Annotated in this window: 101 protein-coding genes, 2 other RNA genes and 3 pseudogenes (2 of these 106 cut by a window edge); 77 read left to right on the top strand and 29 right to left on the bottom strand. The window is 64.0% G+C overall.

The window, feature by feature from the left end:
- Both P9228_RS09625 and P9228_RS09620 read right to left on the bottom strand, forming a co-directional pair.
- Positions 1-852, bottom strand: the 5' portion of a protein-coding gene (locus P9228_RS09625) for a DUF3419 family protein (protein ID WP_278053180.1). Its footprint begins 396 nt before the window's first position; the window shows 852 of its 1,248 coding nt (coding positions 1-852); its start codon is at positions 850-852; the stop codon falls past the left edge of the window.
- A gap of 84 nt (positions 853-936) precedes the next feature.
- On the bottom strand, positions 937-4,560 hold the full coding sequence (locus tag P9228_RS09620; protein WP_278053179.1) for a hydantoinase B/oxoprolinase family protein: 3,624 nt from the start codon (positions 4,558-4,560) through the stop codon (positions 937-939).
- 173 nt (positions 4,561-4,733) lie between these two features.
- On the opposite strand from P9228_RS09620, the gene P9228_RS09615 reads away from it, so the two are divergent.
- The 5 genes from P9228_RS09615 to rnpB all read left to right on the top strand — a co-directional run bounded on the left by P9228_RS09615 (position 4,734) and on the right by rnpB (position 7,906).
- Positions 4,734-4,934 carry a hypothetical protein gene (locus P9228_RS09615; protein WP_082954075.1) on the top strand — a complete coding sequence of 67 codons (201 nt, stop codon included), beginning with the start codon at positions 4,734-4,736 and terminating at the stop codon, positions 4,932-4,934.
- Between the two features lie 134 nt (positions 4,935-5,068).
- Entirely contained in the window at positions 5,069-5,788 is a 720-nt protein-coding gene (locus P9228_RS09610; RefSeq protein WP_127335048.1) for a DnaJ family molecular chaperone, read from the top strand.
- Positions 5,785-6,552 carry an N-acetylmuramoyl-L-alanine amidase gene (locus P9228_RS09605; RefSeq protein WP_278053177.1) on the top strand — a complete coding sequence of 256 codons (768 nt, stop codon included), beginning with the start codon at positions 5,785-5,787 and terminating at the stop codon, positions 6,550-6,552. The genes P9228_RS09610 and P9228_RS09605 overlap by 4 nt, the downstream gene beginning before the upstream one ends.
- A gap of 184 nt (positions 6,553-6,736) precedes the next feature.
- On the top strand, positions 6,737-7,447 hold the full coding sequence (locus P9228_RS09600; RefSeq protein ID WP_095802411.1) for a transglycosylase SLT domain-containing protein: 711 nt from the start codon (positions 6,737-6,739) through the stop codon (positions 7,445-7,447).
- 58 nt (positions 7,448-7,505) lie between these two features.
- An RNA gene (rnpB, locus tag P9228_RS09595) (RNase P RNA component class A) lies at positions 7,506-7,906 on the top strand.
- Positions 7,907-7,911: 5 nt separating this feature from the next.
- On the opposite strand, the gene P9228_RS09590 is transcribed toward rnpB, so the two are convergent.
- Positions 7,912-9,045, bottom strand: a complete 1,134-nt coding sequence (locus P9228_RS09590; protein ID WP_278053174.1) for a cystathionine gamma-lyase — start codon at positions 9,043-9,045, stop codon at positions 7,912-7,914.
- A 397-nt stretch (positions 9,046-9,442) separates the two neighbouring features.
- Between P9228_RS09590 and mraZ the strand changes: the two genes are divergently transcribed.
- The 23 genes from mraZ to P9228_RS09475 all read left to right on the top strand — a co-directional run bounded on the left by mraZ (position 9,443) and on the right by P9228_RS09475 (position 36,611).
- Positions 9,443-9,901, top strand: coding sequence for a division/cell wall cluster transcriptional repressor MraZ (gene mraZ / locus P9228_RS09585; protein ID WP_095783823.1), 459 nt, complete (start codon positions 9,443-9,445; stop codon positions 9,899-9,901).
- On the top strand, positions 9,898-10,914 hold the full coding sequence (gene rsmH, locus P9228_RS09580; RefSeq protein WP_278053172.1) for a 16S rRNA (cytosine(1402)-N(4))-methyltransferase RsmH: 1,017 nt from the start codon (positions 9,898-9,900) through the stop codon (positions 10,912-10,914). Before mraZ ends, rsmH begins: the two co-directional genes overlap by 4 nt.
- A gap of 4 nt (positions 10,915-10,918) precedes the next feature.
- On the top strand, positions 10,919-11,314 hold the full coding sequence (locus P9228_RS09575) for a hypothetical protein (protein WP_066990723.1): 396 nt from the start codon (positions 10,919-10,921) through the stop codon (positions 11,312-11,314).
- Positions 11,311-13,035: a penicillin-binding protein 2 gene (locus tag P9228_RS09570; RefSeq protein ID WP_066990727.1), complete on the top strand. Its 1,725-nt coding sequence runs from the start codon at positions 11,311-11,313 to the stop codon at positions 13,033-13,035. The genes P9228_RS09575 and P9228_RS09570 overlap by 4 nt, the downstream gene beginning before the upstream one ends.
- Before the next feature lie 54 nt (positions 13,036-13,089).
- Entirely contained in the window at positions 13,090-14,544 is a 1,455-nt protein-coding gene (locus P9228_RS09565; protein ID WP_278053170.1) for a UDP-N-acetylmuramoyl-L-alanyl-D-glutamate--2,6-diaminopimelate ligase, read from the top strand.
- Entirely contained in the window at positions 14,541-15,974 is a 1,434-nt protein-coding gene (locus P9228_RS09560; protein ID WP_278053168.1) for a UDP-N-acetylmuramoylalanyl-D-glutamyl-2,6-diaminopimelate--D-alanyl-D-alanine ligase, read from the top strand. Before P9228_RS09565 ends, P9228_RS09560 begins: the two co-directional genes overlap by 4 nt.
- A 20-nt stretch (positions 15,975-15,994) precedes the next feature.
- Entirely contained in the window at positions 15,995-17,077 is a 1,083-nt protein-coding gene (gene mraY / locus P9228_RS09555) for a phospho-N-acetylmuramoyl-pentapeptide-transferase (RefSeq protein ID WP_095802416.1), read from the top strand.
- Between the two features lie 9 nt (positions 17,078-17,086).
- Positions 17,087-18,487: a UDP-N-acetylmuramoyl-L-alanine--D-glutamate ligase gene (murD, locus tag P9228_RS09550; RefSeq protein ID WP_066990739.1), complete on the top strand. Its 1,401-nt coding sequence runs from the start codon at positions 17,087-17,089 to the stop codon at positions 18,485-18,487.
- Complete coding sequence (gene ftsW, locus P9228_RS09545) at positions 18,487-19,638, top strand: putative lipid II flippase FtsW (protein ID WP_067329044.1); 1,152 nt, start codon at positions 18,487-18,489, stop codon at positions 19,636-19,638. The genes murD and ftsW overlap by 1 nt, the downstream gene beginning before the upstream one ends.
- 6 nt (positions 19,639-19,644) lie before the next feature.
- Positions 19,645-20,769 carry an undecaprenyldiphospho-muramoylpentapeptide beta-N-acetylglucosaminyltransferase gene (gene murG, locus P9228_RS09540; protein ID WP_278053166.1) on the top strand — a complete coding sequence of 375 codons (1,125 nt, stop codon included), beginning with the start codon at positions 19,645-19,647 and terminating at the stop codon, positions 20,767-20,769.
- Entirely contained in the window at positions 20,766-22,172 is a 1,407-nt protein-coding gene (gene murC / locus P9228_RS09535; RefSeq protein ID WP_067329048.1) for a UDP-N-acetylmuramate--L-alanine ligase, read from the top strand. Before murG ends, murC begins: the two co-directional genes overlap by 4 nt.
- Positions 22,169-23,134, top strand: coding sequence for a UDP-N-acetylmuramate dehydrogenase (gene murB / locus P9228_RS09530; RefSeq protein ID WP_067329050.1), 966 nt, complete (start codon positions 22,169-22,171; stop codon positions 23,132-23,134). Before murC ends, murB begins: the two co-directional genes overlap by 4 nt.
- Positions 23,135-23,445: 311 nt before the next feature.
- On the top strand, positions 23,446-24,372 hold the full coding sequence (locus P9228_RS09525; RefSeq protein WP_066990754.1) for a D-alanine--D-alanine ligase: 927 nt from the start codon (positions 23,446-23,448) through the stop codon (positions 24,370-24,372).
- Positions 24,360-25,301 carry a cell division protein FtsQ/DivIB gene (locus P9228_RS09520; RefSeq protein WP_067329052.1) on the top strand — a complete coding sequence of 314 codons (942 nt, stop codon included), beginning with the start codon at positions 24,360-24,362 and terminating at the stop codon, positions 25,299-25,301. The genes P9228_RS09525 and P9228_RS09520 overlap by 13 nt, the downstream gene beginning before the upstream one ends.
- Positions 25,298-26,605, top strand: coding sequence for a cell division protein FtsA (gene ftsA / locus P9228_RS09515; protein WP_067329054.1), 1,308 nt, complete (start codon positions 25,298-25,300; stop codon positions 26,603-26,605). The genes P9228_RS09520 and ftsA overlap by 4 nt, the downstream gene beginning before the upstream one ends.
- 67 nt (positions 26,606-26,672) lie before the next feature.
- Positions 26,673-28,328: a cell division protein FtsZ gene (gene ftsZ, locus P9228_RS09510; RefSeq protein WP_067329056.1), complete on the top strand. Its 1,656-nt coding sequence runs from the start codon at positions 26,673-26,675 to the stop codon at positions 28,326-28,328.
- A 422-nt stretch (positions 28,329-28,750) separates the two neighbouring features.
- Positions 28,751-29,698 carry a UDP-3-O-acyl-N-acetylglucosamine deacetylase gene (gene lpxC / locus P9228_RS09505; protein ID WP_095832082.1) on the top strand — a complete coding sequence of 316 codons (948 nt, stop codon included), beginning with the start codon at positions 28,751-28,753 and terminating at the stop codon, positions 29,696-29,698.
- 201 nt (positions 29,699-29,899) lie between these two features.
- Positions 29,900-30,769 (top strand): outer membrane protein assembly factor BamD, encoded by an 870-nt coding sequence (locus P9228_RS09500; RefSeq protein WP_066990991.1) that lies wholly within the window; start codon positions 29,900-29,902, stop codon positions 30,767-30,769.
- Positions 30,770-30,777: 8 nt separating this feature from the next.
- Positions 30,778-32,451, top strand: coding sequence for a DNA repair protein RecN (recN, locus tag P9228_RS09495; protein ID WP_095802423.1), 1,674 nt, complete (start codon positions 30,778-30,780; stop codon positions 32,449-32,451).
- 138 nt (positions 32,452-32,589) lie between these two features.
- Positions 32,590-34,797, top strand: coding sequence for an NAD-dependent DNA ligase LigA (gene ligA / locus P9228_RS09490; protein WP_127245798.1), 2,208 nt, complete (start codon positions 32,590-32,592; stop codon positions 34,795-34,797).
- Entirely contained in the window at positions 34,797-35,483 is a 687-nt protein-coding gene (locus P9228_RS09485; protein WP_095802425.1) for a TIGR02453 family protein, read from the top strand. Before ligA ends, P9228_RS09485 begins: the two co-directional genes overlap by 1 nt.
- Before the next feature lie 106 nt (positions 35,484-35,589).
- Positions 35,590-36,318 (top strand): AzlC family ABC transporter permease, encoded by a 729-nt coding sequence (locus P9228_RS09480; RefSeq protein WP_095802426.1) that lies wholly within the window; start codon positions 35,590-35,592, stop codon positions 36,316-36,318.
- Complete coding sequence (locus P9228_RS09475; RefSeq protein ID WP_067329066.1) at positions 36,315-36,611, top strand: AzlD family protein; 297 nt, start codon at positions 36,315-36,317, stop codon at positions 36,609-36,611. The genes P9228_RS09480 and P9228_RS09475 overlap by 4 nt, the downstream gene beginning before the upstream one ends.
- A gap of 3 nt (positions 36,612-36,614) precedes the next feature.
- On the opposite strand, the gene P9228_RS09470 is transcribed toward P9228_RS09475, so the two are convergent.
- From P9228_RS09470 to P9228_RS09460, 3 genes are all read right to left on the bottom strand, one after another.
- Positions 36,615-38,459 (bottom strand): aminopeptidase P family protein, encoded by a 1,845-nt coding sequence (locus P9228_RS09470; RefSeq protein ID WP_278053159.1) that lies wholly within the window; start codon positions 38,457-38,459, stop codon positions 36,615-36,617.
- A gap of 96 nt (positions 38,460-38,555) precedes the next feature.
- Positions 38,556-39,428, bottom strand: a complete 873-nt coding sequence (locus tag P9228_RS09465) for a 50S ribosomal protein L11 methyltransferase (RefSeq protein ID WP_095783809.1) — start codon at positions 39,426-39,428, stop codon at positions 38,556-38,558.
- A gap of 77 nt (positions 39,429-39,505) precedes the next feature.
- Complete coding sequence (locus P9228_RS09460; protein WP_066990790.1) at positions 39,506-40,090, bottom strand: SCO family protein; 585 nt, start codon at positions 40,088-40,090, stop codon at positions 39,506-39,508.
- 272 nt (positions 40,091-40,362) lie between these two features.
- On the opposite strand from P9228_RS09460, the gene P9228_RS09455 reads away from it, so the two are divergent.
- From P9228_RS09455 to P9228_RS09445, 3 genes and pseudogenes are all read left to right on the top strand, one after another.
- Positions 40,363-40,812, top strand: coding sequence for a CreA family protein (locus P9228_RS09455; protein ID WP_082980332.1), 450 nt, complete (start codon positions 40,363-40,365; stop codon positions 40,810-40,812).
- Positions 40,813-40,857: 45 nt separating this feature from the next.
- Positions 40,858-41,499, top strand: a complete 642-nt coding sequence (locus P9228_RS09450; RefSeq protein ID WP_278053156.1) for a DapH/DapD/GlmU-related protein — start codon at positions 40,858-40,860, stop codon at positions 41,497-41,499.
- Between the two features lie 255 nt (positions 41,500-41,754).
- Positions 41,755-42,147: pseudogene (locus tag P9228_RS09445) on the top strand (low affinity iron permease family protein); the annotation flags it as partial.
- A 109-nt stretch (positions 42,148-42,256) separates the two neighbouring features.
- Here P9228_RS09445 and P9228_RS09440 read toward each other — a convergent pair.
- Positions 42,257-43,123 carry an SDR family NAD(P)-dependent oxidoreductase gene (locus tag P9228_RS09440; protein ID WP_127326041.1) on the bottom strand — a complete coding sequence of 289 codons (867 nt, stop codon included), beginning with the start codon at positions 43,121-43,123 and terminating at the stop codon, positions 42,257-42,259.
- Between the two features lie 149 nt (positions 43,124-43,272).
- Between P9228_RS09440 and P9228_RS09435 the strand changes: the two genes are divergently transcribed.
- Complete coding sequence (locus P9228_RS09435) at positions 43,273-43,554, top strand: hypothetical protein (RefSeq protein ID WP_066990806.1); 282 nt, start codon at positions 43,273-43,275, stop codon at positions 43,552-43,554.
- 63 nt (positions 43,555-43,617) lie between these two features.
- Here P9228_RS09435 and P9228_RS09430 read toward each other — a convergent pair whose 3' ends face one another.
- Together P9228_RS09430 and P9228_RS09425 are read right to left on the bottom strand one after the other, a co-directional pair.
- Positions 43,618-45,099 (bottom strand): esterase-like activity of phytase family protein, encoded by a 1,482-nt coding sequence (locus P9228_RS09430; RefSeq protein ID WP_278053153.1) that lies wholly within the window; start codon positions 45,097-45,099, stop codon positions 43,618-43,620.
- A gap of 244 nt (positions 45,100-45,343) precedes the next feature.
- On the bottom strand, positions 45,344-46,369 hold the full coding sequence (locus P9228_RS09425; protein ID WP_095783804.1) for a LacI family DNA-binding transcriptional regulator: 1,026 nt from the start codon (positions 46,367-46,369) through the stop codon (positions 45,344-45,346).
- Positions 46,370-46,566: 197 nt separating this feature from the next.
- Here P9228_RS09425 and P9228_RS09420 point away from each other — a divergent pair, with 197 nt between their 5' ends.
- The 5 genes from P9228_RS09420 (at position 46,567) to P9228_RS09400 (ending at position 51,541) form a co-directional block, all read left to right on the top strand.
- On the top strand, positions 46,567-47,598 hold the full coding sequence (locus tag P9228_RS09420; protein ID WP_278053150.1) for a Gfo/Idh/MocA family oxidoreductase: 1,032 nt from the start codon (positions 46,567-46,569) through the stop codon (positions 47,596-47,598).
- Positions 47,598-48,503: a sugar phosphate isomerase/epimerase gene (locus tag P9228_RS09415; protein ID WP_278053149.1), complete on the top strand. Its 906-nt coding sequence runs from the start codon at positions 47,598-47,600 to the stop codon at positions 48,501-48,503. Before P9228_RS09420 ends, P9228_RS09415 begins: the two co-directional genes overlap by 1 nt.
- Before the next feature lie 93 nt (positions 48,504-48,596).
- The gene (locus P9228_RS09410) at positions 48,597-49,610 is read left to right on the top strand and encodes a substrate-binding domain-containing protein (protein ID WP_067323154.1); all 1,014 of its coding nucleotides are present in this window, start codon (positions 48,597-48,599) and stop codon (positions 49,608-49,610) included.
- A gap of 84 nt (positions 49,611-49,694) precedes the next feature.
- Positions 49,695-50,489 (top strand): ATP-binding cassette domain-containing protein, encoded by a 795-nt coding sequence (locus P9228_RS09405; protein WP_278053147.1) that lies wholly within the window; start codon positions 49,695-49,697, stop codon positions 50,487-50,489.
- On the top strand, positions 50,489-51,541 hold the full coding sequence (locus P9228_RS09400; protein WP_278053145.1) for an ABC transporter permease: 1,053 nt from the start codon (positions 50,489-50,491) through the stop codon (positions 51,539-51,541). The genes P9228_RS09405 and P9228_RS09400 overlap by 1 nt, the downstream gene beginning before the upstream one ends.
- Positions 51,542-51,583: 42 nt before the next feature.
- Here the strand turns inward: P9228_RS09400 and P9228_RS09395 are convergent, their stop codons facing one another.
- Positions 51,584-54,280 carry a UvrD-helicase domain-containing protein gene (locus P9228_RS09395; protein WP_278053144.1) on the bottom strand — a complete coding sequence of 899 codons (2,697 nt, stop codon included), beginning with the start codon at positions 54,278-54,280 and terminating at the stop codon, positions 51,584-51,586.
- A gap of 182 nt (positions 54,281-54,462) precedes the next feature.
- On the opposite strand from P9228_RS09395, the gene P9228_RS09390 reads away from it, so the two are divergent.
- Both P9228_RS09390 and P9228_RS09385 read left to right on the top strand, forming a co-directional pair.
- Positions 54,463-56,775, top strand: coding sequence for a glucose/quinate/shikimate family membrane-bound PQQ-dependent dehydrogenase (locus tag P9228_RS09390; protein WP_278053143.1), 2,313 nt, complete (start codon positions 54,463-54,465; stop codon positions 56,773-56,775).
- A gap of 343 nt (positions 56,776-57,118) precedes the next feature.
- The gene (locus P9228_RS09385) at positions 57,119-58,021 is read left to right on the top strand and encodes a dienelactone hydrolase family protein (protein WP_278053142.1); all 903 of its coding nucleotides are present in this window, start codon (positions 57,119-57,121) and stop codon (positions 58,019-58,021) included.
- Between the two features lie 155 nt (positions 58,022-58,176).
- On the opposite strand, the gene P9228_RS09380 is transcribed toward P9228_RS09385, so the two are convergent.
- Positions 58,177-59,091 (bottom strand): DMT family transporter, encoded by a 915-nt coding sequence (locus P9228_RS09380; protein WP_095802680.1) that lies wholly within the window; start codon positions 59,089-59,091, stop codon positions 58,177-58,179.
- Between the two features lie 88 nt (positions 59,092-59,179).
- Between P9228_RS09380 and P9228_RS09375 the strand changes: the two genes are divergently transcribed.
- Positions 59,180-59,656 carry an Lrp/AsnC family transcriptional regulator gene (locus P9228_RS09375; RefSeq protein WP_067323168.1) on the top strand — a complete coding sequence of 159 codons (477 nt, stop codon included), beginning with the start codon at positions 59,180-59,182 and terminating at the stop codon, positions 59,654-59,656.
- Here P9228_RS09375 and P9228_RS09370 read toward each other — a convergent pair.
- Together P9228_RS09370 and P9228_RS09365 are read right to left on the bottom strand one after the other, a co-directional pair.
- A complete protein-coding gene (locus tag P9228_RS09370) occupies positions 59,642-59,857 on the bottom strand; it encodes a hypothetical protein (protein WP_067323171.1) in 216 nt (71 codons plus the stop codon). The genes P9228_RS09375 and P9228_RS09370 overlap by 15 nt on opposite strands.
- Before the next feature lie 145 nt (positions 59,858-60,002).
- Complete coding sequence (locus tag P9228_RS09365) at positions 60,003-60,488, bottom strand: thioesterase family protein (RefSeq protein WP_095779017.1); 486 nt, start codon at positions 60,486-60,488, stop codon at positions 60,003-60,005.
- A 156-nt stretch (positions 60,489-60,644) separates the two neighbouring features.
- Here P9228_RS09365 and P9228_RS09360 point away from each other — a divergent pair, with 156 nt between their 5' ends.
- Both P9228_RS09360 and P9228_RS09355 read left to right on the top strand, forming a co-directional pair.
- A complete protein-coding gene (locus P9228_RS09360) occupies positions 60,645-62,057 on the top strand; it encodes an FAD-linked oxidase C-terminal domain-containing protein (RefSeq protein ID WP_278053137.1) in 1,413 nt (470 codons plus the stop codon).
- A gap of 87 nt (positions 62,058-62,144) precedes the next feature.
- Complete coding sequence (locus tag P9228_RS09355) at positions 62,145-66,116, top strand: AsmA family protein (protein WP_278053135.1); 3,972 nt, start codon at positions 62,145-62,147, stop codon at positions 66,114-66,116.
- Between the two features lie 98 nt (positions 66,117-66,214).
- Here P9228_RS09355 and P9228_RS09350 read toward each other — a convergent pair whose 3' ends face one another.
- Complete coding sequence (locus tag P9228_RS09350) at positions 66,215-66,646, bottom strand: helix-turn-helix domain-containing protein (RefSeq protein WP_066990862.1); 432 nt, start codon at positions 66,644-66,646, stop codon at positions 66,215-66,217.
- 178 nt (positions 66,647-66,824) lie between these two features.
- On the opposite strand from P9228_RS09350, the gene P9228_RS09345 reads away from it, so the two are divergent.
- A complete protein-coding gene (locus tag P9228_RS09345) occupies positions 66,825-68,624 on the top strand; it encodes a chloride channel protein (RefSeq protein ID WP_278053134.1) in 1,800 nt (599 codons plus the stop codon).
- A 6-nt stretch (positions 68,625-68,630) separates the two neighbouring features.
- Here P9228_RS09345 and P9228_RS09340 read toward each other — a convergent pair whose 3' ends face one another.
- The 4 genes from P9228_RS09340 to P9228_RS09325 form a co-directional block, all read right to left on the bottom strand.
- On the bottom strand, positions 68,631-68,858 hold the full coding sequence (locus P9228_RS09340) for a ribbon-helix-helix domain-containing protein (RefSeq protein ID WP_066990868.1): 228 nt from the start codon (positions 68,856-68,858) through the stop codon (positions 68,631-68,633).
- An 8-nt stretch (positions 68,859-68,866) separates the two neighbouring features.
- Positions 68,867-69,064, bottom strand: coding sequence for a DUF4169 family protein (locus tag P9228_RS09335; protein ID WP_067323185.1), 198 nt, complete (start codon positions 69,062-69,064; stop codon positions 68,867-68,869).
- 9 nt (positions 69,065-69,073) lie between these two features.
- Complete coding sequence (locus P9228_RS09330) at positions 69,074-69,610, bottom strand: SspB family protein (protein ID WP_066990875.1); 537 nt, start codon at positions 69,608-69,610, stop codon at positions 69,074-69,076.
- A 116-nt stretch (positions 69,611-69,726) separates the two neighbouring features.
- Positions 69,727-70,410, bottom strand: coding sequence for a TetR/AcrR family transcriptional regulator (locus tag P9228_RS09325; RefSeq protein ID WP_278053131.1), 684 nt, complete (start codon positions 70,408-70,410; stop codon positions 69,727-69,729).
- Positions 70,411-70,618: 208 nt separating this feature from the next.
- Here P9228_RS09325 and P9228_RS09320 point away from each other — a divergent pair, with 208 nt between their 5' ends.
- Entirely contained in the window at positions 70,619-71,824 is a 1,206-nt protein-coding gene (locus P9228_RS09320) for a multidrug effflux MFS transporter (RefSeq protein WP_127325452.1), read from the top strand.
- Positions 71,825-71,948: 124 nt separating this feature from the next.
- Here the strand turns inward: P9228_RS09320 and ssrA are convergent.
- Positions 71,949-72,309: a transfer-messenger RNA gene (gene ssrA, locus P9228_RS09315) on the bottom strand.
- A gap of 170 nt (positions 72,310-72,479) precedes the next feature.
- On the opposite strand from ssrA, the gene P9228_RS09310 reads away from it, so the two are divergent.
- On the top strand, positions 72,480-72,791 hold the full coding sequence (locus tag P9228_RS09310) for a DUF2853 family protein (protein ID WP_066990883.1): 312 nt from the start codon (positions 72,480-72,482) through the stop codon (positions 72,789-72,791).
- Positions 72,792-72,930: 139 nt separating this feature from the next.
- Entirely contained in the window at positions 72,931-73,725 is a 795-nt protein-coding gene (locus P9228_RS09305) for a thymidylate synthase (protein ID WP_278053129.1), read from the top strand.
- A gap of 81 nt (positions 73,726-73,806) precedes the next feature.
- On the opposite strand, the pseudogene P9228_RS09300 reads toward P9228_RS09305, so the two are convergent.
- Positions 73,807-73,955 (bottom strand): annotated as a pseudogene (locus tag P9228_RS09300) (TOBE domain-containing protein).
- Between the two features lie 164 nt (positions 73,956-74,119).
- Here P9228_RS09300 and modA point away from each other — a divergent pair.
- The 4 genes from modA to P9228_RS09280 all read left to right on the top strand — a co-directional run bounded on the left by modA (position 74,120) and on the right by P9228_RS09280 (position 77,174).
- A complete protein-coding gene (gene modA, locus P9228_RS09295; RefSeq protein WP_278053127.1) occupies positions 74,120-74,914 on the top strand; it encodes a molybdate ABC transporter substrate-binding protein in 795 nt (264 codons plus the stop codon).
- Positions 74,915-74,933: 19 nt separating this feature from the next.
- A complete protein-coding gene (gene modB / locus P9228_RS09290; RefSeq protein ID WP_127245778.1) occupies positions 74,934-75,638 on the top strand; it encodes a molybdate ABC transporter permease subunit in 705 nt (234 codons plus the stop codon).
- Positions 75,635-76,747, top strand: a complete 1,113-nt coding sequence (modC, locus tag P9228_RS09285; RefSeq protein WP_127240223.1) for a molybdenum ABC transporter ATP-binding protein — start codon at positions 75,635-75,637, stop codon at positions 76,745-76,747. The genes modB and modC overlap by 4 nt, the downstream gene beginning before the upstream one ends.
- Before the next feature lie 85 nt (positions 76,748-76,832).
- Entirely contained in the window at positions 76,833-77,174 is a 342-nt protein-coding gene (locus P9228_RS09280; protein WP_066990897.1) for a winged helix-turn-helix domain-containing protein, read from the top strand.
- Positions 77,175-77,191: 17 nt separating this feature from the next.
- Here P9228_RS09280 and cobF read toward each other — a convergent pair whose 3' ends face one another.
- Positions 77,192-77,965, bottom strand: coding sequence for a precorrin-6A synthase (deacetylating) (gene cobF, locus P9228_RS09275; protein ID WP_278053124.1), 774 nt, complete (start codon positions 77,963-77,965; stop codon positions 77,192-77,194).
- A gap of 178 nt (positions 77,966-78,143) precedes the next feature.
- Here cobF and P9228_RS09270 point away from each other — a divergent pair, with 178 nt between their 5' ends.
- The 6 genes from P9228_RS09270 (at position 78,144) to P9228_RS09245 (ending at position 83,826) form a co-directional block, all read left to right on the top strand.
- A complete protein-coding gene (locus P9228_RS09270) occupies positions 78,144-79,157 on the top strand; it encodes a DUF4424 domain-containing protein (protein WP_278053123.1) in 1,014 nt (337 codons plus the stop codon).
- Positions 79,157-79,675, top strand: coding sequence for a dihydrofolate reductase (locus tag P9228_RS09265; protein ID WP_278053121.1), 519 nt, complete (start codon positions 79,157-79,159; stop codon positions 79,673-79,675). Before P9228_RS09270 ends, P9228_RS09265 begins: the two co-directional genes overlap by 1 nt.
- A 245-nt stretch (positions 79,676-79,920) precedes the next feature.
- Positions 79,921-81,018, top strand: coding sequence for an FtsH protease activity modulator HflK (gene hflK / locus P9228_RS09260; protein WP_066990906.1), 1,098 nt, complete (start codon positions 79,921-79,923; stop codon positions 81,016-81,018).
- The gene (locus P9228_RS09255; protein ID WP_067323214.1) at positions 81,018-81,980 is read left to right on the top strand and encodes a protease modulator HflC; all 963 of its coding nucleotides are present in this window, start codon (positions 81,018-81,020) and stop codon (positions 81,978-81,980) included. Before hflK ends, P9228_RS09255 begins: the two co-directional genes overlap by 1 nt.
- A gap of 26 nt (positions 81,981-82,006) precedes the next feature.
- Positions 82,007-82,171, top strand: a complete 165-nt coding sequence (locus P9228_RS09250) for a DUF2065 family protein (protein ID WP_278054038.1) — start codon at positions 82,007-82,009, stop codon at positions 82,169-82,171.
- Positions 82,172-82,314: 143 nt separating this feature from the next.
- On the top strand, positions 82,315-83,826 hold the full coding sequence (locus P9228_RS09245) for a DegQ family serine endoprotease (RefSeq protein ID WP_067323217.1): 1,512 nt from the start codon (positions 82,315-82,317) through the stop codon (positions 83,824-83,826).
- Positions 83,827-83,867: 41 nt separating this feature from the next.
- On the opposite strand, the gene P9228_RS09240 is transcribed toward P9228_RS09245, so the two are convergent.
- Together P9228_RS09240 and serB are read right to left on the bottom strand one after the other, a co-directional pair.
- Positions 83,868-84,440 carry a GNAT family N-acetyltransferase gene (locus P9228_RS09240; RefSeq protein WP_067323220.1) on the bottom strand — a complete coding sequence of 191 codons (573 nt, stop codon included), beginning with the start codon at positions 84,438-84,440 and terminating at the stop codon, positions 83,868-83,870.
- Entirely contained in the window at positions 84,437-85,324 is an 888-nt protein-coding gene (serB, locus tag P9228_RS09235; protein ID WP_278053116.1) for a phosphoserine phosphatase SerB, read from the bottom strand. The genes P9228_RS09240 and serB overlap by 4 nt, the downstream gene beginning before the upstream one ends.
- Between serB and miaA the strand changes: the two genes are divergently transcribed.
- Both miaA and P9228_RS09225 read left to right on the top strand, forming a co-directional pair.
- The gene (gene miaA, locus P9228_RS09230; RefSeq protein WP_067323353.1) at positions 85,314-86,258 is read left to right on the top strand and encodes a tRNA (adenosine(37)-N6)-dimethylallyltransferase MiaA; all 945 of its coding nucleotides are present in this window, start codon (positions 85,314-85,316) and stop codon (positions 86,256-86,258) included. The two genes, serB and miaA, sit on opposite strands and share 11 nt — an antisense overlap.
- A gap of 122 nt (positions 86,259-86,380) precedes the next feature.
- Positions 86,381-87,172, top strand: coding sequence for a GGDEF domain-containing protein (locus tag P9228_RS09225; protein WP_066990920.1), 792 nt, complete (start codon positions 86,381-86,383; stop codon positions 87,170-87,172).
- Between the two features lie 208 nt (positions 87,173-87,380).
- Here P9228_RS09225 and P9228_RS09220 read toward each other — a convergent pair whose 3' ends face one another.
- A complete protein-coding gene (locus P9228_RS09220; protein ID WP_278053113.1) occupies positions 87,381-89,210 on the bottom strand; it encodes an ATP-binding protein in 1,830 nt (609 codons plus the stop codon).
- A gap of 152 nt (positions 89,211-89,362) precedes the next feature.
- On the opposite strand from P9228_RS09220, the gene P9228_RS09215 reads away from it, so the two are divergent.
- The 3 genes and pseudogenes from P9228_RS09215 (at position 89,363) to P9228_RS09205 (ending at position 90,815) form a co-directional block, all read left to right on the top strand.
- Positions 89,363-89,929, top strand: a complete 567-nt coding sequence (locus P9228_RS09215) for an XRE family transcriptional regulator (protein ID WP_127242018.1) — start codon at positions 89,363-89,365, stop codon at positions 89,927-89,929.
- Between the two features lie 4 nt (positions 89,930-89,933).
- A pseudogene (locus P9228_RS09210) lies at positions 89,934-90,238 on the top strand (hypothetical protein).
- A gap of 37 nt (positions 90,239-90,275) precedes the next feature.
- Positions 90,276-90,815, top strand: coding sequence for a GNAT family N-acetyltransferase (locus P9228_RS09205; RefSeq protein WP_127242020.1), 540 nt, complete (start codon positions 90,276-90,278; stop codon positions 90,813-90,815).
- Here P9228_RS09205 and P9228_RS09200 read toward each other — a convergent pair.
- On the bottom strand, positions 90,807-91,667 hold the full coding sequence (locus P9228_RS09200) for a LysR family transcriptional regulator (RefSeq protein ID WP_164747284.1): 861 nt from the start codon (positions 91,665-91,667) through the stop codon (positions 90,807-90,809). The two genes, P9228_RS09205 and P9228_RS09200, sit on opposite strands and share 9 nt — an antisense overlap.
- A 134-nt stretch (positions 91,668-91,801) precedes the next feature.
- On the opposite strand from P9228_RS09200, the gene P9228_RS09195 reads away from it, so the two are divergent.
- The 11 genes from P9228_RS09195 to P9228_RS09145 all read left to right on the top strand — a co-directional run bounded on the left by P9228_RS09195 (position 91,802) and on the right by P9228_RS09145 (position 104,644).
- Positions 91,802-92,953, top strand: coding sequence for a gamma-butyrobetaine dioxygenase (locus P9228_RS09195; protein WP_278053111.1), 1,152 nt, complete (start codon positions 91,802-91,804; stop codon positions 92,951-92,953).
- Positions 92,950-93,540, top strand: a complete 591-nt coding sequence (locus tag P9228_RS09190) for an HD domain-containing protein (RefSeq protein WP_095783770.1) — start codon at positions 92,950-92,952, stop codon at positions 93,538-93,540. Before P9228_RS09195 ends, P9228_RS09190 begins: the two co-directional genes overlap by 4 nt.
- 400 nt (positions 93,541-93,940) lie before the next feature.
- Complete coding sequence (locus tag P9228_RS09185; RefSeq protein WP_082953814.1) at positions 93,941-95,722, top strand: acetolactate synthase 3 large subunit; 1,782 nt, start codon at positions 93,941-93,943, stop codon at positions 95,720-95,722.
- 76 nt (positions 95,723-95,798) lie between these two features.
- The gene (ilvN, locus tag P9228_RS09180) at positions 95,799-96,371 is read left to right on the top strand and encodes an acetolactate synthase small subunit (RefSeq protein WP_040969991.1); all 573 of its coding nucleotides are present in this window, start codon (positions 95,799-95,801) and stop codon (positions 96,369-96,371) included.
- A gap of 122 nt (positions 96,372-96,493) precedes the next feature.
- Positions 96,494-97,090 carry a LysE family translocator gene (locus P9228_RS09175; protein ID WP_127241707.1) on the top strand — a complete coding sequence of 199 codons (597 nt, stop codon included), beginning with the start codon at positions 96,494-96,496 and terminating at the stop codon, positions 97,088-97,090.
- Positions 97,091-97,282: 192 nt separating this feature from the next.
- The gene (locus tag P9228_RS09170; protein WP_278053104.1) at positions 97,283-98,554 is read left to right on the top strand and encodes an efflux RND transporter periplasmic adaptor subunit; all 1,272 of its coding nucleotides are present in this window, start codon (positions 97,283-97,285) and stop codon (positions 98,552-98,554) included.
- The gene (locus P9228_RS09165; protein WP_067323247.1) at positions 98,551-101,709 is read left to right on the top strand and encodes an efflux RND transporter permease subunit; all 3,159 of its coding nucleotides are present in this window, start codon (positions 98,551-98,553) and stop codon (positions 101,707-101,709) included. Before P9228_RS09170 ends, P9228_RS09165 begins: the two co-directional genes overlap by 4 nt.
- A 65-nt stretch (positions 101,710-101,774) precedes the next feature.
- Complete coding sequence (gene nthA, locus P9228_RS09160; RefSeq protein ID WP_095802660.1) at positions 101,775-102,380, top strand: nitrile hydratase subunit alpha; 606 nt, start codon at positions 101,775-101,777, stop codon at positions 102,378-102,380.
- Complete coding sequence (gene nthB / locus P9228_RS09155; RefSeq protein WP_278053101.1) at positions 102,377-103,036, top strand: nitrile hydratase subunit beta; 660 nt, start codon at positions 102,377-102,379, stop codon at positions 103,034-103,036. Before nthA ends, nthB begins: the two co-directional genes overlap by 4 nt.
- Positions 103,023-103,373 carry a nitrile hydratase accessory protein gene (locus tag P9228_RS09150; RefSeq protein WP_278053099.1) on the top strand — a complete coding sequence of 117 codons (351 nt, stop codon included), beginning with the start codon at positions 103,023-103,025 and terminating at the stop codon, positions 103,371-103,373. The genes nthB and P9228_RS09150 overlap by 14 nt, the downstream gene beginning before the upstream one ends.
- A 143-nt stretch (positions 103,374-103,516) precedes the next feature.
- Complete coding sequence (locus P9228_RS09145) at positions 103,517-104,644, top strand: ATP-dependent RecD-like DNA helicase (protein WP_278053098.1); 1,128 nt, start codon at positions 103,517-103,519, stop codon at positions 104,642-104,644.
- A 103-nt stretch (positions 104,645-104,747) separates the two neighbouring features.
- On the opposite strand, the gene P9228_RS09140 is transcribed toward P9228_RS09145, so the two are convergent.
- On the bottom strand, positions 104,748-105,281 hold the full coding sequence (locus P9228_RS09140) for an STAS/SEC14 domain-containing protein (RefSeq protein ID WP_347404268.1): 534 nt from the start codon (positions 105,279-105,281) through the stop codon (positions 104,748-104,750).
- Here P9228_RS09140 and P9228_RS09135 point away from each other — a divergent pair.
- The 4 genes from P9228_RS09135 to P9228_RS09120 all read left to right on the top strand — a co-directional run bounded on the left by P9228_RS09135 (position 105,259) and on the right by P9228_RS09120 (position 111,137).
- A complete protein-coding gene (locus P9228_RS09135) occupies positions 105,259-105,999 on the top strand; it encodes a pyridoxine 5'-phosphate synthase (protein WP_095802658.1) in 741 nt (246 codons plus the stop codon). The two genes, P9228_RS09140 and P9228_RS09135, sit on opposite strands and share 23 nt — an antisense overlap.
- 170 nt (positions 106,000-106,169) lie before the next feature.
- Positions 106,170-107,996, top strand: coding sequence for a potassium transporter Kup (locus P9228_RS09130; protein ID WP_347404288.1), 1,827 nt, complete (start codon positions 106,170-106,172; stop codon positions 107,994-107,996).
- Positions 107,997-108,144: 148 nt separating this feature from the next.
- Entirely contained in the window at positions 108,145-110,061 is a 1,917-nt protein-coding gene (locus P9228_RS09125; RefSeq protein WP_067323268.1) for a potassium transporter Kup, read from the top strand.
- A gap of 35 nt (positions 110,062-110,096) precedes the next feature.
- Complete coding sequence (locus P9228_RS09120; RefSeq protein ID WP_278053093.1) at positions 110,097-111,137, top strand: aldehyde reductase; 1,041 nt, start codon at positions 110,097-110,099, stop codon at positions 111,135-111,137.
- 35 nt (positions 111,138-111,172) lie between these two features.
- Here the strand turns inward: P9228_RS09120 and P9228_RS09115 are convergent, their stop codons facing one another.
- Complete coding sequence (locus P9228_RS09115) at positions 111,173-112,066, bottom strand: SDR family oxidoreductase (protein WP_095802008.1); 894 nt, start codon at positions 112,064-112,066, stop codon at positions 111,173-111,175.
- A gap of 164 nt (positions 112,067-112,230) precedes the next feature.
- On the opposite strand from P9228_RS09115, the gene P9228_RS09110 reads away from it, so the two are divergent.
- Complete coding sequence (locus tag P9228_RS09110) at positions 112,231-112,641, top strand: helix-turn-helix domain-containing protein (RefSeq protein WP_278053092.1); 411 nt, start codon at positions 112,231-112,233, stop codon at positions 112,639-112,641.
- A 93-nt stretch (positions 112,642-112,734) separates the two neighbouring features.
- On the opposite strand, the gene P9228_RS09105 is transcribed toward P9228_RS09110, so the two are convergent.
- Positions 112,735-113,454: a glutathione S-transferase family protein gene (locus P9228_RS09105; RefSeq protein ID WP_164763678.1), complete on the bottom strand. Its 720-nt coding sequence runs from the start codon at positions 113,452-113,454 to the stop codon at positions 112,735-112,737.
- Positions 113,451-113,729, bottom strand: partial view of a Rieske 2Fe-2S domain-containing protein gene (locus P9228_RS09100; protein ID WP_278053090.1) — the 3' portion only. The gene runs 30 nt beyond the window's last position; 279 of the gene's 309 nt are visible here — the last part of the coding sequence; the start codon falls outside the window, past its right edge; it ends in the stop codon at positions 113,451-113,453. The genes P9228_RS09105 and P9228_RS09100 overlap by 4 nt, the downstream gene beginning before the upstream one ends.

Raw genomic sequence — 113,729 nt, 5'->3', positions numbered from 1 at the left:
CTGCGGATAGCGGCGGGCGAAGGCCTGCCAGGCGAAATAGTTGTTCTTCAGCGGGAAATCGCAGGCGAGCTTCTCCAGCCGCGCCTTCAAGACGCTCGCCATCGAACCGTCGCCGGACGTGATCAGCGAGTCGTACTGTGCCGGCGGGATACCCAGACCGAAAAGCGAGGCCTTGCGCGATGTCGCCCAGCGTAGCAGCTTTTTGTCGAAGACCGGCGCCAGCTCCTCGTTAAAGAAACGGCGCTGCTCGCCGATGTTCTCGGCCTTCATGATGCCGGCCGGATCGACACCGAACAGTTTTGCCACACGATGGCCCATGGCGATGAAGAGGCCAAGCAGGCCGGTCTGGTAGAAGTTGCGGTCGAAAACCGCGATGCGGCGGCGGCCGCGCCAGTTCCTGCGCTCCCAGTAGTGACGGCTGACCGGGTCGAGATGCGGCGCGATGAAGCGGTCGTAAGCTTCCGAGTTGTGGCTGGTATCGGCTGCGCCGAAGAAGCGGAACAGATCGCCCTGCGAGGGCAGATGGCGCACCGCCTCCAGCTTCATGCGGTTCAGCGCGATGTGCGCGGCGTTGAGGTCGACGGCGTCGATCCGGGCCGGCGAGCGGGTGAGGTAAGCCAGAATGTTGCAGCCGCCCGACGCGATTGTGACGACGCGATGGCCGGCGCCAAGCTGCATGGCGTCCATGTCGACATCCGGGTCTTCCCAGATCTGGGGATAGACGAGGCCGGAAAACAGGAAGGCGAAAAGCCGCTCGGAAATGCCGTCCTTCGACAGGGCGCGGTTCTGGTAGACGGCCTTTCCAACTTCCTTGCCGCGTCGAAAAACGAGTTCTCCCGATACATCCGACATGGCAAGCTGATTCCCCGTTTGCATTGGCGCAAGCGGGTAGCGCAGCGTTGTGACAGGCGGGTGACAGGCTGCTGACGCTGAGTCTTAGGCCTTGCCGAATCCGCCGGGCGTCGGTGTGACGACGATGACGGCCTCGCCGGCGTCGAGCGTGGTCTGGTCGCAGGCCTTCAGCACCTCGATCGAGCCGTCGTTGCGTCTGACCTTGGTCGAGCCGGCCTCGCCGTCGCCGCCGCCGTTCAGACCCTGCGGCGGGCGGTTGCGGTGTGAGGAGAGGATGGCGCATTCCATTTTTTCGAGGAAGCGGATCGTGCGTTTGGTGCCGTTGCCGGCGTTCCATTTGCCCTTGCCGCCGGAACCGTCGCGGATGTGGAAGTCTTCCAGCACGACCGGGAAGCGCAGTTCCAGCACTTCGGGATCGGTAAGTCGCGAATTGGTCATATGCGTGTGGACGCCGGAGGTGCCGGCAAAGCCGCGGCCCGAATTCATTTGGCCGGCCGGCGAGCCGGAGCAGATCGTCTCATAATATTGGTATTGCCGGTTGCCGAAGGTGAGATTGTTCATTGTGCCTTGCGCGTTGGCCATCGCGCCCATGGCGCCGAACAGCGCGTTGGTGACATGCTGCGAGGTCTCGACATTGCCGGCGACGACGGCGGCAGGGTAGGAGGGTTTGAGCATGCAACCGTCGGGGATGACGATGTTGATCGGCCTGAGACATCCGGCGTTCATCGGGATCATGTCCTCGACCATGACGCGGAAGACATAGAGCACAGCGGCTCGCGCCACCGGCTCCGGCGCATTGAAATTGTTCTTCATGACCTTCGAGGTGCCGGTGAAATCGACCGTCGCGTCGCGCCTTTGCCGATCGACGGTGATCTTCACTTTGATCACCTGGCCGGTGTCGGTGGCATACTCGTAGTCGGAACTGTCGGGCAGCCTTTCCAGCACGCGGCGCACGCTCTCGGCGGCATTGTCCTGAACATGGCCCATATAGGCCTCGACGACAGCGAGGCCAAAATGCGCGACCATCTTGCGCAACTCCGCCACGCCCTTTTCGTTGGCGGCGATCTGCGCCTTGAGGTCGGCGATGTTCTGGGCGGGATTGCGGGCAGGATAGGGATGGTCGGTGAGGAGCGCCTCGAGCTCCTCCTCGCGGAAGCGGCCGCGATCGACGATGCGGAAATTGTCGAACAGCACGCCTTCCTCGTCGACGGTTGTGGCCAAAGGCGTCATCGAGCCCGGCGCGGTGCCGCCGACATCGGCATGGTGGCCGCGCGAGGCCGCCCAGAACAGGATTTCCGTGCGCGCGTCGTCGAACACCGGCGTCACCACGGTGATGTCGGGCAGATGCGTGCCGCCATTGTAGGGCGCGTTGAGAGCAAAAACGTCGCCGGGATGGATATCACCCGAATTCAGGCGGATGACGGTTTCGACCGAGCGGTCCATGGACCCAAGATGCACCGGCATGTGCGGCGCGTTGGCGACCAGCGCGCCATGGCGGTCGAACACGGCGCAGGAAAAATCGAGCCGCTCCTTGATGTTGACGGAATAGGCGGTGTTCTGCAGCGTGACGCCCATCTGCTCGGCGATCGACATGAAAAGGTTGTTGAAGACCTCGAGCATCACCGGATCGGCTTTGGTGCCGAGCGCCGCCTGTCGGGCCTTTTTCTCTATACGCCGCAGCAGCACATGGTTCCTGGCCGTGATCTCGGCCTGCCAGCCCGGCTCGACGACGATGGTCTGGTTCGGCTCGATCACGAGCGCGGGGCCGGCCACCTTGTGACCAGGCTTCAAATCCTCGCGACGGAAGATGCCGGCATCGCGCCAGGCGCCGTCGGCGAAGAATTGCCGGGACTGCCAGGGGCTTCCCACCTGGTCTTCGAGCCCTGATTCACTTTCGTCGCGGCTGGCGGTCCCGACATCGCTGCCTTCGACGCCGACTGCCTCGACGATCATCGGCTTGTCTTCGTAGACGAAGCCGAATTGCGCTTGATGGGCGGCCTCGAAATCGCTCCTGGCGCGAAAAATCGAGCCGTGCTCGAAGTTGACCGGCAAAGTTGTGTCGGTGCCGTCATAACGGATCTGCAGGACCGGCTTTGAGGCGATGGCGTCTTGCGCAATGCCTTGCACTGCAAGCTCGGCGATGACGCCCTGGTGCAAGGTCGCAATCAGGTCCTCGATCGAGGAGCGGGACTCTTCGGCGAGCGGCTTCAGCAACGCCTGCTGGCGCGAGGCGAAAACCGTCGACAGCCCGATGCCGTAAGCCGAAAGCAAGCCGGAGAAGGGGTGGATAAGCACCGCTTCCATGCCGAGCGCATCGGCGACGAGGCAGGCATGCTGGCCGCCGGCGCCACCGAAACAGTTCAGGAGATATTCAGTGACATCGTAACCGCGCTGCACCGAAATCTTCTTGATGGCGTTGGCCATGTTCTCGACGGCGATGGTGACGAAACCCTCGGCCACCGCTTCGGGCGAGCGTCCATCGCCGATCTCGGCGGCTAAAGCCGCGAATTTTTCGCGCACGGCGGCGACGTCGAGCGGCTGGTCTTGACCGGGGCCGAAGATCGCCGGGAAGACATCGGGCTGCAGCTTGCCGAGCATGACATTGGCGTCGGTGACGGCGAGCGGGCCGCCGCGTCGGTAAGCGGCCGGGCCGGGATTGGCGCCGGCGGAGTCCGGGCCGACGCGGAAGCGACCGGCCTCGTAGTGCAGGATCGAGCCACCGCCGGCCGCGACGGTATGAATACGCATCATCGGCGCGCGGATGCGAACGCCGGCGACTTCAGTGTCGAAGGCGCGCTCGTATTCGCCGTCATAATGGGCGACGTCGGTCGAGGTGCCGCCCATGTCGAAGCCGACGACCTTGTCGAAGCCGGCGAGCTTCGCCGTCTCGACCATGCCGACGACGCCGCCGGCTGGGCCGGAAAGCAGCGCATCCTTGCCTTGGAACATGTCGGCGGCGGTCAACCCGCCCGATGACATCATGAACATCAGCCGCGGGCCGGCGCCCAATTCTCCCGCCACCCTTTCGACGTAGCGTGACAGGATCGGCGACAGATAGGCGTCGACCACCGTGGTGTCGCCACGACCGACCAGCTTGATGAGCGGCGAGACCTCGTGGCTGACCGATATCTGGCTGAAGCCGATCTTGCGGCAGACTTTCGCGACTGCCTTTTCATGGTCGGGATATTTCCAGGCGTGCATCAAGACGATGGCGACCGCGTCGATGCCGTCGGCCTTGGCCTGCTCGATGGCCGGGCGGCAGGCGGCGATGTCGAGCAGGCGCTCGACGGACCCGTCCACGCGCACGCGCTCGTCGATCTCTACCACCCGCTCATAGAGCTGTTCGGGCAGGATGATCTCCTTGGCGAAAATATCCGGCCGCGCCTGATAGGCGATGCGCAGCGCGTCGCGAAAACCCCTGGTGATGAGCAACAGCACGCGGTCGCCCTTGCGCTCCAGCAGCGCGTTGGTAGCGACAGTGGTGCCCATTTTTATGTCGCCGATGCGCTCCGCGGGGATGGCGGCGCCGGTTTTCAGTCCAAGCAGTTCGCGGATGCTCTGGATAGCGGCATCGGCATAGGCCTCAGGGTTCTCCGACAAAAGCTTCCGGGGATGCAGTCGGCCTTGCGGATCGCGGCCGATGATGTCGGTGAAGGTCCCGCCCCGGTCGATCCAGAAATCCCATTTGTTGGCTGCGGCGTCCTGCATGCTGCTTATCCGTTATCTGCGACAACCCGTTCTGTTAGTTCGCCGTTTTGGCCCCGGCAACCATGCGCCTGGTGTTACACATGGAAACGCAACGTTACGAAACCCAGGTCTGATTTCTGCATTTCTTCTGCGACGTTCACCGAAACGTGAGCGTTTGCTGAAGGAGAGATACCATGAAGAAGCTTATTCTGGCGTCTGTTTCGGCGCTCGCCCTGCTGGGGGTCGCGGCTTGCAGCGACAGCAGCACCGACAACACCACCACGCAGAGCACCAACCCGCCGGCCAACGAACAGCCAATGAAGCCGGCCACCCCTGACCCTTCGAAGCCTGCTGAACCGGCTCCGGCAACACCTCCTGCTGCGCCCGCGCAGTAGAAGTTCATCCACTGAAATCAGGAAGGCCGGCCCCTGTGCCGGCCTTCCTTTTTGGCGGGACTGTCCTCAAAGTCGTTCGACCTGCGGCATCGTCCCGGCTTGATAGCGGTGCCCGGTTCGCACTAAGAAGCCGCATGTCGATTTGGGACCGCCTCGGCGACTTCATCGCTCGTGTTTCGTTGTCGGCGTCCTCGGGCGTCGGCGATGTCGTCGAGGCCGTGCGGACCGTGTACTCGGGCGACCCCGATCTACGCCGGCGCGTGGCCTTCTCGGTGGCGATGATCGCGCTTTCGGCCAAGATGGCGAAGGCCGACGGCATCGTCACCCAGGACGAGGTGCGCGCCTTCCAGGAAATCTTTGAGGTGCCGCCGAGCGAAACGCGCAATGTGGCGCGCCTCTATGACCTCGCCAAGCGCGATGTTGCCGGATTTGAAATCTACGCCCAGCGCATGTCGCAGCTTTGCGGTTCCGGTCATGCGAATTGCAAGATGCTGGAAGACATACTCGACGGGCTGTTCCACATCGCCAAGGCGGATGGCCTGGTTCACGAGAGGGAAGGGCAATTCCTGCATCGCATCGCCGAGATTTTTCAGATCGATGAGGCGCATTACCAGGCGATCCTGGCGCGCCACGTCAATCTGGGCGCCGCCGATCCCTATGTGGTTCTCGGCGTCGAACGCGGGAAGCCATTCGAGGAGGTCAGGAAGCGTTATCGCAAGCTGATCTCCGACAACCATCCCGACCGGCTGATCGCGCGCGGCCTGCCGCAGGAATTCATCAAGATCGCCACGACAAGGGTCGCTGCGATCAATGCCGCCTATGAGATGATCGAACGGGGCCTCAGGCACGTATGAGCGGTTTCTTGCCCGACCAGCCGGGTGCCGAGGTCAGGCTATCGCCGAATTTCGGTCCGCGACGCGAGACGCTCAGGCCCGACATGATCGTGCTGCACTATACCGGCATGCCGACGGGGCCTGGGGCCGAGGCCTGGCTGTGCGATCCGGCAAGCGAGGTATCCTCGCACTATCTTGTGCATGAGGACGGCCGCATCGTGCAAATGGTGCGCGAAAGCGACCGCGCCTGGCATGCCGGCAAGAGTTCATGGTTCGGGTGCACCGACATCAACTCCTGCTCTGTCGGCATCGAGATCGTCAACCCCGGGCATTCGCTGGGCTACAAAACCTTCCCGAAGCGGCAGGTCAAGGCCGTGATCGATTTATGCGCAGGGATCGCGGGCCGGCATTCCATTCCACCGCAAAGGGTGCTTGCGCATTCCGATGTGGCGCCGGGACGCAAGGTCGACCCGGGCGAGAAGTTTCCCTGGAAGGCGCTCTTTGCCGCCGGTGTCGGCCATCTGGTTCCCGCGGCTCCGATCAGGACGGGCGCGGCGCTGAAGGCGGGCGACGCAGGTGCTGACGTGGAAGCCCTGCAATCGATGCTGGCGCTGTACGGCTACAGCGCCGAGATATCGGGTGTCTTCGACCGCCAGACGGAAATCGTGGTGGCGGCGTTTCAGCGGCATTTCCGACGGCGGCTCGTCGACGGCGTGGCGGACGGTTCGACGCTCAGCACGCTCCAAAGGCTTTTGGCTGCGATAAAGGCAGCCCCTTCCAAATAGCTGCCAAGCTGGCTAAATTACAATTTGTCATACAAAGTGAATTGCCTCGCCTTTATTGGCGCCAATTCGGTCTCCAAACGCATCTCCCGCAAGTTGTCGGGCATCTATCCCTCCAAGATGCTCCGGTGTTGGATTGGCCCCGCCGCGTGAAATTCTTCGCGCGGTTCTAACAGAACAGGAATACATGCAAAGATTGACCGTTGTAGCGGCAGCCGTTGCTGCCGGAGTGATGACTTTTGCCTTCAGCCCAGCGAACAGCGCCCCCCTGAGCCTCCGGGCGGCGGACAATGGGTTTGCTGCGACCGCCTCAAAGCCCAAGGCTGCGCCAAGCGCCAAGACTTCGACGACCAAGAGAGCTGCCCCGGCGAAGGTGCAGAAAGCCGCCGCAGCGCGGTCCGCGAAATCAAGAGTCAAACGCTACGCAAAGCGCAGCAGGCAAACCATCGACCTGACCGCGACAGCTTCCATCCGTCCTGAAAAGCCCGCCTTGTCTTCTTCGGCAACTGGCGACGGCCAATATTCGGCGATCATCGCCCGCTATGCGGCAAGCTACGGCGTGCCGGTGTCGCTGGCCAAGGCCGTCATCACGATCGAGAGCAACTTCCGGCCCAACATGGTCGGCGGCGCCGGCGAGATCGGCCTTATGCAGATCAAGCCGGCGACGGCCCGAATGATGGGCTATACCGGTTCGGTCAAGGGACTGTTCGATCCCGACACCAACATCAAATACGGCATGAAGTACCTCGCCATGGCGCAGGGGCTAGGTGGCGGCACCACCTGCGGTACCATCCTCAAATACAATGCCGGCCATGGGGCGACGCGGATGAATCCGATTTCGGCCGCCTATTGCAGCAAGGTGAAGGTGCAGATGGCAGCGCTCGGTTCGCCTGTCTAAGCGGGACAGTTGCCTTTTTTGTTGCGTTTTCAGGCGCGAATCCCTTTATACGCCCTTGTCAGCTGGCCGGGCGGCCGCGCCCGCAAGAGCCGAAAGGCTGCGGGTGAGGAAAGTCCGGGCTCCATGGAGACACGGTGCCGGCTAACGGCCGGCGGGGGAGACCCCAGGGAAAGTGCCACAGAAAGCAAACCGCCGCGGCATTTGCCGCGGCAAGGGTGAAAGGGTGGGGTAAGAGCCCACCGCGCGACTGGCAACAGAAGCGGCACGGCAAACCCCACCGGGAGCAAGACCGAATAGGGGCGGTGCGAAGGGAAACCTTCGAGGGCTGTTTCCGGCCCACCGCCCGGGTAGGTTGCGTGAGGCGCATGGCGACATGCGCCCAAGATGAATGGCCGCCACGTTCCCGCGCCGCAAGGCGTGGGGGCCATACAGAACCCGGCTTACAGGCCAGCTGGCATTTTCCTCTACAGCGCTCCGAGCCGCTCAGCCGCCAAGCCGTCCAAAGACGCCTCGATCGCCTGCCAGAGCTCTTCCACCGGCTCGCAGCCGACGGCCAGCCGCACGAAGCCGGGCGGCACGGCATCGCCGCGCTTCGATCGCCGCTCGGCCGATGTATGGACGCCACCAAACGAGGTCGCCGATTCAATCAGCGCGCAGTTGTTGATGAAATCCTCGGCCTTCTCTTCCGAAGCCAGTTCGAACGAGATGAGAAAGCCGAAGCGCTCCATCTGGGCACGCGCCAGATTGTGCGAGGGGTCGCTCTCAAGGCCTGGAAAGCGCAAGCCGCTCACGGCGCGATGCCCCTTGAGCCGGCGGGCGATCGTTTCCGCCGAGGAGCACATGCGATCGTACCGCACCTCAAGTGTTTCAAGGCCGCGATGCACGAGCCAGGCCTCGAACGGCCCGGGAATGCCGCCGGCGGTTTCTCGCCAGTCCCTGACCTTGGCGATAATATCCGGATCGCGGCTGGCGACATGGCCGAACAGCACATCCGAGTGACCGTTGATCGCCTTGGTGTCGGCCGAGACCACGATGTCGGCGCCAAGGTCGAGCGGGCGCTGGCCGAAGGGCGTCATCGTCGTGTTGTCGACGATGAGGAGCGCACCTTGTTCGTGGGCGGTCTTGGCGACGGCGGCGATGTCGCAGATATCCAGCCTTGGGTTCGAGGGGGTTTCGACGAAGACCAGCCGGTAGCCGGCGAAGCCGCCGTCGAGCATGCTCGATGTCGGCCTCACGTCATAGGCGATGCCGAGCGGTTTCAGAAAACGCTCCGCCAGAGCCCGCGTCGTGTGGTAGCCGTCCGAGGGCAAGAGGATGCGGTCGCCAGATTTGACCAGCGCAAAGAACGTTGCCGAAATCGCCGCCATGCCCGACGGAAAGGCGACGCACTGCGCATTTTCGAGATGACCAAGCGCATGCTCGACCGCGTGCCATGTCGGATTGCTGAAGCGGCCGTATTGATCGAAGCCCGTCGCGTCGCCCGGCGAATGAAAGATCGAGGCCATTGTCAGCGGCAAAGGGATGGGATCGCCCTTGGCGAAATCGCCGCTGCGCAGATGGGCAAGTGTCGCGGCGCGTGACTTCGCGGTTTCGGACATTGGGCGCATTCCTTCACTGAACTGACGTCCGAACGCTAGGCGTGCCGGGCCTTCGCGGCAAGCCGCGTCCTTTTGGGCCAGAGCCTTCTAAACGCTTCGTTAGGCTTAATGGACGATAAAGACGAGACGTGCCGCAAGCCTGCGCTTTCAGGTTGTGGCATGCGTGTTTGTGATGCCTCTTCCCGTTGACGCCCATATTACCCCATGATATCCCATTCTCATCAAGCTTTCGTTCCGCGTCAGGGTGAAGCGTACGCCAATCGGGCAGTCGCGGCGGCTGCGCGTTTGCCGGTTTTCGCCTTGGTGAATGAAGCGATTTGTCGCGAGGCGATGCGCGGCGGCGGCGCGGAGAAAAACATGGGCAGGGGTGCGGCGGCGACAGCGGCTGTAAGGCGTAGTGGACCGATTTCTGTCAAACGCAGTGAACAGGATCGATGCGAAGGGGCGGGTATCCGTTCCGGCGCATTTCCGTTCGGTCGTGCAGAAACGTGGCTATGCGGAACTCTATGCGCTACGCTGCCTCGACCTTCCGGCGATGGACGTCGGCGGGCTCGATCTGCTCGACCGCTACGAGCAGCGGATCGCGCTGGAAGATCCCTTCCTGCAGACGGCGGACGATATGTCCTTCTTCTGCCATGGCGACGGGACGTTCCTGAAACTCGACCAGGACGGCCGCATCACGATGACCGATTTCATCCGCGAGCACACGGGCATCTCGAACGAGGTGGCCTTTGTCGGCCGCGGCAATTTCTTCCAGATCTGGGAGCCGGGCCGACTTGCCGCCTATGGGGCGCAGGCTCGAGCCAGGCTTTTGCAGCTTCGGCAGGGGACGAAGCCCGGGGAGCGACCGGAATGATGACTGGCCACGGCGATGATCCTCACGCCGTTGGCGGACTGGTCCGTCACATTCCGGTCCTCCTTGCCGAAGTGCTGGAGGCGCTTGACCCCAAGGCGGGCGAGACGATCGTCGACGGCACGTTCGGCGCCGGCGGCTACACCACCGCCATCCTCGAGCGCGGCGCCTCGGTCGTGGCCATCGACCGCGATCCGGATGCGATCGCCGCGGGCCAGGCTCTGGAACAGCAGGCCGGCGGCAGGCTGAAGCTCGTTCAGGAGCCGTTCTCGACCCTGGACAAGCATGTCGAAAGCGCCGACGGCGTCGTGCTCGACATCGGCGTCTCGTCGATGCAGCTCGACCAGGCCGGGCGCGGCTTTTCCTTTCGCGCCGACGGACCGCTCGACATGCGCATGGCGCAGGCTGGCCTGAGCGCCGCCGACGTCGTGAACACCTTCAAGGCGGGCGACCTTGCCCGCATCTTCGGCTTTCTCGGCGAAGAGCGGCATGCCGGCCGCATCGCCCGCATGATCGAGGCCCGGCGCGAGAAGCGGCCCTTCGAGCGCACGCTCGATCTTGCCGACGCCATCGCCACCCATGTCGGCCGCGCGCCGAAGGACAAGATCCATCCCGCCACCCGCGTCTTCCAGGCGCTGCGCATCTTCGTCAATGACGAGCTCGGCGAGTTGGCGAGCGCGCTGTTCGCCGCCGAGCGGGTGCTGAAGCCGGGCGGCAGGCTCGCCGTCGTGACCTTTCATTCGCTGGAGGATCGCATCGTCAAGCGCTTCATCGCCGATCGCGCCGATGCGGCCAGCGGATCGCGTCATATGCCGGACGCGCCGGCGCGGCTGGCGACCTTCCGCAAATCCGGCGGCGGGGTGACGCCGGGAGAGGCCGAGATCGCCGGCAATCCGCGGGCGCGCTCGGCGAGGCTGCGCGCGGCAATCCGCACCGGCGCGCCTGCGCGCGCCGGCGACTTTTCGATTTTCGGCCTTCCAAAGCTTCCCGCCGTCGAGCGGCCGGGGGAGAGGTAAGCACGTGTTTCGCACCAGCGATATAGTCCTGATCGCCGTAATGGTCTCGGCGGCGGCATTGACCTACAAGACCAAGCGCGAGGCCGAGGACCAGCTGGCGGCGGTGCAGAAGCTGCAGGCGCAGATCCGCTACGAGGAAGACACGATCGATCTTCTCAAGGCGGACTGGAGCCTGCTCACCCAGCCGGCGCGGCTGCAGAAGCTTGCCGAAATCTACAAGTCGCAGCTCGGGCTCGAGCCGCTCAACGCCCACCAAATCGGCGGGCTCGACGACGTGCCGATGAAGCCGCTCAATATCGAGGACCTGTCGTCGCAGCCGCTCGGCGGCATGGCCGACAATTCGGGCAAAGGGCCGTCGGACGGCAAGGATCCGGTGGTGACCGGGAGCACCGTGCAATGATCAGCAGGCTTCCAGGGATCGGCAACCTGCTGAAGCGCCGAAGCAAGGCAGCTGAGGACGGCTCGATCGTCGTCGACGCCGCCCGCAAGGCAACCGGCGGCAAGGCCAAGACCCGCATCGTCATGACGATGGCGGTGTTCTTCACCATCTATTCGACGATTGCCGGCCGACTGGTCTATCTCGGCCTGCAGAATCCGGACAATTCGGGTGGTCCGCAGAGCCGCGTCACTGCATCGCGGCCGGACATCGTCGACCGCAACGGCGAGGTGCTGGCGACCGACATCAAGACGGCGTCGCTGTTCGCCGAGCCGCGCCGTATCGTCGACGCCGACGAGGCGATCGAGAAGCTCTCGACCGTACTTCCCGAGATTGACTACGAGCAGACTTATCACAAGCTGAAGAGCGGCGCCGGCTTCGTCTGGCTGCAGCGGCAGCTGACGCCGAAGCAGCAGGCCGACATCATGGCGCTCGGCATCCCGGGTCTCGGTTTCCGCACCGAAAAGCGCCGCTTCTATCCGAGCGGCGAAACGTCATCCTACATTGTCGGGCTCACCAACATCGACAATCAGGGCATCTCCGGTATGGAGAAGTACATCGATGACCAGGGCCTGACCGATCTGCAGGCGTCAGGACTGGCGGTGGCTAGGGATCTGAAGCCGGTGAAGCTGTCGATAGACCTGCGCGTCCAGCATGTGGTGCGCGACGAGGTGGCGACCGGCATGGAGCGGTTTCACGCGATCGCGGCCGGCGCGGTGGTCCTCAATATCAAGACCGGCGAAGTCCTGGCCATGGCCTCGGTGCCGGATTTTGACCCCAACAATCCCTACAATGCTCAGGAAAAGGACCGGCTGAACCGTATGTCGGCCGGGCTCTACGAGATGGGCTCGACCTTCAAGAGCTTCACCACCGGCATGGCGCTCGATTCCGGCAAGGTGACGCTGGAGAGTCGCTTCGATGCGTCGCGCCCGATCAGGATCGGCCGCCAGACCATCCATGACTTCCACAGCAAAGGCCGTGTGCTTTCGGTGCCCGAAGTGTTCATCTATTCATCCAACATCGGCTCGGCCAAAGAAGCCGAGGCTGTCGGCATCGAAGGGCATCGCGAGTTCCTGCATCGGCTGGGCGTGCTCGAAAAGATGCAGACGGAGTTGCCGGAAGTGGCGCGCCCGACCGAACCGAAAGTATGGAAGCAGGTCAATTCGATCACCATCGCCTTCGGCCATGGCGTCTCGACAACGCCCCTGCAGACTGCCGTCGGCTGCGCCGCATTGATGAGTGGCTACCTGATCGAGCCGACTTTTCTGCCGCGCACGGCCGAGCAGGCGATGGAGGTGGCCAAAAGGGTGGTCAAGGACACAACGGTGGAAGGGATGCGCTATCTCTACGCACTCAACGCCGAGAAAGGCTCGGGCAAGAGCGCCAGGGTTCCGGGTTACCGCGTCGGCGGCAAGACGGGCACGGCGGAAAAGGTCGTTAACGGCCGTTATTCGAAAGAGAAGAATTTCAACGCTTTCGTCGCCGCCTTTCCGATGGACGATCCGCAATATATCGTGCTGACCATCGCCGATGAGCCGAAGCCGGAAAAGCCCGGCATGGGCGCCACCGCCGCCTCGAATGCCGGCATCATGGCAGGCAACATCATCAGGCGTGCGGCTTCGATGCTTGGCGTGAAGCCAGATTTCAGCCATGAAAATGGTGCAACGCTGGTTTCCTATCAGTGATTCTTAGGGCGCGCCGGCAACTGCGCGCTATTTTGTTGCGGTGAACGGGACTCAATGTATCTGAAAAATCTAGCCGGCATCCTGCCTGTCGAGGGAACAGCTTCCCCCGATCTGGAGGTTACCGGTCTCTCCTCCGATTCCCGCCAGGTAAGACCGGGCGTCGTTTTTTTCGCGCTCGCCGGCAGCAAGGCTGATGGCTCGACCTATGCCGCCGATGCCGCCGGCCGCGGCGCTGCCGCAATCGTGGCGGCCAAAGGCAATACCATCTCCGGTCTGTCGATCCCGGTTCTTGCCGTCGATGATCCGCGTCTGGCATTGGCGCTGAGCGCGGCGCGCTTCTTTGGCAAGCAGCCTCGGACGATGGTCGCCGTCACCGGTACCAGCGGAAAGACATCGGTTGCCGCCTTCACCCGCCAGATCTGGGAGCAGGCAGGTTTTGCCGCCGCTTCGATCGGCACGACGGGCGTGGTGGCGCCTGGCCGCAACGAATATGGCTCGCTGACCACGCCCGATCCCGTCGCGCTGCACCAGTTGCTCAAGGAACTGGCGGAGGCAGGGGTAACGCACGCCTCGATGGAAGCTTCCAGCCATGGTCTCGACCAGCGTCGGCTCGACGGCGTGAAACTGGCCGCCGGCGGCTTTACCAATCTCGGCCGCGACCACATGGATTACCATCCGACGGTCGAGGATTATCATCGCGCCAAGCTGCGTCTGTTCGACACGCTGCTGCCGAAGGGGGCGCCGGCCGTGATCTTCGCCGACGATCCCTGGTCGCAGCCGACGGTTCATGCCGCGCGGGCAGCGAGCCTGAACGTGCTGACAGTCGGCCGCCACGGCGAATTCCTGACTCTGAAGCGCGTCGAGCATGAGCGGCGGCGCCAGCGTGCCGAGGTGGAGGCCGATGGTGTGCTTCACGAGATCGACCTGCCGTTGGCAGGTGATTTCCAGATCGCCAACGCGCTGGTTTCGGCCGGCCTCGCCATCTCGACTGGAACATCCGTTGATAAGGCCTTGGCCGCATTGGAGAAACTCAAAGGTGCGCCGGGCCGCCTCGACCTTGTGGGCACGACGGCCGCCGGCGCTCCGGTCTATGTCGACTACGCGCACAAGCCCGACGCATTGGAAAATGTCCTGACCTCGGTTCGTCCGTTCACCACGGGCCGGGTCGTTGTCGTCTTCGGCTGTGGCGGCGACCGCGATCGCGGCAAGCGGCCGATCATGGGCGAGATCGCGACCCGGCTCGCCGATGTCGTCATCGTCACCGACGATAATCCGCGCACGGAAATCCCCGAAACCATCCGCGCGGCAATCCTTGCCGCGGCGCCCGGCGCCATCGAGATCGGCGACCGCCGCAAAGCGATCCACGAGGCCGTCGCCATGCTCCATGCCGGCGATACGCTGATCGTCGCCGGCAAGGGGCATGAGGAAGGCCAGACGATCGGCACCGAAACCTTCCACTTTTCCGATCACGAGGAAGTGCGCGAGGCGCTCCAGGAGCGCGCCGCATGAGCTTGCTGTGGACGTCGCAAGCGCTTGTCGAGGCCATGGGCGGCAGGCCGATCGGCTCGCTGCCGGAAGGCATCACCGGCATTTCGATCGACAGCCGCAGCCTCGAGCCGGGCAACGCCTTCTTCGCCATCAAGGGCGAGACGATGGACGGCCACGATTTCGCAACCGCTGCAGTGAAGGCGGGCGCTGCGGTGCTGGTGGTGGCCGAGGGCAAGCTGCCGTCCCTTGGCCGGCTGACGGCGCCGATGATCGTCGTGCAGGATGTGCTTGCGGCGCTGGAAAAGCTCGGCATTGCGGCGCGCGCTCGCTCACGGGCCAAGATCATCGCGGTGACCGGCTCTGCGGGCAAGACGACCACAAAGGAAGCGCTGCGCCATGTGCTGTCGGCGGTCGGCAAGGTGCACGCCTCGGCGCAGTCGTTTAACAATCACTGGGGCGTGCCACTTACCTTGGCGCGCATGCCCGCAGACTGCGACTACGCGATCTTCGAGATCGGCATGAATCATCCGGGCGAGATAAGGCCGCTGGTCAAGATGGTGAGGCCGCATGTCGCGATCGTCACGCTGATCGCGGCCGCCCATCTCGGCTTCTTCAAGAATCTCGACGAGATCGCCATGGCCAAGGCCGAGATTTTCGAGGGCATAGAGGCCGGCGGCGCCGCGCTGCTCAATCGCGACGATCCGCGTTGGAAGCTGCTCGGGAAAGTGGCCAAGGATGCAGGTGTCGAGCATGTCTTCGGCTTCGGCGAGAACGCCCGCTCGGCCTTTCGTCTTGTTGGCTGCGACCTTTATGCCGATCACTCCGATATCGCGGTCAAGATCGGCAAGAGGGACGTGACGGCCCGTGTGGGGGCGCCCGGCCGCCACATCGTGCAGAATGTGCTGGCGGTGCTTGGCGGCGCGCAACTGGTCGGCGCCGATCTCGACAAGGTCGCGGCGGCGCTCGCCGATCTTTCGGCCGAGCGCGGGCGCGGCCGGCGCCACATTTTGCGCCATCCGAACGGTCCGATCACGCTGATCGACGAGAGCTACAATGCCAATCCAGCGTCGATGGCGGCAGCCATGGCGCTGCTCAACGCCACGCCGGTATCGGGCGAGGGCAGGCGCATCGCCGTGCTTGGCGACATGCTGGAACTCGGCAGCCATTCGGCGAAGCTCCACGCGGCCCTTGCCGAACTTATTGTCGGCACAGAAACGCGTAAGGTCTTTCTCGGCGGCCCGGAGATGCGGGCACTGGCCGAGGTTTTGCCTTCGGATGTCGAAACCGAGTACCGGCCAGGAGCCGAAGAGCTGAAGCCCGTCGTCATGTCGGCGATCAGGCCGGGCGACGTGGTGATGGTCAAGTCGTCGAAAGGCATCGGCTTTTCAAAGCTGGTCGAGGCATTGCTCGGCAAATTTCCGGCGGAAGCCGCAACCATTGAACCGACCTGAGGTCGGGATCCGGGGGACCGATGCTCACTTTACTCGTTGATTTCGCGGACAAGATCTCGGCCTTCAATGTCTTCCGCTACATCACCTTTCGCACCGGCGGTGCGCTGATCACTTCGGCGCTGATCGTCTTCATATTCGGACCGACCATCATCAATTCGCTGCGGCTTCGCCAGGGCAAGGGGCAGCCGATCCGCGCCGACGGACCGCAGACGCATTTCAAGAAGGCCGGAACGCCGACGATGGGCGGGCTGATGATCCTGTCCGGCATCATCGGCTCCTCGCTTCTGTGGGCAAACCTCTCCAGCATCTATGTCTGGGTGGTGCTTTTGGTCACCGTCGGCTTCGGCTCGATCGGTTTCTACGACGACTATCTCAAGGTGACGAAACAGTCGCATCTGGGCTTCTCCGGCAAGGCGCGGCTGGCGATCGAATTCGTTGTCGCCGGCATCGCGGCCTGGGTGATCATGCATAACGGCCAGGCGCCGTTCTCGTCGTCGCTGACCTTCCCGTTCGCCAAGGAATTCCTGATCCATCTCGGCTGGTTCTTCGTGCCGTTCTCCTGCTTCGTGATCGTCGGCGCCGGCAATGCGGTGAACCTGACCGACGGTCTGGACGGGCTGGCGATCGTGCCGATCATGATCGCTGCGGCGTCGTTCGGCGTCATCGCCTATCTTTCCGGCAACGCGGTGTTCGCCGAGTATCTGCAGATCCATTTCGTTCCCGGCACCGGCGAACTGGCGGTCGTGCTGGGCGCCGTCATCGGCGCCGGCCTCGGCTTCCTGTGGTTCAACGCACCGCCGGCCGCAATCTTCATGGGCGACACCGGCTCGCTTGCCATGGGCGGCCTGATCGGCACCATCGCTGTCGCCACCAAGCACGAGATCGTGCTGGTCATTGTCGGCGGCCTGTTCGTGGTGGAGATCCTGTCGGTCATCATCCAGGTCGGCTATTTCAAGATGACCGGCAAGCGCGTCTTCCTGATGGCACCGATCCATCACCATTTCGAAAAGCTCGGCTGGACCGAAAGCCAGGTGGTGATCCGCTTCTGGATCATCGCCGTCATCCTGGCGCTGGTCGGCCTCTCCACCCTCAAGCTCAGATAGGATGCCCGCTTGATCGCCGCCGCTTCCTTTGCAGGCAAACGGGTTTCGCTCTTCGGGCTCGGCGGGTCGGGGATTGCCACCGCGCATGCGCTGATCGCCGGCGGCGCCGAGATCCTCGCCTGGGACGACAATCCGGACAGCGTCGCCAAGGCAGCAGCCGCCGGGATCGCGACCGGCGACCTGCGCGGCGCCGACTGGTCGCGCTTTGCGGCCTTCGTCCTGTCGCCCGGTGTGCCGCTCACGCATCCGAAGCCGCACTGGACGGTGGAACTGGCGCGCGGCGCCGGCGTCGAGGTGATCGGCGATATCGAGCTGTTCTGCCGCGAGCGCATCCAGCGCGCGCCGGCCGCACCCTTCGTCGCGATCACCGGCACCAACGGCAAATCGACGACCACAGCGATGACGGCGCACATCCTGAAGTCGGCCGGACGCGACACCCAGATGGGCGGCAATATCGGCCGCGCGATCATGACGCTCGATCCGCCCGAGGCCGAACGGCACTATGTGGTGGAGTGCTCTTCCTACCAGATCGATCTCGCGCCCTCGATCAATCCGACCGCCGGCATCCTGCTCAATCTGACGCCCGACCATCTCGACCGCCACGGCACCATGGCCCATTACGCCTCGATCAAGGAAAGGCTGGTCGCCGGCAGCGACACCGCGATCATCGGCGTCGACGATTCCTGGTGCGCCCAGATCGCCGACCGGCTGGAGCGGGCAGGCCGGCAAGTGATCCGCATTTCCAAGCGCCTGCCGCTGACCGACGGCTATTTCGCTGACGGCACGAATCTGATGGAAGCCGTGCACGGTCGCTACAGCCGCATCGCATTCCTGGAAGGCATCGGCTCGCTGCGCGGCCAGCATAATGCGCAGAACGCGCTCGCCGCCGTGGCCGCCTGCCTCAGGGTCGGGCTGGAACTCGGCGAGATCCAGGCGGGGCTGGAAAGCTTCCCGGGGCTGGCGCACCGCATGGAGCAGGTGGGCCGCAAGGATCATGTGCTGTTCGTCAACGATTCCAAGGCGACCAATGCCGATGCGGCGGCTCCCGCGCTGTCGAGCTTCAACCGCATCTATTGGATCGCAGGCGGCCTGCCCAAGGAAGGCGGGATAGAGCCGCTGCGCGGTTTCTTCCCACGCATCGCCAAGGCCTATCTGATCGGCGAGGCCGCTCCCGCTTTCGCCGCCACGCTCGGCGAGGCGGTGCCTTACGAAATTTCCGGAACGTTGGCGGCCGCGGTCGAGCACGCCGCCCATGACGCCGCGGGCGACACCGGCGGCGAGGCCGTCGTCCTGCTTTCGCCGGCCTGCGCCAGTTTCGACCAGTTCAAGAATTTCGAGGTTCGCGGCGAAGCCTTCAGGCAAGCTGCGACTGCTATTGATGGGGTGAAACCCATCGGAGGGCCACGTTGATGCAAAGCCGTCTCGACAAAAGTCCGGTCGCAACCTGGTGGTGGACGATCGATCGCTGGTTCCTGGCGGCATTTCTGTCGCTGATGGGGCTCGGCATCGTCTTGTCCTTCGCCGCAAGCCCGGCGGTCGCCGAGCGCATCGGTCTCGACAGCTTCCACTTCGCCACAAGACAGATCATCTTCACCATCCCGGCGCTCGTCGTGATGCTCGCAGTTTCCTTCCTGGAAGCGCGACAAATAAGGCGCATGTCGCTGGCGATGATCTGCATCATGCTGGTGCTGATGGTGGCGGTTCTCTATATCGGCGTCGAGGTGAAGGGCGCGCGGCGCTGGGTATCGCTGGCCGGGCTCTCGATCCAGCCGTCCGAGTTCCTGAAGCCGGCCTTTGTCATCATTTGCGCCTGGCTGTTTGCCGAGCACAAGCGCCAGCCAGACATTCCCGGCAATCTGTTCGCCATGCTGCTGCTGGCCTTGGTGATCTCGCTGCTGATCGCGCAGCCGGATCTCGGCCAGACCATGCTGGTGCTGGGCACCTGGGGCGTGATGTTCTTCATGGCCGGCCTGCCGTGGTTCTGGATCGTCGCGCTGGGGGCTGCCGGCGTCGGCGGCGTGTTCGCGGCCTATACAGTGTTTCCGCATGTGGCCGCCCGCATTGACAAGTTCCTCACCGGCGAAGGCGACACTTTCCAGGTCGACATGGGCCGCGAGGCGCTGATCAATGGCGGCTGGTTCGGCGTCGGCCCAGGCGAGGGCACGGTGAAGCGGGTCATCCCCGACAGCCACGCCGACTTCGTGTTTTCGGTCGCGGGCGAGGAGTTCGGGCTGATCATGTGCTTCTTCATCATGTCGATTTTCGCTTTCATCGTGCTGCGCGGATTGAGCATCGCGCTCAAGGAGCATGACGACTTCACCCGTTACGCCGTCGGCGGGCTCGTCACCATTTTCGGCTTGCAGTCGGCCATCAACATGTGCGTGAACCTACAGTTGATGCCGGCCAAGGGCATGACGCTGCCCTTCATTTCCTATGGCGGCTCCTCGCAGATCGCGATTGCCGTCTCGATGGGGATGGTGCTGGCGCTGACGCGCAGGCATCCCGAAAAGCGCAAGCAGATTGGCTACGCCTTCTCGCAGCGCGCCATGCCGGCGGAATGAGGCGGGATGTCGAGGGGTGTCATCCTGCTGGCGGCCGGCGGAACGGGCGGACATCTGTTCCCAGCCGAGGCGCTTGCGCATGAGCTGATCGAGCGGGGCTGGGAGGTGCATCTTGCCACCGACCGCCGCGCGGAGCGCTACTCCGGCCACTTTCCCGCCGCCGCGATCCACTCCATCCGCTCGGCGACTTTGGGCTCGAAGAATCCCTTCGCCGTGCTCGCCGCCTTCTGGGCGATCTGGCAAGGCGTGCGGCAAGCGGGGCGTGTCATCGCCAGGATCAAGCCCGACGTCGTCGTCGGCTTCGGCGGCTATCCGACATTGCCGCCTCTCTATGCGGCGACACGGCGCAAGGTGCCGACGCTGATCCATGAGCAGAACGCCGTCATGGGACGTGCCAACAAGGCGCTGTCGAGCCGGGTCGATGTGATTGCCGGCGGGTTCCTGCCCGAGGGGGAAAGCGCGGCCGGCGCCAAGACGGTGACCACGGGCAATCCTGTGAGGCCGCAGATACTTGAAGCGGCGAAATCGCCTTATGTCCCGTCGGATGCCAGCGAGCCGTTCCGCTTCCTGGTCTTCGGCGGCAGCCAGGGTGCGCAGTTCTTTTCCGATGCTGTGCCGGCGGCGATAGCGCTTTTGCCCGAAGCGCAGCGCAAGCGGCTGGCGATCACCCAGCAAGCGCGCGCGGAAGACGTGGCGCGAGTGAAGACCGCCTATGCCGATCTCGGCGTCGACGCGCAGGTCTCGCCCTTCTTCACCGATATGGCGGCGCGCATGGCGGCCGCACATCTGGTGATGTCGCGGTCCGGTGCCTCGACCGTATCGGAGATCGCGGTCATCGGACGCCCGGCGCTGCTGGTGCCTTACCCGCATGCGCTCGATCACGACCAGGCGGCGAATGCCGCGGCACTTGCCTCCGCCGGTGGGGCCGAGGTCCATCAGCAATCGACGCTCTCGGCCGAGCGGATCGCCGCGCTGGTCGGCGGGCTGATGGAGGATCCCGGCCGGCTGACCGCAATGGCCGCGGCTGCCCGCTCGGCCGGAAAACCCGACGCGGCGCGGTTGCTCGGCGATCTCGCAGAGGCTATTGCGTCCGGCAAAACGGTTTCCGACTACAGGAGGACGCGCGCATGAAGATGCCGCAGACGATCGGCCTCGTGCATTTCATCGGCATCGGCGGAATCGGCATGAGCGGCATTGCCGAGGTGCTGCACAATCTCGGCTACAAGGTGCAGGGCTCGGACCAGGCGGACGGCGCCAATGTGCAGCGGCTGCGCGACAAGGGCATCGAATGTTTCGTCGGCCACAAGGCCGAGAATATCGGCGAGGCCGAGGTGGTCGTGGTGTCGACCGCCATCAAGAAATCCAACCCAGAGCTCAAGGCGGCGCGCGAGAAACTGCTGCCGGTCGTGCGCCGCGCCGAGATGCTGGCCGAGCTGATGCGCTTCCGCCAGGCGGTCGCCATCGGCGGCACGCATGGCAAGACGACGACCACCTCCATGGTCGCGACGCTGCTCGAAGCCGGCGGGCTCGACCCGACCGTCATCAATGGCGGCATCATCAACGCGTATGGTACCAATGCCCGCATGGGTGACGGCGAGTGGATGGTGGTCGAGGCCGACGAGAGCGACGGTACCTTCCTCAAGCTGCCGGCCGACATCGCCGTCGTCACCAACATCGACCCCGAGCATCTCGACCACTATGGCAGCTTCGACAAGGTGCGCGAGGCCTTCCGCCAGTTCGTCGAGAACGTTCCGTTCTACGGTTTCGGCGTGATGTGCACCGACCATCCGGAGGTGCAGGCGCTGGTCGGCAGCATCGAGGATCGGCGCGTCATCACCTATGGCGAGAATGCCCAGGCCGACGTGCGCTTCGCCAATCATCGCATGGACGGAGCTACATCCGAGTTCGACGTGGTGATCCGCGACCGCAAGGGACGGGGCACGACGACGATCACAGGTCTGCGACTGCCCATGCCCGGCCGCCATAATGTCTCCAACGCGACGGCGGCGATCGCGGTCGCGCACGAGCTCGGTCTGTCCGCCGAAGCCATCAAGAAAGGCCTGTCATCCTTCGCCGGCGTCAAGCGGCGTTTCACGCACACCGGTTCCTGGAACGGCGTCGAGGTCTTCGACGATTACGGCCACCACCCGGTGGAGATCGCGGCGGTGCTCAAGGCCGCGCGCGGGGCCACAAAGGGCCGCGTCATCGCGATCGCGCAACCGCACCGCTTCACCCGGCTGCACGACCTGTTCAATGAGTTTTCCGTCTGCTTCAACGATGCCGACACGGTCATGGTGGCGCCCGTTTACGCGGCCGGCGAGGAACCGATCGAGGGCGTGACCTCGGACGCGCTGGTGTCGCGCATCCGTGCCGGCGGCCATCGCGACGCGCGCTATATCGAAGGCCCGACGGCGGTCGCGCCGGCCGTCCGCGAACTTGCCAAGCCCGGCGACTTCGTCATCTTCCTTGGCGCCGGCAACATCACGCAATGGGCCTATGCGCTGCCCAAGGAACTCGGTGGGGGCCCCTCATGATGCGCGGCCAGGACCTGATCGACAAGCTCGGCGACAAGCTTGCCGGCCTGCGCGGCCGCGTCACGCCCAATGCCGAGATGGACAAGATCACCTGGTTCCGTGCCGGTGGGCTGGCGGAAGCGCTGTTCCAGCCGGCCGACGAGGAGGACCTCGCGGCCTTCCTGCGCGCGGTGCCGGAGGAAATCCTGATTACGGTCGTCGGCGTCGGCTCAAACCTTCTGGTGCGCGACGGCGGCATCCCCGGTTTTGTGGTGAGGCTCTCCGCCAAGGGCTTCGGCGAGGCCGAAGTCACCGGATCGACCACCATTAAGGCTGGCGCGGCAACGCCGGACAAGCGTCTGGCTGCCGTGGCTTATGAAGCCGGCATCGGCGGGTTCCATTTCTATCACGGCATTCCGGGCGCTGTCGGCGGGGCGCTGAGGATGAACGCTGGCGCCAATGGCGTCGAGACGCGCGAGCGCGTGGTCGAGGTGCAGGCGCTCGATCGCGCAGGCAATGTCCATACGCTGAGCAATGCGGATATGGGCTATGCCTACCGCCATTCGTCGGCGCCTGGCGGGTTGATCTTTACCTCCGCCATCTTCGAGGGCATCCCGCAAGACAAGGTTGCGATTAAGGCGGCGATGGATGCCGTGCAGAACCATCGCGAGACGGTGCAGCCGATCCGCGAGAAGACCGGCGGTTCGACCTTCAAGAACCCGGAAGGCTCGTCGGCGTGGAGAGAGATCGACAAGGCCGGCTGCCGCGGGCTGATGATCGGCGGCGCGCAGATGTCTCCCATGCACTGCAACTTCATGATCAACACCGGCACGGCGACCGGCTACGATCTCGAATATCTCGGCGAGACGGTGCGCGCGCGGGTGCTGGAAAATTCGGGCATCCGCCTGCATTGGGAGATCAAGCGGCTGGGCAACTTCCGGCCGGGTCACGCGGTGCAGGAGTTCCTGGGCCAGCTTCTTTAGCTCGCTGCGATGTTCAAGTAGTGCTTGAACTTGCGTCGTCGGCGACGCCGTCAAGCGTTACCGCAAAGACTCAACAACACACTTTTCTCGCCCGTTTTCGCGGAAAGTGAATCTCTCGGAATCATAGGTACTTGCCAGGGAATCAACTCTCTGATTCTCTGCTCTAAAGCGTTTCCTGATTTGAGTCGTTTGACGCGTTACCCGCGTTTTCCGTCTGGGGGGGCAACCTGCCGGAAGACTCGGACTCAATGTGCGGAAATGTTGCGTGCGGAAATATTGGTTGCAGGCCCGGCGTGAAAGGGGAAGGCGGGATGAAGAAGAAGCATGTGGCTGTTCTCCTGGGGGGATTTTCCTCGGAGCGGCCCGTGTCTCTGTCGTCGGGGAAGGCATGTGCGGATGCGCTCGAGAATGAAGGCTATCAGGTCACCCGCGTCGATGTTTCGCGCGATGTCGGGTCTGTGCTTGCCGAGCTCAAGCCCGATGTCGCCTTCAACGCGCTGCATGGCCCGTTCGGCGAGGATGGCACCATCCAGGGAATTCTCGAATATCTCGGAATTCCCTACACCCATTCGGGCGTGCTCGCTTCGGCGCTGGCCATGAACAAGGAGCAGGCCAAGAAGGTCGCCAAGGCGTCCGGCATTCCCGTCGCGGAATCGAAGGTGGTCAACCGCTTCTCCGTCCAGAACAAGCATCCGATGAAGCCGCCTTACGTGGTGAAGCCGGTCAATGAAGGCTCGAGCTTCGGCGTCGTCATCGTGCACGAGGGGCAGTCGCATCCGCCGCAAGTCATCGGCTCGTCCGAATGGAAGTATGGCGAGATCGTCATGGTCGAGCGCTACATCCACGGGCGCGAGTTGACCTGCGCGGTGATGGGTGACGTGGCGCTCGGGGTCTGTGAAATCATCCCGACCGGTCATTCCTTCTACGACTACGATTCAAAGTACGTCCCGGGTGGATCAAAACACGAAACCCCTGCAAAAATTTCACCGAATATTTACCAAAAAATACAGACACTGGCCCTCAAGGCTCATCTTGCTATCGGTTGCCGGGGCGTTTCCCGGTCGGACTTCCGTTACGACGACCGTCACTCCGAAAACGGCGAGGTTGTCTGGCTCGAGATCAACACCCAGCCGGGCATGACGCCGACGTCTCTGGTGCCTGAAATCGCCGCGCAAGCGGGGCATTCGTTCGGTGAATTGTTGAGTTGGATGGTGGAGGACGCTTCGTGTCTGCGTTGAGGTGGGGCCAGGGCAAGGGCCGCGGGACTGGGCCCGCGCTGTTCGGCGTGCCGCTATCGTTCGACCATTTCGTGTTGCCGCGCCAGCTGCGGCGGCCGGTGCGTTTGCTTGCCCGTCTCTGCGATGGCGAGTACGAGGCGCCGCGCTTCTCGGCTGCGATCCTCTCGGCTGCCTTGTTGGCTTCCGCCGGAGCCTACGGGGCCTATCTCGGCGGCTACGCCGACAGCATCGTGCAGGGCGTGACGGCCCGAACCGGTTTTGCCGTCGACCAGATCAAGGTCGTCGGCAATCGCCAGACTTCCGAGATCGATATCCTGGACCGCCTCGGCCTCGATGGCTGGACGTCGCTGATCGGCTTTGATGCCGAGGCTGCGCGCGAGCGCATCGCGACGTTGCCCTGGGTCGAGGTTGCGGCGGTGCGCAAGATCTATCCTCACACGCTGGAGGTCCGTGTCGAGGAGCGTGAGCCCTTCGCGCTCTGGCAGCAGGGCAATTCGCTTTCGGTCATCGAGCGGTCGGGCGAGGTGATCGCGCCGTTCTCGGGCGGCAAGCAGGCTTTGCTGCCGCTGATCATCGGCACGGGCGCGCCGGCCAAGGCGCCGGATTTCCTGGAGAGGATCAAGCGCTATCCCGAGCTGGCGGCGCGGGTCAAAGGCTATATTCGTGTCGGCGAGCGGCGCTGGGATCTCAAGCTGGAGAACGGCATCACCGTGAAGCTGCCGGAAGACGGCGAGGATCAGGCGATCGCCGAGCTCGTCAAGCTTGACCATGATAACGGACTGTTGACGCGCGACATCGCTGCCGTCGACATGAGGTTGTCCGATCGTCTGGTCGTCGAGCTCTCGCCGGAAGCGGCGACGCAGCGCGAAGCCGCGCTCAGCGACAAGCCGAAGACCCTGACGAAACGCAAGCCGGAGACGAAGATATGAGCTGGCTTGGCGGCGGCGGTGATGCCTCTTCGCGCCGGTCGGGCACGCTGACGGTGCTCGATGTCGGCTCGAGCAAGGTCTGCTGCGTGGTGGCGAAGCTGAAGCCGCGCGAGGACGGCAAGCTGTTGCGCGGCCGCTCGCATCGCATCCAGGTGATCGGCATCGGCCATCAGAAGTCGCAGGGAGTTAAGTCGGGCGTCGTGGTCGATCTCGACCGCGCCGAGCATGCCATCCGTCTCGCCGTCGACGCCGCCGAGCGCATGGCGGGCCTCACCGTCGATTCCCTTATCGTCAACATGACGGCCGGCCGGCTGAAGAGCGAGGCCTTTTCGGCAACCATCAATCTCGGCGGCCATCAGGTCGAGGAAGCCGACATCAAGCGCGTGCTCGCTGCCGGCGCGAAGCAGGCGCTGCGGGCCGAGCGAGAGGTGGTTCATTCGCTTCCCGTCGGCTTCTCGCTCGATGCCGAGCGCGGCGTGCGGGATCCCCGCGGTATGGTCGGGGAGACGCTGGGCGTCGATATGCATGTGCTGACCGGCGATGCTGCGCCGATGCGCAATCTCGAGCTTTGCATCAACCGCTCGCATCTGTCGGTCGAGCGCATGGTGGCGACGCCCTATGCCAGCGGTCTCGCGGCTTTGGTCGACGACGAGCTCGAAATGGGCGCGGCCTGCATCGATATGGGCGGCGGCACGACCACGATTTCGGTGTTCTCGGAAGGCAAGTTCGTGCATGGCGACGCCATCGCTATCGGCGGCAATCATGTGACGCTCGACATGGCCAAGGGGCTGTCGACTTCGCTCGACGCCGCCGAGCGATTGAAGGTAATGCATGGCTCTGCGCTGCCGGGCAGTGCGGACGACCGCGACCTGGTTTCCATCCAGCCGATCGGCGAGGAGGGCGAGCTGCCGCTACAGATCCCGCGCTCGGTGATGACGCGGATCATCCGGGCGCGCATCGACGAGACGCTGGAGCTTTTGCGCGACCGGCTGAACAAATCGGGCTACGGCAACGCCGTCGGCAAGCGGGTCGTCCTCACCGGCGGCGCCAGCCAACTGGCGGGCCTGCCGGAGGCGGCGCGCCGCATTCTTGGGCGCAACGTGCGCATCGGCCGGCCGCTCGGCGTGGCAGGCCTGCCGGAAGCGGCCAAGGGGCCGGCGTTTTCGACCCCGGTCGGGCTTCTGATCTATCCTCAAATGGCGAGCTTCGAGAGCCATTCGGCGAAAGGACTTTCCGGTTTCAGGATGACCGGAACGGGCGGAAAACTGCATCGCATGGGTCAGTGGTTGAGAGACAGTTTTTAATTTGACGGGGACAGCCCCAAAGGCGGCCGCAGCGGCGAGGCGGCGGGAAAGGCAAAGGACGGAGACTATGACCATCAATCTCAAGAAGCCGGACATCACCGAGCTTAAGCCACGCATCACCGTGTTCGGTGTCGGCGGCGGCGGCGGCAACGCGGTCAACAACATGATCACAGCCGGCTTGCGCGGCGTCGAGTTCGTGGTGGCCAACACCGACGCGCAGGCGCTGACGATGTCGAAGGCTGAGCGGCTGATTCAGCTCGGCGCGCATGTCACGGAAGGCCTCGGCGCCGGCTCGCAGCCGGAAGTCGGCCGCGCGGCGGCGGAAGAGTGCATCGACGAGATCATCGATCATCTGTCCAACACGCATATGTGCTTCGTCACCGCCGGCATGGGCGGCGGCACCGGCACGGGCGCTGCACCCGTCGTTGCCCGCGCGGCGCGCGAAAAGGGCATCCTCACCGTCGGCGTCGTCACCAAGCCGTTCCATTTCGAGGGCCAGCGCCGCATGAAGACGGCCGACATGGGCATCGAGGAACTGCAGAAATGCGTCGATACGCTCATCGTCATCCCCAACCAGAACCTGTTCCGGCTGGCCAACGACAAGACCACCTTCGCAGATGCCTTCGCCATGGCCGACCAGGTACTCTACTCCGGCGTTGCCTGCATCACCGACCTGATGGTCAAGGAAGGCCTCATCAATCTCGACTTCGCCGACGTCCGCTCGGTGATGCGCGAGATGGGCAAGGCGATGATGGGCACCGGCGAGGCTTCGGGCGAGGGCCGCGCCATGGCCGCCGCCGAGGCGGCGATCGCCAACCCGCTGCTCGACGAGACCTCGATGAAGGGCGCCAAGGGCCTGCTGATCTCGATCACCGGCGGCCGCGACCTCACCCTGTTCGAGGTCGACGAAGCCGCGACCCGGATCCGCGAGGAGGTCGACCAGGACGCCAACATTATCCTCGGCGCCACCTTCGACGAGGAACTGGAAGGCGTGATCCGCGTCTCGGTGGTCGCTACCGGCATCGACAAGTCGGCGGCCGAAATCGCCGCGGCGCCAATCTCCATCCGCGCGCCGCAGAAGCCGGTCGCCCGTCCCGCGGCACCTGTTCAGGAAAGCCGTCCCGCACCGGTTCAGCAGCAGGCCTACGAGCCGCGCGCCGTCGATCCGGTTGCCGAGGCGATCCAGCTTGCAGAGGCGAACGCCGCCGCGATGGCACAGCCGCGCCCCGCGCCGGTCGACGACTTCCGCCCGCAGAGCAAGATCTTCCAGGCTCCGCCGGCCCAGCCTCAGCCGCAGCCGATCGCCCAGCAGCCGGTCATGCAGCCCGCGCCGCAGCGCGAGATGCCGCAGCCTGTGGCTGCAGCGCCGCAGCGCATGCCGCGCGTCGAGGACTTTCCACCGGTCGTGAGGGCCGAGGTGGAGGCCAAGAGCCGCCCTGCGGATCATGAGAACAGCGGACCGATGGGGCTGATCAAGCGGCTGACCAACGGCCTGACCCGCCGCGAGGAAGAGCCGGCCCGGCTGCAGCCGGCGCAGCCGCGCGAGCCGAAACTGCGCCAGGCGGCACCGGAAATGCGCCGCCTCGCCAGCCAGGACCCGCAGCTCTATGCGCCGCGCCGCGGCCAGCTCGACGACCAGGGGCGCCTCACGCCTCAAAGCCGCACGGTGCAGGAAGACGACCAGCTGGAGATCCCGGCGTTCCTGCGTCGCCAGGCGAACTAATTGTTAAAGCGCGCCGCCTATGCGGCGCGCTTTAAGCAATGTTTGATAATGTCGTTCTCCCAAAACCGCTGTGCACTTTCGGGCAGAACATACACTAACGATATATAACAGCTGTTAACAGGCGGGCGAGAGATCGTCTGTCTGTTGCCTTTAAAAGTTATAGAAAAACAACGCATTACGAGTGCTTTTTCGCTCAGGGCAGCGGTTACACGGGGTAAGAAACCGTGATTTGGAGTCTCACAGACGGGCCACTATCTTCGCGTCGGACTAAAGTCGGTTTGCCGGGATTCGGGGAGTTGGCCCTGCCTGCCGATACATCAGAGCCGCTGCCTTGCTCATTCGCCGCTTTTGCGCGCAGGCCAGATGATCCGTCGGGCCGATAATGCCTAAGGCTGACAAGCGGACACAGGCGGTTTGGGCTTATGGGGTTTGTCTTGCACGACTATCAGACGACAGTTAAGGCGCGCGTGACGCTGACCGGCACCGGCGTCCACAGCGGCAAGCCCGTCACCGTTCATTTCCTGCCCGCCGACGCCGATACCGGCATCGTGTTCCACCTCGCGAATGGCGGCGAGTTCCGCGAGTTCCGCGCGCTGGTCTCCGAGGTCGGCGCCACCGACCTGTGCACCATGCTCGGCGATCCGGTCGGCCAGCATATCGGAACCGTCGAACATCTCATGGCGACGGTGTTCGGACTTGGCATCGACAATCTCATCATCGAGATCGACGGTCCGGAAGTCCCCATTCTCGACGGCAGCGCGGTGGCCTTTGTCGAAGCCTTCGACCAGGCGGGGATCGACACGCTTTCGGTCAAGCGCCGCTATATCCGCGTGGTCAAGCCGATCCGCGTCGAAGCCGGTGCATCCTGGGCCGAGTTCCGCCCCTATGACGGCACGCGATTCGAGGTCGAGATCGACTTCGAGAGCCCGGCAATCGGCCGCCAGCTCTTCGCCTCCGATATCAACCCCGACATCTTCCGCCGCGACATCGCGCGGGCCCGCACCTTCGGCTTCATGAAGGATGTCGAGCGGCTGTGGGCCGCCGGCTACGCGCTCGGGTCGTCGCTGGAGAACTCGCTGGTCATCGGCGACGACAACCGCGTCATCAATGTCGGCGGACTGCGCTATCCGAACGAATTCGCCCGCCACAAGACGCTGGACGCCATGGGCGACCTGGCGCTTGCCGGCGCGCGCTTCATCGGCTGCTTCCGCTCCTATCGTGGCGGCCATCGGATGAACGCGGCGGCGCTGCGCCGCCTGCTTTCGGACCGTACGGCCTTCGAGATCGTCGAGACGCGGCGCCGCGAGCGCGGCCGGGTCGCCGAAATGATCGCCGTCAGCGGACCGGTCTACGCGCCCTGGGTCATCTGATTTTTAACGATTTTCTGGCTTTGTAGCGAAGCCGGTGTTGCGCAAATGCATCACAAACCCGTGAAATCGAGCGGCTTTGGGGACGGTCCCAAACCGCCACAAAAATGTGCGATTGGCCGGACATAGCGTTGCCGGGCAAGGGGATAATGGTTTATGGCTGCGGCCGGGACCGAAACGACGCCGAAAGGGCGGAATCCAAACATGTTTTTTTCGCGAGTTGGTCAATCGAAGGCGCCGTATCGGGCTGTTTTCCTGGCGTTTTCGTTGGTCGCCCCGTCGCTCATGCTGTCGGCCTGCATGTCCTCCGAAAAGGACGTCAATCTGGCGACCTATGTCGACCACACCGAACCCGCAGACGTTCTCTACAACCAGGGCCTCGCCAATCTGAATGCCGGCCGCCTCGATGAGGCGAGCAAGAAGTTCGACGCCGTCGACCGCCAGCATCCCTACTCGGAATTCGCCCGCAAATCGATGGTGATGGGCGCCTTCGCCGATTATCGCGCCGGCAACTATGACGAGGCGATCGGTTCCGCCAAACGTTACCTGACGCTCTATCCGTCAACCGACGATGCCGCCTATGCGCAGTACATCATCGGCTTGAGCTACTACCGGCAGATCAAGGACGTCACCCAGGACCAGAAGGAAGCGCGCCAGACGGTGCAGACCATGCAGGACCTGGTGACCCGCTGGCCGAATTCCGAGTATGTCGACGACGCCAAGGACAAGATCCGCTTTGCCACCGACCAGCTCGCCGGCAAAGAGATGCAGATCGGCCGCTACTATCTGGAACGCCGCGAATATATCGCCGCCGTCAAGCGCTTCCGCACCGTGGTCGAGAACTACTCCAACACGCGCCATGTCGAGGAGGCGCTCGCGCGACTGACCGAAGCCTACTACGCGATGGGCCTGACTTCGGAAGCGCAGACAGCCGCAGCGGTGCTCGGCCACAACTATCCGGACAGCCAGTGGTACAAGGATTCCTACAAGCTCCTGCAGAGCAACGGGCTTGAACCGCGCGAGAATGCCGGGTCGTGGATCTCCAAGGCCGGGAAGCTGATCACCGGCGCCTGACACTTCTGATGCTGTCCAGACTGTCGATCCGCGATATCGTCCTGATCGAGAAGCTGGACATCGACTTCTTGCCTGGGCTTTCGGTGCTGACCGGCGAGACCGGCGCCGGCAAATCCATCCTGCTCGATGCGCTGTCGCTGGCGCTTGGCGCGCGCGGCGACGCTTCGCTCGTCCGCCATGGCGCGGCGCAGGGCCAGGTCATCGCCGTGTTCGACGTGCCGCGCAACCACCCGGCGCGCGCGCTGCTTGCCGACAACGACATCGAGGATGATGGCGACATCATCCTGCGCCGCGTGCAGACCGCCGACGGCCGCACCCGCGTTTTCGTCAATGATCAGCCGTCCAGCGTGACCCTGATGCGCGACGTCGGCCGCGCGCTGGTCGAGATACACGGCCAGCATGACGAGCGGGCGCTCGTCGATCCCGGTGCCCACCGCGAATTGCTGGATAGTTTCGGCGGCCATCTCGGCGCCGTGCGCGGGACGGGCGAAGCCTGGCGCTATTGGCGGAACTGCGAACAGGAGCTTTCGCGGCACCGCGCCAAGGTCGAGGCGGCGGCGCGCGAGGCCGATTATCTCAGGGCCTCGGTCGCCGAGTTGGCGAAGCTCGATCCGCAGCCGGGCGAAGAGACCGAGCTTGCCGAATTACGCGCCCAGATGATGCGCGCCGAAAAGATCGCGTCCGAGATTCACGATGCGCAGGATGTGCTGTCGGGGCCGTCTTCGCCCCTGCCGCAGCTCGCCAGCCTGCTCAGGCGGCTGCAGCGCAAATCGGGTGAGGTGCCGGGCCTGCTCGACGATGTGGTCAAGTCGCTGGACGAGGCAATGATCTCGCTCGACGCGGCGCAGTCCGGCGTCCAGACAGCACTACGCGCCACCGAATACGATCCGCAGCGCCTGGAAAAGGCCGAAGAGCGGCTGTTCTCGCTGCGCGCGGCCTCACGCAAGCACAATGTCGCGGTCGACGATCTGGCGCAGCTGCGCGACACGATGGCGGCCGACCTTGCCGATCTCGATGCGGGCGAGGAACGCCTGCACGGGCTGCAGAAACAAGCAGCCGCCGCGCGCGAAGCTTACGACATAGCCGCGGCGCAGCTCTCTTCGCTGCGCCATGCGGCGGCGGCGGGCCTCACCAAGGCGGTGATGGCCGAACTGCCGGCCCTCAAGCTCGAGCGGGCGGAGTTCATCGTCGAGATGGTGAGCGATGCCGATGGCCGCATGGAAGAAGGCATCGACCAGGTCGAGTTCTGGGTGCGCACCAATCCGGGCACACGGCCCGGGCCGATGATGAAGGTTGCGTCCGGCGGCGAGCTGTCGCGCTTCCTTCTGGCCCTGAAGGTGGCGCTTGCCGACCGCGGCTCGGCGCCGACCCTGGTCTTCGACGAGATCGACACCGGCGTCGGCGGCGCCGTGGCCGACGCCATCGGTCAGCGGCTGGCGAGGCTGTCGAAGCGGGTGCAGGTGCTTTCGGTCACGCATGCGCCGCAAGTGGCGGCGCGCGCCGCGACGCATTTTCTAATCTCGAAGTCCGGCGGCAAGGACCGTGTCGCAACCGGCGTTGCCGAAATGGATCGCGCGGCGCGCCAGGAAGAGATCGCGCGCATGCTGGCCGGCGCCACCATCACCGATGAAGCGCGCGCCGCCGCTGAGCGGTTGCTGCGCGAGAACACGGCGGCAGCCTAGGCTTCTTGATCCCCGGCTGGAATGCCGAGTCAGCAGGTGGCTGCATCCTGCTGTTCGGCAATGATTTTTGCGCAAGCCGACTCCTCCATACCGAATCCTGATTTATAGTGGCCCGCCACAATTCGAGGACCGCGCTTCATGTCTGAAAAACCAGTCGATTCGCTGAGCGAAAGCGAGGCCGCGGAGGAGCTGAAGCGGCTGGCGGCGGAGATCGCCGAGCACGACCGGCGCTACCACACGGAGGATGCGCCGACGATTTCGGACGCCGAATACGACGCATTGGCGCGGCGCAACCTTGCCATCGAGGGGCGCTTTCCCGATCTCGTTCGCGAGGATTCGCCGTCGCGTCGGGTCGGCGCGCCGCCGGCGGAAGGCTTCACCAAGGTGCGGCATGCTGTGCCGATGCTGAGCCTTGCCAAGGCCTATACCGACCAGGACGTGGCCGATTTCATCGAGCGTGGCCGGCGCTTCTTCGACCGCGACAAGGACCTCGATATCGCCTTCACGGCGGAGCCGAAGATCGACGGGCTGTCGGCATCGCTGCGCTACGAAAACGGCATCTTCGTGCAAGGCGCGACACGCGGCGACGGCGCGGTCGGCGAGGACATCACCGCCAATCTCAAGACCATCGCCGACATCCCGAAGAAGTTGCAGGGCTCTGGCTGGCCGGAGGTCATCGAAATCCGCGGCGAGGTCTACATGACCTACGCGGAGTTCGAGGCGTTGAAGCAGCGCTCGGCAGCTATCGGCGGCCAGGACTATGTCAATCCGCGCAACACGGCGGCCGGGTCGCTGCGCCAGAAGGATCCAGCCGTCACCGCCAGCCGCAATCTGAAATTCTTCGCCTATGCCTGGGGCTACACGACGGCGGATCCCGCTCCGACCCAGTACGATTCCGTGCAGAAGTTCCAGGAATGGGGCTTCAAGATCAGTCCGCTGATGGTGCGGGCAAGGTCGATCGACGACCTCATCGGGCACTACCACCGGATCGAGGAACAGCGTTCTTCGCTGGGTTACGACATCGACGGCGTCGTCTACAAGGTCGACCAGCTCGAGCTGCAGCGCCGCTGGGGTTTTGTGACCGGCGAGCCGCGCTGGGCAGTTGCCCACAAATTCCCGGCCGAACAGGCGATGACGACGGTCGAGAAGATCGACATCCAGGTGGGCCGCACCGGCACGTTGGCGCCGGTGGCGCGGCTGGCGCCGGTGACGGTCGGCGGCGTGGTGGTGGAAAACGTCACGCTGCACAATGAAGATTACATCAAGGGTTTTGACAGCAACGGGCAGCCGATCCGCGACGGCATTGACGTTCGCATCGGCGACACGGTGGTGATCCAGCGGGCAGGGGACGTCATCCCGCAGATCGTCAGGGTCCTCATCGACAAGCGGCTGGCCGATGCGGTGCCGTATGAGTTCCCGCACACCTGCCCGGTCTGCGGCTCGCCGGCGACGCGCGAGATCAACGAGAAGACCGGCAAGGAGGATTCGCGGCGCCGCTGCACCGGCGAGCTGATCTGCGCAGCGCAGGCCGTGGAGGGGCTGCGCCACTTCGTGTCGCGCGGCGCGCTCGATATCGAGGGCCTCGGCGCCGAGAACATCGACCTGTTCTTCAATGCCGGGTTGGTGAAGACCGCCGCCGACATCTTTACGCTGAAGGACCGCCGGCCGGCCGTCACCAAGGCGTTGGCGGAGCGGCGTGAGGAGCAGGCCAGACTGCGCGAGGCCGCATCGGGCAAGACGCGCAAGAATGTGCGCAGCATCGAAGATCGCAACTACGAAGGCCTCGACAAACTGTTCGCAGCCATCGACGCGCGCCGCGAGCCGGAGCTCGACCGCTTCATCTTCGCGCTCGGCATCCGCCATATCGGCGAGACGACGGCGGCGGTGCTTGCCCGCCAGTTCTCGACCATCGAGGAACTGATCCGCGTCGGCAAGGAGACGGCGAAGGCGGAGGATCCGCATGACGTGTTCCCGTCGATCAACGGCATCGGCGACACCGTCATCAACGCCTTGCGCGACTTCTTCGGCAATGAGCGCAATGACGACGTGCTCGATGCGCTGCTGGCGCAAGTCCATCCCAAGCCCTATGTGGTCGAGATCTCGGCCGGCAGCGAGGTATCCGGGAAGACGGTGGTGTTCACCGGCACGCTGGAAAAGATGACGCGCTCCGAGGCCAAGGCGATGGCGGAGCGCCTGGGGGCGAAGGTCGCCGGCTCGGTTTCGGCCAAGACCGATCTGGTGGTGGCGGGTCCGGGCGCCGGCTCCAAGCTCAAGGTTGCGAGCGATCTCGGCATCGAGGTGATCGACGAGGACACCTGGCTGCAGCGCATCGGCAGGGGCGGCTGATGGCCGGAGCGTTCAAGGGTTTTGGCGAGAAGGCCATTCCGTTCCTCAAGGCGCTCGACTTCCACCAGAGCCGCGAATGGTTTCAGGAAAACCGCGGTCTCTACGAGAGTGAGCTGCACGAGCCGTTCTGCGATCTCGTCGAAGCGCTCAGCGAGCGTTTCGCGGCGGCGGGACTTGGCCTGCGCGGCGACCGCAAGAAGTCGCTGTTCCGCATCAATCGCGACGTTCGCTTCTCCAAGGACAAGCGCCCCTATAATCGGCACCTGTCGGCAATCCTGTCGCCAGACGGCACCAAGATGGAGCAGGGCGTGTTCTATGTGCATATCGGCCTCGAGCGCTGCTTTGCCGGCGTCGCCTGGTGGCAGCCCGGACCGGAGTTGCTGCAGGCGATGCGCAAGGCGATCGTGACGAAGCCGGCCGCCTTCCGCGCCATGGTTTCAGCGCTGAAAAAGACTGGGCTGGAGCTGGATAGGGAAGATTGCCTGAAGCGCGCGCCGCGTGGTTTCGAGGACGTCAGCGAAGCCGATCTCGCGCAAGCAGTCCGCAACCGCCATTTCGTGGTGCGGCATAATATTGATCCCGAAACCATCTGCCTGGCGGCGTTAGTTGACGATCTCGTCGGCTTCACCTTGCGCGCCAAGCCGCTGCTCGATTGGGGCAGGGCGATCCAGGGCAAGGCTGCCTGAGCCGCTCAAAGCCCGGCAATCAGTTCCGCTGATCGTCGGCTCAAGCGAATTGGTGTGACAAGCGGGGCGACGCTCCCTAAATCAAGCCGCTCAAGGGAGCAGTTGGATGACGGCGGAAGCAATCTCCGAAAGCCGTGCGAGGAGCGATTTCTGGGACGGCGTGCGGCTGTCGATGCCGGTCGTCGTCGCCTCCGCGCCGTTCGCGATCCTGTTCGGCGCGATTGCCGTGGACAACGGGTTTTCGGTCCTGGAAGCATTCCTCATGAGCGCGCTGATCTTCGGCGGCGCCAGCCAGATGGTCGGCATCGAATTGTTCGGCCAGCATGTCGCGCCCTGGCTGATCGTGCTCTCGATCTTCGCGGTGAATTTCCGTCACGTGCTCTATTCCGCCGGCATCGGCCGGCGCATGGCGCATTGGCCGCTGCTGCAGCAAGCGCTGGGCTATTTCATCCTGACCGATCCGCAATATGCCGTGGCCGAGGCGCGCGCGGCGTCCGGCCAATCGGTCGGGTTCGTCTGGTATCTCGGGCTCGGCCTGCCGGTCTATGTGTTCTGGGTGGCCGAAAGCGCGCTCGGCGCGGTCTTCGGCAAGATGATCCCGGATACCCATGCTCTGGGCATCGATTTCCTGCTGCCGATCTATTTCCTCGGCCTGGTTCTCGGCTTCCGCAAGCGGCCGCTGTGGCTGCCGGTGGTCGTCGCCAGCGCGGCCGCCTCGATCGTCGCCTACAAGACGGTCGGCTCGCCCTGGCATGTCTCGATCGGCGCCATTGCCGGCGTCCTTCTGGCGGTCATTCTGCCGCCGCATCATAGCGGCGTGGGGCAGCGCACATGAGCACGACCTTCTGGATCATCCTCGCCGGCGCCGTCGCCACCTATCTCACGCGCGTCGGCGGCCATCTCGTCATCTCGCGCTTCGAGACCGTCCACCCGCGTGTCGAGGCCGGCCTCAACGCCGTGCCGGCCGCTGTGCTGACGACACTTGTGGCACCTGCCGCGCTCGGCGCCGGACCGGCCGAATGGGCAGCGCTGATCGTCACCGCGCTGGTGTCGCTGCGCGGCGGCCTGATGGCGATGTTTTTGGCCGGTGCCGCGGTGCTGATTCTGGCCAGGCAGTTCGTCGGCTAAAAGTCAGATCTTGGCGTCGTGCGGCAGCGGCGCCGTGGCTTTCTCCAGCCAGGCCAGCGTCTCGCCGTCCACCATCGGACCGATCTCGGCCAGAACCCGCGCGTGATACTGGTCGAGCCAGTGCAGTTCGTCGCGGGTCAGCAGGTCGCTGCGGATGAGGCGCTTGTCGATCGGCGCCAGCGTCAGCGTCTCGAAGCCGTGCATGGCGATGTCGCCGCCCTCGATCTGCTCGGCAGGCGTGACCAGGATCAGGTTCTCGATGCGAATGCCGTAGGAGCCTTCCTTGTAATAGCCCGGCTCGTTGGACAGCATCATGCCGGCAAGCAGTTTCTCGGTGCCGGTGCGGGCAATGCGCTGCGGGCCCTCATGCACGGCGAGGTAAGAGCCGACGCCATGGCCGGTGCCGTGGGCGAAGTCGCAGCCATGCTTCCACAGCGCCACGCGGGCAACGGCATCGATTTCCGAACCGCGCGTGCCGGCCGGAAAGCGCAGCGTCGAGATGCCGATCATGCCCTTCAGCACCAGCGTGAAGCGCTCGCGCATCTCTTCGGTCGGCTGGCCGATCGGCACGGTGCGGGTGATGTCGGTGGTGCCGTCCTGGTATTGTCCGCCGGAATCGAGCAGGAACAGCTCGCCGCTTTGGAGCTTGCGGCTAGTGGCGCGGGAGACGCGGTAGTGCATGATGGCGCCGTTCGGGCCGGCGCCGGAAATCGTGTCGAAGGAGACGTCGCGCAGCGGCATCTGCGTTTCCTCTCCGGTCTGGCGCCGCACCTCCTCGAGTTTGGTCACGACGTCGATCTCGTCGAGCGTATCCGGCTGCTGCCGGTCGAGCCAGCAGAGCAGCTTGGCGACTGCGGCGCCGTCGCGACGATGCGCGGCGCGGCTGCCGGCGACCTCGGCCTGGTTCTTGGTGGCGCGCGGAATGCGGGCGGGGTCTGGCGCAGAGACAACGGTGCCGCCATTGCCCTCGACCAGCATCTTGAGCTTTTCCGCCGCCAAAACGGGATCGAGCGCGATTTTTGCGCCGCCCTTGGCGAGGTTGGCGACCGCAGATTCGAATTCGCCTGGGTCGTGCGGATCGGCGAGCTGGGTGAGATAAGCCGCGACCTGGCGCGAAAATTTGCGCTGGTCCATAAAGAGCTGATGCTTGCCGTCGGCGGCAAGAATCGCGAAGCCGAGCGCCAGCGGCGTATGCGCCACGTCACCGCCGCGGATGTTGAAGGCCCAGGCGATGGAAGAAGGGTCGGTGAGCACGGCGTGCGTCGCGCCCTCCTTTTCGATCGCGCCCGCCAGCCGCGCCAGCTTGTCCTTGGCGAGCTCGCCGGCGAAGGCGATCGGATGGAGTTCCACGGGTGCGCGCGGCGGCTCGGGCTGATCTTCCCAGATGATATCGATCGGATTCTTCTCGAGCGGCACCAGTGTCGCGCCGGACTGCTCGGCCGAGGCTTTCAATGCCTTGATCTCGCCGATCGTGTGCAGCCACGGGTCGAAGCCGAGCCTGGCCCCTTTGCCGAGATTGTCCTTGATCCAGGAGGCCGGCGGATTGTCGACGAGGCTCTCGACGGTGAAGATCGAAAGATCGACCTCATTGCGCACCTGCAGCGTGTAGCGGCCGTCAACGAAGATGAAGGCGCGGTCGCGCAGGATGATGGCGACGCCGGCTGAGCCGGAAAAGCCGGTCAGCCATTTCAGCCGGGCCGACCGGTCGGCGACATATTCGCCCTGATGCTCGTCGGCGCGCGGCACCATGAAGCCGTCCAGCTTGTTCTCGGCCAGCCATTGGCGCAGCGTCGCCACGCGCGGCTTGCCGACAGCCGGATCGCCGGCGGAATCAAAGGTCTGGAACATTTTTCCGCATCTCCTCGAATGGCTCGCGCGACCGTAGCGCAAGGTCTTCGAAACCGGAATCGATTTCGACAGGGCCAGTCTTGAACGATCCGGTTTTCAGCGCTTGAGGTGGATGGTCACCCAGCCCTCGCGGTGCAAGGTGCGGACGTGGCGGAAGCTCTGGCCGACATAGGCCGAGATCACCGCATCGCGCTGACGGTCGAGAATGCCGGAGAGCACCAGCGAGCCGCCGAGCCTGATGTGCCTGGCCATCTCAGGCGCCAACCGCATCAGCGGGCGCGCCAGGATATTGGCGACGATGAGGTCGAAAGGCGCGCGCCTAGAGAAGATCGGATGGTGGAAGCCGGGCGCCGTCACCGTCTCGACAAGCGCCTTCACTCGGTTCAGTCGCGCATTGGTCGCAGCGACGCGAACGGCGACCGGATCGATGTCGGTCGCCAGCACCGGGATGTGCGCGAGCTTGGCCAGCGCTATCGCCAGCACGGCACTGCCGGTGCCGAGGTCGAGCGCGTTGCCGGGGCGTTCGCGCAGCACCACCTGTTCCAGCAGTTCGAGGCAGCCGGCCGTGGTGCCGTGATGGCCGGTGCCGAAGGCAAGACCCGCCTCGATCTCAATGGCGAGGTCACCGCTGCGGCGCTTGTCGCGATCATGCGCGCCGTGGACAAAGAAACGCCCGGCGCGGACCGGCTTCAGTCCTTCGAGCGAGCGTGCAACCCAGTCGATGTCGGGGAGCGCTTCGCGCTCGACCTGCTTCGGCAGGGCCAGGTCCGCGAGTATGCCGTTGATCCGGACTGCGACGGCATCGACATCGCCATCGGCATAGAGCGACACTTCGTGGATGTCATTGGCCTCGTCGACCTCCAGCAGGGCAAGCGGCAGGCCTTCGTCCTCGAAAGCTGCATCAAGCGCCGCGAAGATGCGGTCAGCCTCGGCCTTGCCCGCCGTGAAATGGAACCTGGTCTGCCCCATCAGGGCGACTCATGTTTGAGCGTGATCATTTCCGAGAACCGGTTCCACTTGTTGCTACGCAAACCTTCGGTTCGGGATCACGCCTGGCCGCCTGCTGCGAGCCGCTTCAGCTTCGCAATAGCCGTGTCGGCGCTTTCGCCATAGGCGATGGTGCCGGCGAACTCGCCCTTGGCGTTGAGGAGCAGCACGGAGGCCGTGTGGTCCATCGTGTAATCGCCGTCGCCGGTGTCGACCTTCTTCCAGTAGATGCCGAAGGCCTTGGCCATTGCATGCACCTTGTCCGGATCGCCGGTGATGCCGGTGATGCGGTCGGAGAAATTGCCGACGTAGGAATTGATGATCTGCGGCGTGTCCCGCTCCGGGTCGACCGTGACGAAGTAGGCGTTGAGGTTCTTGCCGCTGTCGCCCATCGTCTTCAGCCAGCCGGCCATTTCGAACAGCGTTGTCGGGCAGACTTCCGGACAATGAGTGAAGCCGAAGAAGACGACGCTTGGGTGGCCCCGGAACGCGGCCTCGGTGATCGGCGCGCTCTTCTGGTCGATCAGTGTGAACGGTGCGCCGTAGGGCTGGCCGCCATAATGGCCGCGATACCAGTCGAAAGTGAGCCAGCCGATGCCCGCCGCCATCAGGACGAGGATGCCGACCAGAATTGAGCGCATCATCAGAAACTATCCGTTGCGATCGTCGCGGCCCGGCGGATCCGGCGCGAGCCTGTTCGGCGACAGTCTTAGCGGTTTGGCGGCGCGCGCGCAAAGAGGTCGCGTTGCCGCAACCACGAGACCTGCCGCCTCCGTCGCGACAATCATCGAATGGCTTGCAAATGCCATTGTCCTGTCCCACCTGACATCGGCTAAACGCAAAACCCGAGGAGGCTTCCTTGCGAAAACTGATCGGCTTGATTGCCGCCTGCATTGCCCTCGGCGCCGGCGCAGCGATGGCGGACGAGGTCGGCAAGGTCGGCGTCGACTGGGTCGGCAACGACATCATGATCGATGCGATCAAGGATCCAAAGGTCGACGGCGTCACCTGCCACGTCGCCTATTTCGACCGCAGCATCATCGATCGGCTGCACAAGGGCAACTGGTTCGAGGATCCGTCGGACTCGTCGATCTCCTGCCGCCAGACCGGGCCGATCACCATCGGCGACATCGACATGAGCGAGCGCGGCGAAGAGGTGTTCAAGCAGGGCCTCAGCCTGATCTGGAAGAAACAGGTGGTGAACCGCATCTACGACAAGAAGAACGAGACGCTGATCTATCTCTCGCATTCGCGCCAGGTCCAGAACGGCTCGGCGAAGATGTCGGTCACGACCGTGCCGCTCTATGGCCAGAACGTCGTGTGGACCAAGGGCAAGCCGCAATTAGGCTCCGATCCGCCCGGATGATTGGTCCCGCTTGCCGGGGCAATCGCTCGGGCGTAAAGCCGCGCCATGGACCGTCCTGAACATCTCGTTGCGAAGGATCCCGAGCCGCGCATCCATCCGACCGCGGAGTTGAAGGGGTGCAAGCTTGGCCGCTATGCATCGATCGGCGAGCGGGTGATCCTGCGCGACGTGACGGTCGGCGATTTTTCCTATTTCGAGCGTCATTCGGAAGCGATCTACACGACGATCGGCAAGTTCTGCTCCATCGCCGCCAACAGCCGCATCAACGCGCTCGAGCATCCGATCGAGCGGCTGACCCAGCACAAGGTAAGCTACCGGCCCAACGAATATTTCCGCTGGCTTGGCGTCGACGCGGCATTTCGAGAGCGGCGGCAGGCAAAGCCGGTCAGCATCGGGCACGATGTCTGGATCGGCCATGGCGCCGTCATCATGCCAGGCATCACGATCGGCAATGGCGCCGTCATCGGTGCCAACGCGGTGGTGACGCATGACGTGCCGCCTTACGCTGTCGTCGCCGGCGTTCCGGCCAAACCCTTGCGCCAGCGCTTTAGCGCCGACGTGGCGGCGCGCATTGAAGACCTCGCCTGGTGGGACTGGACGCCGGAAAAACTCGCCAGGGCGATCCCGGACATGCAGTCGTTGCCGATCGAGGCCTTCCTCGATCGTTGGGAAAACGCCGCGACCTGAACCCGTGAAGCGCGCCCCTTCCGCCATGCGGGGGTGGCCCGGCGGAAGGGGCCGGAGGTAAGCCGCCGTGAAGCGGAACGAGCAGGCTTTTCGACCTGCACCGGCACCATGGCAACAACGCATAAGGTGTTTTTTCGTCGTCATGCGCCTCTCGCGTGTATGCGATTGCAGGCGGAAAATCGGGCCGGCGGGAACCGGAGAGGCCGGCCCTTGTTTCTCTCGAAATGCCGCGCTCTTGCGTTTTGTGAGGACTGGATGATCGAAAAGCTTTTCACCAAGGTTGCCAATTGGGTGGCTCACCTAGCCGGTATGCCTTTGACTTTTGCCGTCTGCGTTCTGATCGTGGTGATCTGGGCGGCGACTGGCCCGGTCTTCGGCTTCTCGGATACCTGGCAACTGGTGATCAACACGGGGACAACCATCATCACCTTCCTGATGGTGTTCCTGATCCAGAACACGCAGAACCGCGATGGCGCCGCAATCCAGACCAAGCTCGACGAGTTGATTCGCGTCAGCGAGGCCCACAACCATTTCATCGGCATCGAGCACCTGACGGAATCGGAGGTCGAGGAGATCCGCGCCAAATGCGAAGCGGCGGCAAAACGGCACGACCGCAAGATCGCCGAAACAGCGGCCAAGCAGGCTATGACGATAAAAAACGGTTCCGGGCGCGACCGCAAGATCGCTGAGGCCGCCGCCAAGAAGACCGTGCCAGGGAAGGCAAGCTCCAAGAAGAAGGCGCCGCCTGAACGGCCCGTCAGCGGTTCATAAAGGCGGCGAAAGCGTCCTTGTGATCCGGATGCCAGCGCGACAAAGCTGGGCGGTTTTCGATGATGTCGCCGATCGCCCAGGCCATGCGCTTTTCATCCATGGGCCGAGCGACCTCGTTGTCCGGGCAAAGAATGTAGAAGTCGTCCTGCTTGAGCGATGCCAGCATGAAATCGATCACCTGCTCGCCCGTCCAGGCGCCGGCCGGCTTTTCCGTCGCGCCCTCGGTCAGGCCGGTATAGGTGAAGCCGGGGATCAGCAAATGCGCGGAAAGCTTCGCTCCAGGCTCGTTGCGCAGCGTGTGGGCCAGGCCCTCGGTGAAGGTCTTTACGCCCGCCTTGGAGACGTTGTAGGCGAGATTGCCGGGCGGCGTGGTGATGCCTTGCTTGGATCCGGTGTTGATGATCAGGCCGGGCTCGCCCGCAGCCAGCATGCGCGGCGCAAAGGCCTCGACACCATGCACGACGCCCCAGAAATTGATGTCCAGCAGCCGCTTCCAGGCATCACGGTTTTCCCACGGCTTGCCGGGATTGTTGCCGACGCCGGCATTGTTCATCAGCACCGAAACCGCACCGAACGCACCGTAGGCGAGGTCCGCGAGCCGGTCGACTTCGTCGGCCTTGGAGACGTCGGTGGGGATAGGGAGAACGGCATCGTCCCCGGCAATGACGGCGACCGCCTGCCGGGCCTGGTCGAGGCGCACGCCGCCTATGTCGGCAAGCACGGTCTTCATGCCCATGGCCGCGAAGCGCTTCGCGGCGGCCAGGCCTATGCCGCTGGCGCCGCCGGTGATGACGGCGATATTGCCGGAGGCGAAAGCGGGCAGGGCGGTCTGGATTTCGGCGTCGCTGGTCATGGTTGATGTCCTTATTCCGGGTCGAGCCGAACTTAACGCCGGTCAGGGGCGAGGCAAGCCTTGATCGCTGCAATGATCGACGGCGGTAGCGGCAATGGGTTGACCGCAGCAGCTTGCCCCGCGCATGCTGCCAGAAAAGGAGTTCGGCATTGACCGATTGGATCGGAATCCTGAAGGAGCAGACCGCCACCGGCGAACAGATGGGCCGGGATGTGCCGAAGATGCTCGCCAACCCCGATATCAGCGAGGCGCAGGTCAAGACCCTGTTTTCGGCACTGGAGCAACAGGCGGACTTCGCGGAAAAGCTGCGCCTGGCGCTGGAGAAGTTCGGCCATGACTTTCCCGTCATCAAGGCCGCAGAGCGGCTGGAAGAGCGCTATGCCGACCTTGCCGCCTCGGCGGCAGAAAAACTGAAAGCGATGCGGCAGTAAGAACCCGCTATCTTTCCACGAGACGCTCGAACCGCCTGTCCGGCGTAAACCAGGTAATCGCAACTAGTTTGCGGCGAGACTGTTCCCCGACAGGCCGGGCAGGGTAACCTGATAGACCAGGAAGGTGGTGTCGACATCGGCGCCATCCTCGGCCTTGTACGGGGCACCAACCTGGAAGCCGTCCTGGGTGAGAAAGTCGTTGTCGTTGGCGACGAACAGGAAATAGTCGTCAGGCAGCTTCGGGTCCAGCACGCTCACCAGCGACATCGCCTCCCACTTCTCCGAGAGGTTGTTCCTGTCGTTCGGCGCGCCGTTGTGCAGGCCGAAACGGCCGAGTTCGCCCTTGTCGTTGATGTCGATGAACGAGGTGAGCTTGGCCGGCGTCACCGACGGATCGAGCACGCCTTTCGGCGCAACCGGCTTGTCGGCGGCGTCGAATGGGCCGTTGGCGATATCGGTGGCCGCGGACAGGTCGACGATCTCGATCTTGCGGTAGACCGACTCGGCGTCCTTCAGCCCCTGGCCGTTGCCGCTGTCGCGTGCCAGCATCAAAAAGCTCTTGTCGGACAGCGCCACGATATCGCTCTGCGCGGCCACTTTGATCTTGCCCTTGGCGTCCTTGAACACCGGCAGCGGTACGACATATTCGTGCGCCAGCTTGAGGTGGGCGAGGTCGGAGGCGTCATAGACCAGCGCGCGGGTGTTCCGGCGGGTCGAGCCGGAATCGCCGCCATCCTGGCGCGGCGCCGACTGCAGCACGGCGATCAGGAACTTGCCGTCTGGCGTCATCGACATGCCTTCGAGGCCTTGATTGTTCTGGCGGCCGGTCTCGGGATCCTTGGGATCCGGCTCGGCGGCACCCGGACCAGGATTGTCGGAAGCGAAGTTCGGCTTGCCATGGCGCATCGGCACCAGGGCCGTCGGCGGCTGCGTCGCCGACATCAGGCGGCCGTCGGCCGAAAAGCGATAGATGTTGGGGCCATATTCGTCGGAAATGAACATGGTGCCGTCGGGCAGGCGCACGACCGCCTCGTCGTCGAGCGAAAGCTTGCCGTTGTCGGCCTGCGGCAGGATCGGCATGTCGCCGGCAGCGGGGCGCACGCCGTTGAGCGGATCGAGGCCGGTGGCGTCGGCGCCCTTGTCGTCGGTCAGGAGCATGGTGTCGACGAGCATTGCCTTGACGCCCGAATGTTCCTGGCCTGCGGCGGGCGCAGCGCCCGGAGCGGTCGGGGTCAGCTCGATTGCAATGGTGTTCAAGCGGGGCCGGTAGTCGCTGGTGCCGGCGACGTTGTAGCCGCGGTCCGGCAGCAGCCAGAGCGAGCCTTTGTAGCCGGCGCCGTCACGCGCCCAACTCTTGGCGTCGATCGCCATGCCGGAGCCCGAACCAAAGGTCTCGCCGAACTTGTCCTTCTGGCTGGCGGGGATGCGGCCAACGCCGACCAGCCCCTTGTTGACATAGCCAACACCCTCGGCGAGCGCAGGGCTCAGCACGGTGAACAGGGCGATTGCCGCGCCAAGCGCGACGGTTCGGTTGAGGTGCTTCATGATGTCCCCATGTGACGAGCAGAGCCGGAATGGCGTCACATCGGGTCTAGGACGCGAACATGATACTTGCGTGACAGGAGTGGGGGTACTTGCCTTCTCCCCATGTGGGAGAAGGTGGATCGGCGCGCAGCGCCGAGACGGATGAGGGGTGTTCCAGCGGAGCGAGACGTTGGCTTTCTCTGGAGCACCCCTCATCCGTCGCCTTCGGCGACACCTTCTCCCGCAAGGGGAGAAGGAGAGGTGCTCAATCGCTCTCGCGCGCGACGAGCTCCAGCGGCCAGACTTCGCGGATCGTGCGTGGCCCCTCCGGACCGGCATGGGCCGGGAGTGACGCCAGCAGCATCTCGGCCAGCCGCCGGCCCATCGGCTCCAGCGCCGGACGGAAGGCGGTCAGCGTCGGCGAGAAGTAGCGGCAGAGCGGCGTGTCGACGATGACGATCACCGCGATGTCGTGGCCGGGCCTGATGCCCATCTCGGCCAGTGCCTTGCAGCCGCCGAGCGCCATCGCGTCATTGTTGAAGATGATGGCTGTCGGCCGGTCCTTGGAGAGCATCACACGCGGCGTCACCTGGTAGCCGCCGGTCTCGTTGATGAAGCCGTCGGCGATCAGGCCGGGGTCGACCTCGATGCCATGCCGCTTCAGAGCCTTGCGGTAGCCGTCGAGGAACAGGTAGCCGAAGTTGAGATCAAGCGAAGGGCGGATGGCAGCTATGCGGCGGTGGCCGCGCGCAACCAGCCGGTCGACGGCTTCATCACCCGCCCTCTCGAAATCGATATCGAGCGAAGGATAGGTGTCGCCGCCGGATTGACTTCGGCCAAGCGTGGCGAAGGGAAAGCCGGCCTTGCTCAGATAGTCGATCCGATCGTCTTCCCGCCGTGTATTGGCCAACACGACCGCGTCGGCCCGGCGCGTCTCAACCACGCGGCGCAGCCGCTCCTGCTGATACTGGCCGGGCTCGCCCATGACGACCATCAGATCCAACTCATGCTCGGCGAGCCGCGCCTGCAGGCCGGTCAGGAACGGAATGAAGAACGGCTCGCCATATTGCTGGTCGCCGGGATGCGGTTGCAGCATGAAGGCGATCGAGCGGGTGGCGCCCTGGCGCAGGCTGCGGCCCGACTGGTTGGGCGAATAGTTCAGCTTCCTGGCCGCCTCGAGCACGCGCTGGCGCGTCTCCGCATTGACGTCGGCGCGGCCGTTCAGCGCGCGCGACACGGTGCCGATCGAAATGTTCAGGTGACGCGCGAGATCGTGGATGCTGGACGCCAAGGCAGGTTCTCCCCCTGACTTCGCTAGCACCGGCCGTCCTTCAGGCCAAGCAGTGGATGTCGATTTTCGCGAGCAGGTGATTGACATTCTACGCCATCGGGTGTGTTCTCGTAAACGTTTACGGAAAAACGTTTACGGTGAAGCCGGAAATGCCGTGACACTCGGCCTGGAGGGGCCGAGCGGAGGAGGAGCGCTGGATGATGAAGGTCGTCCTGGTCGGGTGCGGAGGCATGAGCAGGCAGTGGCTCGATGCCGCGAGGCAGATCGACGGGCTTGCCATTGCCGGCCTTGTCGATCTCGATGCCGAGCGGGCGCAGGCGAGGGCGCGCGAGTACGAGCTCCCCAATGCCGTCATCGGCACCAGCCTCGATGCCGTTCTCGATCAGACCCGGCCCGATGCCGTGTTCGATGTCGTGGTTCCTGCTGCGCGGCGCCAGGTCGCGCTTTCGGCCTTTGCCCATAACTGCCATCTGCTCACCGAAAAGCCGCTTGCCGACAGCCCAGAAAATGCGCGCGCCATCATCGAAGCGGCGCGCCGCGCGGGGCGGGTCCATGCCGTGGTTCAGAACCGGCGCTATGTCGCCAATGTCAGGCGGATCCGGCGGTTCCTCGATTCCGGCGCCATCGGCAAGCCGACCAGCATCCATGCCGACTTCTTCGTCGCGCCGCACTTCGGCGGCTTTCGCGAGGAGATGCGCCACGTGCTTTTGCTCGACATGGCGATCCACACGTTCGACGCCGCCCGCTACATGGTCGCCGGCGAACCGGCCGGCGTCTATTGCCAGGAGTGGGAGCCTGCCAATTCCTGGTACCGTCAGGGCTCGTCGGCCAGCGCGGTGTTCGATTTCGGCGGCGGCAAGGTCTTCACCTATGCCGGCTCCTGGTGCGCGGACGGTTTCCGCACGAGTTGGGAAGGCAGCTGGCGCATCGTCGCCGAGCGCGGCAGCCTGTTGTGGGACGGGCATGACGGGTTGAAGGCCGAGGTGGTTGCATCCGGCCGCGACGGTATCATCGACAAGACCCAGTCGATCGAGGTGCCGGCGCTCGACGCGGCCGACAGAGTCGACGGCCATCTCGGCATCATCCAGGATTTCATGCGCGCGATCGAGACCGGCACCGAACCGGAGACGCGCGGCACCGACAACATCAAAAGCCTGGCCATGGTCTTTGGCGCCATCGAAAGCGCAGAGACCGGACGCCGCGTCGCAATCGCAAAGGAAACGCCGTGATGCCGAACCCGCTTCTCGACATCAGGATCGGCACCATGGTGCGAGCCAATCTCGACGACCCGGCCGCCTATGTGAAACAGATCCTGCCGCTCGGCTTCGAGAGCATCCAGCCCTTTTTCTGGCAGACGCTGGGCGGTAAGGACCTAAAGCGCCTGGCGGGCGAAATCCGCGAAGCGATCGGCGATGCGGACGTGGCCGTCTCATCGATCGGCGTGTTCGGCAATCCGCTGGAGAACGGCGAGGTCGACCGCGGCGTGCTCGCGGCGTGGGAGACTGTCATCGACAACGCACATCTGTTCGGCACCACGATGGTCTGCGGCTTCACCGGCCGGCTGCGCGGCAAACCGCTGACCGACAGCCTGCCCCGTTTCCGCGAGGTCTGGGGGCCGCTGGCCAGGCGCGCCGCCGACAAGGGCGTGCGCATCGCCTTCGAGAACTGTGCGATGGACGGCAACTGGGCGAGCGGCGACTGGAACATCGCCCACAACCCGGACGCCTGGGAGCTGATGTTCAACGAATTGCCCGACGACAATCTCGGGCTCGAATGGGAGCCCTGCCACCAGCTCGTCTATCTGATCGACCCGGTTCCGCAGATTCGCAAATGGGCGCCGCGTATCTTCCACGTCCACGGCAAGGACGCCACCGTGCGCTGGGACGTGATCCGCGAGCACGGCGTGTTCGGACGCCTGCCATTCGTGCAGATGCGCAGCCCCGGCTTCGGCGACAGCGACTGGACGCGGGTGATCAGCGAATTGCGGCTGGCCGGCTACAAGGGCGCCATCGACATCGAAGGCTGGCACGACCCGGTCTATCGCGGCGACCTCGAGATGACCGGTCAGGTGCGGGCGCTGGACTATCTGAAGCAGTGCAGGGGAGGAGCCAGCTACCTGCCCAATCCGGTGTGAGGACCGGCCGGCGGGAGGAGCCGGCCACCGAGACTACGGCCGAAGCAATCGTCGAAACCCTCCGTTGCGAGGGACCAAAAGGGAGGAACGTGCATGAGCATCACTACGAGAAGGACTGTTCTGCGCTCGACCGTCGCGGCGGCTGCCGCGGCGCTCTGCGCCTCGATTTCCACCTTGCCGGCAAAGGCGCTTGACGCCCAATGGTGCAAGGATGTCCATATCCGCTTCTTCGTCGGCGGCGCCGAGGGCGACGCCTTCGGCACCATCGTCTACAATGGCGCCAAGCAGGCGGCGGCCGATCTTGGGCCGAAGGTCGACTACATCTTCTCCCAGTGGGATGTCGAGAAGATGGTGCAGCAATTGCGCGAGGCGGTCGCGGTCAAGCCGCAAGGCATCGCCATGATGGGCCATCCGGGCGATGCCGCGATCATGCCGCTAGCCGAACAGGCGCACAAGGACGGCATCAAGATGATGTACCAGAACGTGCCGGTGCCGAAGGTGGTGGAAGCGTTCGGCGGAGGCTATGTCGGCGCGCAGCAGGAGCAGCAGGGCCGCGCGCTCGGCGCCGAGGCCTTCAAGCTCGGCAAGCTCAAGGCCGGCGACAAGGCGATCATGATCGGCCCGTTCGAGAACGAAAATCGCGGCGCGCGCGAGCGCGGCACCGTCGCGGCGCTGAAGGAGGCGGGCGTCGAGGTGATCCAGCTGTCCTCGCCGCCGAGCGGCGAATGGGCGTCCGACCCGAACCTTGCCATTCCGGTGATCACGGCGGCTCTGCTCAACCACCCCGACGTCAAGGCGGTCGGCTATCCGGGCGGACAGATGCTAGGCAACGTCGCCACCTATATGCAGGCGGCGGGACGCAAGCCCGGCGACATCTTCAACTTCGGCTTCGATACCAGCCCGCAGATCGTCGAAGGCTTCAAGGGCGGCTGGGTGCAGCTGACGGCCGACCAGCAGCCTTTCCTGCAGGGCTATCTGCCGATCTTGAGCCTTTGCCAGCAGGTGGTGCTGGGTCTGGCGCCGATGAATGTCGATACCGGCGCCGGCTTCGTCACGCCGCAGAATTACGAGATCGTCGCCGAGCTGGCCAAGCAGGCGCTGCGTTGACCTCCCAGGCGGTCGGTCGGGGTTGGGCCCGGCCGACCGGATCGCCGGCAAGCGGCCGATAACACAATTGGAAGCGAGGATCGCATGGGCGAACGCATCATCGAACTGCGCGACATCAAGAAATCCTATGGCCAGGTCTATGCGCTGGGCGGCGTCAACCTCAGCGTCGACCGCGGCGAGGTGGTCGGCTTGATCGGCGACAACGGCGCCGGCAAATCGACGCTGATCAAGATCCTATCCGGCGTGGTCAAGCCGACAAGCGGCGACATCCTCGTACGCGGCAAGCCGGTGACCGGATGGAGTGCCGCCCGCTCGCGCGATGCCGGCATCGAGACAGTCTTCCAGGACCGCGCTTTGGCCGTGCAGCAGACGATCGTGCGCAACATCTTCATGGGCCGCGAGCTGACCGGCTTCATGGGCTGGCTGAAAGTCAACAAGGAGATCGAGGAGGCAAGCCGGCTGATGCGCGAGATCGGCTTCACCTCGAAAGTGTTCACGCCGCATTCCATCGTCGGCCAGCTTTCGGGCGGCGAGCGTCAGGGCGTGGCCATCGCGCGGGCCATCTACAAGCAGGCGGAGCTGATCATCCTCGACGAACCGACGACGGCGCTGTCGCTGACGGAGACCGCCAAGGTCTTCCATTTCGTGCGCCAGGTGCGGGCGAGTGGCCGCTCGATCCTGTTCATCGGCCACAACATTCATCATGTCTTCGACATCGCCGACCGCTTCGTGGTGCTCGACCGCGGCAAGGTGGCGCTGACGGCTGACCGCAGCGAGGTCAAGTCAGCCGACGACCTCATCAACTTTATGGAAGAGATCGCGCATCCGGGTGGCCTGCCAGGGCTACACGAGGCGCGCGGAGCGGAGCAGAGAGCGTGATGAGCAAGGCCATGGAACCCGATCTGCAAACACCTCTGGGAAGGGCAAGCGGCCCGACAGAATCAGGCAAGCAGTGGAGTCATCCTTCCGATCACTGGCTGCGCGGCTTCGTCCTCGACAATCGCGCGGCGCTAGGCACGCTCGCCGTGTTCATCGTCATGATGGCGATCTTCATGATCGCCAACCCGACCGTCTTCGCCACCTGGTATCTTTACAGCTCGGTGCTGACGACGCTTCCCGTCGCGCTGTTCGTTGTCGTGCCGCTGGTCTTCGTAGTCACCTGCGGCGAGATCGACCTATCGTTCCCGGCGACGATGGGTTTCGCCTCATGGGCCTTCGCGATCGTCGTGCAGGCCGGCTACGATCCGTTCCTCGGCATCGCCGCGGCGCTTCTCACCGGCACGCTGCTCGGCTTCCTGGTCGGATCGCTGGTGGTCTATGGCGGCCTGTCGTCGCTGATTGCCACGCTCGGCATGAACTTCCTGCTGCGCGGGCTGATCCAGATCATCAACGAGGGCAAGTCGACGGCGCTGACCAATCTGGCCGACAGCTGGGCCTACAAGATTTTTTCCAGCCAGCTCTGGGGCATCCCGGTGCAGATCTTCTGGGCCATCGCCTTCGTCGTGCTGTCGGCGCTGCTCTACAACCGCCACCGTTTCGGCGCGCAGGTCAAGGTGGTCGGCGACAATCCGGACAGCGCCAAGCAAATGGGCATCGACGTCCAGCGCGTCCGGGTCAAGGTGTTCGTCTTCACCGGCATCGGGGCGGCGATCGCCGGCACGTTCTCGGTGATGATCAACTTCACCTGGTGGCCGACGGCGGGCGACGGCTATCTGCTGCCGGTGCTGGCCTCGGTGTTCGTCGGCGGCACGCCGACCTGGGGCGGTATCGGTACAGTGGTCGGCGGCGCGATCGGCGCGGTCACCGTGTCGTTCATCCAGACCGGCGTCGTGGCGGCTGGTTTGAGCGGCTTCTACGTCCAGTTCTTCAACGGGCTGATCATCATCCTGTCCCTGCTCGGCCACAAATGGAACCAGGCGCGGTATCGCTGAGAGGCTGCGGTTTTCGGACGGTGATCCGTTGGCGGCCGCCGCTCAAACGCTGGTGACAAACCCGTCCAGCACACGTTTCTGGCCGGCCTTGTCAAAGTCGATGGTCAGCTTGTTGCCGTCGATGGCGGCAATATTGCCGTTGCCGAATTTCTGGTGGAAGACGCGGTCGCCGAGCTTGAATGGCGAAGGTGTGTCGGCGACCGATTTGGCGACCAGTTCGCCTTCGATGGTGCGGCCTTTCACCGAGGTGCGGCCGGCGCCATAGCCGCTGTCAGTCTCGCCATAGCCGATGCGTTCGACCTGGTGGCCGGAGCGTGTGCCCCAGTTGCGGTCGGTCGCTTCGGTGCGGTTCGCCTGCGCGCGCTGCCAGCCGGGTGTCGCATAGGTGTTGGAGAAGCTGCCGGATTTTTCCGCGCCGATATTGTCGAAGCGCGAGGCGCCGTAGGGATTCTGCCGGCCGCCGCCGCGGCCTGAGGCGAAGGAGCCGCCGCCATAGGGATTGCCATAGCCGCCATAGGAATTGCCGCCATCGGCGACATCGACATGGGCTTCCGGCAATTCATTGACGAAACGCGACGGAATGGTCGATTGCCACAGGCCGTGGATCTGGCGGTTTGAGACGAACCAGACGTGCAGGTTCTTTTTCGCGCGCGTCAGGCCGACATAGGCGAGGCGGCGTTCTTCCTCGAGGCCGGAGCGGCCGCCTTCGTCCAGCGCGCGCTGATGCGGGAACAGACCTTCCTCCCAGCCGGGCAAGAATACGGTCTCGAATTCAAGCCCTTTCGCCGAATGCAGCGTCATGATCGAGACCGCATCGAGCGATTCGCCCTGCTCTGCCTCCATGACCAGCGCGACATGCTCGAGGAACGAACGCAGGGATTCATACTCCTCCATGGAGCGGATCAGTTCCTTGAGGTTCTCCAGCCGCCCGGGCGCTTCGGCCGAACGGTCGTTCTTCCACATGTCGGTGTAGCCGCTCTCCTCGAGGATGGTCTCGGCGAGCTCGGTGTGCGGCGTGGTCTCCAGCGCCTTCTGCCAGCGCTCGAAATTGGCCGCGACCTCGCGGAGCGCGGCGCGCGGCTTCGGCTTCAGCTCGTCGCTTTCGGCGAGCGTCGCCGCGGCCTCAAGCATCGGGATTTGCATGGCCCGCGCGGTGTCGTGGATCTGGCGGATGGTGGCTTCGCCGAGCCCGCGCTTCGGCACGTTGACAATGCGCTCGAAGGCAAGGTCGTCGCCGCTGTTGGCGACGACGCGGAAGAAGGCCAGCGCGTCGCGGATTTCCAACCGTTCGTAGAAACGCGGGCCGCCGATGACGCGGTAGCTCAAGCCGAGCGTGATGAAGCGGTCTTCGAAGGCGCGCATCTGGAAGGACGCGCGCACCAGGATCGCCATATCGTTGAGGTTGTGCTTTTGCCGCTGGTAGGCCTCGATCGCCTCGCCGATGGCGCGCGCCTCTTCCTCCGAATCCCAGGCGGCATGGACATGCACCTTATCGTCCTCGGGGTCGTTGCGGTCGGTGAACAGCGTCTTGCCGAAGCGGCCCTCATTGTGGGCGATGAGATGCGAAGCCGCACCCAGTATATGCGCGGTGGAGCGGTAGTTGCGCTCCAGCCTGATGATGGTGGCGCCCGGAAAATCCTTGTCGAAGCGCAGGATATTGTCGACCTCGGCGCCGCGCCAGCCATAGATCGACTGGTCGTCGTCGCCGACGCAGCAAATGTTGACAGTGGATCGACGCCGGTTTCCCTCCCCCTTGAGGGGAGGGTGGCCGGGTGAAGCCCGGTCGGGAGGGGTCCTCGCGGCAGTGCTCGACGCTCCGGCGCCTGATGACTGGGCGGCGCCTTCCGCGGCGACCCCCTCCGTCCGCTTCGCGGACACCTCCCCCTCAAGGGGGGAGGATTGCGGCCTCTGCGCCAACAAGCGCAGCCACATGTATTGCGCGGTGTTGGTGTCCTGGTACTCGTCGACCAGGATGTATTTGAACTTGCGATGATAGTCCCTCAGCACGTCCGGATAGGCGCGGAAGATGCGGATCGGGTGATAGAGGAGATCGCCGAAGTCGCAGGAATTCAGCGTCTGCAGCCGTTCCTGATAGGCCTTGTAGAGCTGGCGCCCCTTGCCGTTGCCGAAGCTGCGCGCGTCGCCTTCCGGAATCTCGTCGGGGCCAAGGCCCTTGTTCTTCCAGTTGTCGATCATCTGCGCGAAGGTCTTGGCCGGCCAGCGCTTGTCGTCCAGATTTTCGGCCTGGATCAGCTGCTTGATCAGCCGCACCACGTCATCGGTATCGAGGATGGTGAAATCGGATTTCAATCCGGCAAGCTCGGCATGCCGGCGCAGCAGCTTGACGCCGATCGAGTGAAAGGTGCCGAGCCAGGGCATGCCCTCGACATTCTGCTCGCCGATCAGCAAGCCGATGCGCTGCTTCATCTCGCGCGCGGCCTTGTTGGTGAAGGTGACGGCGAGAATCTGCGAGGGGAAGGCCCTGCCGGTGGCAAGGATGTGGGCGATTCGCGTGGTGAGCACCCGCGTCTTGCCGGTGCCGGCGCCGGCCAGCACCAGAACCGGGCCTTCGGTCGTTTCAACAGCGAGCCGCTGTTCGGGATTGAGGCCGTTCAGATAATCGGGCGCACGGTTCTGCGCGTTGCGTGCGGCCATGGCGCGCGCGGCGAGGCCGGATGGGGCGGCGGGCCGCGCATTCGGTTCGTCAAAAAAGGGCATGTCTTCCGAAAAGCCGGACATCGCCCCCGAATGTAGTGATTCGGCAGCGAAAGGCCAGAAGTGTCTCCGTTTTGTTCTAGTTGTTCCTGTTCGGGGCCGCCTTGACAGGCGCAACTTGCGAGAGAAAGCTGCCAACAGGGCAGGGACGGCAAGCCGTTGCCTCAGAGGCGCCGCAAGCGCGCAACAGTCGAAGGAGTATCGTCTTGGCTGTCACCATCACCTCCCTCGTCCTTTTGCTTATCGGCCTGGTCCTCGGCGGCGGCGGCATCTGGCTGGTGACGTTGGGTGGCAGCTGGTACTACCTGATTGCCGGACTGGCCTTCCTGATCACCGCCTGGCTCATTTTCCGCCGCAGATCGACAGGGCTCTGGCTCTATGCCGCGATCGTGCTCGCCTCGCTGTGCTGGGCGGTGTGGGAAACCGGCTTTGATTGGTGGCAGCTCGGCCCGCGCGGCGGCATCATCGTTCTCATCGCGCTCTGGCTGCTGACGCCATGGGCCAGGCGGGGATTCACCGGTCCGGACGGACGCGCTCCGCTCATCCTGGCGGTGCTCGCATCGCTTGCAGTGGCTGGCTATTCGATGACCGCCGATCCGAAGGACATCGGCGGCACGCTCAACACCGATAAGGTGACGCCGACGGCCAATCTCGGCGGCGACATGCCGGCGGGCGAATGGCATTTCTACGGCCGCACGCCGTTCGGCCAGCGTTACTCGCCGCTCGCTCAGATCACGCCGGATAATGTCGCCAAGCTGCAGCCGGCTTGGACCTACCGCACCGGCGACATGAAGGGTCCGGACGACATCGGCGAGACGACCTATCAGGTAACGCCACTCAAGGTCGGTGATGCGCTCTACATCTGCACGCCCCACAATTTCGCCATCGCCATCGATGCCGCGACCGGCAAGGAGAAATGGCGCTACGACCCGAAGATCAAGCTCGATCCCAACCGCCAGCACCAGACCTGCCGCGGAGTTTCCTATTACGCCGATGCGAAGATCGCGGCGGGCCAGCCCTGCGCGGCACGCATCTACCTGCCGACTTCGGACGCCCGGCTGATCGCTCTCGATGCCGCGAACGGGCAAGTTTGTCCGTCCTTCGCCGAAGGCGGCACGCTGAACCTGATGGCCAACATGCCCTTTCCGAAGTCGGGCTATTACTATTCGACCTCGGCGCCGCTCATCCTCGCCGGCAAGATCATCGTTGGGGGCGCGGTCAACGACAATTATTCGACCGAGGAGCCGTCGGGCGTCATCCGCGCCTATGACGCGGGCACCGGCGCGCTGTTGTGGAATTGGGATTCCGGCAAACCGGATCAGACGACGCCGCTGCCGGCGGGGCAGCAATACACCAATAACTCGCCCAACATGTGGTCAACGGCGAGCGCCGACGAGAAGCTTGGCCTGCTCTACCTGCCGCTCGGCAACCAGACGCCCGACCAGCTCGGCATGGGCCGCAGCGCCGATGTCGAAAAATTCTCCTCCTCGATCACCGCGCTCGACCTCAACACCGGACAGTTGCGCTGGGTGCGCCAGACCGTGCATCACGATCTGTGGGACATGGACGTGCCGGCGCAGCCGACGCTGGTCGACATCACGACGGGGAGCGGCGTGGTGCCGGCACTGGTAGGGCCGACCAAGCAGGGCGATCTCTATGTGCTCGATCGGCGCACTGGCGAACCGATCATTCCGGTGAAGGAAGTGCCGGCACCGGGCGGAGCGATCGAAGGCGACCATACCTCGCCGACGCAGCCGTCCTCCGGCCTGTCGTTCAACCCGAAGCCGCTGACCGGCGCCGACATGTGGGGGATCACCATGTTCGATCAGCTGGCGTGTCGGATCGAACTGAAGAGACTGCGTTACGAGGGACGCTACACGCCGCCCTCGCTGCAGGGCACGCTGGTCTATCCCGGCAATTTCGGCGTGTTCAACTGGGGCGGCGTCGCGGTCGACCCGGTGCGGCAGGTGATGTTCGGCATGCCGACCTATCTCGCTTTCACGTCGAAGCTCATTCCGCGCGCGGACGTGCCGCCGCCCGGCGACACCAAGGGCAGCGAGCAGGGGCTCAACCGCAATGAGGGCGCGCCTTACGCGGTGGTGATGGGGCCATTCCTGTCGCCACTCGGCATTCCCTGTCAGGCGCCGCCCTGGGGCTATGTCGCCGGCGTCGACCTGAGGACCGGCCAGATCGCCTACAAGCATCGCAACGGCACCGTCTACGACATGACGCCGCTGCCCCTGCCGCTCAAGGTCGGCGTTCCAGGCATCGGCGGGCCGATGATCACGGCCGGTGGCGTCGCCTTCCTCGGGGCCGCCGTCGACGACTATCTGCGCGCATATGACCTTACGACGGGCAAGCAGCTCTGGCGCGCGAGGCTGCCGGCCGGCGGCCAGTCGACACCGATGACCTACACCGTCGCCGACGGCCGCCAGTTCGTGGTCATCGTCGCCGGCGGCCACGGCTCGGTCGGTACCAAGCCGGGCGATTATGTGATGGCTTACACGCTGCCCAAGTAGACGAGGACATCCAATCGCGCCGGCCTTTTTCGCCGAGCACGTGGCCAAGCGCCTGCAGCGACGACAGCAAGCGCCGCCTCAGCCAGCCGCAGCGCCGGCGGCCATCACGTTCCCGGCATTCCCCTTTTTGCCGTTCGGACCGGGCGGGCCGCTCCGCAGTTTCCCGTCCCACCGAGACAGCATCATCAACGTTTTCGGAAATGACCAAAATGTGATGGATGCAGAAGCCATCGGCAATCGTCATTGGTCGAAATTGGGTCCGAGGGCCGCTGTCGCCGGCGGATGACTGGACCGTGCGCGTTCTAACCCTATCTTGCGCGTCAAACAGTCGTCGAGGAGAGCCATGACCGAACCTGTCGCCAAGCCTGTCGTCACACAGCCCATCATCACTCAGGCGATGATCGATGCCTATGACGAATATACGCATCTGACGCTCGACCGGCGGCGCTTCATGGAGCAATTGACTCGGCTCGCTGGATCGGGCGCCGCGGCCGCCGCGATCGCGCCGATGCTGGCTGCGAATTTGGCCAAGGCGGCGATCGTCGCCGAGAACGATCCGAGGGTGAAGGGCGAGGACATCACCTATCCCGGCAGCCGCGGCGAGATGAAGGGCTATCTGGTCAAGCCGGCGAATCACTCCGGCAAACTCGGCACGGTGATCGTCGTCCATGAGAACCGGGGGCTCAATGGGCATATCCGCGACGTCGCCCGGCGCGTGGCGCTGGAAGGCTTCGTCGCGCTGGCGCCGGACTTCCTGTCGCCGCTCGGCGGCACGCCAGCCGACGAGGACAAGGCGCGCGACATGTTCAGCAAGCTCGATGCTGCCCAAGTCGCGGCCGACGGCGTAGCCACGGTCGCCTATCTCAAGGCTTACCAAGACAGCAACGGCAAGGTCGGGGCGGTCGGCTTCTGCTGGGGCGGCGGCACGGTGAACACGCTCGCCGTCAATGCGCCGGACCTCAGCGCCGGCGTCGCCTATTATGGCATGCAGCCGAAGGCCGAGGATGTGCCGAAGATCAAGGCGGCGCTGCTGCTGCATTATGCTGGGCTGGACGAGCGCATCAATGCCGGCATCGACGCCTACAAGAAGGCGCTCGACGCCGCGCATATCGAATACACCGTCTATGTCTATGACGGCGCCAACCACGCCTTCAACAACGACACCTCGGCCGCGCGCTACGACAAGAAGGCGGCCGATCTCGCCTGGGGGAGGACGGTCGCCTTCCTTAAGGAGAAACTGGCCTGAGGTGTGTTGATATTCAGGTGAGCCCGGCCTGCGAATGGCGGCTTCCTGCGCTTCCGGTGCTCACGTACTTCAAAGTACGCTCCGCTCCGGTTCTCGGAATCCACCATTCTCGGCTCGGCCTGACCTGAAGCTCAACACACCTCGACGGCGGCGGATCACTCCGGCGCTGGCTTGTGCATGGCGACGCCCGCCACAACCAGCGCGATGCCGAGGCAATCGGTGAGGCTCGGAACCTGCCTGAGCACGACCACGCCGATCAGGGTCGCGGTGAGCGGCAAGAGCGATAGCATGAGCGCGAAGCTCGCGCGCGCCAGCCGCGCCATGGCGAGCTGATCGCAAATGTAGGGGATGACGGAGGAGCAGAGGCCGACGCCGATACCGGCGATCAGCAGTTGCGGCGCCGAGAAGGCTGGCAGCGCCTCGCTGAAGCCGACCGGCAGCACGACGAGCAAGGCGATCGCCATGGCGGTGCCGAGGCCGGCGATGCCGAGGCCAGTTCGGGCGATGCGGTGGCCCAAAACGATATAGCCGATGAACAGCGCGCCGTTGAGAAAAGCCCAGAACAGGCCGACGGGATCGCTCGACCACTTGACATCGATGAGCAGCAACGTGCCGGCGACAGTGATGGCGAGCGCCGCGAAATTGCGCGGGGTTCTGAGGCCGACCATCGCGACGCCTATGGTGCCGACAAATTCGATCGCGGCGACTAGCGAGATCGGCAGGCGGTCTAGAGCCAGATAGAAGGCGCAGTTCATCACCGCCAGGCAGGCGCCGAAGGCCAACAGCAGCAGGCGGGCCGAGCGGTCGGCGCGCGTGAAAACCGCCCATGGCCTGGTAAGCGGCGCGAAGACGAGCGCGGCCGTGGCGATGCGCAGCCAGGCCATGCCGAGCACGCCGACCTGAGCGAACAGCAGCACGGCGAAGGCCGGCCCAAGATAGTGGAAGATCGCGCTGACGCAGAACCAGACATGCGGCGGCACCGCATCGGCCAGTCCGGCGAGGGCAGGGCGTGCAGCGTCGGTGTCGCTGCCGGCCCGGTTTGTCGGATGAACTTGCGCTTCAGAATTCATAGGGTCATTATCGCAGGCGAACTTCGCGACTTATATGGATGATGCACGGCTCCGATCACCGTTCACCTTCTGAAGAAAAGAGAATTATTTGAAACGCCTTCGAAATGAAAATGGCGAGCTGGATGCGGCGGACCTGAAAATCCTGCGACTCCTGGAAAAGGATGCGCGCACCAGCACGGCGGAACTGGCGCGCGCCGTCGGGCTCTCGGCGCCGAGCGTGGCCGAACGCATTCGCAAGCTGCAGGAGAATGGCGTGATCGAAGCCTATACGGTGAAGATCAATCCGACGGCGCTCGGCATGAAGCTGTCGGCATGGCTGCGAATCAGGCCGGTCCCGGGGCAGCTTGCCGTGGTGGCCGGGATCATTCGCGACCTGCCGGAAATCGCCCAATGCGACCGAGTGACCGGCGAGGATTGCTTCATCGCGCTCGCGCATGTCGGCTCGGTGGCCGAGTTGGAGCGGGTGATCGACAAAATTATTCCCTATGCGATGACCAACACCGCCATCATACAGTCGTCGCCGGTCGAGGCGCGCTCGCCGCTTGGCAGTTTAAGGGAGCGCTGAAGGCTCAGTGTGACCGCGTCTGATGCGCGCCTGCTTGAGAATCGCGCGCCAGCGGATCATGTCGAAGGGGATGGGCTCGTTGTTGTTGGCGATGTGGAAGATCTCGTTGTTGACGTTCTTCAACGATCGCCAGAAATCATAGTCGGTGATGCGCGGATCGGCCGCCAACCGCTCCACTTCGACCTTGATGTCGGTTTTCATGCACTGTCCTCGCACCGCATTCCGCCTGCCGCCCGCGCGTAAACCCGGTGCGGCGGTTTTCGAACGCGCCACTGAGTCGTTCAACAGACTCAATCGGCTTGTTCACGTTAAAACCTTGGTAAGGTTAACGCGGGTGTGCGGGTTTTCAAGCGCTCTTGCGTTTGATGCCGATCGAACGGCCGGCACGCTCCGGCATCGGCAACGCGGCGTGGGCGGCGCGCATGGCTTCAACCTGTGCCATCACATCGGCCGGGAAGGGAGCGACCCTCGGCCCGGCCATGTCGACATGCAGCGCAAGCTGCTCGGACGTCGCGGCCAGCCAGCCATCGACGTGGCGAATCTCCTGATAGGCCCTCAGCCGCTTCTCGTCGTGGTCGATGAGCTGGAACGAGACCTTCACCTTGTGGTCGAGGTGAAGCTCCTGCACGTAGCAGACATGGACTTCCGCGGTGTAGATGGTGAGGCGGCGGTCCTTGGCATAGTTCGGTCCCATGCCCATCAGCTCGAACGCTTCGTCCGAGCAGCGGTCGAACAGCACGTTATAATAGGCCATGTTGAGATGGCCGTTATAGTCAATCCAGTCCTTCTCGATCGCCATCGGGCTGGAAATGATCGGCGCGGGCATCGTCATTTGGTTTTCCTTGATCGTCGCTGGACAGGGCCTGGCTGGTGAGGTTCTCTTCGCTCTGGCGCAATTCCGGAGCTTCACTCTTTTCCTGGAATTGCTTTAGGCATCATCCATAGCTGCATTACAAGAGTGGCCGCTGGTCCATTCGCGGAGGAATTCATGGCTTTGAGCGACCTCAACCCCGTCGAGCGCAACGAGGAAGGCATCGCCGCCGCGCTCGGCATCCTCAAGCAGCGGTTCGGCGAGCGTTTTCAGACCGGCGAGGCGATCCGCGACCAGCATGCGCACACCACCACCTACATCCCGACCCAGGCGCCGGATGGCGTCGTCTTCGCCGAAAGCACGCCGGAGGTGCAGGAGATCGTGCGCACCTGCGCCGCGCATCGTGTGCCGGTCATTGCCTTCGGCGTCGGCTCCTCGCTCGAGGGCCACACCAATGCGCCGGGCGGAGGCATATCCATCGACACCTCTCGCATGAACCGCATCCTCTCGGTCAATCCGCAGGATCTCGACTGCACGGTCGAGCCCGGAGTGACACGCGAGGATCTCAACCGCCATTTGCGCGACACCGGCCTGTTCTTCCCGATCGACCCCGGCGCCAATGCCTCGCTGGGCGGCATGGCGGCAACACGGGCGTCCGGCACCAATGCCGTGCGCTACGGCACGATGCGCGAAAACGTGCTGTCGCTGACGGCGGTGATGGCCGACGGCGAGGCAGTGACGACCGGCAAGCGGGCAAAGAAAAGCTCGGCCGGCTACGACTTGACGCGGCTCTTGGTCGGCTCGGAAGGCACGCTCGGCATCATCACAGCACTGACGCTCAGGCTGCAGGGCATTCCGCAGGCGATCTCCGGCGGCGTCTGCCCGTTCCCGACCTTGGAGGCCGCATGCAACGCAGTGATAGCGACCATTCAGATGGGCATCCCGGTGGCGCGCATCGAACTGGTCAACGCGCTGCAGATGCGGGCGATGAAGAATTATTCGAAGCTCGACTACCCCGAGAGCCCGTGCCTTTTCGTCGAATTTCACGGCAGCGACGCCGGTGTCGCCGAACAGGCCGAGACTTTCGGCATGATCGCCGAGGAGAATGGCGGCGGACCGTTCCTGTGGACCAGCGTCGCCGAGGAGCGGACGAAGCTCTGGAAGGCGCGGCACGACGCCTACTGGTCGTCGCTGACGCTGCGCCCCGGCGCCAAGGGGCTTTCGACCGATGTCTGCGTGCCGATCTCACGGCTTGCCGAATGCGTCACCGAGACCGAAGCCGACATTGCCGAAATGGGCCTGATCGCGCCGATCGTCGGCCACGCCGGCGACGGCAATTTCCATGTGCTGGTGCTGATGGATGTCGACAGCCCGCAGGAGATCGCACTCGCTGAAAAATTCGTCGCGCGGCTCAACATGCGGGCGATCGCCATGGAAGGCACCTGCACCGGCGAGCACGGCATCGGCCAGGGCAAGGTCGGCTTCCTGCGCCATGAGCTCGGCCATGGCGTTGAGGTCATGCGAACGATCAAGCAGGCGCTCGATCCGCTGAACATCATGAACCCCGGCAAGATCTTGCCGAGAGCCTAGACGCCGAGGGTTGCAGCCGAATTGCCTCTTTATCGCCGCGCGGATGCGGGTAGAGTGCGGCTGACTTAATCCTAGGCTTTGGGGCCGATGCTCGCTCGCCTGTTCGTGATCTTCGGTGGCCTGTTCGTGCTGGTGCTGTGCGCGGCGCTGGTGGTGCCGTATTTCGTCGACTGGACCGGCTACCGCGCCGATTTCGAGCGCGAGGCGAGCACCATCCTCGGTCGCAAGGTGACCGTGAAAGGCGACGCGACCGCGCGGCTCTTGCCATTCCCTTCGGTGACCTTCTCCAATGTCGAGGTCGCAGGCGGCCCTGGCGGACAGCCGGCGATGACGATGGAGACCTTCTCCATGGACGCGGAGCTGGCGCCGTTCCTGCGCGGCGAACTGCTGATCTTCGACATGCGGCTGGTGCATCCGAAGGCGACCATCGATGTTGCCGGCGACGGCACGGTCGACTGGGCGATCCGGCCGTCGACGCCCTTCGATCCCGGACAGATCGCGATCGAGAAGCTGACGGTGACCGAAGGGCAGATCGAATTGCGCCATGCCGCCGGCGGGCGCAGCCATTTCATCTCCGAGATCAACTCGACCGTTTCGGCAAAGTCGCTCGCCGGCCCGTGGCGGATGGACGGCTCGCTGCGCTTCGACGGCCTGCGCACGGAAGTCTCGGCCTCAACCGGCAGAACGGAAGCCGACGGCCAGATGCGGGTCAGACTCAAAGCCGACCCGGATGCCTATCCGCTCATCATCGAGACAGACGGCAATGCCGGCATCGTCAAAGGCGCGGCGGTCTATTCCGGTCAGTTCAAGGTTTCGGCTTCTGACAAGAATGGGGCCGACAGGAGCTCGGCCGAATTGCGCGGCACTGACGCCGAGCCTGTGAAGGTCAGCGCCAGCAAGCCCGATCCCGGCTTCCGGCTGAACGGCAAATTCGCGCTCGACCATCAGAAGCTCGGTGTCGATGAATTCCGCTTCGAGACCGGACCGCTCGACAACCCCTATACCGCCGACGGCAAGGCCTCGGTCGATCTCGGCCTGAAACCGCATTTTTCGATCGAAGCGAACGGCGCGCAGGTGCAGTTCGACGAGGCGGTGGGCGCATCCGCAGGTGCCGGATTGACGCTCGACCAGCGTATCGCGGCGTTCGAGCAGACGCTTCAGCACATGCCGAAGCCGACGATACCGGGCACGGTCGAGGTCAGGCTGCCGGCCGTGGTGGCGGGCGATACCACGGTTCGCGACGTGCGGCTCTCGGCGGAGCCGGCCGAAGGCGGGTGGTCGGTGAAGTCGCTCGCCGCGACACTGCCGGGCCGGGCGACGCTTGAAGCCGACGGCATGCTGAACGTCGAGGACCATTTCGGCTTCACCGGATCCCTGCTGCTTGCTGTCGGACAGCCGTCCGGTTTCGCCGCCTGGCTGTCGAAGGATGTCGACGACGCGATCCGCCGTCTGCCGGCGGCGGGCTTCAAGGCCAAGGTCGATCTCAGCGAGAACCGGCAGTCGTTCAGCGACCTCGAGCTGATCCTCGGCAAGGCGAAATTTTCCGGCCGCATCGATTCCAGCCAACCCGATGGCGCCAGGCCCTCGGTGCTGATGCAGCTGGAGGGCGGCGAGCTCGACGTCGATGGGCTGGCGGCCTTCGCCTCGATCTTCGTCAGCGACAAGGGCGCCAACCGCTTCTCCGACCGCGACCTCGATTTCCAGATCAAGGCGGGCCCGGTCAGCGCCGCCGGGCTGACCGCCGATACAGTTGATACGGCGTTGAGGCTGCGCAAGGGCCTGCTCGAGATCGACCGGCTCTCGGTCGGAGGGCTCGCCGGCGCCTCAATCAGCGCCACCGGGCGCATCAAGGATTTTCCGGAAAGCCCGACCGGCAAGCTCGACGCATCCGTGGTGGCCGTCGATCTCAAGCCGCTCATAGATGTCGCAGCCCAGCATTATCCGGACAATCAGGTTCTGAAAGGCCTGGCTGCCCGTGTTGCTGCCTATCCGGAGCTGTTCCAGGACGCCCGGATCGACCTGGTGACAAGTGCCGCCGACAATGGCGACGGCACCACCGGACTCGCGCTCTCGGCGCAAGGCAAGGCCGGCGGTTCCGCCTTCTCGGCTTCGCTTTCGGGCAGGGGGACGCGGGATCGGCTTCCCGATGCGCCGGTATCGATCACCTTCAATGCCAGGAACGAGAACGCCGCCACGCTGCTTGCACTCTACGGCCTGCCGGCGCTGCCGCTCGGCATGCTTGGACAGGCCACCACCGATATCACGGCCAAAGGCTCGCTGGGCGGCGGTCTGGCAACCAGCTTCAACCTGACGGCCGACGATTTCAGGGCGAGCTTTGACGGGACCATCGCCGAGACAGAGCAAGGCGCCACCGCCAAGGGCAAGGTCAATCTCGACGCCGCCGATATCGAGCCATGGCTGATGACGACAGGTGTCGGGCTGCCCGGCATGGGCACCGGGACGTCGGCTTCGCTCGCCAGCGATGCCGACTTCGGCAATGGGCTTCTGGTGCTGAGCGGGCTCAGCGGCGCCATCAACAAGGCGACTGTGTCCGGCGACGTCAACGCCGACATGAAGGACGGACTGCCGCATCTTGCCGGCGCGCTGGCGCTCGATGAGCTCGACCTCGATCCGCTGGCGGTTTCGTTGTTCGGCGACCAGTCCTTCCTCGCGGGGAAGGACGGTGGCTGGCCGACGACGCCGTTCAGCCGGAAATCGACCCTGCCGTTCAGCGCCGATCTCGACCTCAACACGGCCGCCCTTGCCGCCGGACCGTTCGCGACCGCGCATGACGCGACGCTGTCGCTGAAGCTCGACCGGGAAGGCATCCGTGTCTCGGACCTCAAAGCCAAGCTCTATGAGGGCACGCTGACCGGCCTGTTCGAGCTCAAGAACACGGAGGGCACCGGCCTGTTATCGGGTCAGTTGAAGCTGGCGGGCAGTGATCTTGCCGCAGTGCTGCCAGGCGCCGGAATCAGCGGCAGCGGCGACATTTCGGCCGCGCTGTCGACCAGCGGCAAGTCTGTCGATGCGATGATCGCCGCCCTGTCAGGGTCAGGCACGGCCGCGCTGAAGGGACTGACCATCGCCGGCATCAATCCCGATGCTTTTGCCCCCGTCATCGCCAAGGCCGATGCAATCGGACGCGACATCGATGCCGCCAAGACCGCCGGCTTCGCGCCAGAGATCGCCGGACAGGGAAGTTTCGCGGCCGGCAACACCGATATCCCCTTCACCGTTGCCAATGGCACGCTGCGGGCGCCGCCGATCAGCCTCGACAATCCGGCGGCGACGCTGTCGGCGGACGTTACCGCCGACCTCGATGCGAGCACGCTGGCCGCCAAGGGAGCGATCACCTATCGACCGGGCGACGAGGCGCTTGTCGGCTCCGAACCGGCTGTGAACTTCAGCCTTGCAGGCCAGATCGGGGCGACGTCGCTCCAGTTCGACAGCGCGCCGCTGGCGCAGTTCCTGACCCAGCGCGCGCTGGAGAAGGAGCAGCAGCGCGTCGAGGCGATGCAGGCGGCGCTGCTCGAGAAGCAGAGGCTGCGGCGCGAGGTGCGCTACTACGCTGCGCTGCAGACGGAGCGCGACCGGGCGGCCGAGGAACTGCGCCGGCAAGAGGAAGAGGCGCGGCAGAAAGCCGAGGCTGAAGCCAGGGCGAATGCCGAAGCGGAAGCGCAAGCGAAGGCAGAAGCCGAGGCGCAAGCCAAAGCGGAAGAAGAGGCAAGGGCAAAAGCGGAAGCCGATGCCAAGGCTCAGGCCGAGGCCGAGGCCGAGGCGCGTGCCAAGGCGGAGGCTGATGCGCAAGCAGCGGCGAATGCCGACGCCAAGGCAAAGGCCGAACAACAGGCCGCAGCCGCGAAAGCCCAGGCCGAGGCGGATCGCAAGCGTGCCGAGCAGGCGAGGCTGGAAGCTGAACGCAGGGCGGCTGAGCAGGCGCCAAAAGTCGACCGGTCGCTTCCCGGCGTCAACGACGGTTCCGTTCCAGAGCCGCCGAAGCCCAAGTCCAATCCGTTCACGATCGACAACCTCTTGAAGTCGCTGGACGGCGGTTGAAACTCGTTATTCCAGGAAAACTGCATAGCGGTTCCGCCCGGAATCGCGGGCGAACAAAACACCCAAGACGTCGCGAAGGACAGCGCTGGATGTAGCGCTCAAACCGGCTCCTGCCGCGAAAGCAGGCGCTTGAGCATAGGTTCGATGCGGGCAAGCTCGTCGAGATGGGCGGCCGACAATTCGGCGAGACGGTCGTCGGCGAGCGGGGTGAGTTGCAGCAGGACGCGGCGGTGGTCGGCCTTGTCTTGATCCCGCGCGACCAAGCCGGCCTCGCTCAGCCGATTCACCAGTTCGACGGCGCTGTGGTGGCGGATGCGCAACCGCTCCGCCAGATCGCCCACTGCCACCGGCCCGCCGCCGGGATAGCCCTTGATCGCCAGCAGCGCCTGGTGCTGGCGCGGGGTCAAGCCCGCCTCATTCGCCTGCAACTGGCTGAATTCGAGGAAGCGGCGGATCAGGTAGCGGAACTCCGAAAGCCGCTGATAGTCGGCCTGGCTGATGGCGGGACGTGGTTTCTTCGGATGCGTCATGCCACGACTTATCGCCCTTTCCGGCCAAAGCTCAACTCTAATGAAAGCCTGGCGCATCCATGACCAAAATGACGCGGAGCAACCACCAAAAACGGCCTTGAAGAATTATATCGTGTTACGATATGTAGCCGCCCGACAACCGGACGGTACCGCGCCGCCAGAAAGCTCAGGCTCCCAAATGAAATCCGCTCATGCCGGAAACGGCCATCTCCGCGACTTCACCACCGATCCGCGGGTGCTCATCATCGCCGCCATCGCAGTCGTTGTGGCGACCGCCGGGCTGTTTGCCGGCATCGCGCTGTTGAAGCTGATAAGGCTCGCCACCAACATCGCCTATTTCGGCCAGTTCACACTGGCCGAGCTCAGGCTCGAGGACACGCCGCTCGGCTATGCCGCCGTGCTGGTTCCAGTAATCGGCGCGCTGGTCATCGGGCTGATGGCGCGCTTCGGCAGCGAAAAGATCCGCGGCCACGGCATTCCGGAAGCCATCGAAGCAATCCTGCTCGGCCGCTCGCGGCTCGACGCCAATGTGGCGGTATTGAAGCCATTGTCGTCGGCGATCTCGATCGGCTCAGGCGGACCGTTCGGCGCCGAAGGGCCGATCATCATGACCGGCGGGGCGATCGGCTCGCTGATCGCGCAGATGCTGCCGGTCAGCGACAATGAACGCAAGACGCTGCTGGTTGCGGGCGCGGCGGCCGGCATGACGACCGTGTTCGGCACGCCGATCGCGGCAATCATGCTTGCCGTCGAGCTGCTGCTGTTCGAATGGACGCCGCGCAGCTTCATCCCGGTCGCCGTCGCCGCCATCATCGCCGAGGTCGAACGCACCTTGCTGCACCTGCCCGGACCGATCTTCCCGTTCTCGGGCAGCATGGAAGCGTCGATCGCCGGATTGGGTGGCTGGGTGCTGGTCGGGATTGCCGCCGGCCTGCTCTCCGGCTTGCTGACGCAAATGGTCTATGCCTGCGAGGACGCCTTCCAGAAGCTGCCGATACACTGGATGTGGTGGCCGATGATCGGCGGCCTGGTGGTCGGTATCGGTGGACTGATCGAGCCGCAGGCGCTCGGTGTCGGCTACGACAACATCGCCAACATGTTGGATGGCCATGTGCTGGCGGCGGCGCTGACGCTTTTGGTCGTCAAGGCCATTATCTGGTCGGTGGCGCTGGGTTCGGGAACGTCGGGCGGCGTGCTGGCGCCGCTCCTGATCATGGGCGGCGCGATGGGCGCGGTGCTTGCCGGTATCCTGCCCGAGGCGACGCCCGGCTTCTGGCCGCTGCTGGCGATGGCCGCGACCATGGGCGGCACCATGCGCGCGCCGCTGACCGCGACCTTCTTCGCGGTCGAACTCACCGGCAACACCCACATGCTGGTGCCGCTGATCGCAGCCTGCGCCACTGCCCATGCCGTCACCGTGCTGTTGATGAAGCGATCGATCCTGACCGAAAAGGTGGCGCGGCGCGGACACCACCTCGTTCGCGAATACCGCGTCGATCCCTTCGCGCTGACCAGGGTGCGCGAGGTGATGACGACCAAGGTCGAGAGCGTGCCGGCGACGATCACGCTGCACGGCGCGGCGGCATTCCTGACCGCCCCGGACACGCGCCATCCGAGCTTTCCTGTGATCGACGAGAAGGGCCATGTGCTCGGCCTCATCGATCCGCCGGCGATCCTGCGTTGGCGCCGCGCCGGCAAGCACCGCAAGACGACGCTCGGCGAACTTTTGGCCGGCAGCAAGGTCACGCTCGCCTATCCCGACGAATATCTGGAAGGACTGTCAGACAAGCTGCTCCTGGCCAACGTCTCGCATCTGCCGGTCGTCTCGCGCGAGGATGCACGGCTGGTCGGCTATATCGGCTGGAAGGACCTGATGCGGGTGCGGTCGAAAAAGCAGGCCGAGGAACGCGACCGTTCGGCCCTGCTCAGCTTCGGCGCCAAGCGCAAGGCGCAGGAAAGCATCGACGATCCGGTCTGAGGCCGGTCAAGATGCCTTGCCGCCGCGCTTTGCCCAGGCGAGCACGTAGAGTCTGAGCGCGGAGGAGAGGTTGGCGTCACGGGTCCGCGTTTCGTCGATCTCGGCAACGAGGGCCGCGAGCGACAGCGAACGTTGCGTCGCGATCGTCACCAAGTCGTCGTAGAAGGGCTGCTCCAGGGAAAAACTGGTGCGGTGGCCGCGGATCGTCACCGAGCGTTTTTCGACAGCGGCCATCCGGGCGCTCAGCGCCGGTCCGGATCGCCGGGCTTTTCGCGGCGATGGCCGTCCATGGATTTTTCCGTCATGTCGGACGTCAGCCGGTCACGCTCGCGCTCGGCTTTGGAACGGCCGTGCAATGCCCGGTTTCCCCCGGCCAGGCGTTCCTTCTCGATGCGCGCTTTCTGCTTGCGGGCCTGGCGGAGATTGACGACCTCGCCCATTTCCCCGGCTCACTTCTTGCGAAAGGCGTCGAGCGAAACCACTTCGGCACCCTTGCCGCCGGTATCGGCGGCAGCCGGCTTCTTCTCGGCCTCGGTGGCCTTTTTCTTCGATTCCGGTTTCTTTTCGGTCACGACCGCGATCGGCAGCTCCGGGGCCGGCGCGGCGTCGTCGTCTTCCGCGGCGTTGTCCGCCTTGACGTCGAATTCGAGTTCGAAATTCACTGATGGGTCATAGAAACCGCGCACGGCGGAGAAGGGGATTTCGAGCTTTTCGGGCACGTCGGAAAAGGAGAGTCCCACCTCGAAACCGGTGTCGGTCACCTTCAGGTCCCAGTACTGGAACTGGATGACGATGGTCATCTGCTCCGGATAACGCTCGCGCAGCCGCGAGGAGATGCGCACGCCCGGCGCGCCGGTCAGGAAGGTGATGAAGAAATGATGGTTGCCCGGAAGGCCCGTGCGCGCGACTTCGGCCAGGACCTTGCGCATGACGCCGCGCAATGCCTCCTGGGCCAGAATGTCGTAGCGGATGTGGTCGTCGGCCATGTGACGGTCGGGTTCCATTGAATCGTCCGCATAGCTGTAATCAAGCTTGGGCGCGGCGTAAACCGCATATAGGCGCCGAAAGCTAAGGCCAAGAGGGCTGGCGGCGATTTGATCGCTCAGGCGTGGGCGAGGGCGGCCTGCCGGGCGGCTGTCGCTTTCTTCCTGCCGAAGGCGGCCAGGAAGGTGTGCACGCCATTGGTCGCTGACCGCAACGCCTCTTCCTCCGTCGGTATGCCGCCGAGCATGAAGGTTGTCTGCAACTCGGCGTTGACGAGTGCGAGGAACTGCCGCGCCGCCACGTCCGGATCGTCGATCGAGAGGTGCCCCGCAAAGGCCAGCCGCGCGAAGCGGGCGGCAAGCGCCGACCAGGTGCGGCCCGGTCCCTGTTCGCGCCACTCGGCAAAAAGCTCGGGATAGCGCTCGCCCTCGGCCTGGATCAGCTTGCGCAGGAAGCGGCCGTCGCGGTTGCAGATACAGTTGCGGTTCATGCGCACCGCGAAGGCGACAAGATCGGCTTCGAGATCGGCGGGCTGGTCGGGAAAGGTGGCAATGGTGGCGAAGATGCCGGCATTGCAGCGCTCCGTCAGGTCGCGCACAATGGCCATGAACAGCTTTTCCTTATCGCCATGGTGATTGTAGACGGTCTGGCGCGAAACGCCAGCCTCGGCCGCGATCAGGTCGATATTGGCGCCGGCATAGCCTTCGCGGCAGAAGACCGAAGCGGCAGCATCAACCACCGATATGCGCTTGGCCTCATGGCTGCGTGGCGGGAAAGTGTCAGGAGAAACGCCGACCTTCATAAAAAACTATATAGCGATGATTGACGAATTGGACAAGCCTGTCTAAATTTGTAGACACAATAAAGCGAAGTCCGCTCCCGGGAACAACAGAATCGCGCTTTGAAGCGACGATGATTTCACATCCCGGATGTCGGAGTTCCACGGGATGGAACGTCCTCGGGTAGACGCCGGACCACGGCGGCAACCAGATCCGAAAGAAGCCCTTATCATGAGTCCCAAATTCCTCCGCATCGCGGTCGTGCTAGGCTTGTTGTCCGCAATCGGCCCGTTCGCCATCGATATGTACCTTCCCGCGCTGCCCTCGATCGGTGCGGATTTGAAGGCTGGCACCGCCGCCGTGCAGATGAGCCTTTTGATCTTCTTCCTGTCGATGGGTTTCGGCCAGATCGTCGTCGGACCGATCTCGGACATTGTCGGGCGCAAGCTGCCGCTTTATGTCGGACTCGCGCTGTTCATGGTTGGCGGCGTCGGCTCGGCTATGGCGCCCAGTATCGAGTGGCTGATCGCCTTCCGCTTCCTGCAAGGGCTCGGCGCCAGCGCCGGCATGGCAGTGCCGCGCGCCATCGTGCGCGACCTGCACACCGGTAACGAGGCCGCCAAGCTGATGTCGTTGCTGATGCTTGTGTTCTCGGTGTCGCCTATTCTCGCGCCGCTCACGGGCAGTCAGATCATCGAGAGCTTCGGCTGGCGTGCCGTGTTCTGGACTGTGACGGGCGCCGCCGCTTTAGCCACCATCCTGCTCGCGACCTCGCTGAAAGAGACGCGTTCGGCGGAGGAGCGCGCCAACTCGTCCTTCGGCACGGCACTTGCCGGTTACCGCTACCTGATGAGCGACCGCAACTTCCTTGGCCTGACGACGATCGCCGGCTTCGGCATCGCGAGCTTCTTCGTCTATCTGTCGAGTTCGTCCTTCATCCTGATCGACCACTACGGCCTGTCGCCGTCGGTCTACAGCGTGTTCTTCTCGATCAACGCGGTCGCCTTCATCGGCATGTCGCAGCTGACCGGGATGCTGGCGGATCGCTTCGGCTTGAAGCGGGTCGTGTGGGTGGCGGTGACCGGCTATGCCACGGTGATGGTGGCGCTGTTCGCGATCATGGCATCCGGTGTCGACCGGCTCGACGTGATGGCGGCGCTGCTCTTTGTCGGCTACGGCTTCCTTGGCCTGGTCATTCCGACCACCTCGGTGCTGGCGATGGAAGAGCATGGCGAGATCGCCGGCACGGCCTCGGCGCTGATGGGCACGCTGCACTTCGCCATCGGCGCGCTGGCCATGGGCGTGGCGGGCCTCTTCTTCGACGGCACGCCGCTGCCGATGGTGGCCGGCATCACGCTCTGCGCGGTGATTTCCTTCACGCTGGCCAAGCTGACGCTCGGCCGTGCGCGCGAAGCGGTCGAAGCGCCTGCCGAGTAAGACGCGGATAGAAAATCGGAAGAGGCCGGGATTGCCCGGCCTTTTTCAGCCCAGGCAGGACCGCAAGCATGCGCGCCAAGCATGCTCGGCCGTTCAATTGACTTGGAAAGAAGGCGAGGGGGAAGGTGGAGGTTTCTGTTGCCAGGTACCTCCGAACCCCGCCTAGAAGTGCGAACCTCTAGGGCTTGATTTGAAGCGTTCGCACTGCATTAAGCAGCGAGACGAGCTTCCGCATAGTTGTCGTTGGCAACTATAAGTTTAGCCCGATGACGGTGGTACAATGCCGGGCAAAAGTACGATCTTTACACCTTCGTCGATCCTATTTCGCCCCCAGCAAAAGCCGCTCCCTTTGGAAGAGCGGTTTTTGGTGGAGGCGCCGGGTACCGCCCCCGGGTCCGAACGGCTTATTTCATCGCCTGTTTATCGCCATAGTCGGTCAAGCCGACGAAGCGAATATAGGGAGCGGTTACGGAAAATGAAAGGGCCAAGTCGAGGCTTGTCCCCTGCGCCAAACTCGACAGCCGAGGGTTGACTTGCGCGTCTACTCAATCGAAGCTCCGCCGGCGATGAGGAATATCCTGACCTAGCGCACAAGTTGCGCGGCGCGCCACAAGCCTCATCGATCGGATCCGTGGCGCCGACGAGGGGAAGTTTCATGGCCGACTATCTTGCGGATGTGAAGAAATACGATGCCGGCGCCAGCGCCGATGCGGTCGAGAAGATCGTCAAGCATTTGGGCATCGCGCTCAGGAACCGCGATTCGTCCCTGGTCTCCTGTGCGGACCCGAAGGAGCTCGAGCGCGTCCGGGACAACTGGGTGACCAAGAAGCTTGGGATTGCCGACGCCAAGAAGGCCGACGCCTCGATCGAGAAGGCGTGCAAGGCGATGGCCGCCGACAACACCAAGAGCCGCGTGACCTTCTACTATCTGGTGGCGAAGGACCTGGGCAAACTGGGTTCTCTGTGAGGCAAGGCGATCGGCAGCCGGCATGGCAACGTGCCGGCGCCGTGGATTTTTCGCGCCGGATCGACATCTGTAGGCTTTGGGTATTCGACCGACCGCCAGTCGGCTATGATCGCTTGTCATCCGAATCGAGGCCGAGCCGATGCGCCAATATCTCGACCTGTTGAAGCATGTGCTGGAGAACGGCGCCGATCGCGGCGACCGCACCGGTACCGGCACGCGGTCGGTGTTCGGCTACCAGATGCGCTTCGACCTTTCGCGCGGCTTCCCGGTTACCACCACCAAGAAGCTGCATCTGAAGTCGATCATCCACGAGTTGCTGTGGTTCCTGGCCGGCGACACCAACATCAAATATCTCAACGACAACGGCGTCACCATCTGGGACGAATGGGCCGACGAGAACGGCGATCTCGGCCCTGTCTACGGCAAGCAGTGGCGCTCATGGCCGGATGGGCACGGCGGCGAGATCGACCAGATCGCCGCCCTTCTCAAGGAGGTACGCAAGAATCCCAATTCGCGCCGGCTGATCGTCTCAGCCTGGAATCCGGCCCAAGTGGAGGCGATGGCGCTACCGCCCTGCCATTGCCTGTTCCAGTTCTACGTTTCGGAAGGCCGGCTCTCCTGCCAGCTCTACCAGCGCTCGGCCGACATTTTCCTGGGCGTGCCGTTCAACATCGCATCCTACGCCCTGCTGACGATGATGGTGGCGCAGGTCACCGGCCTGAAGCCTGGCGATTTCGTCCACACGCTCGGCGATGCGCATCTTTACTCGAACCATTTCGAGCAGGCGCGCGAGCAGATGCGGCGCACGCCGAAGCCGCTGCCGACGATGTGGATCAACCCGGATGTGAAGGATCTTTTTGCCTTCCGCTTCGAGGATTTCCGCCTCGAGAACTATTTTGCGGACGCCAATATCAAGGCGCCGATCGCGGTATAAGGCCCGCTTTGAGCGCTGCCAGCGCTCAAGTCGTCAGCCAGTCCCGACGATGACGTCGGAGGCCTGATCACCTCATAGGCCCTACTTGCCCAGTCGCAGATCGGCAACCGCTTCGTTGGTGATCGAAGCCGCGTCGAGGACGCCGCCCCTGATAGCTATCCTGACATGCGAGGTGGTCGATCCCTCGACGATTTCCGTGACCTTGCCTTTAGGACATTGCGGGCGCTGATCTACATCTGCCTATGCCTCGCTGTATCGAACGGACTTCACCGTGGGCTGGTGGGATCCTGACGGACAACGGCGCGGAGCCTAAAAGTCCTTTTCTTGTTATGTTCATCCGGATATATCGGTCAGGGCTCGAGCCGAACGGATTTTCAGAAGAGGACGAGGTTTCATGACGGGCAAGGGTTTTGGCTTGAAGGCGATCCCCATCGGCGGACTGACGGCAGCGTTGATGGCGGCTGTCCCCGCTGCTCAGGCCGACGACAAGGTGATCGTGTTCGCCGCGGCCAGCCTCAAGGACGCGCTCGATGTGGTCAACAAGGCCTGCGAGCCCGAGGTCGGCGAAGCGGCCACGATTTCCTATGCGGCAAGCTCGGCGCTGGCCAAGCAGATCGAGGGCGGCGCGCCAGCCGATGTCTTCGTCTCGGCAGACCTCGACTGGATGAAGTATCTCTCCGACAAGAAGCTGACCAGGCCCGACACCGAAGTGAAACTGCTCGGCAACCAGATCGTGCTGGTGGCGCCGCAAGATTCCAAGGTCGAGGCGAAGGTCGAGAAGGGCTTCGACCTCGCCGGGCTCATCGGCGACGGTCGGCTCGCCATGGGCGATTTCAAGGCGGTGCCCGCCGGCAAATATGGCAAGGCGGCGCTGGAATGGCTGGGCGTGTGGTCCTCGGTCGAAGGCAAGGTCGCGCAGGCCGAGAATGTCCGCGCCGCGCTCAAGCTGGTGTCGACGGGCGAGGCCGCGCTCGGCATCGTCTACGCCACCGACGCCCATGCCGAAAAGGGCGTCAAGGTCGTCGGCACCTTCCCCGAGGATTCGCACCCGCCGATCATCTATCCGATTGCCCAGACCGCGGATTCGAAGGACAAGGATACGGCTGCCTTCCTGAAATGCGTCGAGTCGGCCAAGGCCGCCGCGCTCTTCAAGGAACAGGGTTTTACGGTGCTCGCGCCGAGCAACTGAGAAAGACCTAACACCGCATATGAACTGGCTGCTGGACCTCACTCCCGACGAATGGAATGCGGTCCGGCTGTCGATCAAGGTGGCGACGGTGGCGATGATCGCCAGTCTGCCGCCCGGCATCCTGATCGCGCTGGTCCTGGCCCGGGGGCGGTTCTGGGGCAAGACCTTGCTCAACGGGCTGGTGCATTTGCCGCTGATCCTGCCGCCGGTGGTGACCGGTTATCTGCTGCTGCTCACCTTCGGCCGGCGCGGGCCGGCCGGCGCCTTCCTCGCCGAGCATTTCGGCATCGTCTTTTCCTTCCGCTGGACGGGGGCAGCACTTGCCTGCGCGGTGATGGGTTTTCCACTGATGGTGCGGGCGATCCGGTTGTCGATCGAGGCAGTCGACCGCAAGATGGAGGCGGCCGCCGGCACGCTCGGCGCCAACCCGGTCTGGGTGTTCGCCACAATCACGCTGCCGCTGATCCTGCCCGGCCTGATCGCCGGCGCGATCCTGTCCTTCGCCAAGGCGATGGGCGAGTTCGGCGCGACCATTACTTTCGTCTCCAACATCCCCAACGAGACGCAGACGCTGCCCTCGGCGATCTACACCTTCACGCAGGTGCCGGGCGGCGATCCCGGAGCGCTGCGCCTGACGCTGATTTCGATCGTCATCTCGATGGTGGCGCTGGTGGCCTCCGAGGTTCTGGCGCGCCGGATCGGCCAGCGGATGGACGTCGAATGACGCTCTCGGTGGACGTCAGTCATCGTCTCGGCGATTTCGCCATCGAGGCGAGTTTCGAAAGCGCCGGCCGGCTGACGGCGCTGTTTGGGCCTTCGGGCTCGGGCAAGTCGACGCTGATCAATGTGATCGCCGGGCTGATCCGGCCGCGGAAAGGGCGGATCGCGGTGGACGGGCGCGTGCTGGTCGACACCGCCGCCGGCATCTTCGTGCCGATGCACAAGCGACGGATCGGCATGGTGTTCCAGGATGCGCGGCTCTTCCCGCATTTGAGCGCCGCCGGCAATCTGCGCTATGGCCGCTGGTTCACGCCGGTTGCCGAGCGCTACGCCAGTATGGATGCGGTGGTCGAACTCCTTGGCATCGGTCCCCTGCTCGACCGGCGGCCGGCGAAATTGTCGGGTGGTGAAAAGCAGCGCGTGGCGATCGGCCGCGCGCTCCTTGCCAGCCCGAAACTGCTTTTGATGGACGAGCCGCTTGCCTCGCTCGACGAGGCGCGAAAGGCCGAAATCCTGCCCTATATCGAGCGGCTGCGCGATGAGACGAAGATCCCGATCGCCTATGTCAGCCATTCCGTCGCCGAGGTGGCGCGGCTGGCGACCGACGTGGCGGTGCTGTCCCAAGGCAAGATCGCGGCTTTCGGCCCGACCGAGGCGATCATGCAGCGGCTCGACCTCTTGCCGGCGGAGGAGCGCGGCGAGGGCGGCGCGGTGCTCGACACCAGGGTTTTGCGTCACGACGAGGCTTTCGGCATGACTGTGCTCGGCTCGCCGGCCGGCGAGATCCGCGTGCCGCGCGTTTCACGCCCGGCGGGAGCTCTGGTGCGGCTCCGCATCCGCGCCCGCGATGTCATGATCGCGACCGAACAGCCGTCGGGTCTTAGCGCGCTCAACATACTGCCGGGCAAAATCGCCGCGGTCAGGCCGGGCGTCGGGCCTACGGTGGAGATCGCCATCGACTGCAACGGAGCAACGGTGCTGGCGCGCGTCACCGAACAGTCGAAGCAGAGCCTTCGGCTCGCGCTCGGCCGCGAGGTCTTCGCGGTGATCAAGACGGTGAGCTTTGACAGCGCGACGACAGGTGCTGGGCTGCCGGTGGAGGCCGATGGTTGACGAAAGTGCAATATCGCTATGTTGGTTTGGAATAGCGATGTGGCGGCGGAGAGGGTAATCTCGACATGATCGCAGAGGACAAGGGATGCCATCGCTGAGCCTGCGGATAAATCTCGACCCTGACGGACGAATTGGTCCGGGCAAGATCGAATTGTTGGAGCAGATCGCCGCTTTCGGCTCGATTTCGGCCGCGGCGCGCGGCATGGAGATGTCCTACAAGCATGCCTGGGACCTGGTCGAGGACATGAACCGGGTGTTCGGCAAGCCGCTGGTGGCGGCGCAGACCGGCGGCCGAAAAGGCGGCGGCGCGCAATTGACCGCCGTGGGTCTCGCCGTCGTCAGCCGTTTCAGAGCGATCGAGCGCGCGGCGGCTTCAGCGGCGGCCGTCCATATGCAGGCGTTGCAGGCCGAGATCGACGCTGGTTGATTGGGCCTGTAAGGGGCCTATTCCTCCGGCTCCCCGGGCTTGCGGAGCAAATAGGTGTCCATGATCCAGCCCTTTTTGCGCCGAGCTTCCTCTCGGACCTTCTCGATTTCGGCGCCGACATCGCCGAGGCGGCCGGAAAGGATGATCTCGTCCGCCGTGCCGAGATAAGCGCCCCACTGAATGAAAACATCTTGGTCGACCAGTGTGTTGAAGGCGCACTTGCCGTCCAGCATGACAACGGTGCTTCCGGCATTCGCGGGCAGGCCTTCCTCAGTCAGCCGGCGGCCGGTGGTGACCAGGATCGAATCGCCGATGCGGTTGAGCGCCGTGGCGTGGGAGGCGGCCAGCGCCTGGATCGCGGTGATGCCCGGAATGACCTCGAGCTCGAAACCGACATTGCCCCTCAGGCGCACGCGCTCCAGTATGCGCAGCGCGCTGTCGTAGAGCGAGGGGTCGCCCCAGATCAGGAACGCGCCGCAGCCGTCCTCGGCAAGCTCGTTGCCGATCAGCCCTTCATAGATTTCGGCGATCGCCTCGTGCCAGTCGTCGACGGTCACGCGATAGGACGATGTCGGCTCGGCCCGAACCGGGACGTCGAATTCGACGCGGCGCGACTTCGGGTTTGTGACGAAGCGGTCGCAGATCTGCCGACGGAGTTCCGCGAGGTCGTTCTTCCTCGCGCCTTTGTCGGGAACGAACAGCACGTCGGCCCGGTTCAGGCCGTTGATGGCCTGTACGGTCATGTGGTCGGGATTGCCGGCGCCGATGCCGATGACGAGAAGCTTGCGCATAGGCGTCCTCCTGCCCGATCGGGCGGCCGGTGTCCAGACGGGGGCAGGCAGGCACGCGGGAACGCAAAACTCGGCCGGTCGGCAGAAACGCTGAACGCCTCTAGCTACTTCTCCTGGAATTGCTCTAGATGGAAGCGCATCCGCATGATCCCGGTCATGCCGTCGAGAGAGGGGAGCCATGACACGCACTATCCTGACCGCAGCGCTGGCATTCTCGGTTGCACCGGCCTTCGCCAACGATTCCGTTGCCGAGCTTGGCACCGGCGGGCTGATCCTGTCGCGCAGCGATGCGGTTGCCATGGAAAGCGAGGATCTCTTCATCTCGCCGGAAAAGGTGACCGTCGACTACGTTTTCCGCAACACTACCGACAAGGACGTCAGCGCGATCGTCGCCTTCCCGATGCCGGACATCGAGGGCGACCCGAACGAGATGCTGGCGATCCCGGAAGCGCAGAGCGACAATTTCCTCGGCTTCGAGGTGACGATCGACGGCGTCGACGCCAACCCGCAGCTCGAACAAAAGGCGTTCGCGCTGGGCATCGACATCACCGCGGAACTCAAGGCGCACGACGTGCCGCTCTATCCGTTCGGCGACGCCGCCAAGGCGGCGCTGGCAAAGCTGCCCAAGGACGTCGCCGAGGATTGGGAAGATCGCGGCATCATCGTCGAAGACACCGCCGATGACGGTTCGGGCATGCAAACCGCTTACGCGCCGTTCTGGCAGTTGCGCTCGACCTATTGGTGGCGCTCCACCTTCCCGGCCAACAAGCAAATCCATGTCTGGCACCGCTACAAGCCGAGCGTCGGCGGCACGTCATCGGTCAGCTTCTATTACGACGGCAAGTTCCAGGGGCAGTACGACACTTACAAGACCCGCTACTGCATGGACGGCGCGTTCGAGAACGCTGTGCGCAAGGCAGCGAACGAAAATCCCGACGGCTATCCCAAATATTTCGAGAGCCGCATCGCCTATGTCCTGACCACCGGCGGCAACTGGGCGTCCGGCAGTATCGGCAACTTCAAGCTTACCATCGACAAGGGCAGCCCAAAGAATCTGGTCTCCTTCTGCGGCGACAATGTCCGCAAGGTGGGTCCGACGACGTTCGAGATGACGGCCAAGGATTTTTATCCGGAGCACGATATCGGCATCTTGCTGCTTGAGCCGTCGGACAATAGTGGGAACGGCGGCTGATGGACATCGCGATCTACGTGGCCATTGCCGAGAACGGCGTGATCGGACGCGAAGGCGGGCTGCCGTGGCGGCTTTCCAGCGACCTGAAACGCTTCAAGGCCGACACGATGGGCAAGCCGCTCATCATGGGCCGCAAGACCTATGAGGGCATCGGCCGGCCGCTGCCCGGCAGGCTCAACATCGTGGTGACGCGAGCCAGAGACTGGCGATCCGAGGGCACCGAAGTCGCCCATTCGCTCGACGATGCCATCACGCTGGCCAAGGTGCGCGGCCGCTGCACGGCAGGTGCCGAGGAGATCTGCGTCGTCGGCGGCGGCGAGATCTATGCCCAGGCCCTGCCGCTGGCCGATCGTCTCCACGTCACCCATGTGCTGGCCGCGGTCGATGGCGACGCTCATTTTCCGCCGATCGACCCCGCGATCTGGCGGATCGTCCGATCCGAGGATTTTCCGGCGGGCGAAAAGGACAGCCACGCGACACGCTATACCGTTTACGAGCGCCGCGGCGACGGTCACTGACGAGGACAAAGGGTCGCTGACGGCTCAAATCGCAGGTGCGCGCAGCGGATCGCGTTGAAAGCGCGTCACGGCGTCCCTATAGAAGAACGAGGGTACAGCGCCACGCTTCCAACCGGACGCGCAAGAAGGTCGCCGTAAAACTTTGATTTGGCGCATGATTCCTTCGGAAAACCGATATCGGTTTTCGGGGTCATGCGCTAGGATCGCGCCGCAAGGCCTGAGGGAACCGAAGCGAAAGGACATTCATGCCCTGGAACGACAAGAGCGGTGGCGGCGGCCCATGGGGCGGCGGCGGCAATCAGGGGCCCTGGGGGCAGGGACCGAAAGGCCCGAGCGGCCCGCCCGGTTCGCCTCCCGATCTCGAGGACATTATCCGCCGCGGCCAGGACAGGCTGCGGCGCGCTCTTCCGGGAGGCGGCGGCGCCAGCCCGGCCGTCCTCGGGCTGATCGCGCTCGCGCTTGTCGTGCTTTGGGCTTTCAAGGCCATCTATACCGTGCAGCCTGACGAGGTCGCGGTCGAATTGCGCTTCGGCAAGCCGAAGGCCGAGCTCTCGCAGCCAGGGCTGCATTTCCACTGGTGGCCGATCGAAACGGTCGAAACGGCAAAGATTTCCGAGCAACTCGTCAGCATCGGCGGCGGGGCGAGCAGCGGCTCCGGGCTGATGCTCTCCGGCGACCAGAACATCGTCAATGTGCAGTTCTCGGTCGCCTACCAGGTTTCCGATCCAAGGGCCTATCTTTTCGACGTCTCAGATCCCGACGGCATGCTGACGCAGGTGGCCGAAAGCGCCATGCGCGAGGTCGTCGGCCGGCGCCCCGCGCAGGATATTTTCCGCGACGATCGCCAGGGTATTGCCACATCGGTGCGTGAGATCATCCAAAACACGCTCGACGGTTACAAGACGGGTCTGCAAGTCAACGCAATCTCCATCGAGGACGCCGCCCCGCCGCGCGAGGTCGCCGATGCTTTCGACGAGGTGCAGCGCGCCGAGCAGGACGAGGACAAGTTCGTCGAGCAGGCCAATCAATATTCCAACCAGAAGCTCGGCCAGGCGCGCGGCGAGGCGGCCCAGATCCGCGAAGATGCCGCCGCCTACAAGAACCGGGTCGTGCAGGAAGCCGAAGGTGAGGCGCAGCGCTTCATCTCCGTTTACAACGAATACGCCAAGGCGCCCGACGTGACGCGCAAGCGCCTTTACCTGGAAACAATGGAGAGGATCCTGAAGGACTCGAACAAGGTCGTCGTCGAGCAGGGCAACGGGCAGGGTGTGCTTCCTTACCTGCCGCTGCCGGCACTGCAGCCCAAGGCGCCGCCCGCGCCTGCGCTGGGAGGTAACCAGTGATGGCCAACCGTCTTCCCATCATCGCGGTCATCGCGGCCGTCCTTCTGTTTCTGCTCTATTCGTCGGTGTTCGTCGTCAAGGCGGGCGAGCAGGCAATCGTGCTGAGGTTCGGCGAGATCATCGACGTCAAGACCGAGCCGGGCATCTATTTCAAGGCGCCATTCGCCTTCTTCGATGCCGACAGCGTTCAGACGATCGAGAAAAAAGTGATGCGCTTCGACCTCGACAATATCCGCGTTCAGGTCTCCGGCGGCAAGTTCTACGAGGTCGACGCCTTCATCGCCTACCGCATTTCGGATCCGCGCACGTTCCGCGCGGCGGTATCGGGGCAGGTGGAACTCGCCGAAGCCCGGCTGAAGACGCGGCTCGATGCGGCGCTGCGCCGCGTCTATGGTCTGCGCGATTTCGAGGCGGCACTTTCCGAAGAACGCGGCGTCATGATGCGCGAGGTGCGTGACCAACTGCGTCCGGACGCGACGTCGCTCGGCCTCGACATCGAAGATGTGCGCATCCGCCGGACGGATCTGACCGCCGAAGTATCGCAGCAGACCTACGATCGCATGAAAGCCGAACGCTTGGCGGAAGCCGAGCGGCTGAGAGCTCGCGGCAACGAGGCGGCGCAGCGTATCAAAGCCAGGGCCGACCGCGAGGTCGTCGAGATCATCGCCGAGGCGCAGAAGGAATCGGAGATCCTGCGCGGCGAGGGCGAGGCGCAGCGCAGCGCCACCTTTGCTGAAGCCTATAAGCGGGACCCGAGCTTCTTCGATTTCTATCGCTCGATGAATGCTTACGGCACGGCTTTGGACAGCACCGGAACCACCATGGTGCTGTCGCCCGACTCCGAGTTCTTCCGTTTCTTCCGCGATCCGGAAAGCAAGCCCGAGCCCGGACAGCCGGCGGCATCGCAGCCCGCGCCCGCGACGCCGGCAGCCCCGGCCACGCAACCCGGCAGCGCCCAGTAGCGGACGGTGCAGGATTCCTCGCGGCCATCGGCCTGGTCCTCGTCATCGAGGGCCTGGTCTATGGCGGGTTTCCGGCTCTGGCCAGGAAACTGGCGGCGGAGGTGCTGTCGTTGCCGGAGAATGTGCTGCGGATCGCCGGATTGGCTGCAATCGCCCTCGGCGTCGCCATCGTCTGGCTGGTTCGCGGCTGATGAAATTCCTTGGTGCCGAGGCGATTGACGATTTATCTTCCGCCGATAGCTATAGCCGCAAACGTGCCTTATTTCTTGCCAACATGAATTGACGGGCGCCTTTGCGGAAGCGCCTTTCTTTTTCAAAACGCCGGGAGGCCACGATGATATCCGACACCCTGTTGCGCGCGGCGCGGCGCAGGTTTTTCGCCGGCGCCACCGCATTCGTCGTCGGCATAGTTGCCGTCCCGTCCTTCGTCACGCCCACGATCGCCTCCGACGCGCCGCCTTCCGTCGCCGACCTCGCCGAACGCCTGCTCGGCGCGGTGGTCAACATCTCGACCTCGCAAACCGTCAAAGGCACGGAAGGCCCCGGTGCGGTGCCGATGCCACAGCTTCCGGAAGGCTCGCCCTTCCAGGACTTTTTCGATGACTTCTTCAAGAACCGCGGCGGCGACAAGGGCGGCGGGCAGAAGGTGCAGTCGCTTGGCTCCGGCTTCGTCATCGATGCCGAGCAGGGCATCGTGGTGACCAACAATCACGTCATCGCCGATGCCGACGACATCGAGGTCAATTTCTCCGACGGCGTGACGCTGAAGGCGACGCTTGTCGGCACTGATACAAAGACCGACGTCGCGTTGCTGAAGGTCGATCCGAAGGGCCACAAATTAACGGCGGTGAAGTTCGGCGATTCCACCAAGATGCGCGTCGGCGACTGGGTGATGGCGATCGGCAATCCGTTCGGTCTTGGCGGCACGGTCACGGTCGGCATCGTCTCGGCGCGCAACCGCGACATCAATTCCGGCCCCTATGACGACTTCATCCAGACCGACGCCGCCATCAATCGCGGCAATTCCGGCGGTCCGCTGTTCAACAGCAGTGGCGAGGTCATCGGCATCAACACGGCGATCATCTCGCCGTCCGGCGGCTCGATCGGCATCGGCTTTTCCATTCCCTCGCAACTCGCCGCGGGCGTCGTAGATCAGCTTCGCCAGTTCGGCGAAACGCGGCGCGGCTGGCTTGGCGTGCGCATCCAGCCGGTAACGGACGACATCGCCGAAAGCCTCGGCATGGCGACGGCCAAGGGCGCGCTGGTGGCCGGCGTCATCAAGGGCGGACCGGTCGACAACGGCACGGTTCAAGCCGGCGACGTCATCATCAAATTCGACGGCAAGGACATCCACGAAATGCGCGACCTGCCGCGCGTCGTCGCCGAAAGCCCGGTCGGCAAGGCCGTCGACGTCGTCATCGTGCGCAAGGGCGTCGAGCAGACAGTGAAGGTGACGCTCGGCCGGCTCGAGGACGGCGAGAAGCTGGCCAGCGGCGAGAACGGCAGTACCGGCGAGGACAAGGGCGACAAGGCGGCTCCTGTGTCGACGGCTTCGGTGCTCGGCATGACCGTTGGCGAGCTCAACGAGCAGACCAGACAGAAGTTCGGCATCGCGGCCGATGTGTCGGGCGTGGTCATCACCGACGTCGCCAAGGATTCGGCCGCCGCCGAACGCGGCATCCAGCCCGGCGAGGTGATCACCGAGATCGCGCAGGAATCGGTCGGCACGCCAAAGGATGTCATGGACCGGATCGGGGCGCTGAAAGAGCAGGGCCGCAAGAACGCGCTGCTGATGCTCGCCTCGAAATCCGGCGAGTTGCGCTTCGTGACGATCCGGATGGACTGATTCCGGAGAGCCCGAACGGGTTGATTTGCAAGAATGGGCGGCTAGCGGGCCGCCCTTTTTCGCGCCTGCCAGTCGTCGCGCGACAGCCGGTACAGCGCATGCCGCTTAAGATGAGGGTGGCTGTCCGGCACGGCGGGATGGTCGAAATCGGCGCCCGGGTCGGCGCGCATGCCGAGCCGCTTCATGACGGCGATCGAACGATGGTTTTCCACGACGGCAAAGGAGACGATTTCGTCCAGCTCCAGCGTTTCGAAACCGAAGGAGAGCCAGGCTTCGGATGCCTCGGTGACATAGCCCTTGCGCCAGTATTCCGGTGCCAGCCGCCAGCCGATCTCGATCGTGCCGGCCGGCAGGGAAGGCACATGATCGGTTTGGAGGAGGCCGACGAAGCCGATGCACTCGCCGGTGGCGGCAATCTCGGCGGCGGCGAAACCGTAGCCATCCTCATCGATCCAGGCGCGGAGCTCGTCCATCTTTGCGTCCGCCGCGGCCCGGTCGCGGCGGAACGGAAAAAATTCCATCACGCGCTCGTCCGAGTTGATGCGATGGAAGAGCGCGCGGTCGCGCTGTTCCCAATTGCGCAGGATGAGGCGCTCGGTGCGGATCGGCTTCATTGCACGAACTCGCCCTGGCGATAGCCCTGGAGGTAAAGCAGCGCGGTCAGATCGCCGTGGTCGATGCGGATCCTTGCCTGCTCAGCCACCGCCGGCTTGGCGTGCAGCGCGACGCCGGTGCCGGCCAGGCGGATCATGTCGAGGTCGTTGGCGCCGTCGCCCACGGCAACGGCATCCTGCGTCGTCACGCCCAGCCTTGCCGCGATGTCGAGCAGCGCCTCGGCCTTGGCGGCGCGGCCGAGGATAGGCTCGGCCACCGTGCCGGTGAATCTGCCACCATCCTCGATCAGCCGGTTGGCGCGGTTCTCCTGGAAGCCCAGCATTGCGGCGATGCGGTTGGTGAAGACGTCGAAGCCGCCTGAGACCAGCGCCGTCCAGGCGCCGTTGGCACGCATGGTCTGCACCAGCGCGCGGCCGCCGGCGGCCAGCGTCAGCCGGTTGGCGATGATGCGGTCGACCACCGCCGTGTCGAGGCCCTTCAGCAAGGCGACGCGTTCGCGCAAGGCCGGCTCGAATGCGATCTCGCCATTCATCGATCGCGCGGTGATCGCAGCGACACGGTCTTTGACGCCGATCTCGTCAGCAAGCTCGTCGATGCATTCCTGATTGATCATGGTCGAATCCATATCGGCAAGCAGGATCCTCTTCCTCCTGCCTTCAGCCGGCTGGACGATGATGTCGACCGGCTCGGAGGCCAATGCCGCGCGCAGATTGGCCGTCAATTCGCCGATGTCGGGAGTCTCCGGCAAAACCAGATCGCAGGCGACATCCTCGGCCAGCCAATGAACGGCGCTTGCGCCTGCCGCTCGCGAGGCGATATTCGCAAGCGGGACCGACACTCGGCGGTCTTTGGGATTGGACACAAGCGTGGCGATCAGAGGCATCGAAAATTCCGGCAGGCAGGCGGGCAAAGGCCGCGTGAAAAACGCCATCCTGATAGCGGGGCCGACCGCCAGCGGCAAGTCGGCGCTGGCGCTGGACATCGCCGAGCGCAAGGGCGGCGTGATCGTCAACACCGATTCCATGCAGGGCTATTCGGTTCTGGACGTGCTGACGGCGCGTCCGAGCGCGGCCGAAACGGCGCGCGTGCCGCATTATCTGTACGGTCACGTGCATCCTTCGACAGCCTACTCGACCGGCGCCTGGCTGCGCGACGTCACCGGGCTGATCGCGGAAGGTATTTTCTCCGGCCGGCCGGCTGTCTTCGTCGGCGGCACCGGGCTCTATTTCCGAGCTTTAGCCGAAGGCATCTCGGACATGCCCGACATTCCGCCTTCGGTGCGTGAGCGCTGGCGCTACGAACTCAAGGAACAAGGGGCAGAACGGCTGCACCGTGTACTGATGCATCAGGATTCGGCTGTCGCCATGCAGCTCCGGCCGACCGATGGCCAGCGCATTGTGCGGGCACTGGAGGTGCTCGACGCGTCGGGACGGTCGATCCTTGAATGGCAAGCGGCACGCGGCCAGCCGCTCATCGACCGCGACAGCGCACGCTTCCTGGTGATCGAGCCGGATCGCGGCGAACTGGTGGCGCGTATCCGGGCGCGTTTCGATCAAATGCTCGACAAGGGCGCGCTCGACGAGGTCAGGCAGTTGATGGCACTCGACCTCGATCCGAACCTGCCGGCGATGAAGGCGATCGGCGTGCGCGAGCTGCAGGCCGCGATGGCCGGACACATGGGCTTTCCCCAAGCGATTGAGCGAGCCAAGATCGCGACGCGCCAATATGCCAAGCGGCAGACGACCTGGTTCAAACACCAACTGGGGCCGGAGTGGCAAAGGTTACGCCCGGGCGAGAAATGGTCAATCGCGGACTGATAGAATGCGATTTGATCAGGGCTTGGAATTGTGAGCGCAGCTTCCCGTCACGGTTGTGCGGGTTAACCGTCCGTAAGGCCTGGCATGCCATAACGGCGACGGTCGCAGTACCGCGGGGCGTTATGCGTTTTCACAAGGCGGAATCGGCGTTTTTCGTCTTTATCTTCGTGATCCTGGCCGCCGGCCTGGTGACCTTTCACGCCTATGGCCAATTGCAGGATATCGCGACCGCTCTCGACACCGCATCGCGTCTCGACAGAATCGCCTATCTCAACAAATTGCTGTTCGTGACCGGTGCGCTGCTGGCTGCTGCCTTGTTCTTTGGAACCTTCTTCATCTACCCGCTGATCCGCGGCCAGGTGAGGGAAGAGGGCAAGTTGCGCGCCATGACGGTGTCGCTGAGCGCCCGTTCGCAAACGCTCGAGCACGCAGCGCTCACCGACGGCCTGACCGGAATGCAGAACCGCCGCTACTTCGATGACGCGTTGCGGGAATATCTCGACGAGTTCGGCCGCATCGACAAGCCGGTGGGCCTGATGATCCTCGATCTCGATCATTTCAAGCAGGTCAACGACACGCATGGCCACGATGTCGGCGACGAGGTTCTGCGGTCCGTCGCGCAGTGCGTACGGGGCATGACCCGCTATCACGATGTGGTGGCGAGGCTGGGCGGCGAGGAGTTCGCCGTGGTCACGCCCAACATGGATGCGGAACTGCTCGCGCGGTTCGCCGAGCGCATCCGCAAGGCGATCGCCAACCTGTCGATCATGTCGGGCAATGTGCGGCTGAAGGTCACCACCAGCGTCGGCCTCGCCGTCTGGGACCGCAAGGAGAGTGCCGAGGACTTCTATCGCCGCGCCGACCGGCAGCTCTACGAGGCGAAGAAGCAGGGCCGCAACCGCGTCTGCGCCTGAAATTCCATGATCAAATTCTTGACGCTGGCCGCCTGGAGCCGTGTTCTGCGCTTCTACCGCGCCGCGCGTCTCCTATGATCCTTTCCGAAAAGCGTTCTCGATTTTCGGGGTCATGCGCGTGCTCACGGACTATATGTCCGCTCCGGTTCTCGAAAGCGACTTCAGTCGACTCAGCCCGGGACTCAGTCGGCGCGAAGATGCAGAACGATTAGTCGTTCTGCTGGCGCATGCCGAAGGTCGAGGGCCTCAGGCCGTAACGCATGTCGAAATCGTCGTCCGGTTGCACGCGCGGCGCCGATGGCTTGCGGTAGTCGGGGTCGCCAGCCTGGCGCCCGGTATCGACGGCTTCGGCGAACGCTATCGACTGCTGCGGTTTCGGCACGTTGCGCAGCCGCTCGACAATTCCGGCGAGATCGACATCGTCGCCGGAATCCGCGGGCAAGGCCTGCTCCCGCCTCGCTGTGCCGGGAATGAATTCCTGGGACAGTTTCTCGAATTTGAGCCGCATGGTCGTCGCCACGCCTTCGCCGAAGGCAATGGCTTCGCGCTGGCCCATGGAGGACAGGAACGCCAGCGTCGAGGCCGAGGAATCGGCGATCGCCGAGCGGATGATCGCCTGGTCCTGCTCGTTGGCGAGCCGCATGGCGAAGAAAGTCGAGCATTGCGACAGGATGGTCGGATCGAGCTCGCCTGGACGCTGGGTCACAACGCCGAGATAGCAGCCATATTTGCGGCCTTCCTTGGCGATGCGCGACAAAGCGTGCCTGGTCGGCGCGAAGCCGAGACGCGGATCGGCAGGCATGTAGCGGTGCGCTTCCTCGCAAAGCAGGAGCAGCCGCAGCCGGCCCTCGCTCCAGAGCGCAAGGTCGAAGGCGAGGCGCGCCAGCACCGAGCAGACCGAATTGACGACTTCGGACGGCATGCCCGCCATCTCGAAGCAGGTCACCGGACGTCCATGGTTCGGTACGCGGAAGATGTTGCCGATCGTCTCGTGGATGGTGTCCTCGATCAGCCGCGAATTGAACATGAAACGGTAGCGCGGGTCGGAAGCGGCCGATTCGATGCGCGTCCTCAACGACTTCAGTGTCGGCCGATCGTTCTTGCTTTCGAGCAGACCCATGCGCTCGTCGATCTGCTTGAGCAGATCGGCGATGCGGTAAGGCACCGGCGTGTCCGCCGTCAGCGCATCGCTGCCGCGCCTGATATACGAGCCGGAGCTCGGGTTGCGATAGAGGTTCTTGGCGGCCGGGATGAGGTCGCGCAGGACGTCGACTTCCTCCGGAACGGTCTCGCGACCGCGAAACAGAACTTCGGCGAATTCTTCCAGTCTGAACATCCAGAACGGCAGGTCGAGCGTCTTGGAATCAACCTTCACGCAGTATTCCGGAAGCGAGGCGGCAAACTCGTTGTGCGGGTCGAGGATCAGCACGCGCAGATCGGGCCGCGCCTCGATCGATTTGCGCAACAGCAGCGAGACAGCCGTGGATTTGCCGACGCCGGTCGTGCCGACAATGGCGAAATGGCGCGCCAGCGTGTCGTCGACAGCGATGTTGGCGTCGATCGCCTCGTCCTGGGACAGCGTGCCGATGGTGATCGAATGGCGGCCGGCGAGATCGTAGACGGCCTGCAGGTCGCGGCTGCGGATACGGTGGGCAACCGCGCCGATATGCGGATAGGTGGTGATGCCGCGGTCGAAGACCGGTTTGGCGCCGGGCTCGGCGCCGTCGCGCACCTCGCCGATCAGTTCGATGCTGACCTCGATTGCGTTCTGGCCCTCATTGCTCCAGGCGCGGTCAGACTTGCCGATCGCATAGACAAGGCCAACGGTTCGCGTCGCGCCAAGGTTGATGGAAATTATCTTGCCGACGGTCCACAGGCCGGTCACCGTGCCTTCGGCATCTTCGGCATAGGCGCTGATGGTAGCGCGCGCACCGTCGCATTGCACGACGTTGCCCAGGATGCGCTTGTCGCTCTGCTGGGCGTCGCGGCGCTCCTGCGAGGTCGGCTCCCCAATGGAGGCTTCGCGTTCAACAAACATCGGTTACCTGTCCCATTCCCCTCGGGGTCAAAGCTATCCCAATCGGGGTTAAAGCCGCGTGAGGTCGGATGGTGTAGGTCCCGTTAAACCACTCGCGAAAATGCGATCGACCAGCCTCTTCCTTCATCCCGGAATTTCGATATATTGGATGAATGACTGATATATCGAACGACATCACATCCACGATCGGCAGGCGGATACGTTCCGAGCGTGATTTGCGGGGATGGTCGCTGGCCGAGTTGGCCGAGCGTTCCGACGTTTCCAAGGCGATGCTGAGCGCCATGGAGCGCGGCCTGACAAGTCCGACCGCGGCGCTCCTCGTGCGCATCGCGTCGGCTTTCGGCATGACGCTCTCGACGCTGATTGCCCGCGCCGAAATGCAGGGCGGCAGTGTGTGCCGCAAGGACGAGCAGCCGGTCTGGCAGGATCCGGCGACCGGCTATGTGCGACGCCATCTGTCGCCGGCAACGCAAATGCCGCTCGAGCTGATCCGGGTCAGCCTGCCGGCAGGCGCCAAGGTCGAATTCCCGGCAGCGTCCTATGCCTTCATCAAGCAGCAGATCTGGCTGATCGGCGGCCGCCTGGACTTCACCGAAGGCAATGTCGTGCACAGGCTGGAGTCGGGCGACTGCCTGGCGCTCGGAGCCCCGTCGGACTGCACCTTCCACGCTCCGGGACCGGAAGCCGCCGAGTATCTGGTGGCGCTGGTCCGGGGCTGATCGCATGGCACGCCGGCCTGAACGGTCCCACAATGGCGGGCCGCCTCTCGACGACTACGAAGGTCCGCCCTGGGGTAAGGGCGACGCCTACATCTTCACTGGCGCGCCGCCCACGACAAAGCCTGGAAGGCGCCGAGCCACGCCGTCATGCTGATGCGGCTGGAAAAGGTCGAGCGGCTTGGGCTCACCTATGAGGAATACACGCTCGAGATCCTGGAGCGCGGGCGGCACCTCAGCGAGGACGATGCCGAGCGTATTGCGGAAATCCGAAGGGCGCGCCGCCGAAGACGTAGCAGTCATTTCGCATGAGCGTGGCCCGACACCTCATCACCTGGAGACCACCGACATGAACCCCCTTGAAATCAGGGCGTTGAACGACGACGCAAAAACCAGCGGGATGCTCGCCGACTTGCTGATCGAGACAGTCGCCGCCGGCGGATCGGTAAGCTTCATGCATCCCTTGTCTCCCGACGCGGCCCATGAGTTCTGGCGCAAATCGCTCGCTGCCGCGGCGCGCGGGGAACGGGCGCTGCTGGGCGCATGGGATGGCGAGACGCTTGTCGGCACCGTCACACTGCTTCTCGACTGCCCGCCCAACCAACCGCACCGCGCCGAGATCGCCAAGCTGATGACCCGCCTCGACTATCGCGGCAAAGGTATTGCCAGCGGCCTGATGCGGGCCGCTGAGGAACTGGCGGTCAAGAAAGGGCGCACCCTGCTGGTGTTGGACACAGCAAGCGAACAGGGGGCCGGCGGCCTTTACGAAAAACTCGGCTTCTCGCTGACCGGCGAGATTCCGGACTATGCGTTGAAACCCCATGGTGGGCTCACCGGCACGCTCATCTATTGGAAGCGGATAGGGGAGCCGGCCCGAGCGCTATCCTGAAATGCTGGCGAGACGCGACAAAAGCCAGCGGCGAAAATCCTGTTCGGCGCCGGACAGCCGCGATGACGATGGCCATGTCAGGAAGTGACCCGATGGGCTCGAGAGCTCGAAATCGGAAAGCCTGACAAGGAGATTGTCCTTAAGCGCGGCGTCGATGAGCGGCCGCGAGCCCAGCAGCGCTCCGGCGCCGGACTTCGCCGCCTCCATCGCGGCGACAAAACTGTCGAAGCGATGCGAGCGTTGGGAGTGTCCGGCAAGGCCGGAGGCTGCGAACCATTCCGCCCACATCTCGCGCGCACCCGCCACCAAAAGCAGCGGCAGGGATGTCCATTCGGCATTTCCGGCCAAGGTCGGCGCCGCGACCGGAACGAGCCGCTCGACCGTCAGCCGGTCGGCGTCGCGCCCGGAAAACGAACCGTTGCCGAAGCGGATGTCGAGCGTCGAGCCCGCCTCGTCGTAGTCCGTCGGCCGATGGATGGTCACCAGATCGAGCCTGATCCACGGCAGCGCCTTTGCGAGATCAGGAAGAGCCGGGACCAGCACCAGCAGCGCGAAAGAAATCGGAACGCGAAGGGTGACGGTCTGCAAAACGCGTGGCTCGAACAACTCGTTCGTGCTGCTGCCGATGATCGCGAACGCCGACTGGATGTGGGGAAGATAGGCGGCGCCCTGCGGCGACAACGCCACGCCGCGTGCCAGCCGCGCGAACAGTCGCGTCTTGAGACGCTCTTCCAGAAAGCGGATGTGCTGGCTGACGGCGGCTTGCGTGAGCCCGAGCTCGGCGGCAGCGGCGGTGAAATTCGACAGGCGCGCAGCCGCTTCGAAACTGCGTAGCCAGTCGAGCGGAGGCATGGGATCGGCAGCTTTTCCAGTCATTAGGTTTTTGGCAGCATTGGCTGAAAAACAATAACTTGATTTATGCCTTCGGCAAAGACAGCATGCAATCGGTACCGCGGCGACGGCCCGAAGACGGGAGTTTCAGAAACGTGCTGACGAGAGCAACCCTTGTCGACGAAGGACGGACGATCGCGCTTGGCTGGGACGACGGAACACGCAGCCGATTCCATGCCATGTGGCTGCGCGACAACGCACTGGACGACAGGACGCGCAGCGCCGGCAACGGCCAGCGGCTGATCACCATCCTGGACATTCCGGCCGAGACACGGATCGGAGAGGCCTCGATCAAGGGCGAGGCGCTGGTGGTCACGTTCGTGCCTGAAGACAAGACCGTCAGCTTTCCCGCAAGCTGGCTTCGCGCCCATACTTACGACCGCGAAGAAAATCGGCAGCCCGGCTGGACCGGCAGGGACATTCGGCGGTGGACCAAGGCCACGATGCAGAGTTCGGTGCCGCGCACGGCCTATAGTGAGGCGCGGCACGACAGGAATGTTCTGCGGCAATGGCTGACGGCGGTGCGGAGCTTTGGCTTTGCCGTCATGGACGGTCTGCCGGCCGAATCCGGGGCACTATGCAATGTGGCCGATCTCTTCGGATATATCAGGGAGACCAATTACGGGCGCTGGTTCGAGGTGCGCGCCGAGGTCAATCCGAACAATCTTGCCTACACCAACCTTGGCCTGCAGGCGCATACCGACAATCCCTACCGCGACCCGGTGCCGACGCTGCAGATCCTGGCCTGCATCGAGAATACGGTGGAAGGCGGCGAATCCAGCGTCGTCGACGGATTCGCGGTGGCGGCCGCGCTGCAGGCGGAGAATTCGAACGGCTTCCGGTTGCTTTCCTCCTATCCGGCGCGCTTCGAATATGCCGGCTCATCGGGCGTGCGGCTGCAGTCCAAGCGCCCGATGATCGAGCTCGGACCGGATGGCGAGCTCATCTGCGTGCGCTTCAACAACCGCTCGCTGGCGCCGACCATCGACGTGCCGTTCGCCGAAATGAACGCATATTACGCCACCTATCGCCGGTTCGCCGAACTGATCGAGGATCCGGCCTTCGAGGTGACCTTCAAGCTCGAGGCGGGCCAGTCGTTCATCGTCGACAACACGCGCGTCATGCATGCGCGCAAGGCCTTTTCCGGCAGCGGCACGCGCTGGCTGCAGGGCTGCTACGCCGACAAGGACGGCCTGCTGTCCACGCTGGCGGCAATCGAACACGATGTCAGAGAGGCGGCCGAATGAAATCGAATGAACTGAACACCGGCAACATCGTCGAGTTCATCGCCGACATTTTCGAGCGTCGCGGCGCGGAATCCTATCTCGGCGAGCCGGTCACCATGTCCGAGCATATGCTGCAGGGCGCGTGGCTAGCCGAGCAGGATGGCGCGCCGGAGGAGCTTGTGGCTGCGGCGCTGCTGCACGACATCGGCCACTACACCAGCGAGTTCGGCACCTATTCGCCCGACGACGTCGAGGACAAGCACCACGACGAGGCGGGTGGCGAGGTGCTGGCGCCGTTCTTTCCGCCGGTCATCGTCGAATGCGTCAGGCTGCATGTTGCGGCCAAGCGTTATCTCTGCGCCACCGATCCCTCCTACTTCGGCAAGCTGTCGCCGGCCTCGGTCCATACGCTGTCGCTGCAGGGCGGGCCGATGAGCGCGGAGGAGGTGGCGGAGTTCCGCAGCAATCCATTCCATCAGGAAGCCGTGCGTGTGCGCATCTGGGACGAGGGTGGCAAGGTCGCCAACATGAAGACGCGCGCCTTTCGCGACTACGTGCCGCTGCTGGAGCGGGTGGTGAAAAAGTTCGCGACCCAAAGCGCGACGTGATCACCGGCGCCGCCCCACCCGGCACACTTGCCGACAATAGTGCGCCGCCGAAGACTAGAGACGTTTTCTCGGCAACATCATGCGTCTCGACATACCCGGCAAAATGCGTTGGCGGTAACCAGGCAAGGGGTGTGGTGCTGGCGGCCTGAACAATCCGCGCCGCTGAACAATGGGACCGACAGATTGCCCGTTGACAGCGGCGCGGAACCGACCTTATTGTCCGCGCCCATGAAAACAGCACTCATTCTCGTAGGCTGGCGCGTGGGCAAGGCGGTGTAACCGCCGGGCGAAAACCTCCCATGCGCATCCCACAGGCTCCCTCGGGGGCCTTTTTTATTGCCCAAAACCCAACTAAACGACCAGCAAATCGCCAGATGGCGAACAGTACGGGACCAGACCGATGAGCAACGGACATAACGAGCGGCGCGAAATGACGGGCGCCGAAATGGTGGTGCAGGCGCTGAAGGACAACGGCGTCAAGCATGTCTTCGGCTATCCGGGCGGCGCGGTCCTTCCGATCTATGACGAGATCTTCCAGCAGGATGAGGTCGAGCACATTCTGGTCAGGCACGAGCAGGGTGCCGGCCATGCCGCCGAAGGTTATGCGCGTTCGACCGGCAAGGCCGGCGTGCTGCTGGTCACGTCCGGCCCCGGGGCCACCAATGCGGTGACGCCGCTGCAGGACGCGCTGATGGATTCCATTCCGCTGGTCTGTCTCACCGGTCAGGTGCCGACTTCGCTGATCGGCTCCGACGCCTTCCAGGAATGCGACACCGTCGGCATCACGCGCCCCTGCACCAAGCACAATTGGCTGGTGAAAGACGTCAACGAGCTCGCCGCCACCATCCATGAAGCCTTCCATGTCGCGACCACCGGGCGGCCGGGCCCGGTCGTGGTCGACATTCCGAAGGATGTGCAGTTCGCCAAGGGCATCTACGTGCCGCCGCAAACGGCGCCGCGCACCAGCTATCAGCCGAAGGTCCAGGGCGATCTGGAGAAGGTGAAGGCCGCCGTCGAATTGATGGCCGGCGCGAAGAGGCCGATCATCTACAGCGGCGGCGGCGTCATCAATTCAGGTCCGGAAGCCAGCCATCTGCTGCGCGAGCTGGTCGACCTCACCGGCTTCCCGATCACCTCGACGCTGATGGGCCTCGGTGCCTATCCGGCTTCGGGCAAGAACTGGATCGGCATGCTCGGCATGCATGGCACCTACGAAGCCAACATGGCCATGCATGATTGCGACGTGATGATATGCATCGGCGCGCGCTTCGACGACCGCATCACCGGCCGGCTGACCGCGTTCTCGCCGAACTCGAAGAAGATCCATATCGACATCGATCCGTCCTCGATCAACAAGAATGTCCATGCCGACGTGCCGATCCTGGGCGATGTCGGCCGCGTGCTGGAGGATCTGGTGCGGCTGTGGCGGGCGACTGCCAAGGCCGACAAGAAGGCGCTCTATCCATGGTGGGAGCAGATCGCGAAATGGCGCGCGCGGGACTCGCTCGCCTATAGGATGAACAACGACGTGATCATGCCGCAATACGCGATCCAGCGGCTCTATGCGCTGACCAAGGATATGGACACCTACATCACCACCGAAGTCGGCCAGCACCAGATGTGGGCGGCGCAGCACTATCACTTCGACAAGCCTAACCGCTGGATGACCTCGGGCGGCCTGGGCACGATGGGATATGGCCTGCCGGCGGCGCTCGGCGTGCAGATCGCACATCCGAATGCGCTGGTCATCGACATCGCCGGCGACGCTTCGGTGCAAATGACGATGCAGGAGATGAGCTCGGCCGTGCAGTACGAAGCGCCGATCAAGATCTTCATCCTGAACAACCAGTATATGGGCATGGTGCGCCAGTGGCAGCAGCTGCTGCACGGCAACCGGCTGTCGCATTCCTACACCGAGGCGATGCCGGATTTCGTCAAGCTGGCGGACGCCTATGGCGGCCATGGCATACGCTGCGACAAGCCGGACGAGCTGGACGACGCGATCCGCGAGATGATCTCGGTGAAGAAGCCGGTGCTGTTCGACTGCCGCGTGGCGACTCTCGCCAACTGCTTCCCGATGATCCCGTCCGGCAAGGCGCATAACGAGATGCTCCTGCCTGACGAGGCGACCGACGAGGCGGTGGCCAACGCTATCGACGCCAAGGGCAGGGAACTGGTGTAGCGGCAGGCAGCGTCTGCGGCGGAAGCCGTGTGGAAACAGATAATTAGCGCCAAAGTTTGAAATCGAGATTCACGTCATGAACGCACAGCTCCAGCCGACCGGCTCCGCCTACTTCATCGCCAAGGAAACCGAAAAGCCGGAAACGCACACGCTTTCCGTGCTGGTCGACAACGAACCGGGCGTGCTTGCCCGCGTCATCGGCTTGTTCTCGGGGCGCGGTTATAACATCGAAAGCCTCACGGTGTCCGAGACCGAGCACGAGAAGCATTTGTCGCGCATCACCATCGTGACGCGCGGCACGCCGCATGTGCTGGAGCAGATCAAGCACCAGCTCGAGCGGATCGTGCCGGTGCACCGCGTGGTCGATCTCACCGTGCGCTCGCACGAACTCGGCCAGGAGCGGCCGCTGGAGCGCGAGCTTGCCCTCGTCAAGGTCGCCGGCGCCGGCGACGCCCGCGTCGAGGCGCTGCGGCTGGCCGATGCCTTCCGCGCGTCGGTCATCGACGCCAACACCGAGCATTTCATCTTCGAGATCACCGGCAAGGGTTCCAAGCTCGACCAGTTCATTGCCATCATGAAGCCGCTCGGCCTGGTCGAGATCTGCCGCACCGGTGTCGCAGCCATGAACCGCGGCCCGCAGGGCATGTAGGCGCGCCACCCACCGCTCCGGCTGCTTCAAATTCTCCTCGCTGGTCCGGCGGTCGCCCGTCCGTGGCTTTTGCGCGCCTGCCGAAAAAGGACAATATAGCTGACCTATCCGGGGAGGATATGATGTCCGTCAACGCGTTCCTTGCACTCCTGGTCTATGCCTTCGTGACGTCGATCACGCCGGGGCCGAACAATCTCATGCTGCTGGCCTCCGGCGTCAATTTCGGCATAGTCAGAACGGTTCCGCATATGCTGGGCATCAGCATCGGTTTTCTGGTTCTGCTGCTGGCCGTCGGCTTCGGACTCGGCGCGGTGCTGACAGCGTTTCCGGCGCTGCATGCTGCGCTGAAAATCGCCGGCGCAGCCTATCTGCTCTATCTCGCCTGGAAGATCGCCATGTCGCGCTCGATGGGTGGCAAGGACGGGGCGAAGGCGCGTCCGATGCGCTTCATCGATGCCGCCGCGTTCCAATGGGTCAACCCGAAGGCGTGGGTGATGGCGATCACTGCCATGGCCGTCTACACCAATCCGGATCATCCGTTCGTCTCGGTGGCGCTGATTTCGATCGCCTTCACCATCGTCAACCTGCCCAGCGTTTCGGTGTGGGCCGGGTTCGGCACCGCGCTGCGCGGCTTCCTTTCGGATCCCGTGCGGCTGAAATGGTTCAACATAGGAATGGGTCTGCTGCTCGCAGCGACGCTCTGGCCGATGCTGCGTTAAGGGAGCGCCACGGCACGTTAGCCGGCTGCACAACAATTGTGCAGTGCATATTAAATCTTCGTAATCCCGCGTTTTGGCCCTTTTCCGCCAAAGCCTTGTCCTATCTATTCGGCGAAATTCGCGGCAACGGCCGTGAAATGAGCTGAGAATAGACCACCGGTTTCGGCGTGTCGGATAGAGGGCCAGTTGTCGATGCGCGGAAAAATCGCCTTTACAGTCGTCGCTCTGGCCTGCCTTGCAGGTGTCGGCCTTTATCTGTCGCCCGCCGCGATGGGCAGGGTGCAGCAGCTGATCTCCGGCCAGCAGGCCGACACAGCCGGCGCCGACACGACCAAGGCATCGGGCAGCCAGAAGGGCGGCGCTGGCGGCGCGCGTTCCGCCTCGATCGTTTCGGCAACTGCGACGACCGCCGATTTTCCGATCCGTCGCTACGCCATCGGCTTCGTCTCCTCACCGTCGGTGGTCAGCGTGAATGCCCGTGTCTCCAGCCAGATCGTGTCGATCGCGGTGAAGGACGGGCAAATGGTGAGGGCCGGCGACCTTCTCTTCTCGCTCGATGACCGCGCACTGAAGGCGCAGCTTGCCAAGGATCAGGCGACGCTCGTCAAGGACCAGGCCCTGCTGGTGAGCGCCACGGCGGATCTTCAGCGCGCCAAGGACCTTGTCGCCAAGCAGGCTGGCACGCAGCAGACTTACGACCAGGCACTGGCGGCGCAGAAGGCCGCGGCCGCCACCATCGATGCCGACAAGGCGACGATCGACGCGGATACGGTCCAGTTAAGCTACGCGACCATCAGCGCGCCCATCTCAGGCAGGCTGGGAGCGGTCAACGTCTCGGTCGGGGATCTCGTCACCACCAGCAACGGCTCAAGCACCACGACGCCGCTTGTGACCATCACACAGATGGACCCGCTGCAGGTGAATTTCACTCTGCCGGAAAGCAACCTTGCTTTATTGCACAAAGCGTTGGCGAGCCCACAGCAAGGCGACGTGACGCTGACCAAGGACGGCGATCCGACGCCGATCGGCAAGGGCACGCTCGATTTCGTCGATTCCAGCGTCGACACCGCCTCCGGCACCATCGCCACGCGGGCGAGCATACCGAACTTCGATCTTTCGCTTTGGCCGGGGCAGTATGTGAACGTCATCCTTGATGCCGGCACGATGCCGCAAATGACCTCGGTTCCGACGGTCGCGGTGCAGCCGAGCCAGAAAGGTCCCTTCGTCTATGTGGTCAAGCCGGACAACACGGTCGAGATGCGGCCGGTGCAGGTGGCGCTGACGGAGGGCGATAACAGCGCCATCAGCCAAGGCCTCAAGGGCGGCGAGAAAGTGGTGGTCGAAGGCCAGACAAGGCTAAAGGACGGCGCGACGGTGCACGAAGGCAAGACAGCGAGCAACAGTGGCGATCAAAATTCGCCTAAGGTCGCACAAGCCGACAAGGCCGGCGAGGCCCGCCCATGATTTCCGAATTCTGCATACGAAAGCCCGTCGCCACGTTGCTGATGTCGTTCGCCCTCGTGCTGGGCGGACTGTTCGCTTACAAGTTCCTGCCGGTTGCCGCGCTGCCCAGCGCGGAGTTCCCGGTGGTGAATGTCTCGGCCCAACTGGCCGGCGCTTCGCCGGAGACCATGGCGACCTCGGTCGCGACGCCGCTGATCAAGCAGTTCGCAACCATTGCCGGCATCGATTCGATTTCGACCACCAACTCGCTGGGCCAGACCTCGATCGCCATCCAGTTCGTGCTCAACCGCGACATCGACGCGGCTGCCGCGGACGTTCAGGCAGCCATTGCGCGCACGCAAAAATCGCTGCCGCCGCAAATGACGGCGCCGCCAAGCTATCGCAAGGTCAATCCGGCCGATGCGCCGATTCTCCTGATGTCGCTGGTCAGCGACACCGTTCCACTCACCGATCTCGACGCCTTCGCCGAAAACGTCATCTCGCCCTCGCTATCGACCATCGATGGCGTTGCGCAGGTTTCGATCTACGGACAGCAAAAATATGCGGTGCGCATCCAGATCGATCCGACCGCGCTCGCCGCGCGCGGCATCTCGATCGACCAGTTGCAGACGGCCGTGGCCTCGGCCAACAGCAACACCCCGCTCGGCGTGCTGCAGAACGACAAGCAGCAGCTGACGATCACGGCCAACACTCAGTTGATGAACGCCGCCGATTTTTCAAACATTATCATCGCCACCAAGAACGGCCATCCGGTGCGGCTGGGCGAGGTCACGCGCGTCATCGACTCGGTCGAAACCACGACGACGGCGAGTTGGTATGACGGCACGCGCGCCATTATCATGGCCGTGCAGCGTCAGCCCGACGCCAATACGGTCGACGTCGTCGACAAGGTCAAGGCGATGCTGCCGTCCTTCCAGGACCAGATGCCGGCTGCCGCGAGCATCAAACTGCTCAACGACCGATCCACCTCGATCCGCCAGGCCGTCGACGACGTGCAGTTCACGCTGCTCCTGACCATCGCGTTGGTGGTGATGGTGATCTTCGTGTTCCTGCGCCGCGTCACGGCAACGATCATCCCGGCGGTGGCCGTGCCGATTTCGCTGATCGCCACACTCGGCGCGATGTTCCTGTTCGGCTTCTCGATCGACAACATATCTCTGATGGGCCTGACGCTGGCCGTCGGCCTCGTCGTCGACGACGCGATCGTCATGCTCGAAAACATCTTCCGCCACATGGAGGAGGACGGGCTGTCGGCTTTCGACGCCGCGCTCAAGGGCGCGCGTGAGATCGGCTTCACCATCATATCGATTTCGATTTCGCTGGTGGCGGTGTTCATCCCCGTGCTTCTGATGGGCGGCGTCATCGGCCGTATCTTCAACGAATTCGCCGTCGTGGTAACGGTCGCCATCCTGGCGTCGATGTTCGTGTCGCTGACCCTGACCCCGATGCTGTGCTCGCGGCTTTTGTCGGTGACCAAGGCCGATCGCGAGGCGCATGCCGACGGTCACAGACATGATCTCATCACGCGTGGCTATGACTGGATCCTGAGCTTCTGCCTGCGCCACACCTTCCTGGTGTTCCTGGTCTTCGTCGGCACCGCGGCGGCCTCCGTTTGGCTGATCCAGGTTTCGCCGAAGGGCTTCTTCCCGCAAGAAGACATAGGCCAGATCTCGGTAACCACCATCGCCCGCCAGGACATCTCCTTCGACGCGATGACGAAGCTGCAGAGCCAGGTCGCCGACGTCTTCTCGCATTCGCCTTACGTCGATCACGTCGCCTGGTCGGTGGGCAGCGGCAATAATGCGCTCAATCAGGGACAGTTGTTCGTGCAACTGAAGGACAAGGACAAGCGTCCCGACATAGAGAAGGTGCTTTCCGATTTGAGGCGGCAGCTGTCCGGCGTCGCCGGCATCGAAACCTATATGCAACCGGTGCAGAACCTCAGGCTCGGCTCGCGGTCCTCGGCCAGCGCCTATCAGTTGGTCGTCCAAGGCCTCGATAACGGCGCGACGGACGCCTGGGCGCAGAAATTGAACGACGCCATGGCCGCCGATCATAAATTCTTCACCGACGTCACAAGTGATTTGCAGAACAACGCGCTGCAGGCGTCGCTGGTCGTCGATCGCGACAAGGCCGCTCAGCTCGGTATCGACACGGACACGCTGCGCTCCGCCCTCTATGGCGGCTTCGGCACCGATCAGGTCTCAACCATTTTCGGTTCGGCCGACAGTTACGAGGTCATCACCGAGCTCGATCCGAAGATCGAGTGGTCGCCGGAGCGCATGCTGGCCATTCAGGTGAGAACGGCGAGCGGCAGCCTCGTTCCTCTCGGTGCCTTCGCCCGGGTCGATCGCACGGCCGGCGCCTTGACGGTCAACCAGCTTGGCCAGCTGCCGGCGGTGACGATCTCCTACAACCTGCCGCAGGGTGTCTCGCTCGGCGACACGGTGACCCGCATCAACCAGCTCAAGGACCAGATCGGCATGCCGCAGGCAATCGGCACCACCTTCGCCGGCACGGCCAAGACGTTCCAGGATTCGCTTGCCAACCAGGGGCTGCTGATCGGGGGCGCGATCCTCACGATCTACATCGTGCTCGGCATGCTCTACGAGAGCTTCATTCATCCGCTGACCATTCTGACGGGCCTGCCATCGGCGGTACTGGGCGCGGTGGTTGCATTGCGGCTCTTCGGCATGGACCTGTCGGTCATAGCCGTGATCGGCATCCTGATGCTGATCGGCATCGTCAAGAAAAACGGCATCATGATGATCGACGTGGCGCTGGAGTTGAGGCGCGAGGGCATGTCTGCGCTGGACTCCATCCACAAGGCCTGCCTGATGCGTTTCCGGCCGATCATGATGACGACGCTGGCGGCCTTGATGGGCACGTTCCCGATCGCGCTCGGCACCGGCGCCAGCGCCGAGCTGCGCCAGCCGCTCGGCGTTGCCGTGGTCGGCGGCCTGCTCGCATCCCAGGCGCTGACCCTGTTCGTCACGCCGGTCATCTATGTCTATTTCGAGCATTTCTCCGGCTGGCTACTCAGCTTCTCCTCGAAGAAGAGCCGGCCGGCGTTGCATGCGGTCGAGCCGGTCGAGCAGCCCTCGCTCTTTGACCCCGGAGAAAATGCCGAACCGAGAAAGTTGGCCGCCGAATAGGCGGCCCGGCTCTGGCCCAAGTTGCCGAGCTTGCGGGGGCGTGCGCACGATCGTAACCTTGCGCCATGTCCCATGATCACGACCACGACAACGAGCTCGATCCGTTTGCGGCGCGCGTGCGCGCATTGGAAACGATCCTTACCGAGAAGGGCCTGATCGATCCGGCGGCCATCGACGTCATCGTCGATACCTACGAGACGAAAATCGGCCCACGCAACGGCGCCAGGGTGGTGGCGAAGGCCTGGAACGATCCGGCCTATGCCGAATGGCTGAAGCGCGACGCGACGGCGGCAATTGCCTCGCTCGGCTATACCGGGCGTCAGGGCGAGCACATGCAGGCGGTGTTCAACACGCAGGAGACGCACAACCTCGTCGTCTGCACGCTCTGCTCCTGCTATCCGTGGTCCGTGCTCGGCCTGCCGCCGGTCTGGTACAAGGCGCCGCCCTATCGTTCGCGGGCTGTTATCGATCCGCGCGGCGTGCTGGAAGAATTCGGGCTAACCTTGCCCGCGGGCAGGAAAATCCGCGTCTGGGATTCGACGGCCGAGCTTCGCTATCTGGTGGTGCCGATGCGGCCGAAAGGCACCGAGGGCTGGAGCGAGGAGCAACTCGCCGGCCTGGTCAGCCGCGATTCGATGATCGGCACGGCGCTGGCGAAGGAGCCGGCATGAACGGGCCACAGGATCTCGGCGGACAGATGGGCTTCGGCCCGGTCGCGCCCGAGACGGACGAGCCTTACTTCCATGCTGCCTGGGAGCGGCGGGCACTAGGCGTCACGCTCACTGCCGGCGCCATGGGTGCCTGGAACATCGACGAGAGCCGGCATGCGCGAGAATCGCTGCATCCCGCCGATTATTATTCGTCGAGCTATTACCAGATCTGGATCCAGGCGCTTGAGGTACTCCTGAAGCGCCATGGCTTCGTGACGGAACGCGACCTTGCCGCCGGCAAGGCTGTCGATCCGGCGGCGACACCCAAACGCGTGCTGAAGGCTGCCGATGTGCCTGCCGTGCTCGCCAAAGGTGGGCCATGCGACCGTCCCGTGGCTGCGCCGACGCGCTTCCAGGCGGGCGACCGCGTGCGGACGAAGAATTTCAGCCCCACCGGCCATACGCGCCTGCCGCGCTACGCGCGCGGCAAGAACGGAAGGATCGAGGCCGTTCGCGACGGTTTCGTGTTCCCGGACAGCAACGCGCATGGCAAGGGCGAGAACCCGCAATGGGTCTATACCGTGGTTTTCGAGGGCGCCGAGATCTGGGGCGAGGGCGCCGATCCGACATTGACCGTCTCCATCGACGCCTGGGAGAGTTACCTTGAGCCCGCATAAAGGCGCGCTGCCGACGGGTTTCGACGATCCGGTGTTCGCCGAACCGTGGCAGGCGGAGGCTTTCGCCATGACGGTGGCGCTGCACGACAGCGGCCTGTTTTCGTGGAGCGAATGGGCGGACGTCCTGTCCGCCGAAGTGAGGAAGCCGGACGCCGCGACGGAAGGCCACGACTATTACGAGCACTGGCTGTCGGCGCTGGAAAAATTGCTGGCGACCAAGGGCGTCGCCGGCAAGCACGAGATCGATGCGCTCGCGGCCGCATGGGAGCGTGCCGCGCACGCCACGCCGCACGGCAAGCCGATCCTGCTGGAGAATGATCCCGGAGCCCACCGGTAGCCCGGACTCAAACTTCGTTCCCTTTACGTTCTTGTTTGCGCCTGATAGCGTGCCGAGCTGATAATGAATGAGACCGTCGCCGACGACGCCGGTGATGGCACGCCAACCTTGTGTTTCGCTCGCGAATCCGGTCTGTCGAACTGATGGAATTCTCTCCTCAACAGGACGAGGCTTTGAAGGCGGTCGGCCGCTGGCTGAAGGACGGGCGGCCGCAGATCTTCCGCCTGTTCGGCTATGCCGGCACCGGCAAAACGACGCTTGCGCGCTATTTCGCCGAGCACGTCGACGGGCAGGTGCAATTCGCGGCCTTCACCGGCAAGGCTGCCCAGGTGCTGCGCTCCAAGGGAGCGACCAACGCCCGCACCATCCATTCGCTGATCTACAGGCCGAAGGGCGAGGAAGCGGTCGAGGACCAGGTGACCGGCAAGACGTCGATGTCGCCGACCTTTTCACTCAACCGGCAAAGTCCGATCGCGCGCGCCAAGCTCGTCGTCATCGACGAATGTTCGATGGTCGACGAGCAACTTGGCCGCGACCTGCAGAGCTTCGGCACGCCGATCCTAGTGCTCGGTGATCCGGCGCAGTTGCCGCCGATCTCGGGCGGCGGCTTCTTCACCGAGCACGAGCCGGATGTGCTGCTCACCGAGATCCATCGCCAGGCGCGCGACAACCCGATCATCCGGCTGGCGCTCGACGTGCGCGAAGGCCGCGAGTTCATGCATGGCGACTACGGCACGGCGCAGGTGATCGGCAGGGAAGGGGTCACGCAGGATCTGGTGATGAAAGCCGATCAGGTACTGGTCGGCACCAACCGCACGCGGCGGCGCTACAACCAGCGCCTGCGCGAGCTGAAGGGCTTTTCCGCCGATTATCCGCAGGCCGGCGACAAGCTGGTCTGCCTGCGCAACGATCCGGCCAAGGGGCTGCTCAACGGATCGCTGTGGAAAGTGATGACCTCGTCGCGCGAGACGGTGAAGCCTGGCATCAACCTGCTGGTCTCGCCGGAGGAGGACGATCCCGACCGCGGCGTTGCCAAGATCAAGCTGCTGAAGGCAGCGTTCGAGGATCCGGATGCCGAGATTCCATGGCAGCAGAAGAAGCGATTCGACGATTTCGACTACGGCTATGCGCTGACCGCGCACAAGGCGCAGGGCTCGCAGTGGAATGACGTCGTGCTGTTCGACGAGAGCTGGGCCTTCAAGGAGACCCGGCAACGCTGGCTCTACACGGCCATCACGCGTGCGGCCGAGCGGCTGACGATCGTGCGATAGAGCGGTTCACCGGGTCAGGAAACGGTAAACCCCTCTAGCTCGTTGTTTTGGCGCAATCCGAGCGGAAAGCCGTCACACCTTTCATGGAATTGCTCCAGTCCGCTTATTCTGCCGGCCTCGCATCGAGCCATTGCCAGGCCGCGGCTTCGTCCTGACTGGTGAAATGCCGGAATTCGAACGGCAGAACCTTCGGAAAGAAGTCGCCGACAAGCGATGCCCAGCGCGGTTCGCCGATAGCTGCGCAACGGACGACATGCTCCAGCGCGTCGGCCACACCTTGCTGCAGCGTCTCTTGCGAGATGTTGGCCCAGTCGACGCTCTCCTCGTCAGTCAGCCGCACCAGCACGTCCATCCTCGGGTGCAGAGCATAAGCAGCTTCCAGCAGCCCGAAAAGGTTTTCCGCATCCGCCGGCGAAACATCGCCGACGACGTCGATGGCAAACAGCGCGTCACGGTTGGTTTCAATGCGGCGTATCGCCGGCACCGCCTCGAGGAAATTCACTGGCAAATCCTTGTGTTGGCCATCAGCTAGTCTCTGGAACACCGGAAACCCACTATCTGTTCCCTGCAAAGGCGCTATAGATGCCCGCCAAAACCAAGCTGGATGCGAATTCATGCCTGCAAAGCTTTCGGTCAACCTCAACGCTGTCGCCATGCTGCGCAACCGCCGCGACCTGCCGTGGCCGAGCGTCATAGGGCTGGGGCGCATCGCTCTTGCCGCCGGCGCGCATGGGTTGACCGTTCATCCACGCCCCGATGAGCGGCATACGAGACATTCCGACTTGCCGGAGATCAGGGCGCTGATCGACGATGAGTTCCCAAAGACGGAATTCAACATCGAGGGCTACCCGACAGAGGATTTCCTGGTGCTTGTCGAGAAGAACCAGCCGGAGCAGGTGACGCTGGTGCCCGACGATCCGGCGCAGGCGACATCGGACCACGGCTGGAACTTCGTCGCGCAGGCCGCGTTCCTGACACCGATCGTCAAGCGGCTGAAGAAGGGCGGATTTCGCGTGTCGCTGTTTTCCGACGCCGATGCGGCCGGCGTGAATGCCGCGCGCGATACCGGCGCCGACCGGATCGAACTCTATACCGGGCCCTATGGCGGTTACCATTCCGATTCCGCCAAGGCGGCCAGGGAATTGGAAAGACTGGGAAAAACCGCGGACGCGGCACTCGCGGCGGGGCTCCAGGTCAATGCCGGCCACGATTTGACCGTGAACAATCTGCCGGCATTGATCAAACGCATCCCCGCATTGGCCGAAGTATCGATCGGACATGGGTTGACAGCGGATGCGCTGGAGTATGGCATGGCCGGCACGGTTGGGCGGTTCTTGAAGGCCTGCGGATGGTAGGGCGAGGATGCCTTGCGTAGCTCCGGCGTGTTCCGCGCTTTGCGGCAGCCTCGGAGCGTGGCGAATCTGATGAAGTGGGGTTCATGGTGCTAGCCAACGCCAGCGAAACAGAATCCCTCGAACCTTTGGGCCATGCCGAGGCCGAGCGGCAGCACAGCACCAAGGTTCTGATGCTCGGCGCGCTCGGCGTCGTCTACGGCGATATCGGCACCAGTCCGATCTACGCCTTTCGAGAGGCTCTCCATGCTTCAGGGGGAGTGGTGGCCCGCAACGATGTGCTCGGCGTGCTGTCGCTGATCGTCTGGGCGCTCACCATCATCGTCACGATCAAATATGTCGCCTTCGTGCTGAGGGCCGACAATAAGGGCGAGGGCGGCACGCTGTCGCTGATGGCGCTGGCACGGAGCGCCTATCCGCAGGGCTCCAGCCTGATCCTGGTGATCGGCCTCTGCGGCGCGGCCCTCTTCTTCGGCGATTCGATCATCACGCCGGCGATCTCCGTGCTTTCGGCGGTTGAAGGCCTGGAAGTCATCACGCCGGCGCTCGATGCCTATGTCGTTCCGATCACGCTGGTGATTCTGGCGGTGCTTTTCGCCGTGCAGCGTTTTGGCACGGGCAAGGTGGCGGCAGTGTTTGGACCCATCACGGCGACATGGTTCGTGGCCATCGGCGTTGCCGGCCTCTATCACATCGTCGACGACTGGTCCGTCCTGTTGGCTATAAACCCCTACTATGCGGTCTATTTCCTGGCCACCACGCCGACGGGCGCCTTCGTCACCGTCGGCGCGGTTTTCCTCGCGGTCACCGGCGCCGAGGCGCTCTATGTCGACCTTGGCCATTTCGGCCGCAAGCCAATCGTGCTGGCCTGGTTTTCCATCGTTTTCCCTTGCCTGCTCCTCAACTATTTCGGGCAGGGCGCCTTCGTGCTCTCGCACGGCGGCAAGCCGACCAACCCGTTCTTCCAGATGCTTCCCGAATGGGCGCTGATGCCGATGGTCGCCCTGGCAACGGCGGCGACGGTCATCGCCAGCCAGGCGGTGATCTCCGGCGCCTTCTCGCTGACCAGACAGGCGGTGCAGCTCAATCTTCTGCCGCGCATCGAGGTGCAGCACACATCGGAGATGCAAAGCGGCCAGATCTATATGCCGAGGGTCAATCTGCTGGTCGCGCTCGGCGTGATGCTTCTGGTCGTCGGCTTTGGCAGCTCGAGCGCGCTCGCCTCCGCCTATGGCATTTCGGTGACCGGTGAGATGCTGATGACGACGATCCTCTTGTTTGTCGTCATGCGCTGGCTCTGGAAATGGCAGCTGGCGCTCGCATTGGCGCTGGCGCTGCTCTTCGGCGTCATCGACCTCGGCTTCTTCTCGGCCAATGTCGTCAAGATGGTCGAAGGCGGTTGGGTGTCGATCACTGTCGCTTTGATCATGGGGCTGATCATGTGGACTTGGATTCGCGGCACCCGCTACCTATTCGACAAGACGCGCCGCAACGAAATCCCGCTCGACTTTCTGGCGATGAACCTCCTCAAGAAGAAGCCGCAGCTGGTGTCCGGCACCGCCGTGTTCTTGACCAGCGATCCGCTGAGCGCGCCGACCGCGCTCATGCACAGCCTGAAGCACTACAAGGTGCTGCACGAAAAGAACGTCATTCTTTCGGTGGTGACCGCGCCGCAGCCGGTGGTGCCGGATAGCGAGCGGGTGAAGATGGAGACGGTCAACGAGCTGTTCATGCGGGTGACGCTGACCTTCGGCTACATGGAGCAGCCGAACATTCCGCGCGCGCTGGCCATCTGCCGCAAGCAAGGATGGAAGTTCGACATCATGACGACGTCCTTCTTCCTGTCGCGGCGCTCGCTGAAGGCCTCGCCCAATTCCGGCATGCCGATCTGGCAGGACAGGCTGTTCATCGGCCTTGCGAAGACGGCGGCGGATGCGACGGAGTATTTCCAGATCCCCACCGGGCGCGTGGTCGAGATCGGTACGCAGGTCGCGATCTGACGCTTCAAGCATCTACATTGTGCCATAGATTTGAATGGACCTCTGCAGGTCGAGCCTTGCACTGGCGGTATGGGAGCCCTAACGCCAGGGCACTTGATATTGCACTGCAGCAAGCGTAGAGCACCGCGCATTTTATCGGAGTGTCGTCATGGCCCTTGCCAATGGTGCTGAGGCAGAACCCGTCGAGCAAACGGGGCATCCGGAAATAGAGCAGCACAGCACCAAGGTGCTGATGTTGGGCGCGCTGGGTGTCGTCTACGGCGATATCGGCACCAGCCCGATCTACGCGTTCCGCGAGGCGCTCGTTGCTTCTTCGCGCGGTGAGGTCGCCGATCGCGGCGATATTCTTGGCGTGCTGTCGCTGATCATCTGGTCGCTGACGATCATCGTCACGATCAAATACATCATGTTCGTGCTGCGCGCCGACAATCGTGGCGAAGGCGGCGTGCTCTCGCTGATGGCGCTGGCGCGCAGCACTTTCGCGACGCGTTCGGCGGTCATCCTGGCCATCGGCATCGCCGGCGCCTCGCTTTTCTTTGGCGACGCCGTGATCACCCCGGCCATCTCCGTGCTTTCGGCCGTCGAAGGCATGAATGTCGTGACACCCGCCTTTCAGCCTTATGTGGTGCCGCTGACGCTGCTCATCTTGGCCATTCTGTTTGCGGTGCAGCGGTTCGGCACAGGTGGTGTTGCCTTGATCTTCGGGCCGATCACCGCCGTGTGGTTCCTCGCCATCGGTCTGTCCGGGCTGAATCACATCATTGCCGATCCTGAAATCCTTTGGGCGATCAGCCCGCACTACATCGTCGCCTTCCTGATCCACTCGCCGGACGTGGCTTTTGTCACGATCGGCGCCATTTTCCTGGCCGTCACCGGCGCGGAGGCACTCTACGCCGACCTCGGCCATTTCGGCCGCAAGCCGATCGTGCTGGCATGGCTGGCGATCGTATTTCCCTGCCTGCTATTGAACTATGCCGGGCAGGGCGCTTTCGTGCTCGCCAAGAACGGTGTCGTCGGCCATCCGTTTTTCGAGATGAATGAAGGCTGGGCGCTGATCCCGATGGTGATTCTGGCGACGGCAGCGACCGTTATCGCCAGCCAGGCGGTGATCTCCGGTGCCTTTTCGCTGACCAGGCAGGCGGTGCAGCTCAACATGCTGCCGCGGCTGGAGATCCTGCATACGTCCGAAAAACAGTCGGGCCAGATCTACATGCCGCGCGTCAACATGCTGCTGGCGCTGGTGGTGATGCTTCTGGTGGTCGGTTTCGGCGCGTCCAGCAGACTTGCCTCGGCCTACGGGATCTCGGTGACCGGCAATATGCTGGTGACGACGGTGCTCCTCTTCGTCGTCATGACCCGTATCTGGAAGTGGCAGCTCTGGGTCGCGGTGTCGTTAACGGCTCTGTTTGCCTTCATCGATGTCGGCTTCTTCGCCTCCAACATCGTCAAGGTGTTCGAAGGCGGCTGGGCGTCGCTCGCCGTGGCTTTCGCCATCATCCTCGGCATGTGGACCTGGGTGCGCGGCAGCCGCTACCTGTTCGACAAGACGCGCCGCAACGAAATCCCGCTCGACTTCCTGGCGGCGAACCTTTTGAAGAAAAAGCCGCAGCTGGTGTCCGGCACCGCCGTGTTCCTGACCAGCGATCCGCTGAGCGCGCCGACCGCGCTCATGCACAGCCTGAAGCACTACAAGGTGCTGCACGAAAAGAACGTCATTCTTTCGGTGGTGACCGCGCCGCAGCCGGTGGTGCCGGATAGCGAGCGGGTGAAGATGGAGACGGTCAACGAGCTGTTCATGCGGGTGACGCTGACCTTCGGCTACATGGAGCAGCCGAACATTCCGCGCGCGCTGGCCATCTGCCGCAAGCAAGGATGGAAGTTCGACATCATGACGACGTCCTTCTTCCTGTCGCGGCGCTCGCTGAAGGCCTCGCCCAATTCCGGCATGCCGATCTGGCAGGACAGGCTGTTCATCGGCCTTGCGAAGACGGCGGCCGATGCGACGGAGTATTTCCAGATCCCCACCGGGCGCGTGGTCGAGATCGGCACTCAGGTCGCCATTTGAGGGACTGCAACGCCTAAAGGGGTGGGGAGGCGGGAATGGGCGGTGAGTTGGTGCTCGTTACCGGCGGCTCCGGGTTCCTCGGCGCGCACTGCGTTCTAGCCCTGTTGCAGGCAGGCTACCGCGTCCGCACAACAGTGCGATCCGCCAAGCGCGAAGCCGATGTTCTCGCCATGCTGAGGGTCGGCGGTGCCGAGCCAGGCGATGCGCTTTCCTTCGCCTACGCCGATCTGACGACAGACGCCGGCTGGCCGGAAGCGGTCGCGGGATGCCAGTACGTTCTTCATGTCGCCTCGCCGTTCCCGCCGGGCGTGCCGAAACACGAGGACGATCTGATCGTTCCTGCGCGCGAGGGTGCGTTGCGTGTGCTGCGGGCCGCGCGCGATGCGGGCGTCAAACGGGTGGTGCTCACCTCGTCCTTTGCCGCCATCGGATATGGCCAGACGCCAATTCCGGGCAGTCCGTTCACGGAAGAGAACTGGACCAACTTGGCGGCCAAGGTGAGCGCCTATGTGAAGTCGAAAACGCAGGCGGAACGTGCGGCCTGGGATTTCATTGGCAGCCAGGGCGGAGCGCTGGAACTGGCGGTCGTCAATCCGGTCGGGATATTTGGGCCGGTTCTGGGGCCGGATCATTCGACCTCGACGGACTTCATCAAGCGCTTGCTGGACGGCGAGATGCCGGGTCTGCCGCGCATGGTGTTCGGTGTGGTCGATGTGCGGGACGTGGCGGATCTGCATCTGCGCGCCATGACCAGTCCCGCCGCAAAGGGGGAGCGGTTCCTCGCCATCAGCGGCGATTTCATGACGATGCTGGGGATCGCACAAACGTTGAAATCGCGGCTGGGGAGCGTTGCGTCGCGCGTTACGACGAGAATGCTGCCGGACTGGCTGGTCCGGACCGTCGGACTGTTCGACGGGCAAGCAGCCCAGATCGTGACGGAACTGGGCAAGGCCAGGAACGCAACCGGGGCCAAGGCCATGCGCATGCTCGGCTGGGCGCCGCGATCGCGCGAAGAAGCTCTCGTCGCCACCGGCGAAAGCTTGGTCCGGCTCGGATTGCTCAAAAAGTCGAGGTGACGCGCCCGGGAGAGTACCCCCCCAGGCGCAACGGTTCAGCCAAGCAGTGCGGCTTTGTTCCCTTCCAGGAACTGCTTGAGCGTCTTCGGCTTGCGGCCCGACAACGTCTCGATAGCGTCGGTTACCATGCCGATACGGCCGGAGCGTGTGTTGGCGTCGAAGGACACGACAATGCGCGCAAAGTCCTCGGGAAGGCCGGCCGCCTTGACGCCCTCGGTCAAAGCCTCGTCAGGCAATTGGATAACCTCCAGCGGCTTGCCGGTGACTTCGCTCACCAGAGCGGCAATTTCGTTCGTCGTGTAGGCATGCGGGCCGGTCAGCGTGTAGACGCGGCTCTCCGTCGAGCCGGAAGCGAGGCTCGCGGCGATCGCGGCGGCCATGTCGTCGCGCGCGGCGTGCGCGATCCGACCGTCACCGGCCGACGTGTACCACTTGCCCGACGAAATGGCGTGCGGCAGCGCCATGAAAAGGTTCTCCTGGTACCAGCCGTTGCGGAAGATGGTGTAGGCAATGCCGCTCGCCTTGATGGCCTGCTCGGTGCCGTAGTGGTCGCCGGCAAACAGCACCGGCGAGACCGGCTCGGGATTGGGCATCGAGGTGTAGAGGAGGTGCGAGACGCTTGCCGCCTTGGCTGCGGCCACCGCGGCCTGATGCTGCTTGAGGCGCCGGTCGCTCTTCAGGTCGAGCTCACCGGTCGAGACGATCAGCACTCGGTCGGCGCCTTTGAACGCGCGCTCCAGCGAGGCCGGATCGTCGAAATCGGCCGGCCTGACGACAATGCCGAGGGCTGCCAGGTCGCGGAGATTTTCGGGATTGCGCGTGGTTGCGATGATATTTGCCGGCGCGACTTTCTGCGCATCGAGCAGATGGTTGATCACGGCGCGGCCGAGATGGCCGGAAGCGCCGGTGACAAGGAGAGTTTCGGTCATTGGAAGTTCCTGAAATTTGCGTCGAAGGGTCTTACGATGGTCTCAAAAAGAGACCAGCACTAAAATAAGAATTGACCAGGGGCCGTAAAGAAGGCAGTTTTCCGGGAGGTAGGCACAGCCGGGGAACCACCGGCGGGTCGCCGTTTCGATCAATGGATGTCGCGATGGACAGCAGGATCTTCAGTCTGAAATCGAAGCTCGAGGTCTACAAAGCCATGACCGGCGGCGGCAATTTCGCCGACTGCCCGGTCCGCGATGTGATCCAGGGCATCAGCGGCAAATGGAGCTCGCTGCTGGTCATGGCTTTGGCCGAGAAGCCGTACCGGTTCGGGGAGTTGCGCCGCCTGGTGCCCGACATTTCGCAGCGTATGCTGACGCAGACGCTCTACGACCTGCAGCGAGACGGCTATGTGCATCGCGAAGTCTTTCCGACCAAGCCGCCGAGCGTCGAATACAGCCTCACCGACCTCGGCCGCTCGATGTTTGCGCCGTTGCAGATGCTGATCCAATGGGCCGAGCTCAACCACGATGCCGTTCGTGAGGCGCGCGTCGCCTTCGATGCCGCGCAGGCCTGAGCCTTTCCTTCCCCGATACAAGCGTCAAAGCGCCGCTTGCGCCGGTGCCGCAGTTGCTCGCCGCCATGGTCGCGGGAACGGTGATCGATCCGTTCAGGCCGATCGGGCTTGCGGAATCGCAATGGCCTGCAGCCGGATCATCCGCGATAGATAAGATGCCTTTGCCCGCAGGAAGGCGTGCAGCCGCAGCGGATAGTCCGGACTGACAGCCTCCTTCACCGATTGCCGGTCGCTCAACGCCTTGCGCCAGGCCTGGACGAGAGGCTTGCCGTCCAGGATGCCGCAAGCGCCGATCTCGTCGAACGTGTCGAAGTAGCGGAAGATCGGCCCGTAGACGGCGTCGACCAGCGAGAAGCGCTTCCCGGCGAACCACGGACCGCTCCGCCTTGCCGACAGTTCTGCCTCGACACGCTCAAAAAGTTCCGACAAGCCGCTGCTTTCCTTGAGGAAGCAGGCCTCATCGGCGGCGGAATAGAAGCGCCCGATGGCGTTGAGGATGGCCGACCCGAATTCGACCCAGGAGCGGTGCCTGGCCCGCATGAGCGGATCGGCCGGGTGCAACGGATTGGCCTGCGTCTCCTCGAGGAATTCGAGGATGACGGCGGATTCGAAAATGATCTCCTCCTTGCTGCCGTTTCGAACGCAGAGCAGCGGTACCTTGCCGAGCGGCGAGATAGCCTTGAACCAGTCGGGCTTGCTGGCAAGGTCGACATTGACCCGCTCGAACGGCACGCCTTTCTCGGCGAGGGCGATTGCCGCACGCTGGACGTAGGGGCAAAGGTGATGGCTGACGAGGGTGAGTTTGGCCGTCATCTTATTCTCCCCAGACATAGTTCAGCGCGCCGTCCTCGACGCGGGTCGACAGGAACATCAGCCGCGAGCCCGTCGGCGCCGGATCCGAGGCGCTCGCCGCTTTGCATGTCGAAGCGGGCGCCGTGCCACTGGCAGATGAAGGCGCCGTCCTTGCAGTCGAGTGGCCCGCCGAAATGCAGGCAGGCATTGGCTGCGGCACGGACACGCTCGCCGCTGCGCCAGACGTGGACCTCGCGGCCGAAGAAAGGCGCGATCAGGCTGCCGGTCTGCGGGAT

The sequence above is a fragment of the Mesorhizobium sp. WSM4898 genome (genome assembly GCF_029625845.1).
Lineage (GTDB): Bacteria > Pseudomonadota > Alphaproteobacteria > Rhizobiales > Rhizobiaceae > Mesorhizobium.
The sequence above is the reverse complement of the archived record's forward strand: the minus strand, read 5'-3'. Positions and strand labels throughout refer to the sequence as shown.

What these genes read in the sequence shown, in the direction of transcription:
- ftsW (WP_067329044.1), top strand. Translation starts at nt 18,487, where the DNA reads ATGCAAAGCCGTCTCGACAAAAGTCCGGTCGCAACCTGGTGGTGGACG.
- P9228_RS09130 (WP_347404288.1), top strand. Translation starts at nt 106,170, where the DNA reads ATGCTCGGCGCGCTCGGCGTCGTCTACGGCGATATCGGCACCAGTCCG.
- P9228_RS09310 (WP_066990883.1), top strand. Translation starts at nt 72,480, where the DNA reads ATGGCCGACTATCTTGCGGATGTGAAGAAATACGATGCCGGCGCCAGC.
- nthB (WP_278053101.1), top strand. Translation starts at nt 102,377, where the DNA reads ATGAACGGGCCACAGGATCTCGGCGGACAGATGGGCTTCGGCCCGGTC.
- P9228_RS09590 (WP_278053174.1), bottom strand. Translation starts at nt 9,045, where the DNA reads ATGTCCGAAACCGCGAAGTCACGCGCCGCGACACTTGCCCATCTGCGC.
- ftsA (WP_067329054.1), top strand. Translation starts at nt 25,298, where the DNA reads ATGAGCTGGCTTGGCGGCGGCGGTGATGCCTCTTCGCGCCGGTCGGGC.
- P9228_RS09325 (WP_278053131.1), bottom strand. Translation starts at nt 70,410, where the DNA reads ATGAAGGTCGGCGTTTCTCCTGACACTTTCCCGCCACGCAGCCATGAG.
- P9228_RS09370 (WP_067323171.1), bottom strand. Translation starts at nt 59,857, where the DNA reads ATGAAAACCGACATCAAGGTCGAAGTGGAGCGGTTGGCGGCCGATCCG.
- P9228_RS09615 (WP_082954075.1), top strand. Translation starts at nt 4,734, where the DNA reads ATGAAGAAGCTTATTCTGGCGTCTGTTTCGGCGCTCGCCCTGCTGGGG.
- P9228_RS09120 (WP_278053093.1), top strand. Translation starts at nt 110,097, where the DNA reads ATGGGCGGTGAGTTGGTGCTCGTTACCGGCGGCTCCGGGTTCCTCGGC.
- P9228_RS09345 (WP_278053134.1), top strand. Translation starts at nt 66,825, where the DNA reads ATGAAATCCGCTCATGCCGGAAACGGCCATCTCCGCGACTTCACCACC.
- P9228_RS09170 (WP_278053104.1), top strand. Translation starts at nt 97,283, where the DNA reads ATGCGCGGAAAAATCGCCTTTACAGTCGTCGCTCTGGCCTGCCTTGCA.
- P9228_RS09355 (WP_278053135.1), top strand. Translation starts at nt 62,145, where the DNA reads ATGCTCGCTCGCCTGTTCGTGATCTTCGGTGGCCTGTTCGTGCTGGTG.
- modB (WP_127245778.1), top strand. Translation starts at nt 74,934, where the DNA reads ATGAACTGGCTGCTGGACCTCACTCCCGACGAATGGAATGCGGTCCGG.
- P9228_RS09265 (WP_278053121.1), top strand. Translation starts at nt 79,157, where the DNA reads ATGGACATCGCGATCTACGTGGCCATTGCCGAGAACGGCGTGATCGGA.
- P9228_RS09245 (WP_067323217.1), top strand. Translation starts at nt 82,315, where the DNA reads ATGATATCCGACACCCTGTTGCGCGCGGCGCGGCGCAGGTTTTTCGCC.
- murC (WP_067329048.1), top strand. Translation starts at nt 20,766, where the DNA reads ATGAAGATGCCGCAGACGATCGGCCTCGTGCATTTCATCGGCATCGGC.
- P9228_RS09240 (WP_067323220.1), bottom strand. Translation starts at nt 84,440, where the DNA reads ATGAAGCCGATCCGCACCGAGCGCCTCATCCTGCGCAATTGGGAACAG.
- P9228_RS09380 (WP_095802680.1), bottom strand. Translation starts at nt 59,091, where the DNA reads ATGAATTCTGAAGCGCAAGTTCATCCGACAAACCGGGCCGGCAGCGAC.
- P9228_RS09105 (WP_164763678.1), bottom strand. Translation starts at nt 113,454, where the DNA reads ATGACGGCCAAACTCACCCTCGTCAGCCATCACCTTTGCCCCTACGTC.
- P9228_RS09605 (WP_278053177.1), top strand. Translation starts at nt 5,785, where the DNA reads ATGAGCGGTTTCTTGCCCGACCAGCCGGGTGCCGAGGTCAGGCTATCG.
- P9228_RS09400 (WP_278053145.1), top strand. Translation starts at nt 50,489, where the DNA reads ATGAGCAAGGCCATGGAACCCGATCTGCAAACACCTCTGGGAAGGGCA.
- P9228_RS09560 (WP_278053168.1), top strand. Translation starts at nt 14,541, where the DNA reads ATGAGCTTGCTGTGGACGTCGCAAGCGCTTGTCGAGGCCATGGGCGGC.
- P9228_RS09340 (WP_066990868.1), bottom strand. Translation starts at nt 68,858, where the DNA reads ATGGCCGCTGTCGAAAAACGCTCGGTGACGATCCGCGGCCACCGCACC.
- P9228_RS09470 (WP_278053159.1), bottom strand. Translation starts at nt 38,459, where the DNA reads ATGTTCCAGACCTTTGATTCCGCCGGCGATCCGGCTGTCGGCAAGCCG.
- P9228_RS09280 (WP_066990897.1), top strand. Translation starts at nt 76,833, where the DNA reads ATGCCATCGCTGAGCCTGCGGATAAATCTCGACCCTGACGGACGAATT.
- lpxC (WP_095832082.1), top strand. Translation starts at nt 28,751, where the DNA reads ATGGGGTTTGTCTTGCACGACTATCAGACGACAGTTAAGGCGCGCGTG.
- P9228_RS09320 (WP_127325452.1), top strand. Translation starts at nt 70,619, where the DNA reads ATGAGTCCCAAATTCCTCCGCATCGCGGTCGTGCTAGGCTTGTTGTCC.
- P9228_RS09175 (WP_127241707.1), top strand. Translation starts at nt 96,494, where the DNA reads ATGTCCGTCAACGCGTTCCTTGCACTCCTGGTCTATGCCTTCGTGACG.
- murB (WP_067329050.1), top strand. Translation starts at nt 22,169, where the DNA reads ATGATGCGCGGCCAGGACCTGATCGACAAGCTCGGCGACAAGCTTGCC.
- P9228_RS09185 (WP_082953814.1), top strand. Translation starts at nt 93,941, where the DNA reads ATGAGCAACGGACATAACGAGCGGCGCGAAATGACGGGCGCCGAAATG.
- P9228_RS09330 (WP_066990875.1), bottom strand. Translation starts at nt 69,610, where the DNA reads ATGGCCGACGACCACATCCGCTACGACATTCTGGCCCAGGAGGCATTG.
- ligA (WP_127245798.1), top strand. Translation starts at nt 32,590, where the DNA reads ATGTCTGAAAAACCAGTCGATTCGCTGAGCGAAAGCGAGGCCGCGGAG.
- P9228_RS09455 (WP_082980332.1), top strand. Translation starts at nt 40,363, where the DNA reads ATGGCGGACGAGGTCGGCAAGGTCGGCGTCGACTGGGTCGGCAACGAC.
- P9228_RS09135 (WP_095802658.1), top strand. Translation starts at nt 105,259, where the DNA reads ATGCCTGCAAAGCTTTCGGTCAACCTCAACGCTGTCGCCATGCTGCGC.
- P9228_RS09115 (WP_095802008.1), bottom strand. Translation starts at nt 112,066, where the DNA reads ATGACCGAAACTCTCCTTGTCACCGGCGCTTCCGGCCATCTCGGCCGC.
- P9228_RS09475 (WP_067329066.1), top strand. Translation starts at nt 36,315, where the DNA reads ATGAGCACGACCTTCTGGATCATCCTCGCCGGCGCCGTCGCCACCTAT.
- P9228_RS09220 (WP_278053113.1), bottom strand. Translation starts at nt 89,210, where the DNA reads ATGTTTGTTGAACGCGAAGCCTCCATTGGGGAGCCGACCTCGCAGGAG.
- P9228_RS09440 (WP_127326041.1), bottom strand. Translation starts at nt 43,123, where the DNA reads ATGACCAGCGACGCCGAAATCCAGACCGCCCTGCCCGCTTTCGCCTCC.
- P9228_RS09620 (WP_278053179.1), bottom strand. Translation starts at nt 4,560, where the DNA reads ATGCAGGACGCCGCAGCCAACAAATGGGATTTCTGGATCGACCGGGGC.
- P9228_RS09485 (WP_095802425.1), top strand. Translation starts at nt 34,797, where the DNA reads ATGGCCGGAGCGTTCAAGGGTTTTGGCGAGAAGGCCATTCCGTTCCTC.
- P9228_RS09255 (WP_067323214.1), top strand. Translation starts at nt 81,018, where the DNA reads ATGGCCAACCGTCTTCCCATCATCGCGGTCATCGCGGCCGTCCTTCTG.
- cobF (WP_278053124.1), bottom strand. Translation starts at nt 77,965, where the DNA reads ATGCGCAAGCTTCTCGTCATCGGCATCGGCGCCGGCAATCCCGACCAC.
- P9228_RS09335 (WP_067323185.1), bottom strand. Translation starts at nt 69,064, where the DNA reads ATGGGCGAGGTCGTCAATCTCCGCCAGGCCCGCAAGCAGAAAGCGCGC.
- serB (WP_278053116.1), bottom strand. Translation starts at nt 85,324, where the DNA reads ATGCCTCTGATCGCCACGCTTGTGTCCAATCCCAAAGACCGCCGAGTG.
- recN (WP_095802423.1), top strand. Translation starts at nt 30,778, where the DNA reads ATGCTGTCCAGACTGTCGATCCGCGATATCGTCCTGATCGAGAAGCTG.
- P9228_RS09480 (WP_095802426.1), top strand. Translation starts at nt 35,590, where the DNA reads ATGACGGCGGAAGCAATCTCCGAAAGCCGTGCGAGGAGCGATTTCTGG.
- modC (WP_127240223.1), top strand. Translation starts at nt 75,635, where the DNA reads ATGACGCTCTCGGTGGACGTCAGTCATCGTCTCGGCGATTTCGCCATC.
- ftsZ (WP_067329056.1), top strand. Translation starts at nt 26,673, where the DNA reads ATGACCATCAATCTCAAGAAGCCGGACATCACCGAGCTTAAGCCACGC.
- P9228_RS09450 (WP_278053156.1), top strand. Translation starts at nt 40,858, where the DNA reads ATGGACCGTCCTGAACATCTCGTTGCGAAGGATCCCGAGCCGCGCATC.
- P9228_RS09460 (WP_066990790.1), bottom strand. Translation starts at nt 40,090, where the DNA reads ATGATGCGCTCAATTCTGGTCGGCATCCTCGTCCTGATGGCGGCGGGC.
- rsmH (WP_278053172.1), top strand. Translation starts at nt 9,898, where the DNA reads ATGATGACTGGCCACGGCGATGATCCTCACGCCGTTGGCGGACTGGTC.
- ilvN (WP_040969991.1), top strand. Translation starts at nt 95,799, where the DNA reads ATGAACGCACAGCTCCAGCCGACCGGCTCCGCCTACTTCATCGCCAAG.
- P9228_RS09205 (WP_127242020.1), top strand. Translation starts at nt 90,276, where the DNA reads ATGAACCCCCTTGAAATCAGGGCGTTGAACGACGACGCAAAAACCAGC.
- P9228_RS09405 (WP_278053147.1), top strand. Translation starts at nt 49,695, where the DNA reads ATGGGCGAACGCATCATCGAACTGCGCGACATCAAGAAATCCTATGGC.
- P9228_RS09415 (WP_278053149.1), top strand. Translation starts at nt 47,598, where the DNA reads ATGCCGAACCCGCTTCTCGACATCAGGATCGGCACCATGGTGCGAGCC.
- P9228_RS09365 (WP_095779017.1), bottom strand. Translation starts at nt 60,488, where the DNA reads ATGACGATGCCCGCGCCGATCATTTCCAGCCCGATGGCGATCGAGAAG.
- P9228_RS09420 (WP_278053150.1), top strand. Translation starts at nt 46,567, where the DNA reads ATGATGAAGGTCGTCCTGGTCGGGTGCGGAGGCATGAGCAGGCAGTGG.
- P9228_RS09225 (WP_066990920.1), top strand. Translation starts at nt 86,381, where the DNA reads ATGCGTTTTCACAAGGCGGAATCGGCGTTTTTCGTCTTTATCTTCGTG.
- hflK (WP_066990906.1), top strand. Translation starts at nt 79,921, where the DNA reads ATGCCCTGGAACGACAAGAGCGGTGGCGGCGGCCCATGGGGCGGCGGC.
- P9228_RS09525 (WP_066990754.1), top strand. Translation starts at nt 23,446, where the DNA reads ATGAAGAAGAAGCATGTGGCTGTTCTCCTGGGGGGATTTTCCTCGGAG.
- P9228_RS09395 (WP_278053144.1), bottom strand. Translation starts at nt 54,280, where the DNA reads ATGTCCGGCTTTTCGGAAGACATGCCCTTTTTTGACGAACCGAATGCG.
- nthA (WP_095802660.1), top strand. Translation starts at nt 101,775, where the DNA reads ATGTCCCATGATCACGACCACGACAACGAGCTCGATCCGTTTGCGGCG.
- murG (WP_278053166.1), top strand. Translation starts at nt 19,645, where the DNA reads ATGTCGAGGGGTGTCATCCTGCTGGCGGCCGGCGGAACGGGCGGACAT.
- P9228_RS09600 (WP_095802411.1), top strand. Translation starts at nt 6,737, where the DNA reads ATGCAAAGATTGACCGTTGTAGCGGCAGCCGTTGCTGCCGGAGTGATG.
- P9228_RS09270 (WP_278053123.1), top strand. Translation starts at nt 78,144, where the DNA reads ATGACACGCACTATCCTGACCGCAGCGCTGGCATTCTCGGTTGCACCG.
- P9228_RS09215 (WP_127242018.1), top strand. Translation starts at nt 89,363, where the DNA reads ATGACTGATATATCGAACGACATCACATCCACGATCGGCAGGCGGATA.
- P9228_RS09410 (WP_067323154.1), top strand. Translation starts at nt 48,597, where the DNA reads ATGAGCATCACTACGAGAAGGACTGTTCTGCGCTCGACCGTCGCGGCG.
- modA (WP_278053127.1), top strand. Translation starts at nt 74,120, where the DNA reads ATGACGGGCAAGGGTTTTGGCTTGAAGGCGATCCCCATCGGCGGACTG.
- P9228_RS09610 (WP_127335048.1), top strand. Translation starts at nt 5,069, where the DNA reads ATGTCGATTTGGGACCGCCTCGGCGACTTCATCGCTCGTGTTTCGTTG.
- P9228_RS09465 (WP_095783809.1), bottom strand. Translation starts at nt 39,428, where the DNA reads ATGGGGCAGACCAGGTTCCATTTCACGGCGGGCAAGGCCGAGGCTGAC.
- P9228_RS09165 (WP_067323247.1), top strand. Translation starts at nt 98,551, where the DNA reads ATGATTTCCGAATTCTGCATACGAAAGCCCGTCGCCACGTTGCTGATG.
- P9228_RS09145 (WP_278053098.1), top strand. Translation starts at nt 103,517, where the DNA reads ATGGAATTCTCTCCTCAACAGGACGAGGCTTTGAAGGCGGTCGGCCGC.
- P9228_RS09565 (WP_278053170.1), top strand. Translation starts at nt 13,090, where the DNA reads ATGTATCTGAAAAATCTAGCCGGCATCCTGCCTGTCGAGGGAACAGCT.
- P9228_RS09430 (WP_278053153.1), bottom strand. Translation starts at nt 45,099, where the DNA reads ATGAAGCACCTCAACCGAACCGTCGCGCTTGGCGCGGCAATCGCCCTG.
- P9228_RS09570 (WP_066990727.1), top strand. Translation starts at nt 11,311, where the DNA reads ATGATCAGCAGGCTTCCAGGGATCGGCAACCTGCTGAAGCGCCGAAGC.
- P9228_RS09385 (WP_278053142.1), top strand. Translation starts at nt 57,119, where the DNA reads ATGACCGAACCTGTCGCCAAGCCTGTCGTCACACAGCCCATCATCACT.
- P9228_RS09110 (WP_278053092.1), top strand. Translation starts at nt 112,231, where the DNA reads ATGGACAGCAGGATCTTCAGTCTGAAATCGAAGCTCGAGGTCTACAAA.
- mraY (WP_095802416.1), top strand. Translation starts at nt 15,995, where the DNA reads ATGCTCACTTTACTCGTTGATTTCGCGGACAAGATCTCGGCCTTCAAT.
- P9228_RS09200 (WP_164747284.1), bottom strand. Translation starts at nt 91,667, where the DNA reads ATGCCTCCGCTCGACTGGCTACGCAGTTTCGAAGCGGCTGCGCGCCTG.
- P9228_RS09125 (WP_067323268.1), top strand. Translation starts at nt 108,145, where the DNA reads ATGGCCCTTGCCAATGGTGCTGAGGCAGAACCCGTCGAGCAAACGGGG.
- P9228_RS09190 (WP_095783770.1), top strand. Translation starts at nt 92,950, where the DNA reads ATGAAATCGAATGAACTGAACACCGGCAACATCGTCGAGTTCATCGCC.
- P9228_RS09305 (WP_278053129.1), top strand. Translation starts at nt 72,931, where the DNA reads ATGCGCCAATATCTCGACCTGTTGAAGCATGTGCTGGAGAACGGCGCC.
- P9228_RS09360 (WP_278053137.1), top strand. Translation starts at nt 60,645, where the DNA reads ATGGCTTTGAGCGACCTCAACCCCGTCGAGCGCAACGAGGAAGGCATC.
- P9228_RS09500 (WP_066990991.1), top strand. Translation starts at nt 29,900, where the DNA reads ATGTTTTTTTCGCGAGTTGGTCAATCGAAGGCGCCGTATCGGGCTGTT.
- P9228_RS09350 (WP_066990862.1), bottom strand. Translation starts at nt 66,646, where the DNA reads ATGACGCATCCGAAGAAACCACGTCCCGCCATCAGCCAGGCCGACTAT.